117 protein-coding genes, 2 tRNA genes and 3 pseudogenes (1 of these 122 only partly in view) are annotated in these 111,706 nt (G+C 62.8%); 58 read left to right on the forward strand and 64 right to left on the reverse strand.

What is annotated here, in order from left to right:
- A protein-coding gene (locus tag X760_RS44910; protein WP_023717306.1) for an exopolysaccharide transport family protein crosses the window boundary here: on the forward strand, positions 1-119 show its 3' end. It extends 2,137 nt beyond the left edge of the window; only the last 119 of its 2,256 coding nucleotides appear in the window; its start codon lies off the left edge, out of view; it ends in the stop codon at positions 117-119.
- Between the two features lie 21 nt (positions 120-140).
- Here X760_RS44910 and X760_RS44915 read toward each other — a convergent pair whose 3' ends face one another.
- Positions 141-1,370 (reverse strand): GNAT family N-acetyltransferase, encoded by a 1,230-nt coding sequence (locus X760_RS44915; protein ID WP_023717307.1) that lies wholly within the window; start codon positions 1,368-1,370, stop codon positions 141-143.
- Between the two features lie 89 nt (positions 1,371-1,459).
- On the opposite strand from X760_RS44915, the gene X760_RS44920 reads away from it, so the two are divergent.
- Positions 1,460-2,518 (forward strand): polysaccharide deacetylase family protein, encoded by a 1,059-nt coding sequence (locus X760_RS44920; protein ID WP_023717308.1) that lies wholly within the window; start codon positions 1,460-1,462, stop codon positions 2,516-2,518.
- On the opposite strand, the gene X760_RS44925 is transcribed toward X760_RS44920, so the two are convergent.
- A complete protein-coding gene (locus X760_RS44925) occupies positions 2,515-2,742 on the reverse strand; it encodes a DUF2842 domain-containing protein (protein WP_023717309.1) in 228 nt (75 codons plus the stop codon). The two genes, X760_RS44920 and X760_RS44925, sit on opposite strands and share 4 nt — an antisense overlap.
- A 151-nt stretch (positions 2,743-2,893) precedes the next feature.
- Here X760_RS44925 and X760_RS44930 point away from each other — a divergent pair.
- A pseudogene (locus tag X760_RS44930) lies at positions 2,894-4,056 on the forward strand (COX15/CtaA family protein).
- Here X760_RS44930 and X760_RS44935 read toward each other — a convergent pair.
- From X760_RS44935 to speB, 3 genes are read right to left on the reverse strand one after another with little or no spacing between them, the layout of a single operon-like run.
- Positions 4,046-4,885 (reverse strand): aminoglycoside phosphotransferase family protein, encoded by an 840-nt coding sequence (locus X760_RS44935; RefSeq protein ID WP_023717310.1) that lies wholly within the window; start codon positions 4,883-4,885, stop codon positions 4,046-4,048. The pseudogene X760_RS44930 and the gene X760_RS44935 sit on opposite strands and share 11 nt — an antisense overlap.
- Positions 4,886-5,812 carry an N-acetyl-gamma-glutamyl-phosphate reductase gene (argC, locus tag X760_RS44940; RefSeq protein ID WP_023717311.1) on the reverse strand — a complete coding sequence of 309 codons (927 nt, stop codon included), beginning with the start codon at positions 5,810-5,812 and terminating at the stop codon, positions 4,886-4,888.
- Positions 5,813-5,834: 22 nt separating this feature from the next.
- The gene (gene speB / locus X760_RS44945) at positions 5,835-6,842 is read right to left on the reverse strand and encodes an agmatinase (RefSeq protein ID WP_023717312.1); all 1,008 of its coding nucleotides are present in this window, start codon (positions 6,840-6,842) and stop codon (positions 5,835-5,837) included.
- 303 nt (positions 6,843-7,145) lie between these two features.
- On the opposite strand from speB, the gene X760_RS44950 reads away from it, so the two are divergent.
- Positions 7,146-8,195: a glycerophosphodiester phosphodiesterase family protein gene (locus tag X760_RS44950; protein ID WP_023717313.1), complete on the forward strand. Its 1,050-nt coding sequence runs from the start codon at positions 7,146-7,148 to the stop codon at positions 8,193-8,195.
- Between the two features lie 108 nt (positions 8,196-8,303).
- Here the strand turns inward: X760_RS44950 and X760_RS44955 are convergent, their stop codons facing one another.
- Positions 8,304-9,176 carry an aldo/keto reductase family oxidoreductase gene (locus tag X760_RS44955; protein ID WP_023717314.1) on the reverse strand — a complete coding sequence of 291 codons (873 nt, stop codon included), beginning with the start codon at positions 9,174-9,176 and terminating at the stop codon, positions 8,304-8,306.
- A gap of 95 nt (positions 9,177-9,271) precedes the next feature.
- Between X760_RS44955 and X760_RS44960 the strand changes: the two genes are divergently transcribed.
- Positions 9,272-10,228, forward strand: a complete 957-nt coding sequence (locus X760_RS44960) for a LysR family transcriptional regulator (RefSeq protein WP_023717315.1) — start codon at positions 9,272-9,274, stop codon at positions 10,226-10,228.
- Positions 10,229-10,250: 22 nt separating this feature from the next.
- Here the strand turns inward: X760_RS44960 and rpsI are convergent, their stop codons facing one another.
- The 3 genes from rpsI to X760_RS44975 form a co-directional block, all read right to left on the reverse strand.
- Positions 10,251-10,733 carry a 30S ribosomal protein S9 gene (rpsI, locus tag X760_RS44965; protein ID WP_023717316.1) on the reverse strand — a complete coding sequence of 161 codons (483 nt, stop codon included), beginning with the start codon at positions 10,731-10,733 and terminating at the stop codon, positions 10,251-10,253.
- Between the two features lies 1 nt (position 10,734).
- Entirely contained in the window at positions 10,735-11,199 is a 465-nt protein-coding gene (gene rplM, locus X760_RS44970) for a 50S ribosomal protein L13 (RefSeq protein ID WP_023717317.1), read from the reverse strand.
- Positions 11,200-11,413: 214 nt separating this feature from the next.
- On the reverse strand, positions 11,414-11,878 hold the full coding sequence (locus X760_RS44975; protein WP_023717318.1) for a PaaI family thioesterase: 465 nt from the start codon (positions 11,876-11,878) through the stop codon (positions 11,414-11,416).
- Between the two features lie 149 nt (positions 11,879-12,027).
- On the opposite strand from X760_RS44975, the gene X760_RS44980 reads away from it, so the two are divergent.
- Genes X760_RS44980 through X760_RS44995 form a run of 4 tightly spaced genes read left to right on the forward strand, consistent with a single transcriptional unit; the run spans position 12,028 to position 14,588 of the window.
- Positions 12,028-12,849, forward strand: coding sequence for an enoyl-CoA hydratase (locus X760_RS44980; protein WP_023717319.1), 822 nt, complete (start codon positions 12,028-12,030; stop codon positions 12,847-12,849).
- Positions 12,850-12,858: 9 nt separating this feature from the next.
- Entirely contained in the window at positions 12,859-13,281 is a 423-nt protein-coding gene (locus X760_RS44985; protein ID WP_023717320.1) for a VOC family protein, read from the forward strand.
- 12 nt (positions 13,282-13,293) lie between these two features.
- Positions 13,294-14,070 carry an AAA family ATPase gene (locus X760_RS44990; RefSeq protein ID WP_023717321.1) on the forward strand — a complete coding sequence of 259 codons (777 nt, stop codon included), beginning with the start codon at positions 13,294-13,296 and terminating at the stop codon, positions 14,068-14,070.
- Entirely contained in the window at positions 14,067-14,588 is a 522-nt protein-coding gene (locus X760_RS44995) for a CoA-binding protein (protein ID WP_023717322.1), read from the forward strand. The genes X760_RS44990 and X760_RS44995 overlap by 4 nt, the downstream gene beginning before the upstream one ends.
- 55 nt (positions 14,589-14,643) lie before the next feature.
- Here X760_RS44995 and X760_RS77125 read toward each other — a convergent pair whose 3' ends face one another.
- Complete coding sequence (locus X760_RS77125; RefSeq protein WP_023717323.1) at positions 14,644-16,263, reverse strand: hypothetical protein; 1,620 nt, start codon at positions 16,261-16,263, stop codon at positions 14,644-14,646.
- Positions 16,264-16,621: 358 nt separating this feature from the next.
- Here X760_RS77125 and X760_RS45000 point away from each other — a divergent pair, with 358 nt between their 5' ends.
- Complete coding sequence (locus tag X760_RS45000; RefSeq protein ID WP_023717324.1) at positions 16,622-17,905, forward strand: O-acetylhomoserine aminocarboxypropyltransferase; 1,284 nt, start codon at positions 16,622-16,624, stop codon at positions 17,903-17,905.
- 5 nt (positions 17,906-17,910) lie between these two features.
- On the forward strand, positions 17,911-18,261 hold the full coding sequence (locus X760_RS45005; protein WP_023717325.1) for a cupin domain-containing protein: 351 nt from the start codon (positions 17,911-17,913) through the stop codon (positions 18,259-18,261).
- Positions 18,262-18,294: 33 nt separating this feature from the next.
- On the opposite strand, the gene X760_RS45010 is transcribed toward X760_RS45005, so the two are convergent.
- Positions 18,295-19,542 (reverse strand): cytochrome P450, encoded by a 1,248-nt coding sequence (locus X760_RS45010; RefSeq protein ID WP_023717326.1) that lies wholly within the window; start codon positions 19,540-19,542, stop codon positions 18,295-18,297.
- A 195-nt stretch (positions 19,543-19,737) separates the two neighbouring features.
- On the opposite strand from X760_RS45010, the gene X760_RS45015 reads away from it, so the two are divergent.
- Positions 19,738-20,841, forward strand: coding sequence for an FAD-binding oxidoreductase (locus tag X760_RS45015; protein WP_023717327.1), 1,104 nt, complete (start codon positions 19,738-19,740; stop codon positions 20,839-20,841).
- A gap of 4 nt (positions 20,842-20,845) precedes the next feature.
- On the opposite strand, the gene X760_RS45020 is transcribed toward X760_RS45015, so the two are convergent.
- Positions 20,846-21,436, reverse strand: a complete 591-nt coding sequence (locus tag X760_RS45020) for a hypothetical protein (RefSeq protein ID WP_023717328.1) — start codon at positions 21,434-21,436, stop codon at positions 20,846-20,848.
- 348 nt (positions 21,437-21,784) lie between these two features.
- Here X760_RS45020 and X760_RS45025 point away from each other — a divergent pair, with 348 nt between their 5' ends.
- The 4 genes and pseudogenes from X760_RS45025 to X760_RS45040 all read left to right on the forward strand — a co-directional run bounded on the left by X760_RS45025 (position 21,785) and on the right by X760_RS45040 (position 27,135).
- The gene (locus X760_RS45025) at positions 21,785-22,414 is read left to right on the forward strand and encodes an ATP-dependent Clp protease proteolytic subunit (protein WP_023674655.1); all 630 of its coding nucleotides are present in this window, start codon (positions 21,785-21,787) and stop codon (positions 22,412-22,414) included.
- 304 nt (positions 22,415-22,718) lie between these two features.
- A pseudogene (gene clpX / locus X760_RS45030) lies at positions 22,719-23,974 on the forward strand (ATP-dependent Clp protease ATP-binding subunit ClpX).
- A gap of 280 nt (positions 23,975-24,254) precedes the next feature.
- The gene (gene lon / locus X760_RS45035) at positions 24,255-26,666 is read left to right on the forward strand and encodes an endopeptidase La (protein ID WP_023674656.1); all 2,412 of its coding nucleotides are present in this window, start codon (positions 24,255-24,257) and stop codon (positions 26,664-26,666) included.
- A 196-nt stretch (positions 26,667-26,862) separates the two neighbouring features.
- Complete coding sequence (locus X760_RS45040) at positions 26,863-27,135, forward strand: HU family DNA-binding protein (protein WP_006201846.1); 273 nt, start codon at positions 26,863-26,865, stop codon at positions 27,133-27,135.
- A gap of 88 nt (positions 27,136-27,223) precedes the next feature.
- Here X760_RS45040 and X760_RS45045 read toward each other — a convergent pair whose 3' ends face one another.
- On the reverse strand, positions 27,224-28,246 hold the full coding sequence (locus tag X760_RS45045; protein ID WP_023717329.1) for an aldo/keto reductase: 1,023 nt from the start codon (positions 28,244-28,246) through the stop codon (positions 27,224-27,226).
- Positions 28,247-28,430: 184 nt separating this feature from the next.
- Between X760_RS45045 and X760_RS45050 the strand changes: the two genes are divergently transcribed.
- Together X760_RS45050 and X760_RS45055 are read left to right on the forward strand one after the other, a co-directional pair.
- Positions 28,431-28,997, forward strand: coding sequence for an SIS domain-containing protein (locus X760_RS45050; RefSeq protein ID WP_023717330.1), 567 nt, complete (start codon positions 28,431-28,433; stop codon positions 28,995-28,997).
- A gap of 5 nt (positions 28,998-29,002) precedes the next feature.
- A complete protein-coding gene (locus X760_RS45055) occupies positions 29,003-29,746 on the forward strand; it encodes a creatininase family protein (protein ID WP_023717331.1) in 744 nt (247 codons plus the stop codon).
- A gap of 7 nt (positions 29,747-29,753) precedes the next feature.
- Here X760_RS45055 and X760_RS45060 read toward each other — a convergent pair whose 3' ends face one another.
- The 4 genes from X760_RS45060 to X760_RS45075 all read right to left on the reverse strand — a co-directional run bounded on the left by X760_RS45060 (position 29,754) and on the right by X760_RS45075 (position 33,911).
- Positions 29,754-30,062 carry a hypothetical protein gene (locus tag X760_RS45060; RefSeq protein WP_023717332.1) on the reverse strand — a complete coding sequence of 103 codons (309 nt, stop codon included), beginning with the start codon at positions 30,060-30,062 and terminating at the stop codon, positions 29,754-29,756.
- Positions 30,063-30,065: 3 nt separating this feature from the next.
- Positions 30,066-30,983 (reverse strand): carbohydrate ABC transporter permease, encoded by a 918-nt coding sequence (locus X760_RS45065; RefSeq protein ID WP_023717333.1) that lies wholly within the window; start codon positions 30,981-30,983, stop codon positions 30,066-30,068.
- 13 nt (positions 30,984-30,996) lie between these two features.
- Entirely contained in the window at positions 30,997-32,118 is a 1,122-nt protein-coding gene (locus X760_RS45070; RefSeq protein ID WP_031193505.1) for a sugar ABC transporter permease, read from the reverse strand.
- 128 nt (positions 32,119-32,246) lie between these two features.
- Positions 32,247-33,911: a sugar ABC transporter substrate-binding protein gene (locus tag X760_RS45075; RefSeq protein WP_023717335.1), complete on the reverse strand. Its 1,665-nt coding sequence runs from the start codon at positions 33,909-33,911 to the stop codon at positions 32,247-32,249.
- A gap of 293 nt (positions 33,912-34,204) precedes the next feature.
- Here X760_RS45075 and ugpC point away from each other — a divergent pair, with 293 nt between their 5' ends.
- The 3 genes from ugpC to rbsK are packed head-to-tail and all read left to right on the forward strand — an operon-like array spanning position 34,205 to position 36,693.
- Positions 34,205-35,263, forward strand: a complete 1,059-nt coding sequence (gene ugpC / locus X760_RS45080) for a sn-glycerol-3-phosphate ABC transporter ATP-binding protein UgpC (protein ID WP_023717336.1) — start codon at positions 34,205-34,207, stop codon at positions 35,261-35,263.
- Between the two features lie 31 nt (positions 35,264-35,294).
- The gene (locus tag X760_RS45085; protein ID WP_023717337.1) at positions 35,295-35,747 is read left to right on the forward strand and encodes an RbsD/FucU family protein; all 453 of its coding nucleotides are present in this window, start codon (positions 35,295-35,297) and stop codon (positions 35,745-35,747) included.
- A gap of 4 nt (positions 35,748-35,751) precedes the next feature.
- Positions 35,752-36,693: a ribokinase gene (rbsK, locus tag X760_RS45090; RefSeq protein WP_031193506.1), complete on the forward strand. Its 942-nt coding sequence runs from the start codon at positions 35,752-35,754 to the stop codon at positions 36,691-36,693.
- Positions 36,694-36,785: 92 nt separating this feature from the next.
- Here rbsK and X760_RS45095 read toward each other — a convergent pair.
- Positions 36,786-36,862, reverse strand: a tRNA-Asp gene (locus X760_RS45095).
- 217 nt (positions 36,863-37,079) lie between these two features.
- Here X760_RS45095 and X760_RS45100 point away from each other — a divergent pair.
- Positions 37,080-37,155: transfer RNA gene (locus tag X760_RS45100), tRNA-Val, on the forward strand.
- Positions 37,156-37,455: 300 nt separating this feature from the next.
- Positions 37,456-37,782: a hypothetical protein gene (locus tag X760_RS45105; RefSeq protein ID WP_156948016.1), complete on the forward strand. Its 327-nt coding sequence runs from the start codon at positions 37,456-37,458 to the stop codon at positions 37,780-37,782.
- 82 nt (positions 37,783-37,864) lie between these two features.
- Here X760_RS45105 and X760_RS77795 read toward each other — a convergent pair whose 3' ends face one another.
- From X760_RS77795 to X760_RS45175, 16 genes are all read right to left on the reverse strand, one after another.
- Complete coding sequence (locus tag X760_RS77795; protein WP_245278516.1) at positions 37,865-38,215, reverse strand: GNAT family N-acetyltransferase; 351 nt, start codon at positions 38,213-38,215, stop codon at positions 37,865-37,867.
- A complete protein-coding gene (locus X760_RS77800) occupies positions 38,212-38,511 on the reverse strand; it encodes a hypothetical protein (RefSeq protein ID WP_245278517.1) in 300 nt (99 codons plus the stop codon). The genes X760_RS77795 and X760_RS77800 overlap by 4 nt, the downstream gene beginning before the upstream one ends.
- Complete coding sequence (locus X760_RS45115; RefSeq protein WP_023717340.1) at positions 38,508-39,278, reverse strand: SDR family oxidoreductase; 771 nt, start codon at positions 39,276-39,278, stop codon at positions 38,508-38,510. The genes X760_RS77800 and X760_RS45115 overlap by 4 nt, the downstream gene beginning before the upstream one ends.
- Positions 39,275-40,270: an ABC transporter permease gene (locus X760_RS45120; protein ID WP_031193507.1), complete on the reverse strand. Its 996-nt coding sequence runs from the start codon at positions 40,268-40,270 to the stop codon at positions 39,275-39,277. The genes X760_RS45115 and X760_RS45120 overlap by 4 nt, the downstream gene beginning before the upstream one ends.
- Before the next feature lie 162 nt (positions 40,271-40,432).
- Complete coding sequence (locus X760_RS45125) at positions 40,433-41,473, reverse strand: sugar ABC transporter substrate-binding protein (RefSeq protein WP_023717342.1); 1,041 nt, start codon at positions 41,471-41,473, stop codon at positions 40,433-40,435.
- 39 nt (positions 41,474-41,512) lie between these two features.
- Positions 41,513-42,277, reverse strand: coding sequence for an ATP-binding cassette domain-containing protein (locus tag X760_RS45130; RefSeq protein ID WP_023717343.1), 765 nt, complete (start codon positions 42,275-42,277; stop codon positions 41,513-41,515).
- On the reverse strand, positions 42,274-42,603 hold the full coding sequence (locus X760_RS79040; RefSeq protein ID WP_245278532.1) for a hypothetical protein: 330 nt from the start codon (positions 42,601-42,603) through the stop codon (positions 42,274-42,276). The genes X760_RS45130 and X760_RS79040 overlap by 4 nt, the downstream gene beginning before the upstream one ends.
- Positions 42,600-43,439, reverse strand: coding sequence for an ROK family transcriptional regulator (locus tag X760_RS45135; RefSeq protein WP_348633205.1), 840 nt, complete (start codon positions 43,437-43,439; stop codon positions 42,600-42,602). Before X760_RS45135 ends, X760_RS79040 begins: the two co-directional genes overlap by 4 nt.
- Before the next feature lie 111 nt (positions 43,440-43,550).
- On the reverse strand, positions 43,551-44,306 hold the full coding sequence (locus X760_RS45140; protein ID WP_023717344.1) for an ABC transporter permease: 756 nt from the start codon (positions 44,304-44,306) through the stop codon (positions 43,551-43,553).
- Positions 44,303-45,076, reverse strand: coding sequence for an ABC transporter ATP-binding protein (locus X760_RS45145; RefSeq protein ID WP_023717345.1), 774 nt, complete (start codon positions 45,074-45,076; stop codon positions 44,303-44,305). Before X760_RS45145 ends, X760_RS45140 begins: the two co-directional genes overlap by 4 nt.
- Positions 45,076-46,104, reverse strand: a complete 1,029-nt coding sequence (locus X760_RS45150; protein WP_023717346.1) for an ABC transporter substrate-binding protein — start codon at positions 46,102-46,104, stop codon at positions 45,076-45,078. Before X760_RS45150 ends, X760_RS45145 begins: the two co-directional genes overlap by 1 nt.
- A gap of 90 nt (positions 46,105-46,194) precedes the next feature.
- A complete protein-coding gene (locus tag X760_RS45155; protein WP_023717347.1) occupies positions 46,195-46,632 on the reverse strand; it encodes a VOC family protein in 438 nt (145 codons plus the stop codon).
- 2 nt (positions 46,633-46,634) lie between these two features.
- Complete coding sequence (locus X760_RS45160) at positions 46,635-47,375, reverse strand: FadR/GntR family transcriptional regulator (RefSeq protein WP_023717348.1); 741 nt, start codon at positions 47,373-47,375, stop codon at positions 46,635-46,637.
- The gene (locus X760_RS45165) at positions 47,372-48,808 is read right to left on the reverse strand and encodes an FAD-binding oxidoreductase (RefSeq protein WP_023717349.1); all 1,437 of its coding nucleotides are present in this window, start codon (positions 48,806-48,808) and stop codon (positions 47,372-47,374) included. Before X760_RS45165 ends, X760_RS45160 begins: the two co-directional genes overlap by 4 nt.
- A gap of 224 nt (positions 48,809-49,032) precedes the next feature.
- Entirely contained in the window at positions 49,033-50,316 is a 1,284-nt protein-coding gene (locus tag X760_RS45170; RefSeq protein WP_023717350.1) for a M23 family metallopeptidase, read from the reverse strand.
- A gap of 138 nt (positions 50,317-50,454) precedes the next feature.
- Positions 50,455-50,922, reverse strand: coding sequence for a peroxiredoxin (locus tag X760_RS45175; RefSeq protein WP_023717351.1), 468 nt, complete (start codon positions 50,920-50,922; stop codon positions 50,455-50,457).
- 96 nt (positions 50,923-51,018) lie between these two features.
- Between X760_RS45175 and X760_RS45180 the strand changes: the two genes are divergently transcribed.
- On the forward strand, positions 51,019-54,396 hold the full coding sequence (locus X760_RS45180; protein WP_023717352.1) for a DUF3971 domain-containing protein: 3,378 nt from the start codon (positions 51,019-51,021) through the stop codon (positions 54,394-54,396).
- A gap of 385 nt (positions 54,397-54,781) precedes the next feature.
- Here X760_RS45180 and tyrS read toward each other — a convergent pair whose 3' ends face one another.
- Positions 54,782-56,035, reverse strand: coding sequence for a tyrosine--tRNA ligase (gene tyrS / locus X760_RS45185; RefSeq protein WP_023717353.1), 1,254 nt, complete (start codon positions 56,033-56,035; stop codon positions 54,782-54,784).
- Between the two features lie 456 nt (positions 56,036-56,491).
- Between tyrS and X760_RS45190 the strand changes: the two genes are divergently transcribed.
- Both X760_RS45190 and X760_RS45195 read left to right on the forward strand, forming a co-directional pair.
- Positions 56,492-57,220 (forward strand): glycosyltransferase family 2 protein, encoded by a 729-nt coding sequence (locus X760_RS45190; protein ID WP_031193510.1) that lies wholly within the window; start codon positions 56,492-56,494, stop codon positions 57,218-57,220.
- Entirely contained in the window at positions 57,213-57,545 is a 333-nt protein-coding gene (locus X760_RS45195) for a lipid-A-disaccharide synthase N-terminal domain-containing protein (RefSeq protein ID WP_023717355.1), read from the forward strand. The genes X760_RS45190 and X760_RS45195 overlap by 8 nt, the downstream gene beginning before the upstream one ends.
- 41 nt (positions 57,546-57,586) lie before the next feature.
- Here X760_RS45195 and X760_RS45200 read toward each other — a convergent pair.
- Positions 57,587-58,265, reverse strand: a pseudogene (locus X760_RS45200) (FMN-binding negative transcriptional regulator).
- A gap of 12 nt (positions 58,266-58,277) precedes the next feature.
- Positions 58,278-58,952 (reverse strand): alpha/beta hydrolase, encoded by a 675-nt coding sequence (locus tag X760_RS45205; RefSeq protein ID WP_023717356.1) that lies wholly within the window; start codon positions 58,950-58,952, stop codon positions 58,278-58,280.
- Between the two features lie 273 nt (positions 58,953-59,225).
- On the opposite strand from X760_RS45205, the gene X760_RS45210 reads away from it, so the two are divergent.
- From X760_RS45210 to sufA, 7 genes are all read left to right on the forward strand, one after another.
- Positions 59,226-60,389, forward strand: a complete 1,164-nt coding sequence (locus X760_RS45210; RefSeq protein ID WP_023717357.1) for a cysteine desulfurase family protein — start codon at positions 59,226-59,228, stop codon at positions 60,387-60,389.
- 187 nt (positions 60,390-60,576) lie between these two features.
- Positions 60,577-62,094, forward strand: a complete 1,518-nt coding sequence (sufB, locus tag X760_RS45215) for a Fe-S cluster assembly protein SufB (RefSeq protein ID WP_023717358.1) — start codon at positions 60,577-60,579, stop codon at positions 62,092-62,094.
- Positions 62,095-62,124: 30 nt separating this feature from the next.
- Positions 62,125-62,880, forward strand: a complete 756-nt coding sequence (gene sufC / locus X760_RS45220) for a Fe-S cluster assembly ATPase SufC (protein WP_023717359.1) — start codon at positions 62,125-62,127, stop codon at positions 62,878-62,880.
- A gap of 43 nt (positions 62,881-62,923) precedes the next feature.
- Positions 62,924-64,192, forward strand: a complete 1,269-nt coding sequence (gene sufD / locus X760_RS45225) for a Fe-S cluster assembly protein SufD (protein ID WP_023717360.1) — start codon at positions 62,924-62,926, stop codon at positions 64,190-64,192.
- A 102-nt stretch (positions 64,193-64,294) separates the two neighbouring features.
- The gene (locus tag X760_RS45230; RefSeq protein WP_023717361.1) at positions 64,295-65,536 is read left to right on the forward strand and encodes a cysteine desulfurase; all 1,242 of its coding nucleotides are present in this window, start codon (positions 64,295-64,297) and stop codon (positions 65,534-65,536) included.
- Between the two features lie 5 nt (positions 65,537-65,541).
- Positions 65,542-65,934: an SUF system Fe-S cluster assembly protein gene (locus X760_RS45235; RefSeq protein WP_023717362.1), complete on the forward strand. Its 393-nt coding sequence runs from the start codon at positions 65,542-65,544 to the stop codon at positions 65,932-65,934.
- Positions 65,935-66,044: 110 nt separating this feature from the next.
- Positions 66,045-66,425: a Fe-S cluster assembly scaffold SufA gene (gene sufA, locus X760_RS45240; protein ID WP_006206001.1), complete on the forward strand. Its 381-nt coding sequence runs from the start codon at positions 66,045-66,047 to the stop codon at positions 66,423-66,425.
- Between the two features lie 419 nt (positions 66,426-66,844).
- Here sufA and X760_RS45245 read toward each other — a convergent pair whose 3' ends face one another.
- A complete protein-coding gene (locus tag X760_RS45245; RefSeq protein WP_023717363.1) occupies positions 66,845-67,342 on the reverse strand; it encodes a GFA family protein in 498 nt (165 codons plus the stop codon).
- 90 nt (positions 67,343-67,432) lie between these two features.
- Here X760_RS45245 and X760_RS45250 point away from each other — a divergent pair, with 90 nt between their 5' ends.
- Positions 67,433-67,756: a TfoX/Sxy family protein gene (locus X760_RS45250; RefSeq protein WP_023717364.1), complete on the forward strand. Its 324-nt coding sequence runs from the start codon at positions 67,433-67,435 to the stop codon at positions 67,754-67,756.
- 34 nt (positions 67,757-67,790) lie between these two features.
- On the opposite strand, the gene X760_RS45255 is transcribed toward X760_RS45250, so the two are convergent.
- The gene (locus X760_RS45255; RefSeq protein ID WP_023717365.1) at positions 67,791-68,735 is read right to left on the reverse strand and encodes a carbohydrate kinase family protein; all 945 of its coding nucleotides are present in this window, start codon (positions 68,733-68,735) and stop codon (positions 67,791-67,793) included.
- 277 nt (positions 68,736-69,012) lie between these two features.
- On the opposite strand from X760_RS45255, the gene recA reads away from it, so the two are divergent.
- The 3 genes from recA (at position 69,013) to X760_RS45270 (ending at position 73,897) form a co-directional block, all read left to right on the forward strand.
- On the forward strand, positions 69,013-70,110 hold the full coding sequence (recA, locus tag X760_RS45260; RefSeq protein WP_023717366.1) for a recombinase RecA: 1,098 nt from the start codon (positions 69,013-69,015) through the stop codon (positions 70,108-70,110).
- Positions 70,111-70,369: 259 nt separating this feature from the next.
- Positions 70,370-73,036: an alanine--tRNA ligase gene (gene alaS / locus X760_RS45265; protein WP_023717367.1), complete on the forward strand. Its 2,667-nt coding sequence runs from the start codon at positions 70,370-70,372 to the stop codon at positions 73,034-73,036.
- A gap of 66 nt (positions 73,037-73,102) precedes the next feature.
- Positions 73,103-73,897 carry a PhzF family phenazine biosynthesis protein gene (locus tag X760_RS45270; RefSeq protein WP_023717368.1) on the forward strand — a complete coding sequence of 265 codons (795 nt, stop codon included), beginning with the start codon at positions 73,103-73,105 and terminating at the stop codon, positions 73,895-73,897.
- A gap of 273 nt (positions 73,898-74,170) precedes the next feature.
- Here the strand turns inward: X760_RS45270 and X760_RS45275 are convergent, their stop codons facing one another.
- Positions 74,171-74,797: a glutathione S-transferase family protein gene (locus X760_RS45275; RefSeq protein ID WP_023717369.1), complete on the reverse strand. Its 627-nt coding sequence runs from the start codon at positions 74,795-74,797 to the stop codon at positions 74,171-74,173.
- Positions 74,798-74,808: 11 nt separating this feature from the next.
- Complete coding sequence (locus X760_RS45280) at positions 74,809-76,020, reverse strand: NADP-dependent isocitrate dehydrogenase (RefSeq protein WP_023717370.1); 1,212 nt, start codon at positions 76,018-76,020, stop codon at positions 74,809-74,811.
- Positions 76,021-76,226: 206 nt separating this feature from the next.
- Here X760_RS45280 and X760_RS45285 point away from each other — a divergent pair, with 206 nt between their 5' ends.
- The 4 genes from X760_RS45285 to X760_RS45300 all read left to right on the forward strand — a co-directional run bounded on the left by X760_RS45285 (position 76,227) and on the right by X760_RS45300 (position 79,038).
- Positions 76,227-77,093: an RNA methyltransferase gene (locus tag X760_RS45285; RefSeq protein WP_023717371.1), complete on the forward strand. Its 867-nt coding sequence runs from the start codon at positions 76,227-76,229 to the stop codon at positions 77,091-77,093.
- A 67-nt stretch (positions 77,094-77,160) separates the two neighbouring features.
- The gene (locus X760_RS45290; RefSeq protein WP_156948017.1) at positions 77,161-77,817 is read left to right on the forward strand and encodes a hypothetical protein; all 657 of its coding nucleotides are present in this window, start codon (positions 77,161-77,163) and stop codon (positions 77,815-77,817) included.
- Between the two features lie 140 nt (positions 77,818-77,957).
- A complete protein-coding gene (murI, locus tag X760_RS45295; protein WP_023717373.1) occupies positions 77,958-78,770 on the forward strand; it encodes a glutamate racemase in 813 nt (270 codons plus the stop codon).
- 79 nt (positions 78,771-78,849) lie between these two features.
- Positions 78,850-79,038 carry a DUF3008 family protein gene (locus X760_RS45300; RefSeq protein ID WP_023717374.1) on the forward strand — a complete coding sequence of 63 codons (189 nt, stop codon included), beginning with the start codon at positions 78,850-78,852 and terminating at the stop codon, positions 79,036-79,038.
- Between the two features lie 90 nt (positions 79,039-79,128).
- Here the strand turns inward: X760_RS45300 and X760_RS45305 are convergent, their stop codons facing one another.
- Positions 79,129-79,341, reverse strand: a complete 213-nt coding sequence (locus tag X760_RS45305; protein ID WP_023674706.1) for a hypothetical protein — start codon at positions 79,339-79,341, stop codon at positions 79,129-79,131.
- 379 nt (positions 79,342-79,720) lie between these two features.
- On the opposite strand from X760_RS45305, the gene rpsD reads away from it, so the two are divergent.
- The 3 genes from rpsD to X760_RS45320 all read left to right on the forward strand — a co-directional run bounded on the left by rpsD (position 79,721) and on the right by X760_RS45320 (position 82,202).
- Positions 79,721-80,338: a 30S ribosomal protein S4 gene (gene rpsD, locus X760_RS45310; protein WP_023717376.1), complete on the forward strand. Its 618-nt coding sequence runs from the start codon at positions 79,721-79,723 to the stop codon at positions 80,336-80,338.
- A gap of 153 nt (positions 80,339-80,491) precedes the next feature.
- A complete protein-coding gene (gene ttcA, locus X760_RS45315) occupies positions 80,492-81,385 on the forward strand; it encodes a tRNA 2-thiocytidine(32) synthetase TtcA (RefSeq protein ID WP_023717377.1) in 894 nt (297 codons plus the stop codon).
- On the forward strand, positions 81,375-82,202 hold the full coding sequence (locus tag X760_RS45320; RefSeq protein ID WP_023717378.1) for an inositol monophosphatase family protein: 828 nt from the start codon (positions 81,375-81,377) through the stop codon (positions 82,200-82,202). The genes ttcA and X760_RS45320 overlap by 11 nt, the downstream gene beginning before the upstream one ends.
- Positions 82,203-82,224: 22 nt before the next feature.
- Here the strand turns inward: X760_RS45320 and X760_RS45325 are convergent, their stop codons facing one another.
- Entirely contained in the window at positions 82,225-83,469 is a 1,245-nt protein-coding gene (locus X760_RS45325; RefSeq protein ID WP_023717379.1) for a multidrug effflux MFS transporter, read from the reverse strand.
- 161 nt (positions 83,470-83,630) lie between these two features.
- Positions 83,631-83,966: a Grx4 family monothiol glutaredoxin gene (grxD, locus tag X760_RS45330; RefSeq protein ID WP_023674712.1), complete on the reverse strand. Its 336-nt coding sequence runs from the start codon at positions 83,964-83,966 to the stop codon at positions 83,631-83,633.
- Between the two features lie 319 nt (positions 83,967-84,285).
- Between grxD and X760_RS45335 the strand changes: the two genes are divergently transcribed.
- Entirely contained in the window at positions 84,286-84,924 is a 639-nt protein-coding gene (locus X760_RS45335) for a phosphodiester glycosidase family protein (RefSeq protein WP_245278518.1), read from the forward strand.
- A 48-nt stretch (positions 84,925-84,972) separates the two neighbouring features.
- On the opposite strand, the gene X760_RS45340 is transcribed toward X760_RS45335, so the two are convergent.
- The 4 genes from X760_RS45340 to X760_RS45355 form a co-directional block, all read right to left on the reverse strand.
- Positions 84,973-85,665 (reverse strand): class I SAM-dependent methyltransferase, encoded by a 693-nt coding sequence (locus X760_RS45340; RefSeq protein WP_023717380.1) that lies wholly within the window; start codon positions 85,663-85,665, stop codon positions 84,973-84,975.
- A 20-nt stretch (positions 85,666-85,685) separates the two neighbouring features.
- Positions 85,686-85,919 (reverse strand): BolA family transcriptional regulator, encoded by a 234-nt coding sequence (locus X760_RS45345; protein WP_023674714.1) that lies wholly within the window; start codon positions 85,917-85,919, stop codon positions 85,686-85,688.
- An 86-nt stretch (positions 85,920-86,005) separates the two neighbouring features.
- Positions 86,006-88,246 (reverse strand): phosphoribosylformylglycinamidine synthase subunit PurL, encoded by a 2,241-nt coding sequence (gene purL, locus X760_RS45350; protein ID WP_023717381.1) that lies wholly within the window; start codon positions 88,244-88,246, stop codon positions 86,006-86,008.
- Between the two features lie 149 nt (positions 88,247-88,395).
- Entirely contained in the window at positions 88,396-89,808 is a 1,413-nt protein-coding gene (locus X760_RS45355; RefSeq protein ID WP_023717382.1) for a PLP-dependent aminotransferase family protein, read from the reverse strand.
- 93 nt (positions 89,809-89,901) lie between these two features.
- Here X760_RS45355 and X760_RS45360 point away from each other — a divergent pair, with 93 nt between their 5' ends.
- Positions 89,902-90,153, forward strand: a complete 252-nt coding sequence (locus X760_RS45360; protein WP_023717383.1) for a DUF1127 domain-containing protein — start codon at positions 89,902-89,904, stop codon at positions 90,151-90,153.
- An 18-nt stretch (positions 90,154-90,171) separates the two neighbouring features.
- Here the strand turns inward: X760_RS45360 and X760_RS45365 are convergent, their stop codons facing one another.
- From X760_RS45365 to purC, 7 genes are read right to left on the reverse strand one after another with little or no spacing between them, the layout of a single operon-like run.
- Positions 90,172-90,813 carry a Pr6Pr family membrane protein gene (locus tag X760_RS45365; RefSeq protein WP_023717384.1) on the reverse strand — a complete coding sequence of 214 codons (642 nt, stop codon included), beginning with the start codon at positions 90,811-90,813 and terminating at the stop codon, positions 90,172-90,174.
- Between the two features lie 4 nt (positions 90,814-90,817).
- Positions 90,818-91,228: a hypothetical protein gene (locus X760_RS45370; protein ID WP_023717385.1), complete on the reverse strand. Its 411-nt coding sequence runs from the start codon at positions 91,226-91,228 to the stop codon at positions 90,818-90,820.
- Positions 91,229-91,230: 2 nt separating this feature from the next.
- Entirely contained in the window at positions 91,231-91,896 is a 666-nt protein-coding gene (locus tag X760_RS45375) for a glutathione S-transferase family protein (protein WP_023717386.1), read from the reverse strand.
- A 31-nt stretch (positions 91,897-91,927) separates the two neighbouring features.
- A complete protein-coding gene (gene purQ / locus X760_RS45380; RefSeq protein WP_023717387.1) occupies positions 91,928-92,596 on the reverse strand; it encodes a phosphoribosylformylglycinamidine synthase subunit PurQ in 669 nt (222 codons plus the stop codon).
- Positions 92,593-93,150, reverse strand: a complete 558-nt coding sequence (locus X760_RS45385) for an RNA 2'-phosphotransferase (protein WP_023717388.1) — start codon at positions 93,148-93,150, stop codon at positions 92,593-92,595. Before X760_RS45385 ends, purQ begins: the two co-directional genes overlap by 4 nt.
- Positions 93,147-93,389: a phosphoribosylformylglycinamidine synthase subunit PurS gene (gene purS, locus X760_RS45390; protein WP_023717389.1), complete on the reverse strand. Its 243-nt coding sequence runs from the start codon at positions 93,387-93,389 to the stop codon at positions 93,147-93,149. The genes X760_RS45385 and purS overlap by 4 nt, the downstream gene beginning before the upstream one ends.
- A gap of 40 nt (positions 93,390-93,429) precedes the next feature.
- A complete protein-coding gene (purC, locus tag X760_RS45395; protein WP_023674725.1) occupies positions 93,430-94,224 on the reverse strand; it encodes a phosphoribosylaminoimidazolesuccinocarboxamide synthase in 795 nt (264 codons plus the stop codon).
- Between the two features lie 270 nt (positions 94,225-94,494).
- On the opposite strand from purC, the gene X760_RS45400 reads away from it, so the two are divergent.
- Together X760_RS45400 and X760_RS45405 are read left to right on the forward strand one after the other, a co-directional pair.
- Positions 94,495-94,815 carry a DUF1476 domain-containing protein gene (locus X760_RS45400; protein ID WP_023717390.1) on the forward strand — a complete coding sequence of 107 codons (321 nt, stop codon included), beginning with the start codon at positions 94,495-94,497 and terminating at the stop codon, positions 94,813-94,815.
- A 120-nt stretch (positions 94,816-94,935) separates the two neighbouring features.
- Entirely contained in the window at positions 94,936-95,709 is a 774-nt protein-coding gene (locus X760_RS45405; protein WP_023717391.1) for an HpcH/HpaI aldolase/citrate lyase family protein, read from the forward strand.
- On the opposite strand, the gene X760_RS45410 is transcribed toward X760_RS45405, so the two are convergent.
- Positions 95,706-96,254, reverse strand: coding sequence for an alpha/beta hydrolase (locus X760_RS45410; RefSeq protein ID WP_023717392.1), 549 nt, complete (start codon positions 96,252-96,254; stop codon positions 95,706-95,708). The two genes, X760_RS45405 and X760_RS45410, sit on opposite strands and share 4 nt — an antisense overlap.
- 271 nt (positions 96,255-96,525) lie before the next feature.
- Between X760_RS45410 and X760_RS45415 the strand changes: the two genes are divergently transcribed.
- A complete protein-coding gene (locus X760_RS45415) occupies positions 96,526-97,338 on the forward strand; it encodes a VOC family protein (RefSeq protein WP_023717393.1) in 813 nt (270 codons plus the stop codon).
- A gap of 1 nt (position 97,339) precedes the next feature.
- Here X760_RS45415 and X760_RS45420 read toward each other — a convergent pair whose 3' ends face one another.
- Genes X760_RS45420 through X760_RS45435 form a run of 4 tightly spaced genes read right to left on the reverse strand, consistent with a single transcriptional unit; the run spans position 97,340 to position 100,516 of the window.
- Positions 97,340-97,912 (reverse strand): alpha/beta hydrolase, encoded by a 573-nt coding sequence (locus X760_RS45420; protein ID WP_023717394.1) that lies wholly within the window; start codon positions 97,910-97,912, stop codon positions 97,340-97,342.
- Positions 97,912-99,219 carry an adenylosuccinate lyase gene (purB, locus tag X760_RS45425; RefSeq protein ID WP_023717395.1) on the reverse strand — a complete coding sequence of 436 codons (1,308 nt, stop codon included), beginning with the start codon at positions 99,217-99,219 and terminating at the stop codon, positions 97,912-97,914. Before purB ends, X760_RS45420 begins: the two co-directional genes overlap by 1 nt.
- A gap of 59 nt (positions 99,220-99,278) precedes the next feature.
- On the reverse strand, positions 99,279-99,779 hold the full coding sequence (locus tag X760_RS45430; protein WP_031193518.1) for a hypothetical protein: 501 nt from the start codon (positions 99,777-99,779) through the stop codon (positions 99,279-99,281).
- Between the two features lie 11 nt (positions 99,780-99,790).
- Positions 99,791-100,516: a DUF2259 domain-containing protein gene (locus tag X760_RS45435; RefSeq protein ID WP_023717397.1), complete on the reverse strand. Its 726-nt coding sequence runs from the start codon at positions 100,514-100,516 to the stop codon at positions 99,791-99,793.
- A gap of 248 nt (positions 100,517-100,764) precedes the next feature.
- Here X760_RS45435 and X760_RS45440 point away from each other — a divergent pair, with 248 nt between their 5' ends.
- Positions 100,765-101,019 (forward strand): DUF2171 domain-containing protein, encoded by a 255-nt coding sequence (locus X760_RS45440; protein WP_023717399.1) that lies wholly within the window; start codon positions 100,765-100,767, stop codon positions 101,017-101,019.
- Between the two features lie 46 nt (positions 101,020-101,065).
- Here X760_RS45440 and X760_RS45445 read toward each other — a convergent pair whose 3' ends face one another.
- Together X760_RS45445 and X760_RS45450 are read right to left on the reverse strand one after the other, a co-directional pair.
- Positions 101,066-102,085 (reverse strand): P1 family peptidase, encoded by a 1,020-nt coding sequence (locus X760_RS45445; RefSeq protein WP_023717400.1) that lies wholly within the window; start codon positions 102,083-102,085, stop codon positions 101,066-101,068.
- On the reverse strand, positions 102,085-103,158 hold the full coding sequence (locus X760_RS45450; RefSeq protein ID WP_023717401.1) for a branched-chain amino acid ABC transporter substrate-binding protein: 1,074 nt from the start codon (positions 103,156-103,158) through the stop codon (positions 102,085-102,087). Before X760_RS45450 ends, X760_RS45445 begins: the two co-directional genes overlap by 1 nt.
- 180 nt (positions 103,159-103,338) lie before the next feature.
- Here X760_RS45450 and X760_RS45455 point away from each other — a divergent pair, with 180 nt between their 5' ends.
- The 7 genes from X760_RS45455 (at position 103,339) to X760_RS45485 (ending at position 109,675) form a co-directional block, all read left to right on the forward strand.
- The gene (locus X760_RS45455) at positions 103,339-103,833 is read left to right on the forward strand and encodes a flavin reductase (RefSeq protein WP_023717402.1); all 495 of its coding nucleotides are present in this window, start codon (positions 103,339-103,341) and stop codon (positions 103,831-103,833) included.
- Between the two features lie 31 nt (positions 103,834-103,864).
- Complete coding sequence (locus tag X760_RS45460) at positions 103,865-104,794, forward strand: MoxR family ATPase (protein ID WP_023717403.1); 930 nt, start codon at positions 103,865-103,867, stop codon at positions 104,792-104,794.
- Positions 104,795-104,798: 4 nt separating this feature from the next.
- Positions 104,799-106,043 carry a VWA domain-containing protein gene (locus tag X760_RS45465; protein ID WP_023717404.1) on the forward strand — a complete coding sequence of 415 codons (1,245 nt, stop codon included), beginning with the start codon at positions 104,799-104,801 and terminating at the stop codon, positions 106,041-106,043.
- A 25-nt stretch (positions 106,044-106,068) separates the two neighbouring features.
- Entirely contained in the window at positions 106,069-106,407 is a 339-nt protein-coding gene (locus X760_RS45470; protein WP_023717405.1) for an XdhC family protein, read from the forward strand.
- 6 nt (positions 106,408-106,413) lie between these two features.
- Positions 106,414-107,118, forward strand: a complete 705-nt coding sequence (locus tag X760_RS45475; RefSeq protein WP_023717406.1) for an XdhC family protein — start codon at positions 106,414-106,416, stop codon at positions 107,116-107,118.
- Positions 107,115-108,725 carry a molybdopterin-binding/glycosyltransferase family 2 protein gene (locus X760_RS45480; RefSeq protein ID WP_023717407.1) on the forward strand — a complete coding sequence of 537 codons (1,611 nt, stop codon included), beginning with the start codon at positions 107,115-107,117 and terminating at the stop codon, positions 108,723-108,725. Before X760_RS45475 ends, X760_RS45480 begins: the two co-directional genes overlap by 4 nt.
- Positions 108,726-108,829: 104 nt before the next feature.
- Positions 108,830-109,675: an alpha/beta hydrolase gene (locus X760_RS45485; protein WP_348633206.1), complete on the forward strand. Its 846-nt coding sequence runs from the start codon at positions 108,830-108,832 to the stop codon at positions 109,673-109,675.
- Here the strand turns inward: X760_RS45485 and X760_RS45490 are convergent.
- On the reverse strand, positions 109,672-110,703 hold the full coding sequence (locus X760_RS45490; protein ID WP_023717409.1) for a DUF1176 domain-containing protein: 1,032 nt from the start codon (positions 110,701-110,703) through the stop codon (positions 109,672-109,674). The genes X760_RS45485 and X760_RS45490 overlap by 4 nt on opposite strands.
- A gap of 123 nt (positions 110,704-110,826) precedes the next feature.
- Between X760_RS45490 and X760_RS45495 the strand changes: the two genes are divergently transcribed.
- Positions 110,827-111,333, forward strand: coding sequence for a DUF1993 family protein (locus tag X760_RS45495; protein WP_023717410.1), 507 nt, complete (start codon positions 110,827-110,829; stop codon positions 111,331-111,333).
- Positions 111,334-111,385: 52 nt separating this feature from the next.
- Here the strand turns inward: X760_RS45495 and X760_RS74375 are convergent, their stop codons facing one another.
- Positions 111,386-111,550, reverse strand: coding sequence for a hypothetical protein (locus tag X760_RS74375; protein WP_023717411.1), 165 nt, complete (start codon positions 111,548-111,550; stop codon positions 111,386-111,388).
- Between the last annotated feature and the right edge of the window lie 156 nt (positions 111,551-111,706).

Below are 111,706 nucleotides of genomic sequence, written 5' to 3' on the forward strand. Positions count from 1 at the left end.
ACGAGGTGACGCAAGCCGCAGTCGCGCTCATCGAGAGCGGCTATCCCGACCTGACGCTGGTCACGCCAATCGGCCATGTGGCGCCGGGGCCAATGCCGGGGCGGCGCTCGGCCGCCTGAGGCAGTTTTCTCAAATCGAAATCAGCTGTCGTCTTCGCCTGCGGCCGGTGCTGTCTGCCCCACGGCCTTGCGGCGCAGCAGCTTGGTCAGCTTCCAGACCATTGGGCTGTGCTTGATGAATGCTTTCAGGCTTGCGCCGTGCCTGAGCGCAAGCGCCAGCGCGCGGCCCTTCAGCGTCAGCGGAACCAGCACCTCGAAATGCTGCGTTTCGACATCGCACCACAATCGCTTATAGGGTTCGTCGCCGACTGAGAAATCATAGATTTCAAAACCCGTCTCGCAGGCTTCCTGGATGTTCTCGAAGAACAGGAAGTCGCCGGGGCTGGTGTGTGCGAGGTCGTCCTCGGCGATCGCCCCGAATTCGCAGATCAGCCGCTTGCCCGAGCGGCTCGACCCGGTGACCGCACGAAGCTTGCCGGCGACTTCCAGCCCATGCAGCACGAAGCACGGGTTTTCCTCTTGAAGCGCTTCGGCAAACAGCGAGCGGAAAAAAGCGCGCACCTCCGCTTCACCGAAAACATTGACGATGCCCATCTTGCGGAAGCGGAATTCCTTCATCTGGAAAAAGGCGTCGAGCAGCCTGTTCACCTCGTCCGCAGTCCTCGCCTCGATGCGACGATAGCTGCCGACGGCCTCGAACTTGCGCGCCTGCGAGCGATGCTTCTTGCGCCTGCGCTTGCCGCTCACGCGGGTGAGCAGTGCATCAAACCCTCCGACAAGACCGGCGGCCAGCGACAGATTGGGGCTCGAAAAATGCGGCAAGGCGGAGAGCGGGTTGGCAACGCCGTCGAGATCAGGCAGCAGCCGCTCTAGCGCGACAAGATCGATGTCGCGCCGCGCCTTGGCAATCGCGGCCAGCATCGAACGGATCGCCGCGATATCGGCATTCGCCAGCCATTGCAGGTCGGCAGCGGCAAAATTGCCGTTGGCATGGCGCCCGCCCATGAAGCGCGCAACGCGGAATGCTCCGCTGCGGGTGACCTCCAGCGCCAGCGAGAAAACCGGCCTGTCGTCGGCGCGCAGCGTCGCAACGACAACGTCGGCGCCGGTATGTGCGGCCCAGTTCAGGATCCAGCCTGCGCTCTGCGCCGGGGCAAAAAGCGCCGAACGGCAGAATTCGGCGTACGCCGCCAGCGCCGCACTATCGGCAACCGAGGTCGACAGGCCGGCTTTGCCGGCCGGCAAGGCACACGGCGACGCCTCGCTGCTTGCCAGCCGATTGCCGTCAAATGACGCGGTGGCGTCAACCATACCTCAATCCTTAGGGCGTATTCGTCGCGATTGGGGGTCCGCGCAGGCGCATTCCATGCTTGATGAGCTTAGGCGCAAAAGGTGAATGAATGATCGACGGGGGCGAGGCAATCCGCAAACTGGCGCTCAATCTCGCCCGCTATTCCGGTCTTGCGCCGCTGGCCAAGCCGTTCATCGGCGGCCTTGGCGCCATCCTGATGCTGCATCGGGTCACCGCGACGCCGGAAAAGCCGAACGGCGTCAACCGCCACTTGAACATCGCGCCTGGGTTCCTCGACATCGTGATCGCCGACATGAAGGCGAACGGCTACACGTTCGTTACTCTGGACGAGGCAATCGAGCGCATCAAGGCTGGCGACAAGGACGGCCAGTTCGCGACGATCACCGCCGACGACGCCTATCGAGACAACATGACCGAGGCGCTGCCCGTGCTGGAGAAGCACGGCGCGCCGATCACCATCTACGTCGCGCCGGGACTGATTGATGGCGCTGCCGATTTGTGGTGGGACGTGGTCGAGGACATCGTCAATGCGCGCGATCGCCTGACGCTGACGACGCCGGACGGCCCGGTGACGATCGATTGCTCGAACCCAGGAAAAAAGGTCCAGGCCAATGCGCGCCTGCACGCTCATCTGACGCTGAAGGTGCGCGAGCAGGACCAGCGTGCGGTATTGCGCGATCTGGCGCGTTCGAACGGCATCGAGTTGGGCGGTTCGCGCCCGAACACGCTGATGAACTGGGACGAGCTCCGCACCATGGCCGCGCACCCGCTGGTGACGATCGGAGCGCATAGCGTCAATCATTGCAATCTGAAGCGGCTTTCCGAGAGCGACGCGCGGCATGAGATCGGCGACGTCAAGCGCATATTGCAGGCCGAACTCGGCGAGGAGCCGCGCCATTTCGCCTATCCCTACGGTTATGCCAGCGCCGTCGGCCGTCGCGAAGTGGGCCTTGTCCGCGATGCCGGCTATGCCTCGGCCGTGACGACCCGCCACGGCATACTCCGCGCCGAGCATGCCGGGTTCCTGCATGCCCTGCCGCGCATTTCGGTCAATGGCCGCTATCAGAGCGTCGCCCACATCCGAACAATGTTGTCGGGCGTGACGACGCCGCTGGCCAATGCCGGCAAGACGGTGGTGACGATCTAACTGTTGCCTCGGCCCTTCGGCCGCGGCTCCAGGATCAGCCATTTGATGATGCCCATCGCCGGCAGCACCCACAAAAGCCCGCTCAGCAGGAAGAAGATGAAGTGCGCCAGCGGCCCGGACTGTGACAATTGGGCGACTGCCACGATCGAGGCGACCATCGCATAGACGACGACCAGCAGTACCAGCAGGAAGCTTCCGATCAGCTTTTTCAGGCGAATGGGCATAACGCGATCTCGTTGATCGCTATCGCTTAAGCCGAACAGCCAATACGCGCAACCCGCCAGAAACGGCGCGACGGCGTGCCGCGCTGTCCGGTCTTGCAAGCCGGGTTGCGATGGTTCACCAATCCGCGACTTCAACTGCCGGGACAAAGCCATGGCTGCTGCCAATGCTGTGCCTTTCGCAGCCCGCGATAGCGACCTTCGCAACCGCGCGCTGGTACGTGGTTGGCTCTATGTCGTGCTCCTCGTGCTGTTTGCGCTGGTGGTGGTCGGCGGCGCTACGAGGCTCACCGATTCGGGCCTGTCGATCACCGAATGGCAGCCGATTCACGGCGTCATCCCGCCACTCAATGATGCCGAGTGGCAGGAGGAGTTCCTGCGCTACCAGCAGATCCCGCAATATGCCGAACTCAACAAGGGCATGAGCATCGAGGCGTTCAAGTCGATCTTCTGGTGGGAGTGGGTGCACCGCATCCTGGCGCGTAGTGTCGGCGTGGTCTTCGCCCTGCCGTTGCTGTTCTTCTGGGCGACGCGCCGCATCGAGCGCGGCCTCGGCACGAAATTGTCGGGCATCCTCCTTCTCGGCGCCCTGCAGGGCGCGATAGGCTGGTGGATGGTGGCGTCCGGGTTGGCCGACCGGGTTTCGGTCAGCCAATACCGGCTGGCGACGCATCTGACGCTGGCGGCGCTGATCTTCACGGCGACCATGGTGGTCGCGCGCGGACTGGCCCCACACTCCGAACCGGCCGCCGACCGATCGACGCAACGTCTGGCCGGCTTTCTGGTGCTGCTGGCGCTGGTCCAGATCTATCTCGGCGGGCTGGTCGCAGGGCTCGANAACGTCTGGCCGGCTTTCTGGTGCTGCTGGCGCTGGTCCAGATCTATCTCGGCGGGCTGGTCGCAGGGCTCGATGCCGGCTTGAGCTACAACACCTGGCCGCTGATGGACGGCAAACTGGTCCCCGGCGACCTGCTGCTGCTCGAGCCGGCATGGCGCAATTTCTTCGAAAACCCGAAGACGGTGCAGTTCATCCACCGGGTCGGCGCCTACACGATCTTCGCGGTCGCGCTCTGGCACATGATTGCGACACGCCGGCGTCTGCCGGGCACGACGCATGCCCGACGCGCGACGCTGCTGTTCCTGATTGTCGTGGTGCAGGCGTCGATCGGCATCGGCACCCTATTGATGCATGTGCCGCTGCACATGGCCCTGACGCATCAGGCATTCGCGCTGTTCCTGCTGGGTTTTGCCGCCGCGCACTGGCGCGGCACCAAGGGCGCTTATCCGCTGCCCCACGAGATTGCTCTCAGAGGCTGAGCCGCACCGTCCGGATCGCCATGGCGATCGCCAGCTCGCGGTCCTCGTCGACCGCATTGCGATCTTCATGATGCCATGCAGCCGACAGGCAGCCATAGGCGATGGCGTGGTCCAGTATCGCGGGCGGCGACTGGCCGAGCGTTGCGGCAAAGACTTGCGCCATATGGCCGATCCGCCGCGTATCGAGGCAAAGATCGTCTCGGTCGAGTGGGTTGTAGAACATGTTGGCCGCGTCGAAGCCGGGGTCGCCGAGAACGCCCTTCGGGTCGATCGCCAGCCAGCCGCGCGGACCGTGCATGACGTTGTCGTGGTGCAGGTCGCCATGCAGCGGCCGCACGTCATGCGGATTGGACAGCAGCCGTTCCGCGATTTCGGCTGCTTCGACATACAGGCTCTTTTCGCCGGCGGCGCGATCGGCCTTGGCCTTTTTGAACAGGCTGGAGAACCGGGTCCGCAACGGCTGGAGATCCGGCGGGGCAGGGTGCTTCGACGGCGAGACCAGTCTTGCCATTACCTCGGCCGCGATCGCGGTGGCGGCATTGTCGCCTTGTTCGGCAAGATGGTGTGACAGCATCCTGTCGCCGGCGTATTCGAGCAGCATGCGGTGGCCGTCGCGGCCGAGCAGCCGCACCGCGCCTTCGCCGCGTCGCCAGGCGAGGAAATGCTCGCCACGCAACTCGTCCTCGACATCGTCGAAAGGCTTTAGATCCTTGACGATTGCCGGTGAGTCGTCCTCGCGAGCAACCTTCCAGATGCGGCTGCTGAAGGTTTCGGCGATGAGTTCGGGCGCGCCGACCTTCCAGCGCTTCGGAAATGCCGGCGCATCCATTCAGAGGCCGAGCATCAGATCCATGTTCTGCACGGCTGCACCCGAGGCACCCTTGCCGAGATTGTCGTAGACGGCAAGCAGCAGCGCCTGCGCCCTGTCGTCATTGGCAAAGACATAGAGCTTCATCCGGTTGGTGCCGTTGTAGATCTCCGGATCGATGTCAGGCATGCGTTCCTGATGCAGATACGGCGCCACCTCGACCACGCCACGATCAATGGAAGCAAAATGGTCGGCGATCGCCGCGTGAAGCTCAGCGCCGGTCGGTACATGGTCGAGACCGCCGAGTTGCAGCGGCACTACCGTGATCATGCCTTGCGCGAAATTGCCGACTGCCGGCTGCATGATCGGATCCTGCGAAAGCCTGGCATAGGTCCTGAGCTCCGGCACGTGCTTGTGCTGCAGCGTCAGCCCGTAGGGCAGGAATTCCGACGCATCCTCGCCCTTGGCGACATAATCCTCGATCATCGGCCGGCCGCCGCCGGAATAGCCAGAAATGCCGTTGACGGTGACCGGAAAATCGGCTGGCAACAGCCCCGCCGCAACCAGCGGCCGCAGCGTCGCGATCGGTCCTTGCGGCCAGCAGCCCGGATTGGCGACGCGCTTCGCCGAAGCGATCTTCTTCGCCTGGTCCTTGTCCATTTCGGCGAAACCATATTCCCAGCCCTCGGCGACGCGATGTGCCGTCGAGGCGTCGATCACCTTGGTGGTGTCATTGGCGATCAGCGAAACGCTTTCCTTGGCTGCCGCGTCCGGTAGGCAGAGGATCGCGACATCGGCGGCATTGAGGAACTCGGCGCGCGCTGCCGTTTCCTTGCGGCGCTCAGTCGGGATGGAGATGATTTCCAGGTCGCCGCGCTCGGCAAGCAGCGCCCTGATCTGCAGACCGGTGGTGCCGTGCTCGCCGTCGATGAAGATTTTCGGTTTCATTGCCTGCCAAAATTCCTGTTAGCTATATGCCGCTTGCCTGATTCAATCCGGCAACGCTGTGATTGCCCTGGTTCATTTCCTCGAGCCGGGCCTTTCGTTCCGCCAGCAGCCCGAGATAGTGCATGGCCACCATCGAGCCGGCAATTGCCGTTATATCGGCGTGATCATAGGCTGGCGCAACCTCGACGACGTCGGCGCCGACGATATCGACCTGGTTGATCTGGCGCAGCACCGACAGGATCTTTGCCGAAGACGGGCCTCCCGCTACCGGCGTTCCGGTGCCGGGCGCAAAAGCCGGATCCAGGCAATCGATGTCGAAAGTGACGTAGGTCTTCTTGCCGCCCGTACGGTCGACGATGGCATAGGCGATGTCGGACGCCCGCATTTCCTCCACTTCATGGCCATACAGGATCTTGATGCCGAACGTATCGGGCGCGTGGGTGCGGATGCCGATCTGGATCGACCGGTCGGGGTCGATGATGCCCTCCTTGACCGCACGGCCGACGAAGGAGCCGTGATCGATGCGCTTGCCGTCGTCGGGCCAGGTGTCCTGATGAGCGTCGAACTGCACCAGGGCCAGCGGGCCGTAGATGGCGGCATGCGCCTTGAGCAGCGGCCAGGTGACGAAATGGTCACCGCCGAGCGATAGCAGAAAGGCGCCGGATTTCAGGATCCTCGCCGCTTCGCGTTCGATCGTGGCAGGGGTCTTCTGGTGATTGCCGCTGTCGAGCAGGCAATCGCCAAAATCGACCACGGCAAGCTGTTCGAACAGGTCGCGCGAAAACGGATATTGCGGATCGTTGTCGAGGATGGCCGACGCGCGGCGAATCGCCTGCGGTCCGAAACGCGCGCCCGGCCGATTGGTGACCGCCGCGTCGAAGGGAATGCCCCACACCACCGCCTCGGCGCCCTTCACGTCCTTCGAATATTTGCGCCGCATGAACGACAGCGCGCCGGCATAGGTCGGCTCGAACGACGCGCCCGTCCTGGAGCGGGTGGTGAAGGCGTGATCGATGGTCCTTGGCGGCATGAAGCGATCTCCTGTGCGTCGACGCGCAACCTTATTGGCCATAATTCTCAGAATTGCGACCCCTTCGGAAGAACATGGCTATTCGGCCCGGTCACAAATCCTTGCTTGCCAGGAGAGCCCCGCATGGCTGGCCCGGAGATTGCCTAGTTAGCAACCGAAGGTAGCCGCTACGGCCGTTTCGGCCGGCATTAACCTGATTTTCCAGCGTTTGCGAAGCCGGCTTCGTTCACTAGGCTGTCACGAGCGTCGCTTAACCGGGTGTCGATCCGGTACGGAGCGATTCTCATGCGAACGACCTGTCTCATGCGAACGACTTGGCTGAGCCTTCTGCTTTCCGCGGCGCTGGCGGCCTCCCTTGGCCATGCATCGGCAGGCGAAACGCGCGCCAGGCAGATTCTCGACCGGTTCGAGCACGCCAACCAATGGCGCGACCATGTGATGGTGGCCGCGCACCGCGCCGGCGGCATGCAGGCCGGCAAGACGCTCTATCCCGAAAATTCGATCGCCGCCGTCGAGGCGTCGATTGCAATGGGCGCCGAAATCGTCGAGGTCGATATCAGGCGCTCGAAGGACGGACAGTTCGTCGTCATGCATGACAGCTGGCTCGACCGCACCACGAACTGCAAGGGCGAGGTGGTCAAGCGCACGCTGGCCGAACTCAAGACGTGCCGGTTGGTGATCGAAGGCACCGGCGCCTTTACGGGCGAGACAGTCTCGACGTTGCGCGAAATGTTGATGGCGACCAGGGACAGGATCCTCATCAATCTCGACAATAAGCTCGATACCGAAAGCCTCGCCGGCATGGTCGCGGTCGCGCGCGACCTCGGCATGGCCGAACAGGTGATCGTCAAGGAGAACCTGTGGGATGCGGAGAGGATCGCCACGGTTGCGGCCGCCATGGACGCGATCGACGGCGGCTTCCAGTTCATGCCGATCATTGCCGACGATGCGGTTCACGACGCCATGTTTGCCGAAAAAGTCAGCCGGGCGTTCCCGGTGCGGGCGATCGAACTGATCAATTGGCGGGCTGGCGCCGAGACACTGACCGAGACCGGCGGCCCGCTGTTCAGCCCGCGCATGCGCGCGCTGGCGGTGAGGGGTGACTGGCACATCTGGGCCGACACCTATGCCATCGTCAACAAGCCGGGTGGCTTCCTCGCCGGTGGCCGCGGCGACGAGCTGGCGGTCGCGGCCAGCCTGCCGCGCGAGACTTATGGCTTCTGGGTCGAGCGCGGCGCCACCATCATCCAGACCGACGAACCGAAGGCCGCCATCGATTGGCTGGCGGCGAACGGTTTTCGCGTGCCCTATGCCGGCCCGGCCGAGCCGGCGAATACGGCCAGCATTAACTAGGAGCGGCGGTCGCGCTGCCAATCTCCCCCCTTGTGGGGGAGATTGGCTCATCACCGCCTTCGCTAGTCTCCAACACCGGCTGGCGGCACCTCGCGCCTCGTGCGCAGGTCAAGCGGCCATCGCCACGCCCTCTAGCGCCTCGAGCGCATCCTCCGGCAGCGCGAGATCGCCTGCGGCGAGGTTCTCCCTGAGATGCGCAACTGAAGACGTGCCGGGGATCAGAAGAATGTTGGGCGCGCGGCGAAGCAGCCAGGCGAGCGCGACCTGCATGCGCGTGGCGCCGAGGCGTGCGGTGACCTTGGACAAGGTCGACGACTGCAGCGGGTTGAAGCCGCCAAGCGGGAAGAACGGCACATAGGCGATGCCGCCGTGGGCCAGATCGTCGATCAACGCATCGTCGCCCCGATGCGCCAGATTGTACTGGTTCTGCACGCAGACGATCTTGCAAATCCTGCGGCCTTCGGCGATTTGTGCAGCGGTGACGTTGCTCAGCCCGATGTGACGCACAAGGCCCTGTCGCTGAAGCTCGGTAAGCGTTGCAAGCGGGGCCTCGATCGACCCTTCGGCGGGGCCATGCGCGTCGAACATGACTCGAAGGTTGACCACCTCCAGCACGTCGAGCCCGAGATTGCGCAGATTGTCGTGCACCGCCTTGGTCAGCTCGTCGGCCGAGAAGGCCGGCAGCCATGCTCCGTCCCGGCCGCGCCGGGCGCCGATCTTGGTGACGATAACGAGGTCGTCGCGATAGGGTGCGAGCGCTTCGCGGATCAACAAATTGGTGACGTGTGGGCCATAGAAGTCGCTGGTGTCGATGTGATTGACGCCCTGCGCAACGGCTTCGCGCAGCACGGCCAATGCCGCATCGTGGTCCTTTGGTGGGCCGAAGACGCCGGACCCTGCGAGCTGCATGGCGCCGTAGCCGAGCCGTCTGACTTTGCGGTCGCCGAGGATGAATGTGCCGGACTGGTCGACGCTGGACATAGTCTTTCTCCTTCAGGGAATGGTGCACAGATAGACGGTGTCCGATCTCGCGATAATTGGGTACAATTCGCACGGGCTGTGCGGAATGACGAACAATGCAGATTGATCTCGGGGATCTGAACGCCTTCGTGGCCGTAGCGCGCGCCAAAGGTTTTCGGGATGCGGCACGCGCCAGCGGCGGCAGTGCGTCCGGCTTGAGCGAGGCGGTGCGCCGCCTGGAGACGCAGCTCGGTGTCAGGCTGCTCAACCGGACGACGCGCAGCGTCGTCCTGACGGAGGCCGGCCAAGGCTTGCTGGCGCGGCTCGGTCCAGCCTTGACCGAGGTGGAGTCGGCGCTGGACGTGGTGAACGGCTTTCGCGACAGGCCGGCCGGCTCGCTGCGCCTCAATGTGCCGGTCAGCGCGGCGCGACTGGTCCTGCCCAGCATCGTGCCGCGGTTCCTTGCCGCCTATCCCGGTATCCGGCTGGAGGTGATCGCCGAGGAGAGCTTTGTCGACGTGCTGGCGGCCGGCTGCGATGCCGGCATCCGTTACGACGAGCGGCTGGAACAGGACATGATCGCCGTGCCGATCGGGCCGCGCGTGCAGCGCTTCGCCACCGCCGCCAGCCCGGCCTACCTGGATCGTCATGGCCGGCCGCAACACCCGCGCGACCTGCTCGGCCACGCCTGCCTGCGCGGCCGCTTTCCCAGCGGTGCGATAACGCCATGGGAGTTCGAGCGCGACGACGAGGTGGTGCGGGTCGATCCGACGGGGCCACTGATTGTGGGGATCGGCGGAGCAGCCGATTTAGCCGTTGATGCAGCGATCGCCGGCACCGGAATCGTGAAGCTGTTCGAGGACTGGCTTCGCCCGCATTTCGAGAGCGGTGCACTCGAACCCGTCCTCGAACCCTGGTGGCAGAGCTTCTCCGGGCCGTTCCTCTACTATCCCGGCCGGCGCCTCGTACCGGCGCCGCTGCGGGCGTTCGTCGACTTCATCAAGGCATTGCCGATGAACTCTGACATCACGGGCACGGCACAAAGAAAAAGGCCACCCGAAGGCGGCCTTTGAACTCTGTGTAGCTTCGCAGCGCTTAGCGCTTGGAGAACTGGAAGCTCCGGCGGGCCTTCGCCTTGCCGTACTTCTTGCGCTCGACCACGCGGCTGTCACGGGTCAGGAAGCCGCCCTTCTTGAGCACGGCGCGCAGCGCCGGCTCGTAATAGGTCAGCGCCTTGGAGATGCCGTGGCGCACGGCACCGGCCTGGCCGGAGAGGCCGCCGCCGATGACGGTGGCAACGATGTCGTACTGGCCGGCGCGGTTGGCAGCGATGATCGGCTGGTTGAGGATCATCTGCAGAACCGGGCGCGCGAAATATTCGGCGAACACCTTGTCGTTGACGACGATCTTGCCGGAGCCGGGCTTCACCCAGACACGGGCGATGGCGTTCTTGCGCTTGCCGGTGGCATAGGCGCGGCCCGATTTGTCGAGCTTCTGGACATGGACGGGTGCAGCCGGCTGGGTGTTGGTGTTGCCGGTGGCAGTTCCGAGTTCTGCGAGCGAGGAAAGCTCAGCCATCTTACGAAACCTTCTTGTTCTTGGCGTTCAGCTTGGCCACGTCGAGGACGACGGGCTGCTGGGCGACATGCGGATGTTCCGTGCCTGCATAGACGCGGAGATTCTTCATCTGGCGACGGCCGAGCGGGCCGCGCGGGATCATGCGTTCGACGGCCTTCTCAACGACACGCTCGGGAAAGCGGCCCTCGAGCAGCTGCCGCGCGGTGCGTTCCTTGACGCCACCGGGGTGACCGGTGTGCCAGTAATAGACCTTGTCGGTGAACTTCTTGCCGGTGAACACCACCTTGTCGGCATTGATGACGATGACGTTGTCGCCGTCGTCGACATGCGGGGTGAAAGTGGGCTTGTGCTTGCCGCGAAGATGATTGGCGATGACAGTGGCGAGACGGCCGACGACGAGACCCTCGGCGTCGATCAGCACCCACTTCTTCACCACATCCGCAGGCTTCTGCGAAAAGGTTGTCATGGATTGTTGCTTTCGGTTCGGACCTTCAAAAGAAGGCGTTTCTTGTTGCTTGGATTGGCGAAAGGCACTTGCCCGCCGCCAATAACAAAACGGCGGCCTTTGCGGGCCGCTGTTCCGTGAGGGCTTATAGGAGAGAGCGGCGACTACGTCAAGGCGCGTGAAAAGCCATCTCTGGGGTAAAATCAAGCAAAAACAATGATTTGAGCACAAGGTATTATTTTACCACATCTCCAATCCGCTTTGGCGGGATCGAATAGGTGCCCGTTGCGTGCGCTACCGTGTGTCCCTCCGGGCCGGCGACGATGTCGATATCGAACACCATCAGGCTCTTGCCGAGCTTGAGGATGCGGCAATGGCCGTCGATCGGCCCGGCCTCGGCCTTGCGGACAAAATTGATGTTGAGACTGGTGGTGACCGAAAGTGCATCCGGTCCGGCATGCGAGAGCACGCAGACATAACCGCCTATGTCGGCCAGCGTGAACAGCGCCGAACCCGATACGGTGCCGCCGGGACGCAAATGGCGCTCGTCAGCATTGAGCCGCACAACACAGCCGCCTGGAAACACCTCCAACGCCTCGTAGAAGGTGAACTGGTCGTTGAGCTGCGGGAAAACAGTCGCCACAAGCGCGTTGACGTCAGCAGCCGTCAGCACCGGCTTGAGATTGCTTTGAGCAGGCATGGCGGTCTCTCGTTGTGCCTGCCTGTTTGAGCGCAGCGTGCCGTTTCTGGCAACAGCCATTCATTATGGCAGAGGCGGAGTGTTGGACGAAGCGAGACCCGCATACTAGATTAGTCCATCACCGATCCGGAATCGCGGAGGAATGACCCATGGCCGAAATCGTCGCCATCAAGCCTGCCGTTGCTGAAGGGCCGGTCGCCGCCCGGCTGGATAAGGGCGTGTTGCGCCTGACGCTCGCCAATCCGCCGGCCAATGCTCTTTCGCTTTCAGTGATGGCGGCGCTGATGGCGGAACTCGACCGCGCCAAGGCCGACAAGTCCGTCCGCGTCATCGTCCTTGGGGCGGCCGGCAAAGTGTTCTGCGCCGGGCACGACCTCAAGGAGTTAAGCACGCACCGCGCCGATGCCGATCACGGCAGGGCCTTCTTCGAAAAGACGTTTTCCGCCTGCGCTTCACTGATGCAGGCGATCGTTCGCCATCCCAAGCCGGTGATCGCCGAAGTCGACGGCCTGGCGACGGCGGCCGGATTGCAGCTGGTCGCCAGCTGCGATCTCGCCATCGCTTCGCACGAGGCGACCTTCTGCACGCCGGGCGTCAATATTGGACTGTTCTGCTCGACGCCGATGGTGGCGCTGTCGCGCAATGTCTCGCGCAAGCACGCCATGGAGATGCTTTTGACCGGCGAAACGATCGAAGCGGCAACCGCTAAGGAATTCGGCTTGGTCAACCGCGTCGTGCCGCGCGAATATCTGAATCAGATTGTCACCAAATACGCGCAAACCATTGCGTCCAAATCGTCCTTGGTCGTCAAGATCGGCAAGGAAGCCTTTTATGAGCAAGCGGAAATGGGGCTGGCCGAGGCCTATGATTACACCGGGCGCGTCATGGTCGAGAACATGCTGGCGCGCGATGCGGAAGAGGGCATTGGCGCCTTCATTGGCAAACGCAAGCCGGAATGGCCGGAGGAATAGGAGGCGGATATGGAACCGCGCATCTCCATCATCACCATCGCCACCGACGATCTCGACCGCGCCACGCGCTTTTATGAGGCGATGGGCCTGACCCGCCATGCCGGGATCACCGAGGGCGTTGCTTTCTTCCAGATGGGTGGCGCCATCCTTGCCCTGTTTCCGCGCCCAAGCGCCGAGGAGGATTCAGGCGTGACCTTCGGCAACGCGCCGTCGGCCGTCTACCTCGCCTACAACACCCGCTCCGACGCCGAGGTCGATGCAGTGTTGGCGCTGGCCAAGAAGGCCGGCGGCCGTATCGTCAAGCCGGCGCAACGGGCCTTCTGGGGTGGCTGGTACGGCTATTTCGCCGATGCGGACGGGCATGTCTGGGAAGTGGCGCACAATCCGGCTTTTCCGATCGCGGAAGACGGATCGATTTCGCTGCCGGCCTGACGAGGTTCCCCTCTGGCTCATCGCAAGCAACTGACGCGGCTGAAGGCGCCCTATCTGAAACGCATCCTGATCGAGCCCAGCCGGGTCGTCGATTGGGAAAAATATCCCTGGGACCTGCCGATCTTTCACGGCCATGAATTCGAGCTCGAATTCACCACGCCGATCACCATCATCGTCGGCGAGAACGGCACCGGTAAATCGACGCTGCTCGAAGCGATCGGCGCGCTGGCCGGCTACGACGAGGCTGGCGGCGGCAAGGGCTACATGCCGGTCGATCACTCCCGCGCCGTCGACAAGAGCGGCGCAGCGCTGGCGGCGACGTTGCGCGGCCACTGGCTGCCGAAGGTCACCGCCGGCTGGTTCTTTCGCGCCGAATCCTTCTATTCGGTTGCCCGCTATCTAGATCAGGCTGCCATCGACGCCCATGAGGCGCCGCCCGACTTCCTTTCCTGGTCGCATGGCGAGGGTTTCATCAGATTCTTCGAGGAGCGCTGCCGCCGGCAAGGCATTTACATCCTCGACGAGCCCGAAAGCGCCTTGTCGCCGACGCGCCAGATCGAACTTCTCAAGATGCTGCGGCGGATGGACCAGTCCGGCACGGCGCAAGTGATCATGGCGACACATTCGCCGCTGCTGATGGCCTGTCCCGGCGCGCGGCCGTTCCGCATCAGCCGGTCCGGGCTCGACCCGACCGATTTTCACGACACCCATCATTTCCGCGTGATGCGCAATTTTTGCAACGATCCAGATGGTTTTCTCGCCGAAGCGCTGTATGAGGACGAGGCATGAACCACGACGCTTACGACAACGCCTATATCGCCGGCATCCTCAATTCGGTGAAGACCATCGCCATGGTCGGCGCGTCGGCTAATGACGTGCGGCCGAGCTATTTCGTGCTGAAATATCTGCTCGGCAAGGGCTTTTCGGTGTTCCCGATCAATCCCGGCCAGGCCGGCAAGGAGATCCTAGGCCAGATGACCTTTGCCAGGCTCGCCGACGTTCCGGGACCTGTCGACATGGTCGACGTGTTTCGCGCGTCCGCTGCCGTGCCGGGCATTGTCGACGAGGTGCTGCGGCTCGATCCGCTGCCGAAGGTCATCTGGATGCAGCTTGGCATACGCCATGACGAGGCGGCCACACGCGCCGAAGCCGCCGGCATCAAGGTGGTGATGAACCGTTGCCCCAAGATCGAATATGGCAAGCTGTCGGGCGAGATCGGCTGGACCGGCGTCAATTCCGGCGTGCTGTCGTCGAAGAAGCCGCTTATGCGGCCGGGATTCCAGAGTTTCGGCGTTCGCCAGAAGTAGGTTCCCGCATCCCCATCTGGGAGAGCGGGAACCTCATCGTGCCGCCCGCCGATCGCTAGTACCGGGTCCACTGTCCGCCTTCGTACCAGAAGGCGGCCGAGATCCGTCCGCCGCCGTCGACCCACCACAGCTCCATGCTACTCGGGATACGGGAGACCGCGGCAATACCGCCATTGGTCGCGGCGCTGCCGTCCGGCGCGAGCTGATAACGGGTCCACTGTCCGCCCTCGTACCAGAACGCGGCCTCCATCGACCCATTCGGCCCCGTCCACCACACTTCCATACTGCCAGGGATGCGGGAAACTGCGGCAATGCCGCCATTGATCGCGGCGCTGCCGTTCGGCGCGAGCTGATAGCGGGTGGGCTGGCCGCCTTCATACCAGAAGTTGGCTTCGACCGATCCGTGCGGCCCGATCCACCAGAGCTCGAGGCTGTTCGGGATGCGCGACAGCGTGGCGATGGTGCCGCCGACGGCGGCGCTGCCGTCCGGTGAAAGCTGATACCGCGTCCATTGGCCGCCCTCATACCAGAAGGCGACTTCGATCGAGCCGTTGGGCCCGATCCACCAGACCTCCATGCTGTTCGGGATGCGCGAGACGGCTGCGATACTGCCGCCGCGCGCCGCGCTGCCGTCCGGTGCCAGCTGATAACGTGTCCACTGGCCCCCTTCGTACCAGAAGGCCGCCTCGATCGAGCCGTTGGGACCGATCCACCAGACCTCCATGCTGTTCGGGATGCGCGATACCGCTACGATGCCGCCATCGGGAGCGGCGCTGCCGTTCGGCGCCAGCTGATAGCGGGTCGGCTGGCCCCCCTCGTACCAGAAGTTGGCTTCGACCGATCCAGCTGGGCCGATCCACCATTCCTCCATGCTTTGCGGGATACGTGAGACGGCGGCGATGGCGGTGCCAGGCGCGGCACTTCCGTCCGGTGCCAGGCGATAGCGGTTCCAACGGCTACCGTCGTACCAGAAGCCGACCTCGATCGACCCGCTGGGGCTGGCCCACCAGATTTCCATGCTTCCCGGAATGCGGGCCAGCGATGCGATGCCCTTGACGCCGGGCACGTCGCGCAACGTCCCGACGAAGGTGATCCGGAAGATCAGCTCGTAGGTTCCGCCGTCGCCTTCGATGATCATGCGCCGGTCCCTGACGCCGAAATCTATCAGGTCTGCCCCCTCCAGCCTGAGCTCCTGCGTGCCGAGATGGTCGTCGTCGAGCGCGAAGGGGATCGGCAGGTCGATGCCGTTCAACACGCTGCCGATGTCGCTGGTTAGCCGCGCCGCGCGATTGCGCGGGTCGGGGTCACCGAGCGACGCCGTAAGCGAGGCCGCCCCCCTGATGCTCACCAGGTTCCGGTATTGATTTGGCGAGCCGTTGTCCTGCTCCATCAGCGAGACGACAATTGCCACGTCGGCCGGATTCTGGATGGGCTGAGGGGTTCCGTTCGTGCCCCAGAACGGTTGCCCGTTCACGGTGACGGGATGCTCGTCATCGTCGTCCATGTCCTCGAAGATGCCGAAGCTGAAGACCTGGAGGTCCGGCACGGCGGGCAGTCCCGGCGCGGTGGGGCGCATGTTCGCCACGCTCACCAGGACGTAGACTTCGTCGGAAGCCGAAAGCTCGTTGGTCTCGTTGAGGCACTTGATGCTTTGCAGATTGATCAGCAGCGTCATTGAGATACTCCTTGAATAATCGCCTTTGTCCATCAGCGGATGCTTGGGAGTCCCATGGTTGTTGCCATGGTCGGAGGCAGTAAATTGCTGCCGACGCGCAGGCTGACAGAGCCGGACTTACGGATGGCTTATGGAAGAAGGCGGCGGCTTCGCGGGGTGGCGAGCCGGCGAAGCAGGCTTGTGGCGGGGAGCCACGCCGGCCCAATCTTTTGCGAGGCGCAAATCCATTCTCCTCAGCCCGCGATGCCCGCCGGTTGCACCGAAGGAACAAGTCGGCTGGAATTTTTCTCCTTTGCATTCGCGCCAATGATCGGCCAACAATGCCGGCCGTATCAGTGGGCAGGAGAGGAATATCGACATGGTTCAGCGCACGCCCGGGTTCAACACGCTCGCCGTCCATGCCGGCGCCAAGCCGGATCCGGCGACTGGGGCGCGAGCGACGCCGATCTATCAGACGACCTCCTTTGTCTTCGACGATGCCGACCACGCCGCCTCGCTGTTCGGGCTGAAGGCGTTCGGCAACATCTACACCCGCATCATGAACCCGACACAGGCGGTGCTGGAAGAGCGCATCGCGGCACTCGAAGGCGGCACGGCAGGCCTTGCGGTCGCCTCCGGCCATGCCGCGCAGGTGCTGGTCTTCCACAATCTGATGCAGCCCGGCGACAATTTCGTTTCAGCGACAAAGCTTTACGGCGGCTCGATCAACCAGTTCGGCCACGCCTTCAAGAATTTCGGTTGGCAGGTGCGCTGGGCCGACACCAATGACATCTCGACCTTCGAGAGCCAGATCGACGACAGGACCAAGGCGATCTTCATCGAAAGCCTGGCCAATCCGGGCGGCGTCTTCGTCGATATCGAGAAGATCGGCGACATTGCCCGCAAGCACGGCCTGCCGCTGATTGTCGACAACACGCTGGCCTCGCCCTACCTGCTGCGGCCAATCGAGCATGGCGCCGACATCGTCGTGCATTCGCTGACGAAGTTCATCGGCGGCCATGGCAATTCGATCGGCGGCGCCATTGTCGACGGCGGCACGTTCGACTGGTCGAAGTCGGGCAAATATCCGATGCTGTCGGTGCCGCGCCCCGAATATGGCGGCCTCGTCCTGCATGAGACCTTCGGCAATTTCGCCTTCGCCATCGCCGCGCGCGTGCTCGGCCTGCGCGACATCGGCGCGGCGATTTCGCCGTTCAATGCATTCCTTATCCTGACCGGTCTGGAAACCTTGCCGCTCAGGATGCAGCGCCACTGCGACAATGCGGCGGCGGTCGCCGGATGGCTTTCCAACCATCCCAAGGTCGCCTGGGTGTCCTATCCCGGCCTGCCCAGCGACAAGAACAATGCGTTGCAGAAGAAGTACTCGCCGCTGGGCGCCGGCGCGGTGTTCACTTTCGGGCTGAAGGGCGGCTACGCGGCGGGCATCAAGTTCGTCGAGGCGCTCGAGCTGTTCTCGCACCTGGCCAATGTCGGCGACACCAAGTCGCTGGTCATCCACCCGGCATCGACCACGCATCGCCAGCTTTCCGACGAGCAGAAGATCAATGCCGGGGCAGGGCCGGACACGGTCAGGCTTTCGGTCGGCATCGAGGACGTCAACGACATCGTCGCCGATCTGGAACAGGCTCTCGCCAAGGTCTGATCGCCATGACCACGCCGAGATTTCTTTCCGTCGGCGTCGACACCGTCGCACCGGAACTTGGCGCACCCGCGCCGGATCGCCTGATTTCGGGCGATCCGAAATTCCGCACCTGGAATGTCGAGGAACAGGACGGCGGCCTCTATGCCGGCACTTGGGAAGCGACGCCAGGCAAATGGCGCATCGAATATGATGAATGGGAGTTCTGCCACATCCTGTCAGGGGTTTCGGTGATCGCCGAAGACGGCGGCAAGGCGCGCACCGTCAAAGCCGGCGATAGTTTCGTGCTGAGGCCGGGCTTCAAGGGGAGCTGGGAAGTGCTTGAAACGACTCGCAAGGAGTATGTGATCAAGCTTTGATCGCCTGTCGGCTGAGCCTATCGGATCGAATCCTCAAAAGCCCACGGCGAGCGTTTCCAGCCCATGGAAATGATAGCTGTCGCGAAAGCGTGGTTGTTCGGCAAGATGCAGCTGCGGCAGGCGTTCGAACAAGGTTTTCAGCGACACCTGCAATTCGAGCCGGGCGAGCGGCGCGCCGATGCAGAAATGAATGCCGGCGCCGAACGACAGGTTTTTCTGGTCGGCGCGGTCCGGCCTGAAGGCGAGGGGCTCGGTAAAGGCGACGGGATCGCGATTGGCCATGCCGAGCAGCAGACCGATCGTCTCGCCAGGGCCTACGATGATCCCAGGCCCAGCCTCGACCTCCTGATAGGCATAACGCGTGAACATGTGCAGCGGCGCGTCGAAGCGCAGGCACTCTTCGACCGTCGCGGCTGTTGCTTCCGGTGAGGCGAAGAAGCGGCGCGGGTCGCCGCCTTGCGCAAGGATCGAGCGCACCGCATTGCCGGTCTGGTGGACGGTTGCTTCATGGCCGGCATTGAGCAACAGGATCGCCGACGATACCAGCTCGTCCTCCGACAGTTTCTGGCCATCCTCCTGTGCCGCAATCAGCAGCGACAGAAGATCCTCGCCCGGCCTCTTTCGCCGCTCGGCGACGTAGCCGCGCAAAAAATTCGAAAAGTCGCGCGCGGCGCGATTGGCCGTGTCCTCCGTCTCGCGGGTGCGGCCATGCATGTACATGGCGACCATCCGATGCGACCAGTCGAGCAGCTGCGGACCCATGTCGACCCGTACGCCGAGCATCTCGGCAATGATGGTGATCGGCAAGGGAGCTGCGAACGCCGGCAGCAGGTCGACTTCCCCTGGTTCGAAACGGTCGATCAGTTCGTTGGCCAGCGCCTCGACGCGCGGCCTGAGCCGCTCGACCTGGCGCGAGACGAAGGCCCGGTTGACCAGCGTTCTGAGCCGTGTGTGGACGGGCGGTTCCAGCTCCAGCATCGAATTGGCCTCGATGCCGTCGAAGGCGCTGAGATGCGTGCGATCCTGGCCGATGCCCCGGCTGTCCGGAATGCCGGCCGGGTTCTGCCGGCCGAAGCGGCGATCGCGCAGCAGACGGTTGACGTCGTCGAAGCCGCCAAAGCACCAGAAACCAAATTCTTCCCAGAAGATGGCGCTCGATGCACCGTGCAGGTAAGCGTAGGCTTCGTAAGGGTCCTGAAAAAAAGCCGGCTCGTGCGGATCGAGCCGCAGTCGGCGGGTGGCTGGATCAAAGGCAAGGTAGGGCGGCTTCAATTCGGTCATGCCAGACCATTAGCGCATGACCCCGAAAACCGGAATCGGTTTTCGGAAAGGATCATGCGCAGATTCAAAGTGTTGGAGCGTCCTTTGCGCGTCGAAGGACGCGCGGCGCTCCAAGGCTTGCCAGTCTGGTGCCAGACCGTATGTTGGCCCTCCCGTGAGGTGAGCCACCAAAGCGGTTGTGGAAGGACGGTTTTCATGAATGTGATCGTGGTCGGTGCAGGCATTGCCGGGCTTTCCACGGCGTGGTCGCTGGTCAAGGCCGGTCACCTCGTCTCGATCGTCGAGCAGGGACCGATCCCCAATCCGCTCGCCGCCTCCGGCGACCACCATCGCATCATTCGCCGCGCCTATCGGGCCAGGACGGGCTACGGCCGGCTGATCACCAACGCCTATGAAGCCTGGGACGAAATGTGGGCCGATCTCGGCGAAAGCCATCTCGATCCGCGCGGCTTCATCTGTATTTCGCGCGAGCCGGGAGATGAGGCCGAGGAATACCGCGAAGGCATGGAAGCCGGGAACTACCCGTTCGAATTGTTCGAACCGGACGCCGCGGTCGACCGCTGGCCGTTCCTAGAACCCGGTTCATTCCGCTATGCATATTTTTCACCGGACGGTGGCGCCTTGCACTGCCGCAAGATCGCCTCGGGCCTCACCAGATGGCTGCGCGCGAACGGCGCCAATGTCTACGAAAACAGCAAGGTGGTCGAGATCGACGCCGACGCCGGACATGTCGTGCTTGCGAGGGGCGAAACGATGCAGGCCGACCGGATCGTCGTCGCCGCCGGCGCCTGGGTGCTAAAACTGTTCCCGGAGCTGGATGGCGAGCTGAAAACCTGGCGCACCGCGCTCGCCTATGTCGAACCGCCAGTGGACCTGAAGGCAGCCTGGCAGGCAGCACCGGTTGTGCTCGACGTCGGTGGCTCCGTCGACGGCTACGTGATCCCGCCCTCCGGCGGCGCCGGCATGAAGTTCGGCTCAGGCCTGCACCGAGTACCGACCAGCGATGCCGACTGGAACCGTCAACCGGTACCGGGCGAGGGTGAGGCGATCCGCAATCTGTTTTCGCCGCCGATTGCCCGTATCGAGGAGTACAAGGTCACCGAAGTGGTCACCTGCGCCTACACCTTCACCGCCGACGAGAAATTTCTGGCCCACCAGAAAGGCAGATGCCTGGTCGTCTCGGCCTGCTCCGGCCACGGCTACAAGTTCGGCGCGGCAGTTGGCAGAAGGGTTGCGGCCTGCGTCGGCAATGGCGATGTCGACGGCCTGAAGAAATGGCTCAGGGCCGAGGCGGCCTGAGCGCCTAGTATCGGCAATGCCTCGGAATATGCACGCGCCGCCAGCTGGATGAGCCCTCCCTGACCACCACGCGGCGCGCCACGGTCTGATAAGACGCTGGAATGTCGATGATGCGCCGTTGCTCCGGCCGCACCAGCACCTCTTCGGCGACGCTCTCGTATTCGGCGGGGAGGACAACGCGCCGCCGGCGTTCCGGCTCAACCACGACGATCTCGGCCACACGTTCATAGCGCGCCTTGTGCCTGACCTTGCACAGGACCTTGCGGCCATTGATGATGCGCCATTCCCAGGAATAGCCGCCGTCGTCGACCCTCATGGACCGGTAGATGGTGCGGGTGATGGCGGGCACGATCTCGTAGCTGACGCGCGCCGGCGCGATCTGCACCACGCGCTCGCGCGTCCCGTAGATTGGCGCCTCGTATTCCACCTGCTGGCCGGCCGGACTGACGAGCACGTTCTCATAGACCGTGTCGTAGACGGCCGGCCGGTTGACCTTCTCGTGGCATTCAACCGCGCGTCCGCCGGCCGCCGTTTCGGATGCCATGCCGAGTACGGCGATGCCGGTAAGGGCCAAGGAAGCAGTTTTCCTGATCATCGCACTCCCCCTGTTTGAACTGCGTGAAGCGGGTTCAACGTTGGATTGTAGGGCAAGCCGCGGCTGGAAAAAGCGGTTTCACCGCTTTTCGTTAAGCGATGCGGTTAAGAAACTGCTAAACAACGGCCAAGCATGAGCGTCCCTTCCGGCGGCGGGAGAGGGCTGCCGGCACGGGCGACGGGCGAAACTTGGTTTGGAAACCTTGATTCGACTTAACCGGATGGCTAGGAGAGGCGGCCTTGCGCTAGGGTGAGCCGGCATCCTATTTACACAATAACGATCCAGAACCGATTCTGCCCGATTGCAAATCTCCGGCGCCGGAATCCCATCCTCAAAAAGGGATAGTCCATGAAGAACCCCGTCGAAACCTACATGAACCTCGTTCCGATGGTGGTCGAACAGACCAATCGCGGCGAGCGGGCCTATGACATTTTCTCGCGGCTCCTCAAGGAGCGCATCATTTTCATCACCGGCCCGGTCGAGGACGGCATGGCGACGCTGGTCTGCGCGCAGCTGCTGTTCCTCGAGGCGGAGAATCCGAAGAAGGAAATCAACCTTTATATCAACTCGCCCGGCGGCGTCGTCACCTCCGGCATGGCGATCTACGACACCATGCAGTTCATCAAGCCTGCCGTGTCGACCCTGTGCATCGGCCAGGCCGCATCGATGGGATCGCTGCTCTTGACGGCGGGCCACAAGGACATGCGCTTTGCGACGCCGAACGCCCGCATCATGGTCCACCAGCCGTCCGGCGGCTTCCAGGGCCAGGCCTCCGATATCGAGCGCCATGCCCAGGACATCATCAAGCTGAAGCGCCGCCTCAACGAGGTTTACGTCAAGCACACCGGCAAGAGCTACGATGAGATTGAAAAAACGCTCGACCGTGACCATTTCATGACTGCCGACGAGGCCAGGGATTTCGGCCTCATCGACAAGGTCATTTCGTCACGTGAGCCGGTCGAAGGTATTGCCTTATAGGCACGCGGTGGCCCCGCGGTGGCAGTGAGTGGCGGGATCACGCGCTTTTGGCGCAGCTTGCGGCATTTCGGCCACAATTGGCTGTTCCCTCGACGGGTGCAATTGCCTACGTTAAGGCTATGTTGATTTTCGACGGCTTAGCTTTGCGTGGGGTTGTTCGAATCATTGCCCCGTTTTCCGATTTGTGTTTCGTACGGAATGCGTTGCGGGAGCCGGGGCACTGGCGGCGGCGGATTCCCGCGATAGATTGAATATGCGCCCTTTCAACCAGACCATCGGCGGGCGGCCATGAAAGGACATGAAAATGAGCAAGGTCGGCAACAACAGCGGTGATTCCAAGAACACGCTTTATTGCTCGTTTTGCGGCAAAAGCCAGCATGAAGTGCGCAAGCTGATCGCCGGGCCGACGGTGTTCATCTGCGACGAATGCGTCGAACTGTGCATGGACATCATCCGCGAGGAGAACAAGACCTCGATGGTGAAGTCGCGCGAGGGCGTGCCGACCCCGCAGGAAATCCTCAAGGTTCTCGACGACTACGTCATCGGCCAGCCCTACGCCAAGCGTGTGCTATCGGTGGCCGTCCACAACCACTACAAGCGCCTCGCCCATGCCGGCAAGAACAACGACGTCGAGCTGGCGAAGTCGAACATCCTGCTGATCGGCCCTACCGGTTGCGGCAAGACGCTGCTGGCGCAGACGCTGGCCCGCATCATCGACGTTCCCTTCACCATGGCTGACGCGACGACGCTGACCGAGGCCGGCTATGTCGGCGAGGACGTCGAGAACATCATCCTGAAGCTGTTGCAGTCGGCCGACTACAATGTCGAGCGAGCCCAGCGCGGCATTGTCTATATCGACGAGATCGACAAGATCTCGCGCAAGTCGGACAATCCCTCGATCACCCGCGATGTGTCGGGCGAGGGCGTGCAGCAGGCACTGTTGAAGATCATGGAAGGCACTGTCGCCTCCGTGCCGCCGCAGGGCGGCCGGAAGCATCCGCAGCAGGAATTCCTGCAGGTCGACACCGCCAACATCCTGTTCATCTGCGGCGGCGCTTTCGCCGGCCTGGACAAGATCATCTCGGATCGTGGCAGGAAGACCTCGATCGGTTTCGGCGCCATCGTCGCTTCGCCCGAGGATCGCCGCACCGGCGATGTTTTCCGCCTGGTCGAGCCTGAGGATCTCTTGAAGTTCGGCCTCATTCCCGAGTTCGTCGGCCGTCTGCCTGTCCTGGCGACGCTGGAGGACCTCGACGAGCCGGCACTGATCCAGATCCTGACCGAGCCGAAGAACGCGCTGGTCAAGCAGTATCAGCGGCTGTTCGAGATGGAGAATGTTGACCTGACCTTCCACGAGAACGCGCTGTCGGCGATCGCCAAGCGCGCCATCGAGCGCAAGACCGGCGCGCGCGGCCTGCGTTCGATCATGGAAGCGATCCTGCTCGACACCATGTTCGAGCTGCCGGCGCTGGAAGGCGTGCNGAGGTGGTGTCAGGCAACGCCAGGCCGCTCTACATCTATTCCGAGCAGAAGGAAAAGAAGGGCAACGTCAGCGCCTGACGTGAGCCGGCAATGGATTTTTCTGAAACGGCGCCGCGGGGCGCCGTTTTGCTGTCGCACACCGCGTACGGCGCCGCGTAATGGCTGCGGATTGGAGGGACGGACCGTGTTGACCCTTGATCTTTACCCCCTGTGCCTCCAACTAATGGCAGAAGGCCGTGGTGCCGAATTCTGTGCTGTAAAACTCCCGTCACAAACGGTGGTAGGCGGAACGATTCCCGGTCGTTAATATGAGATTCGCGGTTGGCCGATTGGCGGCCGCGACATGAAAGGTTGGACAATGGCCAAATTATCCAAGGCTCCCAGCGACGGCGTCTTCGCAGTCCTCCCACTGCGCGACATCGTGGTGTTCCCGCACATGATCGTTCCGCTCTTCGTCGGGCGTGAAAAGTCGATCAAGGCGCTGGAAGAAGTGATGGGTCAGGAAAAGCAGATCCTGCTTGCGACCCAGATGAATGCCGCCGACGACGATCCGGAGCCCGATGCCATCTTTGACATCGGCACGCTCGCCAATGTGCTGCAATTGCTGAAACTGCCGGACGGCACCGTGAAGGTGCTGGTCGAAGGCGCCTCGCGCGCGAAAATCGTCGCGTTCACCGACCGTCCCGACTTCCATGAGGCCCGTGCTGCGGCGCTGGTCGAACCGGAAGAGGAAGAGGTCGAGGTCGAGGCGCTGGCTCGTTCCGTCGTCACCGACTTCGAGAACTACGTCAAGCTGAACAAGAAGATCTCGCCCGAAGTGGTGGGTGCCGCCAGCCAGATCGACGACTATTCCAAGCTCGCCGACACGGTCGCCTCGCATCTTGCCATTAAGATCCCCGAGAAGCAGGAGATGCTCGCCACGCTTTCCGTCAAGGAACGGCTGGAGAAGGCGATGGGCTTCATGGAAGCCGAAATCTCGGTGCTCCAGGTCGAGAAGCGCATCCGCTCGCGCGTCAAGCGCCAGATGGAGAAGACGCAGCGCGAATACTACCTCAACGAGCAGATGAAGGCGATCCAGAAGGAGCTCGGCGAAGGCGAGGACGGCCGCGACGAGGCCGCCGAGATCGAGGCGCGCATCAAGAAGACCAAGCTCTCCAAGGAGGCCCGCGAAAAGGCGGAAGCCGAACTGAAGAAGCTGCGGACGATGTCGCCGATGTCGGCTGAATCGACCGTCGTGCGCAACTATCTCGACTGGCTGCTGTCGATCCCGTGGGGCAGGAACTCCAAGGTCAAGCAGGATCTGGCCTTTGCCCAGAACGTGCTCGATACGGATCATTTCGGCCTCGACAAGGTCAAGGACCGCATCGTCGAATACCTCGCCGTGCAGAGCCGCCAGAAGAAGCTGAAGGGGCCGATCCTGTGCCTCGTCGGACCTCCCGGCGTCGGCAAGACCTCGCTCGGCAAGTCGATCGCCAAGGCGACCGGTCGTGAGTTCATCCGCATGGCGCTGGGCGGCGTGCGCGACGAGGCCGAGATCCGTGGTCACCGCCGCACCTATATCGGCTCGATGCCCGGCAAGGTCATCCAGTCGATGAAGAAGGCGAAGAAATCCAACCCGCTCTTCCTGCTCGACGAGATCGACAAGATGGGCCAGGATTTCCGCGGCGATCCGTCATCGGCTTTGCTCGAGGTGCTCGATCCCGAGCAGAACTCGACGTTCATGGACCATTACCTCGAGGTCGAATACGACCTGTCGAGCGTGATGTTCGTGACGACGGCGAACACGCTGAACATCCCTGCGCCCTTGATGGACCGCATGGAGATCATCCGTATCGCCGGTTACACCGAGGACGAGAAGATCGAAATCGCCAAGCGTCACCTGATGCCCAAGGTGATCCGCGACCACGCGTTGCAGCCGAAGGAGTTCTCCGTCGGCGAGGACGCGATCCGCGGCATCATCCAGACCTACACCCGTGAAGCGGGCGTCAGGAGCCTGGAGCGCGAGCTGATGAAGCTCGGGCGCAAGGCGGTGACCGAGATCCTGAAGACGAAGAAGAAGACGATCAACATCACGGCGGACAATCTTGCCGATTACCTTGGTGTTCCGCGCTTCCGCTTCGGCCAGGTCGAGAGCGACGATCAGGTCGGCGTGGTCACCGGGCTCGCCTGGACGGAAGTCGGCGGCGAGCTGTTGACGGTGGAAGGCGTCATGATGCCCGGCAAGGGCCGCATGACGGTGACCGGCAATCTGCGCGACGTGATGAAGGAATCGATCTCGGCGGCGGCCTCTTACGTCCGCTCGCGGGCCATCGATTTCGGCGTCGAGCCGCCGCTGTTCGACAAGCGCGATATCCACGTGCACGTGCCAGAAGGCGCAACGCCTAAGGACGGACCGTCGGCTGGCGTGGCGATGGCGACGGCGATCGTCTCGGTGTTGACCGGTATCCCGGTCAAGGCCGATGTGGCGATGACCGGCGAGATCACGCTGCGCGGCAGGGTGCTGCCGATCGGCGGCCTTAAGGAAAAGCTGCTTGCCGCACTGCGCGGCGGCATCAAGAAGGTGCTGATCCCGGAAGAGAACGCCAAGGATCTGGCGGAGATTCCGGAGAACGTGAAGAGCGGCATGGAGATCATTCCGGTCTCACGCGTTGGCGAAGTGTTGCGCCATGCGCTGGTGCGCATGCCGGAACCGATCCAGTGGGTCGAACCCGTCAATGCGCCGGCCGTGGTCGATGTCGGAGACGAGGCTGGTAAATCGCTGGCGCATTAGTTCTTGCTAAAGTTGCAATGCACAAAGAGAGAGCCGGGCCTTGAGCCCGGCTTTTTCATGTGAAGAACCCCGGATTTCCGGGCTTTTTTCGACTTTCTTGGCGCTTTTCGACTTGGTTGGCGGAGCGCTTCTTTCTAAAGTCCGTTTCCTGCCGGATGAGTCGAGTGTTCCGGTTTTCTCATGGAAGGGAATTTTTATGAACAAGAACGAACTGGTGTCCGCTGTCGCCGATGCCGCGAGTATTTCGAAGGGTGACGCGCAGTCGGCGGTTGATGCGGTGTTTTCCGTCATCACCGGCGAACTGAAAAAGGGCGGCGATGTCCGGCTTGTCGGCTTCGGAAATTTCACCGTGTCAAAACGCGCCGCGTCGACCGGCCGCAATCCGCAGACCGGTGCGGAAGTGAAGATCCCGGCGCGCACCGTGCCGAAGTTCTCGGCCGGCAAGGGCCTCAAGGACGCGGTCAACTAAGCGCCTCCTTAAGTCTTTCAGAGAAAAGAAAAGCCGGCATATCCGGTTTTTCTTTTCTGTGCCCGCGGTGTCGTTGGAAAAGGCGGCGCTATGCCGTCGGCGCATCCGTGCGCATCAAGCCTTCTGTCTTGAGATCGGCCCACAGCGCTGATGGCAGCTTCGCGTCGAGCAGCGAGCGATTGCTTTCGACTTCGCCCGGCCGCTGGCCACCCGGGATTACCGACACGACCGAAGGATGCAACAGCGGGAACTGCAGCGCCGCCTCGATCAGGCGCACGCCGTGGCGCTTGCAGACGGCCTCGATGCGGGTGACGCGGTCCATGATATCCTGCGGCGCTTCCGAATAATTGTAGTAGGCGCCGGGCTTCGGCCCGGTTGCCAGAATGCCGGAATTGTACGGCCCGCCGAGAACGATGCCGATGCCGCGTTGCTGGCATAGAGGCAGGAAAGACTGCAGCGCCTCCTGCTCCAGCAGCGTATAGCGCCCGGCAAGCAGAAACAGGTCGAAATCGCCGCGCTCGGCCAGCGTCTGGGCAACCGGCCACTCATTGATGCCGCCGCCGAACGCCTTGATTACGCCCTGGTCGCGCAGTGCCAGCAATCCATAGTAGCCGGAGCTCATGAATTCCTGGATGCGCTGGTCCGAGGCTTCCTTGCTGCCATGAGTGAAGATATCGACATCGTGCACGAAGAGGATGTCTATGCGGTCGACGCCGAGCCGTTCCAGCGAGGCTTCGAACGAGCGCATGATGCCGTCATAGCTGTAGTCGTAGACCTCGCGGCGCGACGGCGTGTCGAAGAACTTGCCGATGCCGGTGCGCTGTTCCGGCGGGCAGGCGCGCATGATGCGCCCGACCTTGCTCGACAGCACGTAGTCGTCGCGCCTCTTCGAACGCAGGAACGGATTAAGCCGCGTTTCTGCGAGGCCGAGCCCATAGAGCGGTGCTGTGTCGTAGTAGCGGCAGCCGACCCGCCATGCCGCCTCCAGCGTGGCATTGGCATCCTCATCGGACACGGCGCGATAGAGATTGCCGAGCGGCGCGGTGCCGAAGCCGAGCTCGGTGAAGTTGATGCCGCCATTGCCGATGCGGTCGAAATGCCGTGTCTTCATATGCTGTCGTTTCCTCATTTACGATTTGCCGTGACACTATCACGGCTGTAGCGCATCAAAAGCACTGCGTGTCGTTGGACACCAATTTTCGCGGTGATAGCATGAATGAAAACAAGCTGTTCGGGGCAAATGTGACTGAGATGTTCATGTGGTTCTCCGGTACCTGCAAGCTGGTGCAAATGTCATGACGGACGACGGCGAAAACCTGTTTGGGATTGCGCTGAGCGAGCTTGGCACCGTGCTGGAGCGTATCAACGAAAGCCGCATTGACGCGGCTTGCGCCATCTTGGCCGGCGCGAAAAAGATCGTCACCTATGGCTGCGGCCGCGAGGCGCTGCAGGTCCAGGGTTTTGCCATGCGGCTCTACCATCTCGGTCTGCCGGTGTCGGTCGTCGGCGACATGACCACGCCGCCGCTGGGCGCGGGCGATGTCTTCCTCGCCAGCTCCGGCCCGGGCGAGACATCGACGGTGCTGACCTTGATGCGGGTCGCGCGCGAGGCCGGTGCCGTCGTCCTGCTGCTCACCGCGCAAGCCGACAGCACTGCCGCGAAGCTGGCCGACTTCACGCTGCTTATCCCGGCTCAGACCATGGCCGACGACCAGGGTCCGGAAAAGACATCCGTCCTGCCGATGGGCTCGGTGTTCGAAGGCGCGCTGTTCGTCCTCTTCGAAGTGATGGTGCTGAAGCTCAGGGATCTGACCGGCGTCTCGCCGGAAGCGATGCGCGCCCGCCACACCAATATGGAGTAGGTGTCATGCGCTACGAACTGATGCTGCCGCACCAGATCCGCAAGGCGATCGCCGAGAACCGGCCGGTCGTGTTGCCGCTCGGTGTGCTCGAATATCACGGCGAGCACATGGCCGTCGGCATGGACACGCTGGCCGTGGTCAAGAGCCTGGAACTGTTCGAAACGGAGGCCGAAATCGTCATTCTGCCGCCCTTCTATTACGGCGCGGCAAGCTATGCCGTTGCGGCGCCGGAAGGCAGCGGCTCGGTGCAGGTCGGCGGCAATGTGCTGGCGCCATTTGCGGAAGAATTGTTCTACAGCTTGCTGCGCATTGGCTTCCGCAACATCCACGCCATCATTCACCACCAAACCGAGAATTTTGCTGCCGGCATGCCAACCGATCTCGCCTTCAAGGCCGCCGGCCGACAAGCGATCTTCCGCTTCCTGGAGAAAGAACGCGGCGAAGGCTGGTGGGGCTCTGCGGCGATGGCTGACTATTATGCCGAGCACGCCGAGGGCAGCAATTTCTTCAACTGGGTACAGGTGCATCCGCTGATGCCGGCTTCAATGCACAGCCAGTACCCGTTCGACCATGCCGGCACCGGCGAGACGTCACTGATGCTGGCGCTGTGCCCGGAAGCGGTGGATGCGGGCCGCTTCGCCGACAACACCGGCTGGTACACGGCAAGTGCGCCCGAAGCCTCGGCGGAACTGGGGCAAAAAGGGGTTGCCATGATCCTCGATCATTTGCGGGCAACACTTTTGGGTTAGGTGCTGTCTAGATCCCGGACGACCGGGCTCTTAGCCTTTCCGCCTGATAGTCGGCCATGGTCTTTTCGGGATCGACCTTGGTCGCCGCAGCCCAGATGAACGTGCCGGCGCCGCAGATAGCCAGCAGGACGTAAATCACGATGCCGAGTGCCATCAGGTTCGCGTAGAGGCCGAGAAGCAGCATGATCAAGCCGCCGGCAATCATCGCCATCACAAAACCGGCGACTACGGCCCGGCCTTCCCAACTGATCGGCATCACGCCTTTGGCGTAGCCGCTGCCGCGCCTGTTGCGTGCGAACCAGTATTTGTTGGCCATCGCCTATTTCACCGCGCCCGCCGTCATGCCCATGATCAGGTAACGCTCGAGCGCAATGCCGATGACGGCGAGCGGTGTGATGGCCGCGGTGGCAAGCGCTGCCATCGACCACCAGTTGATGCCTTGTGAGCCGGTCTGGCTCGCCACCATGACAGGAATGGTCTTGGCATCGGTCGAGGTCAAAAGCGCGGCGAAGAAATACTCGTTCCAGCACAGCACCATCGCCAGGATGAAGGCCGCGACCATGCCCGGCAGCGCGATCGGCATGACGATGCGCAAGAAGGCACCCCAGATCGACAGGCCATCGACGAGTGCTGCCTCCTCCAGCTCGACAGGGATCGAATTGAACTGGTCGCGCATGATCCAGATGACGATCGGCAGTACCATCAGCGTGTAGAGCAGGATCAGCCCGACGCGCGTGTCGAGCAGGCCGACTTCCCGGTAGAGCACGAGGAAGGGCAGGGCCAATACCACCGGCGGCAGGATCAACTGCGACAGGAAGAAGAAGGAAATGTCCTCGTTCCTGAACCAGGCGAACTTGTAACGATAGCGGGTCAGCCCATAGGCGGCGAGGCTGCCGATGACGATGGCGAGGGTCGACGCGCCGACCGAAGTGATGACCGAATTCATGAAGCGCTTGATGAATTCGTCGCGCACCGTCGACGTCCGAAAGATCGAGTCCGGCGACAGGCCAAGCGAACGCCAGCCCTTCCAGTCGGGTTTGAAATCGACGAACGGGATCAGATGGCCCTGGGTGACGTCGACCGCGGTCTTGAACGAGGTGGTTATCGTCCAATAGATTGGAAACAGGCAGATGAAGGCCCAGAAGATGAGGGCACCGTAGATGAAGGCGCGGTTGGCGAAGAACGCCGCCGGCGAGCGGATTTCGGAGGCGGCAAAGTCGGTGGTTTGAACGCTCATCTTGCCGGCCCGATCAGTTGACGTTGCGCACGAAGCGGCTGGCGAATTTCAGTAGCCAGGTCACAAACACGATGATGATGATCAAATAGGCCATCGCCAGCATCGTGCCGTAGCCGACATTCGAACGGTCGCGATATTCGCGGTAGATGAAGCTCGACACCGAATCAGTCGCGCCGCCCGGGCCGCCGGAGGTAACGGTGATGATGATATCGGCGAGCTTCAGCTTGAAGATGATGCGCAGGATGACCGCCGTCACCGAGACCGGCAGCATCAGCGGGAAGGTGACCTGCCAGAAGGTCTGCCAGGCGGTGGCGCCATCGACACGCGCTGCCTCGAGCACCTCGCGCGACATCGCCTGCAGGCCGGCAAGCAGCATGATCATCATGAACGGGATGAACGTCCAGGCATCGAGCACCATGATCGAGATGCGGGCGGTGATCGGATTGGAGAAGAAGGCCGGGTTTTCCCAGCCGAGATGCCGCGCCAGCGTTGCGGCCGGCCCGAAGCGGTATTCCATCAGCGACTTGCCGATCATCCACGACACAGCCACCGGCGACAGCATCAGGGGCATGAGAAAGACGACGCGGAAGAATTTTCGCGCCCGGATCTGCGCGTTGAGCAGCAGCGCCAGGCCAAAGGCGATGACATATTCAACGAACACGGCCAGCACGTAGAGCACCATGTTGAACAGGGCGTTGCGATAATAGGCGTCGTTCAGCATCTGCCAGAAATTGTCGAGCCCGTTGAACTGCCGGCCGCTGAAGGAACTGAGGTTCCAGTCGGTCAGCGCGATGTAGAAGCCGAACAATGTCGGGAAGATCACCATGGCAATGGTGAACAGCAGCGCCGGCAGCAGGAACAACGCGCGCTGGCCATCCTCGCCGCGCGTCAGCACCTGGCCGATGCCGAGCGCGACACCCCACAGCACATAGGCGTAGACCACCGGCCGCCACGTCTCGAAGCCGATAGTGTCGACATCGCTCTTGTAAAGGATTTGCAGCGCAATCACCGCCAGAAGGCCTAGCGTTGCAGCAGCCATCAGCGCCCAGCCAAGCCGTTTGCGGCTCCGCGGTATCAGGTCGGATGGCACGGCGCCTGCCGGCCATTCACTTGTCGACAGAGTCTGGTCAGCCAGGGTCCGGTCAGCCACGCGTCTTGCCCGTTCACAGGAGGCTCGATGACCGGCCGAGCCGGTCGAGGCCAAGTCGGTCAAGGGGAGGTCCGGCGGCTGTACGCCGCCGGACCAAGTTTCACTATCTCAACCTACATGCCGAGTGAGGCCTTGTAGAGCTTGATCTGGTTGTCGCGGCCGATCTGGTCGGTCAGCTTCTCCCAGGCGGCTGCGATGGCGTCGGCGCCTTCCTGCGCCTTCATCTTGCCGGCAAAGGTGTTGGCCAAAATGTCCTCGGCGGCGCTGTAATACTGGAAGATGCCGGGGATACGCGGCTCGATCGCCGCGTTCGGATGGTTGTAGCTGTCGGCTTCCGACTTCAGATACGAGGTGATGAACGCCTCGTCGTAGCCCGCCGCCACCCATTCCGGAATGTTGAAATGCGAGTTGCGATAGGGCTGGAAACCCGACGGATAGGCCGCGCACCAGAGCGACAGGTCCTTGCCGCCGAGATGGGCGGCGGCAGACCAGGCCGCCTTCTTCTTCTTTTCGTCGCCGTCGACGCGGGCCATGACATAGACGCCCCAGCCGAGATAGGCGCAGTTCGGCGCATGGTTCGGCCCGCTGGCGAGCTTGTCCCACTGGCCGGTCTTGGAGTTGTAGACATCGTCCGAGCCCGGCAGGATCGAGAAGCCGGTGATGTCGCCGACGACCGAGGAATCGTTGGTCTTGACGTTCGAACCGACGTCGCCCCACCAGGTGACCATCGAACCGGTGCCTGCCAGGAATTGCTGGAAGGCGGTGGTATTCGGGTCGGCGTTGATCTGGTCGGCAGGTTCGGAGGGCAGGGCATCGATGACGTCCTGGATCGCCCGCACCCATGCCGGATTGTTGACGCGCGGCTTCATCGTGTCGGCATCGAACAGCCATGCCTTGTCATCGGGATGCTTGGCGTAGGCGCTGGCGCGGCTGCCGAGGAAATAGAAGCCGAAACCGCCCCAGGGCTTGGGCGCATCGAGGTAGCCAAAGACATCCTGGCCGTTCACCTGCTTGCCCTTGAGGAATTTCGTCACCGCCTGCACCTGCTGCCAGGTCTTCGGCACGCCCCATTCGCCTTCTCCGCCGCCGTCCTTCCAGGCCTTGGCGAGGTCGGCATCGGCGAACACGTCGGTGCGGTAGTTGAAGTTATGCGCGTCGCCGTCAACGGTGACGCGATATTGCTTGCCGTCCCAGGTGCCGACCGGCGGCTGCAGATAGGCCACGACGTCCTTCATGTCGATCTGGTCCTTGACCCAGTCCGGCATCTCGGAGGTGAGACCCTTGCCGCAGACGTCGCCTTCGAACGGTGCTCCCATTTCGATGATGTCGAAATCGACGGTGCCGGTCGCAATCGACTGCTGCAGGCGGGCGTTGTAGTCAGCCTGCGCCAGGTCGATCCAGTTGATCTTGGCGCCGGTATAGGTCTCCCACGGCTTCAGGAAGCCGCGAAACAGCACATTGTGCAGGTTCTGATTGTTGAGGCCCATGAAGGTGAGTTCGACACCGGCGAATTCGCCTTCCTTGACATTGGCCTTGGTGGCGCCCAGGCAAAGCTCGCCGACCTGCTGGAAATCGGCATCGGTCGGCTGACCCTTGCCGACGCCCGGGATCTGCAGGATCTGCGCGCGCAGGTCATCGGCGGCCGCAGCCGGGCGCGTCAGGGCACCAAGTCCGGCGCTTGAGGCCGCGGCGAGGGCGGCCATGCTGGCCGCTCCCTTCAGCACGTCGCGGCGGGTGGCCCCGGCGCGGACAAGTTGGTTATAAAGGCTGACTTTCATCTCGTTCCTCCCAGAAGATCAATCGTGAATTGGTTCAGATGGTGGAGCGCCGATTATGTTCCCCAACGACAGCGACTCCCGTAAATAGCGGCCCGAATTCTCCCTCCCGCGACGCCTCGCATTGAGTGCCGGACAAGCGTACCGGTGCGCCCGGAACAGGGTCATAAGCCGGGCACTGTCACTATTCGCACAACGAAGTGCGGTGTCAACGTGAATGGGTTTTTTATCTATAAGAGACCGACTTGCCCTCGCCGTTTGCGTTGTTTAGCTTCACGGCAACTGAAGGGGGAATGATGGCTCAAGTCGCGATCCGCAATGTGGCCAAGGCGTTCGGAACCGTCAAGGTTCTGCACGACGTCAGCGTCGACATCGCCGACGGACAGTTCGTGGTGCTGGTCGGGCCTTCCGGCTGCGGCAAGTCCACGCTGCTGAGGATGGTGGCCGGGCTGGAAACGGTTTCCGGCGGCACCATCGCCATCGGCGAGCGCGTCGTCAACCATTTGCCGCCGGCCAAGCGCGACATCGCCATGGTGTTCCAGAACTACGCGCTCTATCCGCACAAGACGGTCGAGCAGAACATGGCCTTTGCTCTCAAGCTGCGCAAAACTGATCCGGCGGTGGTCACTGAGCGGGTCAAGCGCGCCGCCGACATCCTCGACCTCAACCCCTACCTCAAGCGCTATCCGCGCCAGCTCTCGGGCGGCCAGCGCCAGCGCGTCGCCATGGGTCGCGCCATCGTGCGCAACCCGCAGGTGTTCCTGTTCGACGAGCCGCTCTCCAATCTCGATGCCAAGCTGCGTGTCCAGATGCGCACCGAGATCAAGGAACTGCACCAACGACTGAAGACCACCACCATCTACGTCACCCACGACCAGATCGAGGCCATGACCATGGCCGACAAGATCGTGGTGATGCGCGACGGTCGCATCGAACAGGTCGGCGCGCCGCTGGAATTGTTCGACCGGCCGGCCAATCTGTTTGTCGCCGGCTTCATCGGCTCGCCCTCGATGAACCTGCTCAAGGGCGTCGTGCGCAAGGGCGACAAGCCCGTCGTCGAGATCGCCGGGACGCCGTTCCCGATCGCATCGAGCAATACCGTGGAAGATGGCCGCAATGTCGTCTACGGCGCGCGGCCCGAGCATCTCGAAATCCATCCAGATGGTGTCCCAGCGAAGATTTCGGTGGTCGAGCCGACCGGTTCCGAGACTCTCGTGTTCCTGCGCTTCGGCGAGGGCGAGATGGTGGCGCTGTTCCGTGAACGCCACGAGTTCAAGCCGGGCGACACACTGCACCTGAAACCGCGGCTCGACCAGGTGCATCTCTTCGACGCAGAGACCGGCAAGCGGCTCTGATTTCGCCCCAGCAAACCTCGCGAGGAATACCATGCTCAAAGGAATCAATCCGCTGCTCAATGCCGATGTGCTGCAGGCGCTGCGGGCGATGGGTCACGGTGACGATCTGATCATCGCCGACACCAATTTCCCGTCCGATTCGGTGGCGCGGCAGACTGTGCTTGGCAAGCTGCTGCGCATCGACGCATCGGCAGCGGAGGTCGTCAAGGCGGTGCTGTCGCTTTATCCGCTGGACACCTTCGTCGACGATGCCGCCGCGCGCATGGAGATCGTCGGCAAGCCGGACGAGATTCCCGCCGTGCAGCAGGACGTGCAAAAAGAGATCGATGCCGCCGAGGGCAAGGCCTGGCCGATGATCTCGGTCGAGCGCTATGCCTTCTACGAACGCGCCAAGAAGGCCTATTGCGTCATCCAGACCGGCGAGCGCCGCTTCTATGGCTGCTTCGCATTCCGCAAGGGCGTCGTGCCGCCGGATGCGGAGTAGCGACATGCCGGGCAGACCGATCGTTATGAAGCCTGTTGTCATATTGGGCGTCTTCGTCGCCGACACGGCCTACCGCGCCGCCCGCCAGCCGCGCATCGGCGAGACGATCCTGGGCACGTCCTTCACGCTCGGCCCCGGCGGCAAGGGCTCGAACCAGGCGGTGGCGGCCGGCCGGCTCGGCGCCGACGTCACCTTTCTGACCCGCCTCGGCGTCGATCCCTTTGCCGAGATGGCGAGACAGACCTGGAACGCGGCCGGCGTGAAGAGCGCTGTCATCGACACACCGGAAAGCTACACCGGTGCCGCCTATATCTTCATCGAGGAGACGAGCGGCAACAACGCCATTATCGTCAGTCCCGGCGCGGCCATGCTGATTTCGCACGCCGATATCGAGGCAAATGCCGAACTGATCCGCGCGGCCGGGGTCTTCGTCACCCAGCTCGAACAGCCGATCGAGGCGGCGATGCGGGCGCTGGAGATCGCGCGTGGGGCAGGGGTGACCACCATCCTCAACCCGGCGCCGGCGGCAAAGCTTCCAGACCGCATCTATACGCTTTGCGACTATGTCACGCCGAACGAAACCGAGGCCGAGGAACTGACCGGCATCAAGGGGTCCTCGATCGACGATGCCCGCCGTGCCGCCGACAGCCTGCTCGAGAAGGGCGTTGGCACGGTCATCGTGACGCTCGGCGAAAAGGGTGCGCTGCTGCACACGGCCGATCGTTCCGAGCATGTCGCAGCGGTCGCCGCCGGCCCGGTCATCGAGACCACCGGCGCGGGCGACGCCTTCAATGGCGGCCTGGCGGCGGCGCTGTCGAGAGGGATCGAACCCGTGCAGGCGGTGCGCTTCGCCTGCGCCGTCGCCGGCATCTCGGTGACGCGCCCGGGCACCGCGCCGTCCATGCCGACGCTGCAGGAAGTCGAGGCGCTGCTGGCGAGGGGGTGAGACCGTATGGATTACATCATGAACGAAGACGGTTTTTGACAAATCAACGTCGACATTTCTCCGACACCAAGGGCCGTGGCCCGAAGGAGAAATGGCGCGAGTGACGGGGCTCGAACCCGCGACCTCCGGCGTGACAGGCCGGCACTCTAACCAACTGAGCTACACCCGCGCATGGACGAGCACGTGTCAGCCGTGTTCGTCGTTGGGGCGGTGGATAAGGGGTAAGCCACCGGGTGTCAAGCGGACCCGGACAGCATAACAGCAAACAGCAGAAGGTTTTTTGACAAGCGGAACTTTGTCGCCGAAACCGGCTCCCGGCCAAGCCGCTGGCCGCTCATTTGGCCTTGCGAAGCCGGTCCTAACTGCTTAAAGGTCCGGCCCGGAGCGGGCGATTAGCTCAGTTGGTAGAGCGCTTCGTTTACACCGAAGATGTCGGCGGTTCGAGCCCGTCATCGCCCACCATTTTCCTCAATGTGTTCAATCAGGGGCTACACCGCCCAAGCTGACCCGCCCGGCGCAACCTCTGATCGCAACCAACGGCTTCGCTGTTGTGCCGTATGTCCGCCCGCAAATGCTTCGCGGCCCAGGTGAGACACATGTGACCGCCACGCCACTAGGACTTTGGTCTGATCAAAAACGCCTTTCCGTAGGGGCTTAAGTCTGATCTGCTGTTTCGCCATAAGGCAAACGATTGCCGAAAGCTAAAACATGCAGTAACTTAACGGAGCACAAAAGAAAGCTGAATCTTACTTGCACATGGGCATGGGCGGGAGCGAAAATATTCCTGGATGGCTTACGAGTCATCTTCCGGATGATGCCGTGATCGCAGGAGATCTCGCGGATAAGATATCGAAGGAAGCTGAAAAAAACCGGCTTCCAGGCGAATGGGTTGTGAAGACAACGCGTAGCGAAGAAGACATTAAGAAAGAAAAGGTTGAGCCTTATCGCAGCACCACTGTTGCAGGAATTTTCGCCAATGGCTCATTCCTCGCGCTATTGGTATTAGCTATCTATCTGCTTTATGTGTTCTCGATTGTGGCGGGGGAAACGGTTGCGCATGTTCCTCTGCCGCCCACACCGAACCAGTAGGCACTCCGCCAAGACTGGAACTAGCCCGCACTGTGTTGAAACCTCCCGGTTCGATGCAACTTGAGCGATTGCTTGCCGCAGCTCAGCCTGCAATCGCCGGAGCCCGAGCAAGCCGTTTCGCCACATAAACACAACGCTTCGGCACCTGCACCACGTCAAACCCGATCGCCTTGTAGAACCTTAGCGCATCATCATTCTGCGGCATGACCTCGAGGTGAATGCCGGTTGAGCCGCTCGCGGCAAGGAACTGCTCGAGGAAAGCCATGGCGCGCCTGCCGATGCCTCTTCCGCGCGCCTGCGGCAAAAGGTCGATGTGGCCGTGCGACGGATAGGCCGCCAGTGCAGGCGGAACAGCGAAATCGGGGTGGTGGATCCGGTGCCGCGCCCAGTCGCTGCCGCGCCAGCGTGAGCTGTCGGGTTCGGGGTCGGTCACACGCCGCTGAATCTCCGGGTACCATTTTGATGCCAGGCTGGCGTTGAAAGCAACGGTGTCGGCTGCGCCAAGCAGATAGCGGCGGCACCTGAGGGGCCGTCGACTATGAAGGCCAGTTCGGGTTCGAGCACCTGGTAGGGAATGGTGAAGAGCAGGCCGAGCAGGTCCGGGTCGTCCTCGCGGCCGCTGGCGTCCTTGCCGGCGTCGCCGGTCTTGAGACAGATTGCGGCAAGCGCTGCACGATCGGCGGCGGTCGCCCGGCGCAGGAAGAAACCGCCGCCGAAATCGACGATCATGGCGGCAGCAGCCGGAAATCCTTGCCCTCGGGCAAAAGCTGCCCGCCGTCGACGATAATGGTCGTGCCGGTGATGTAGCTGGCGTCGTCGGAGGCCAGGAACAGGAAGGCATTGGCCACGTCGCGCGGGCTGCCGAGGCGGCCGAGCGGGATGGCGTCTTCCATGTTCTTGATGAAGGCCGCACCGCGATGCCGCTCTATGCCTTCGGTGAGGATGTTGCCGGGCTCGACGCCGTTGACGGTGATGCCGTAGCCGGAGAATTCGAGCGCAGCCGAACGGATCAGCCCGTTGATGCCGGCCTTGGTCGCCGAATAATGGCCGTGGCCGGGACTGGTGACATGCGGGCCGGTGATCGAGGAGGTGAACAGCATGCGGCCAAAACGCTGTGCCTTCATCGGCACCAGCGCCGCGCGTGCGGCGACAAAGCTGCCGCGCAAATTCACCGCTATGACCCGGTCCCAATCGTCGGGACTGGTGTTTTCCAGCAATTGCCAGGGATAGATGCCGGCATTCTGGACCATGATGTCGAGCCGGCCGTGATGCGCTAGCGCCAGCGCCACGGCGGCTTGCGCATCGGCCATCTGTGAAATGTCGGTGTGTATGAAGGCGGCGCCGAGCTCGTCCGCAGTCGCTTGCCCGGCCTCAACCTCGGTATCGGCCAGGACAAGCGTCGCGCCCTCTTCGGCAAAGCGTTGTGCGATGCCCTTGCCGATGCCGCGCGCACTTCCGACGATCAGCGCGACCTTACCTTCCAGACGGCCGGTCATGCGAGCCTCTGGCGGATGGTTTGCTTGAAGGCGTCGAGCAGCACGGCGGCGAGGACGAGCAGGCCGTGGATCACCTGGGTGAAGTTGGCCGGCAGGCCCATCAAATTAATCGCCGTATTGATGGCGGAGAGCAGCAGCACGCCGGCATAGACACCGGGCAAGGTGCCGACGCCGCCCTTAAGGCTGACGCCACCGATGACGACCGCGGCGAAGGCGTTGAACAACAGGCCGACGCCCAGATTGGCGGTGGCGCCGGAGGTACGGATTGCCAGCAGCCAGCCGGCAAGGCCGGCGATGGCACCGGCCAGAACAAAGGCTATGACCAGGTTGCGATTGACGCGGATGCCGGCGCGGAACGTCGCCGTCTCGTTGCCGCCGATCATGACCAGGTGCCTGCCAAAGGGCGTCTTGGCCATGATCAGCGAGAACACCACGAAGCACGCAATGGCGATCCAGGCCGTCAACGGCAGGCCGCCCAGGCGCTGGATGCCGAACCAGCGGATTGCCGGCGCAAGGTCTTGTGCCGAGCGGCCACCGGAGATGACCAGCACCAGGCCGCGTACCCAGATGTAGGAGGCCAGCGTGATGATGAAGGCGCTCATCTTCACCCTGACCACCAGATAGCCGTTGAAAGCGCCGATGAGGCCGCCGACGGCAAGCGCGATGAGCAGCGAAACCGGAACCATCAGCCATTGCGGCTGCAACTGGATGCCAAGGCCGATGCCCGACGAGCAGAACAGGATGCCGACCGCCATGGCGCTGAGCGCCGCCACCGATTCGACCGACAGGTCCATATGGCCGGCGATGATGACCAGCGCCAAGCCGATCGACATGACGCCGAGCACGCTCGAGGCCTCGATGATGTTGGCGAAGATGCCGAGCTGAAAATAGTTCGGGATGAGGATGGAAAAGACCACCAGCACGAAGACCAGCATGAACCAGACAAGATTGTCGAGGATGAACTCGAGGGTTTGGCGCGTGCGAGGGTTCATCTGCGGATCCGGTTGGCGCATGACCCGAAGAACCACTCGGTCGTCGGAAAGATCAGGCGCGGTTGAAAATTGCTGCAGCATTCCCGTGCGCGTCCGTTTGAACGCACCGGGCTGCAGGGCTGGGCTCCGGGCCTGCGTGGCCCGGAGCTTCTGGCGAGTTCGCTATTCGACCGGCTTTATGGTTTCGGCCGGCGGCTTCATGTTGCCCCAGAAGGCTGGGTTATCGACATTTTCCTTGGTGATCGCAGCGCCGGGGATCTTGATGTTCGGCCCCCACGCTTCCTTGGTCAGGGTCGATTTCAGGCCAAGCACATCATATTCGCCGGGCTTGATCTCCTGCTTGTTGACCACCTTGTCCATGAACATGGCGACCGCCGCGGCCTGGGCGTAGAGCGGCTGCTCGACTTCGACATTGAGCCAGCCCTTGCGGATCAGGTCGAGGCCGACCGGAGCGCCGTTCGAACTCATCAGCATGAGGTCGCCCGGTTTCTTGCCGGCGGCCTCGAGCGAGGCGACGGCAGCGACCGAAAGATGCGCGGCGTGGCTGAAGATCAGGTCGATGTCGGGGTTGGCGAGCAGCTGGTCGTTGACGATGGTCCCGGCTGCATCCGCCGCCCATTGCATGGCCGGCAGCGAGATGATCTTGACGTCCGGGAACGCCTTCATCTTCTCCTCGAAACCCTTCTGGATATCGAGCGTATAGGGATCGCCCGGATCGCCGAGCACCTGCAGGATCTTGCCTTTCACCGAGCCGTTCTTCGCGGTCAGGAGTTTTTGCGCCTGGTCGGCGGCGACGTAGCCGATCTCGACGGTTCCGGCCACCGAGGTGAAGTCGGACGGCGTCGAGGTGATCTGGCGGTCGAACTCGACGACCGGGATGCCGGCGGCACGGGCGGCCTCGATCGACGGTTTCAGCGCATTGAAATCGACGGCGGCAAGGATGATCGCCGCCGGCTTGAGCGCGATGACGTCGTTCATCTGCGATTGCTGAGCGTCGGTCTTATTGTCGGCGTTCAGCGTCTTCATCTCGTAGCCGACCTGCTTCAGGAACAATTCCAGCGCGCTCACCGAGCCGGTCTGGAACTCATCGAGCAGTGTCGGCACCATGTAGTAGACGGTGCCCTTGGACTGAGCGAATGCCGGCGTGAGCGTGGCAAAGGCCAGTGCCAGGATACCGAAGACGGAAAGAAGTATTTTCTTCATGTCGTTCGCTCCTCTTGCGCCGGACCCCTCATTTGTCCCTCAGCTCGCCGGTCCGGCACCGGCAAGCGTCTCTCCGGTGATCATGTTGATCACCGCGTCGGGACTTGTTTTGTTGCGTGCGACATCGCCAGCCACGACGCCTTGCCGGATCACCACGATCCGGTCGGCGACCTGGAAGGCCTGTTGCATGATATGGGTGATGATGACGACGCCGATACCCTGGCTCGCCACCTGGCGGATCATGTCGAGGCCGCGCCGCGTCTGCTCGACGCCGAGCGCTGCGAACGGCTCGTCGAGAAGCACCAACTTGCCGCCAAAATGCACGAACCGGTTGAGCTCGATGGCCTGCCGCTGACCGCCGGAGAGGTGCTCGACATTGGTGCGAAGCGAGGGAATGCGGGTGCCGGCGCTGGCCAACGCCTTTTGCACCACCTGCTCCATGGCGCGCTCGTCGAGCACCGGAATGCCGAGAACCTTCCTGGTGATCTCGCGGCCCATGAAGAAATTGGCGACCACGTCGACATTGGTGCAAAGCGACAGGTCCTGGTAGACGGTCTCGATCCCCGCGGCCTTGGCCTCGGCGGGGGATTTGGCGAGGAATTCCTTGCCTTCGAACAGCATGCGGCCGGAGGTCGGCTCGAGCCCGCCGGCAATGATCTTGACCAGCGTCGATTTGCCGGCGCCGTTGTCGCCGAGCAGCGCCACCACTTCGCCCTTGCCGATAGAAAAGCTGATGCCTTTCAGTGCTTCGATGGCACCGTAATTCTTGGCAACGTTATCGAGCACCAGCAGCGGTTCGCTCATGCCGCGATCCCCTTGTTATGCAAGAGATCCCGCCCGCGTTCGCGTTCGGCGGTGAAGATCTGGCCGAAGCGTGGCGAAAGCACCCCTGAGACGGCAAGCGCTGCGGCGCCGCGCAACACCGCATGCTGGCCGCCGCGCGCGACGCTGACGCGGGGCGTCGTGCGGTCGCTTCGCGCCGAGACCGAGTTGGGCAGGTGCGCAGCTGCGCCGGCCAGTCTTTCGAGCAGGTCGGTGGACGCCAGCCCGCCAAGGATGATGGTTTCGGGGTCGAACAGGTTTTCGATGATGGTGATGGCGTTGCGGAAGATCGGCGCGATCTCGCTCACCCAGTCGGCGTCGGCGACGTTGCGGCGCCGCAGCGCCTCGAGCGAAAGATACCGTTCGAGGCAGCCGCGATTGCCGCACGGGCAGGGCTCGCCGCCCGGCACCACGGGAATGTGGCCGATTTCGCCGGCATTGCCCAGGCGCCGCGCAATGCGGCTCCGTCATGCACCATGACGCCGCCGAGGCCGACACCGAAATAGAGATAGTAATATTCGGAATAGGCCGTGCCGAGGCCATAGAGGCGCTCGCCGATGGCAGCCGCCGCCATGTCGGTTTCGAAAAAGGCCGGCAGCCCGGTCGAGGCGGCCAGCCGCTCGCGCAGCGCCACATCTTTCCAGCCGGTCATGGTGGTCGGACCGACAAAGCTCATGGACTCCACGCCAAACGGCCCGGGCAACGCCATGCCGATGCCGAGGACGCGGCCACCGGGCCGCAGTGCTGTCAATTCGAGTACCATGGCGCCGATCAGCTCGAAGGCGTGGTCGGGCGTTGCATTTGGGGCCTCGCGGTAGCTGCTCTCGATGACATCGCCGCTGAGGTTGATCAGCGCGGCATTGATGCCCAGCGGGGTGACGTGAATGCCGACGGCATAGCCGCCTTCCGGATTGATCCGCAGCGTTGCCGGGGGCAGGCCGCGCCCCTTGGGCTCTTCGCGCAGCGACAGCACGTAACCGTGCTCTTCCAGCTCGCGAACGATGGTCGACACCGTCTGCACGGTGAGCCCGACCCGCCTGGCAATGTCGCCGCGGGCGATCGGCCCGTGAAGGCGGATGGATTCGAGCACGATGCGCCGATTATACGGCCGCCCGAACTCCTGATTGGTTCCCCGCAGTGCCATGCCTTGCGCCCTCGAGAGAGGCCAGACTGGCACTGAAGATTTATTCAGTCAAATGGAATTCAAAAATAAATTTACAGCCCGCGCCTGGCGGATGGCCGCTCGACGGAATGGTCAATAGCGGATGGCACGGCGCTCCAGCAGAACCACGATTGCGAACATCGCGATCGACAAGGACGACGACAGCACGATTGCCGCATAGAGCCGGTCCGACTGATAGTTAAAGGTCGCCTGGATGATGAGCGCGCCGAGGCCCTTATCCGACCCGATCCACTCGCCGACAATAGCGCCGATCACGGCCGTGGCCGAAGCAATTCTCAGCGAGGAGAACAGCATCGGCAATGCTCTTGGCAGGCGCAGGCTCCAGAAGATCTCCCAGCGCGTAGCCGATAGCACCCGGAACAGTTCGTGCTCGTTGTCGCTGGCCGAGTCCAGCCCGCGAATCATGTTGACCAGCGTCGGGAAGAAGCAGATCACCGCCGCGATCACGATCTTCGGCGTCATGCCGAGCCCGAAGATCAGGATGATGATCGGCGACAGCGCCAGGATGGGAATGGTGTTGAAGAACAGCACGATCGGAAAATAGGCGGCCTGCAGGATGCGGCTGTGCACGAACAGCACCGCCAGCAGCACACCGGCAAAATTGCCGATGACAAATCCCGCCAGCGCCTCGATCAGCGTCGGCCAGAGATTGCTGAGTAGCAAAGCAAGACTCTTCCGGAACACGCCTGATATGGCCGTCGGCGTCGGTACGATATAGGCCGGCACGCCGAGCCATGGCAACAGGAACTGCCAGGCGAGCAGGATCGAGGCCGCGCCAAAAACGGGCAGGGCGACGGCCAGCGCCGATGGCAAGGGCGCCTGCCTCATGAGGCCTGTTCCAGCGCGCCGCGCAGTTCGGCCATCGCGGCAACGATCGCCGGATCCTCGCGCGAACAGCGGTTGCCTGCCTGCTTGAACGGCCGCATGTCGAGGTCTCTGGCCAGGCGGCCCGGATTGGCGGCGAGAACGATGACCCGTTCTCCGAGATAGGCGGCTTCGGCGATCGAATGAGTAACGAAAAGGATGGTCGCGCCGGTGCGCCGCCACAACGACAAAAGCTCGTCGTTGAGGCGGTCGCGGGTGATCTCGTCCAGCGCACCGAAGGGCTCGTCCATCAAAAGCAGCCTGGGTTGCCCGAGCAGTGACCGGGCGATCGCCACGCGCTGGCGCTGGCCGCCGGACAATTGGTGCGGCAGACGCTCACCGAACCCGGCAAGCCCCATCAGATCAAGCAGCTCGTCGGTTCGATCGTCTATTGTCCGGGTAAGCCGGCCTTGTCCGACATCGAGCGGCAGGCGGACGTTGTCGCGCACGGTGCGCCAGGGCAGCAGGGTCGAGTCCTGGAAGACGAAACCGACATCGCGCCGCGAACGGACAGCATGCGGTGTGTCGCCAAGCACGCTGATCGAGCCGCCGAGCGGATCGAGCAAGTCGGCCACCACCCTGAGGAACGTCGACTTGCCGCATCCCGAAGGTCCAAGGATCGACAGGAAGGAGCCGGCCTCGACCGACAGGTCGAGACCGGAGAGCACTTTCACCACCGGCTGCCGGCCGCTATAGCCGACATCCAGCCTGCGGGCCTCGATCGCGTTCGCCATCAAGCCGCGGGCGCGTCGAGCTTGGGTCGGTCGGCGGCCGACAATTCGAGTACCTTGGTGGTGTAGACATCGGCTGCCGCGGGCCGGCCGTTCGGGTATTGGCCGACCTTGTCCAGCAGCGCCAGCTGCTCCTCGATCGATGCGGGATCGAAGGTTCCCCATCCGTCCTTGGCGGTTGCACCGTCAAAGGAGAGTTTCAGCACCAGATTGATCGTCTTCTGCTCCCAGCCAAGGTCCATTTCCGGATAGGCTTCGACCATCTTCTTGACTGCTTCCTGCGGATTGGCGTGCACCCAGCCCCAGCCCTTGGCGACGGCGCCGATGAATTTCGCCAGCATTTCCGCATCCTGTTCGATCGCTGTGTCGGTAGCGAAATAGACGTCGGCATAGGAGTTCAGCCCGAGATCGCGCACCAGAAGATCGATCCGGTCGTCGCCGACGACGCTCAGCGCCTGGGTGTTGGTGATCCATCCGCCAATCGCGTCGACGTCGCCGCGCACCAGCGGCGCCTTGTCGAAGCCGACATTGACGACGGTGACCTCGGACGGATCAATACCGTTCTTGGCCAGGATCTCATCGATGACGAAGCGCGCCGTCGGCTGGATGCCGATCTTCTTTCCCTTGAGATCGGCCACGCCGCGGATCGGCTTGGCAGGCTTCGAAGTGAAGGCATAGGGACCGGTGCGGAAGCCGCAGGCGATGATCTTCACGGGCACGCCGCTGGCACGCGCCGCGTAGAGCTGCGGCGTTTCGGAAAACTGGCCGAGTTGTGCGGCGCCCGAAATCACCGGCGGCACTGTCGCCGCATTGGGACCGCCCGGGCTGAATTCCACCTCGAGGCCCACCTCCTTGAAATAGCCGTTGGCGACGGCTGCGATGTCGCCGATCTGTCCGTTGGACATCAGCCAATCATACTGGATGACGACCTTTCCGGCAGCCTTGGCGCCCGGCGTCAGCACGAGCTGCATTCCGGCCGAAGCTGCCGCGACGGCGGCGAAGCCGGCTTTCACGAAGCTGCGGCGGTTCATGTCGTAGTCTCTGTTCCCACTCATTTTTCGCTCCTGTTGCAAGACGTTCTCGTCTCTTCATTGCGCGCCGTTCCCGTGGCGCGGCGTCGTCTACGGCTGTTCGTCGTGATAGTCGCCGGGGCCGCCGTCGAGCCAGGCGTATAGTTCCCAAAGCGTGTCGTCGGGATCGGTGAAATATGCGCAGCGCGCGTTCCAGACATAATCCTCCGGCGGGCCGTAGAAGGGCACGCCCTTGGCTGCCAGTTCGCCATGGAGCCGGTCGATCTCGCCGGGCGCGTCTAGCCTGACCGCCACGCAGACCTTGTGCGCCTGGCGCGGCGACCTCAACTTCGAGACGCCGGTGTGCCGGTTGATGTGATCGATCTCCCACGCCGCCAGCGTGACGCCCTCGCCATGAAAGTCGGCAAAGCCCTCGGCGCGACGCCGCAGGCGGAAGCCGAGTTTTTCGACATAGAATTCAACCGTCCGCTCGATATTTTCGACGAGCAGGCAGACGTCCGAAATCGCATATGCGCCTCCGACCGGCATGGCTACCTCCCTGTGCTGTGCGCGGCGCGCGATGCTGGCAATTTGACGCCGACGCGGTCGGCGGCGCCGACGATGTGGGCGCGCATCGCCGCCTCGGCGGCCGTGGGATCGCCCGCGACCAGCGCCTCGTAGATGCGCACATGCTCCCCGACATTGACTTCGACCAGGTCGTGCAGCGGATTGGTGAGGCGCGCGTAGTGGATCGAGCGGCGGATCTGCTCGCAAACGAAGGAGATAAAGGTGTGGATGTAATTGTTGCCGGTCGCCCGTGCGATCTCGCGATGGAACAAAAGGTCGGCGTCGATGCTGCCTTCTTCCCAGCGCTCCTCGCCGCTCATCCGGTCTAGCGCCGCCTTGATTGCGTCGAGGTGCTCCTGCCGGCGCCGTTCGGCGGCGAGCGCAGCTGACTCGGCTTCCAGTATGCAACGCAGCTCGAACAGCCGCTCCATATTCCCGGTCGCTTTCAGCGCCTCGCCATCGATCCGGATCGAGGCGCGCTGCTCCGGCGCCAGCACGAAGGCGCCGACGCCTTGCCGGGCTTCGATCATGCCATCAGCCCTGAGTTGAGCGATCGCCTCGCGCACCACATTGCGACTGACGCCGAATTTTTCCGAGAGCTGCTGCTCGGTCGGCAGCCGCGTGCCCGGATTGAGCTCGCCGGATTCGATCTCGCGGCTGAGGAACGCGGCGACGCGATGCGGCAGCGCCTCGACCGTGCCGATAGCGGCCAGTCTTTGCTTCATGGAAAGGTCTCCGTCGATGGCAGAAGGCAGCCGGGATTCATCAATCCCTGAGGGTCGATCGTTGTTTTGAGCGCCGTGACGAGCCGGCGATGGGCAGGCGCCAGGCCGGCCCAGAAAGTGCGATGACGGGTGCGGCCGATGCCGTGCTCGGCGCTGATCGACCCGCCAAGCGCGCCGACGATCTGGTAGAGTCCGGCAGTGATCTCCGCGCCCTGGGCACGAGCTTCCCCCTCGGCGAGCCCAAGCGGTGGCAGGACGTTGAAATGGACGTTGCCGTCGCCGGCATGGCCATAGGCCTGCGGCAGCCAGCCTGGATGTTCCAGCGCCACGAATTGGCGGGCCTGATCGATGAGGGCAGGGATGTCCGATATCCTGACCGCAAGGTCGGTGCGCACATGGTAGCCGCGTCTTGCCTGGCCCTCGACCAGCCCTTCGCGGATCGCCCAGAAGGCCCTGGCCTGTGCGACGCTTTCAGCAAGGACGGCCTCGGCAACCAGACCGCTCTCAATGGCTCCGGCCAGGAAATCGACCAGCATGGAGCGCAGATCGACCGTAGCACTTGCGGAGAGTTCGATCAGCACGTGGACGGGAGCTTCGACCGGCGAAACGATGTCGGCATCGATCAAGCGCGCGAGCGCGATGCACTCCGATCCAATGATCTCGAAGGCCGAAATCAGATCGGATGAGGCCCGGCGAGCCTGCCGGAACAGGGTGATGGCCGCTTCGAACGAAACGAGACCGAGATAAGCGGTCTCGACCCGGGCCGGTTTCGGAAACAGCTTGAGCTCGACGCCGGTGATGATGCCGAGCGTTCCTTCGCTGCCGATGAAGAGCTGCTTCAGGTCGTAGCCTCGATTGTCCTTGCGCAGGCCGGAAAAGCCGCTCCACAACTCGCCGTCGGGCAGGACGACTTCGAGGCCGAGGATGATATCGCGCGCCATGCCATAGCGCAGCACGTTGGTGCCGCCGGCATTGCTGGCCGCATTGCCGCCGATCTGGCAGCTTCCCTGCGCGCCGAGCGCCAGCGGAAACAGGCAATCCTCTGCTTCTGCCGCATCCTTGATGTGCTGCAGGATGCAGCCGGCATCGGCCTGCAGGACGAAATTGTCGGCGTCGACGAGACGGATGCCGTTCAACCGCTCCAGACTGACGACCACCGCGCCACGGGAGTCGATGTCGATTGCACCCGCCACCAGCCCCGTGTTCCCGCCCTGTGGGATGATTCCGAGCCCGAGCGTGCCGCAGAGCCGCGCCACAGCCTGGACTTCGCTGACGGAAGCAGGCTTCAGCACCGCAAGGGCTCCGCCGCGATGATCCCCGGACCAGTCCAAAAGGTATTTCGCCATGCCGGCAGCGTCGGCGGTCACGCCGCTTTGTCCGACAGCGCCCTCCAGAGCATTCAGAATTTCAGGCGGGATACCATGAACGGTCATTACAAGCCTGCTGGACTAAGGCATAGGCTTATACATATCATCCTACAACTGCGTCGGAGTCAACGCTGTGGGGCAGAGGCCCTCAAGGGCTGGAGCCGAATGTTTGCTGGGGAGAATAGAGCGAAGGGCGATCGCCCGAGGATACTTAGGTGAGGCCGCCTTGGCCTGGCTGCGCCGGCCCGATGCCGCTCAATTGCTGGGTCGTCTGAGGAGCAGCCCGGCTCCTAGAGATACCGCTCGACCTTCTTGCCGACGGTCAAAAACCGCAGCGGGTCGATCGCCTCGCCATTGTGGCGAACCTCGTAGTGCAGATGCGGGCCGGTCGAGCGGCCGCTGTTGCCGGTCTTGCCGATGATGTCCCCGGCATCGAGCTTCTGGCCGACGGCGACGTCGATTTTGCTGAGATGTCCGTAACGCGTCACAAAACCGTTGCCGTGGTCGACCTCGACCATGCGGCCGTAGCCGCCGTTCCAGCCGGCCTTGACGACGACGCCGGCTGCCGTGACCTTGGCCGGCATGCCGACCGGCGCCCTGAAATCCATGCCGGAATGCAAGGCGGCCGTGCCGAGGATGGGGTCGGTGCGCACGCCGAACGGGCTGGTGACGCTATGGCCGGGGGCGGGGTTGGCGAGCGGCAGCCGGCGCGCCTCCTTTTTCAGATGATCCAGCGCGTCAAGCGCCTCGTCCAACTCCTTGACCTTGCTGTCAAAGACCAACGAACTGTCGAGCGGTATCAGCGGGCCGCCGACATCGCTCTTTTCGAATTCGCTGTCGACCGGCAGGCCGGCGGCCTCGAGCGCCTGCGAGATCGCGTCGGCGCTCTTGTAGGCATTGTCGGCAAGTGCCGCGATGCGGGTGAGCTGCTGGCTCTCGATGGTCTTCAGCGAGTTGTTGATCGAAACGAAGAGCTTGTCTGCCCGGTCGGCCGCGCTTTCGCTCGGCAGCGGATTGGCGCGGGTCGACCACAGCGAGAACGGCCTGGTGTCGTTGCTGGCAAGGGGGGCAGCAAGGCTGGCGACGGAGTAGGCCATCGGCTGGGCGATGCTGCCGGTCGCGTCGGCGTGTTCGTCCGGCTTTGCCGTCGGCACGGGCGGCGTTGCGACCTCATTTTCGGCTCGTTCGAGGATCGGGCCGAGGCGGCCGTGACGCAGGCTGAGCTGGCTCTGCCGTTCCAGCAACTCGCTGACCTTGGTTTCCATCAGCTGCTGATCGAGAAGCTGGCGGCTGGTGATGCGGTCGACCTGGCCGCGCAATGCCGAGATGCGGTCTTCATAGGCCTGCTGCATGCGCGCCTGCCGCGCCGTCGTGGCGCCGATCAGGTCGTCGCGCAGCACCAGATAAGAGGTCGCCAGCAGGTAGCCAATGACGATCGCCGCCAGCGCCGAGCCGCAAAATGCGGCCAGCCACGGACGTATGGTGAAATGCCTTATCTGGTCGCCCCGGGCGATGATGACGGTGTGGGGCTCTCTGCGTCTGCCGAAGACCGCTGACTGACTGGCTACGTTCACGGGACCAAGCTTTCGTTACGACACCAACGACGAGCCTGATTACACATTATTAGGGTTAACAAAGTTTTGCCGGACCGAACGACGGGCAAAGGTATTCGCGCAAAACGGGCATCGAATTGCAGCGGCGTGCCGCAGCTCTCAAAGGGCGCGAACCGCCTCCAGCACCGCTTCGGCGTGGCCTTTGACGCGGACGTTACGCCAGATCCTGGCGATGCGTCCGTCCCGGCCGACCAGGAACGTCGCCCGCTCGACGCCCATATAAATGCGGCCGTAGAGCTTCTTTTCGACCCACAAATGGTAGGCCTCGATCACCTTGCGCTCTTCGTCGGCGACCAGGTCGATGCTCAGATCGTATTTCGCCTTGAACTTGTCGTGCTTCTTGACGCTGTCCGGCGACAGCCCGATGACGACAGCGCCGGCCTTTTCGAATTCCGGCTTCAACTGCGAAAAGCCGATCGCCTCGCTGGTGCAGCTTGTGGTGTCGTCCTGTGGGTAGAAATAGAGTACGATGGGTTTTCCCAGCAATGCGGCGAGGCTGAGTGAACCGCCGCCGTCGCGCGGAAGATCGAATTGCGGCGCAACATCGCCCACGTCGAGGTCAGCCATACCGATGCCCTTGTTTGAGGTTACGCGCCAGGCTGCATCGATATAATGTCGAGCGGGGATTCGTCCACGATCGAATTCGTTTCAACGGAAGATTGCGTGGATCAGGAGCTACCGCAGCACGAGAAGATCAGGTTCAGGCGTGACGAGATCACCGACCTGGGAACCTTTCCGTCCGCGTGCCGCGTCCCGCCGCTCGGCCAGGCGTCGATCGGTCGCGGCGTTCGTTTGATGGCGCGGCTGTTTGCCGGCCTCGTCGCCCTTGTGCTGCTGGCTGCGGCCGGTGTCTATGCGATCGGCGTGTCCGGTTTCGGCTCGGAGCGGCTTCGCGCGGAAGCCGAGACGGCAATCGAGAAATTGGCCGGCTTCGATGTCGATGTTGCCGTCGGGCCGGCCCGGCTGACGCTTGACGGGTCGAGCTTCATTGCGCTGCAGGTCAGCGACGTCAGCCTCAAGACCGCCGACGGCAAACCGATGGCCGATGCCGGCCGGGTCCGCTTCGGCATCCGGCTCATCCCGCTGCTTTCGGGCGAGGTGCGGCTCACCAGCGCCCGGATTTCCGACGCGCACATCGTCATGGCGGCAATGCCGTCCGGCGGCGACTGGACGGCCGGGCTGCGCAACCAGGACGGTCTCATCGATCCGGAAAAACTTTCCGTCGCCGTCTTCGCCAACGTCAACCGCGCGCTCGATGCGGTGCGCGAGGATTCGGTGCGCCAGATCGATCTGCGCAACGTCGAGCTGGTACTGCCCGAGACCGGATCGGTCAAGTCGGTCACCATCGCCGACGCCTCCGTGTCGCAGTCGGGACCGGGAAGCATGGAGTTTTCATCCGACGCGGATGTCGACGGCAGGGCGCTCACCATCGCCGCTTCCGCCACCCGCGATCCGGCGACGCGACGCATCACCACGCTGGACGCCAGCATCCAGGCGGCCGACGCCGACACTGCGGCTGCAGGTGGCAAATTGGGCGCAATCGCCTTGAAGCTGGCGGGGTCGGAAGCGGCCGGCGACAACGGCTCGCGGCTGACCGCTGCCCTGTCGCTGACCGGATCGGTGCTCGATCTCGGTTCGCGCGGCCTGCTTCCGGCCGACGTCGATCTCGATGCAACGCTCGTCGCCGGTTCGAACAAGATCCAGGTCGACGGATTGCTGGTGAAGACCGGCCGCTCGACCTTCGATTTTGCCGGTTCGATCGGGCCGAAGCCGGCGACCGGCACAGCGGGCGAGGAGCCATCCTATCGCTACGACCTGACCAGCGACGGTTCGACCTTGGCGCCGTCGGATTCGCCGGAACCGGCGCTCAGCTTCATTGCCCGTATTGCCGGCATCTACCAGCCGACGAGCCAAAAGCTGGTCGCCGAGCAGATCGGCGTCCGGTCCGGACCGGGCAGGGAAGTGCTGGGCACGGCTTCGGTTTCATTCGTCGCCAACCAGGCGCCGGGCATTTCGGTGGCGCTCAATGTCCACGACATGCCGGTCTCGCACGTCAAGCAATTATGGCCGTGGTTTTCGGCGCGCAATGCCAGGCTGTGGGTGCTTAAGAACCTGTTCGGCGGCCGCGTCGTCGATGGCAGCCTGCAATTCCAGGTCGTACCCGGACGGCTCGGCAACGGCGTGCCGCTTTCCGCCGATGAAGTCTTCGGCCGATTCCAGGTTGAAGGATCGCGCTTCGACACGGCCGGCCGTATTCCGCCGATCCGCGATGCCGTCGGCGTCGTCGGCTTCCACGGCAACGACGTCGACGTCGCGCTGTCCTCGGGCAGCGTCTATATGCCGAGCGGCCGTACCGTGGCGGCAAGCAACGGCACGCTCACCGTCAAGGCGGCGAACCATCCGCCGGTGATCGGCGCGCTCGACATCGATGTCGCCGGCGAGGCGCCGGCGATCGCCGAACTGGCATCTTATGACCCGATCAACGCCATGCGCCATGTCGGCCTGCTGCCGGACGACCTGTCCGGCACGGTGACCGGCCACGTCAAGGCCGATATTCCGCTGCAGTCCGGCGTCGACTCCTCCAAACTCGATTGGCTGGTGGCGCTCGACTACAAGGACCTGTCGCTGGCCAAGCCGTTCGAGGGCCAGACGGTCAGCCATGCCGACGGCTCGATCACCGTCGCACCCGACCGGGCGGTGATCTCGGCCAAGGCGCTGCTCAACGGCATTCCGGCCGAGCTCGACCTGATCGAGCCGCTCAGGGATGGCGGCCCGCCGCGCAGTCGTAAAGTAGCGCTGGTGCTCGACGACAAGACCCGCGCCACCGCCATGCCTGGCCTGTCGACGCTGCTTTCCGGAACCATCAAGGTGGCGATCGACAAGAGCGGCACCGGCAACCAGAACGTGTCGGCCGACCTGACCAATGCCAGGCTGGACATTCCCTGGGCCGGCTGGAGCAAGGGCCCCGGCATCCCCGCCAAGGTCACCTTCGCCATGGCGAAGACCGGCGACACCACGACGCTGTCCAATTTCGAACTCGACGGCAAGACCTTCTCCATCGACGGCAGCGCGGTGCTGGTCAACGGCGCCTTGTCCTCGGCCCGGTTCAGCAAGGTCACGTTGAACAGGGGCGACGACGTCGCCGTCTCGGTGAAGCGGTCGGGCAAGGCCTATGCGGTCGAGGTTAGCGGCAGCGCGCTGGACGCACGCTCGCTGATCAAGCAATTCACGTCCGACGTCGACACCGCCACCAAGACCACCGGCGTCGATACGATCTCGGTCAGCGCCGACGTCAGTTCCCTGACCGGCTTCCATGACGAGGTGCTATCGAATCTGAAGCTCGACTACAGCGCCGCCGGCTCCAGGGTGAACGGGCTCAAGGTGAGCGCCACGGCAGATTCGGGAGCCGCTATCACCATCAGCAATACGACCGGCGGCGGCCTGCGCGCGCTCAACATGAAGTCGGCCGATGCCGGTGCCATACTGCGCTTCCTCAACATCTACGAGCACATGGAAGGCGGCTCGATCACGCTGGCACTCACCGGGGCCGGCGACGGGCCGATGAAAGGCCAGGTCGACGCCAAGAACTTCTTTATCGTCAACGAGCCGAAGCTCGCCTCGATCGTGTCGACGACGCCGGCTGGCGACAGCCGTAGCCTCAACGAGGCGGTCAAAGGCAATCTCGACACGTCGAGGGTGAAGTTCGAGCGCGGTTTCAGCGAAATCGAGAAGGGCAGCGGCTATCTGAAGCTGCGCAACGGCGTGCTGCGCGGCTCGCGCATCGGCACCACCTTCCAGGGCACGCTCTACGACCAGAACAACAATATGGACATCACCGGCACGTTCATGCCGGCCTACGGCGTAAACCGCATCTTCGGCGAACTGCCGCTGATCGGCGCGCTGCTCGGCAACGGCCGCGACCGCGGCCTGATCGGCGTCACCTACAGGCTCAAGGGCAACGCCAACAAGCCCAACCTGGAGGTAAATCCGCTATCCGTGATCGCGCCCGGGATATTCCGGTCGATCTTCGAGTATCGTTGAGGCGGCCAGGGTAGGCGGGCAGGGTAGGCGGGTGGACACCGACGCTCTGTAGTGATCCTTCGCGCCCCCCTCTGTCCTGCCGGCACCAACGGTTGCGCGTCAAACCGGCCGCACCAGAACGTGCTTCTTCTTGCCGAGCGACAGCTTTGNAGGCGGGCAGGGTAGGCGGGTGGACACCGACGCTCTGTAGTGATCCTTCGCGCCCCCCTCTGTCCTGCCGGACATCTCCCCCACAAGTGGGGAGATTGGCAGCTTCCACGCTGCGCTCTTCCTGCAACGTTGTAGATTGGCGAAAGCCGGCGCGAAAGCCGATCTCCCCCCTTGTGGGGGAGATGTCCGGCAGGACAGAGGGGGGCGCTGTCCCGCCGGCACCAACGGTTGCGCGTCAAACCGGCCGCACCAGAACGTGCTTCTTCTTGCCGAGCGACAGCTTTGCGACATTTTCCAGGCCCATATCCTGCAGCGTCACCATCCTGCGATCGTCGGCAACGAGCTGGTCGTTGAGGCGCACGGCGCCGCCCTGGATATGCCGCCGCGCCTCGCCGTTTGACCCAGCCAGCCCGGCGGTGACGAACAGCGACAATATTCCGACGCCGGCTTCGAGCTCGGCCCTGCCCACCTCGACGGTCGGCAGTGTTTCGGCGAGCGCGCCTTCCTCAAATGTCTTGCGCGCCGTTTCGCTGGCCTCCTCCGCCGCCTCGCGGCCATGCAGCATGGCGGTGATTTCGGTGGCGAGGATCTTCTTGGCCTCGTTGATCTCCGAGCCGCCGAGCCGTTCGAGGCGCGCGACCTCGGCGAGCGGCAAGGTCGTGTAGAGCTTCAGGAAACGGCCGACATCGGCATCCTCGGTATTGCGCCAATATTGCCAGAACTCGTACGGGCTCAACATCTCCGCATCGAGCCAGACCGCGCCCGAGGCCGACTTGCCCATCTTGGCGCCGGACGAAGTGGTGAGCAGCGGCGTCGTCAGCGCATAAAGCTGCGCGCCTTCCATGCGGTGGCCGAGATCGATGCCGTTGACGATGTTACCCCACTGGTCGGAGCCGCCCATCTGCAGCCGGCAGCCGAGGCGCTTGTAGAGCTCCACGAAATCGTAGGCCTGCAAGATCATGTAGTTGAATTCGAGGAACGACAGCGACTGCTCGCGGTCCAGCCGGAGCTTGACCGAATCGAAGGCCAGCATGCGGTTGACCGAAAAATGCCTGCCGACATCGCGCAGGAAATTGACGTAGTTGATATCCATCAGCCAGTCGGCATTGTTGATCATGACGGCGTCGTTGGGGCCGCTGCCGAATTTGAGGTAGGGCATGAAGTTGCGGCGGATGCCGGCCAGATTGTCCTCGATGTCCTGCGGCGTCAAAAGCTTGCGCGCCTCGTCCTTGAACGACGGATCGCCGATCATTGAGGTGCCGCCGCCCATCAAAGCGATCGGCCGGTGGCCGGTCTGCTGCAGCCAGTAAAGCATCATGATCTGGATCAGCGACCCGGCATGCAGGCTCCTGGCGGTCGCGTCGAAGCCGATATAGGCGCTCACCGTTTCCGTGGCGAAAAGCTGGTCGAGGGCGGCATCGTCCGAGGTCTGGTGGATGAAACCGCGCTCGCTCATCGTGCGCAGGAAATCGGATTTGAAGGCGGACATTTTTCTTTCCTGAAAGGCTTCCGGCCGAACGTGGCTCGGCTATGCATGAAGGCGGGCGTTTAGCACTCAAGCGCGATCAGCAAAAGTGGAATCCGGTTATAGCGCGCCCTCTTCCCTTCTCGCCCTGTGGGAGAAGGTGGATTGGCGCGCAGCGCCAAGACGGTTGAGGGGTGCTGGACAGAGCGCGGTGGTGCCAAGCTGGAGCACCCCTCATCCGTCGCCTTCGGCGCACTTTCTCACAAGGGAAGAAGGGAGAGCCGCGCGTCGCGAGACAAGCGGCTCTCCCCGGAACGGGTAACGTGAGAGGCCATCCAAACCTGAAGCGATCATCCTTCACTTCCGGCGCGCCTGCTTGCGTCCTCGTTTCGGCTGGCGTAATGAGGCGCCGCACCAGCGGGCCTCATCCGCTGGACCGCGCGGCATCGATCGAATGCCATATCCTGTGACAGAGTCGAGATGCCGGAGATATCCATCGTCATTCCTTGCCGGAACGAGGCGGCGAACCTGCCGCTTCTGCTCGACGAGATCGGCGCTGCCATGGCTGGGCGCGACTTCGAGGTCATCGTCGTCGACGATGGCTCGACCGACGACACGCCTTCGGTCCTTGCCGCTCAGGCAGCGCTTCGCGCGTTTCCGCTGCGCCACCTCAGGCATGCGAAATCCGCCGGCCAGTCGCTCTCGGTACGCTCGGGCGCCTGGGCAGCGCGCGGCGATATCGTCGCCACCATCGACGGCGACGGCCAGAACGACCCCGGCTATATCCCAGTGTTGATCGACGCGCTCCGGCAGGCTGGTCCCGACGTCGGAGCTGCGCAGGGACAGCGTCTGAAGCGCCGCGACAGCAAGATCAAGCAGCTGGCGTCGCGTTTCGCCAACGGGCTGAGAAAGGCCATCCTGCACGATGAGACGCGGGATACCGGCTGCGGCCTCAAGGCGATCCACACCGACATTTTGAGGAAATTGCCGTTCTTCGACGGCACCCACCGCTTTGTTCCGGCGCTGGTCATCCAGGAGGGCTACCGCGTCGTTCATTGCGACGTCGTCGACCGCTCCCGCCGTCACGGCAAATCGAACTACGGCATCTTCGATCGCGGCCTGCAGGGCGTGCTCGATCTTGCCGGTGTCTGGTGGCTGCGCCGCAGGCGCCGCAGAATGCCCAAAGTAGAGGAAATCACGCATGGGTAACGTGCTTCAGGAATTGGCGACCTGGCTTCACGATGTTTTCGTCAAGCAATTCGATGCCTGGGTACTGCTCGGCTTCGTCGCCCAGTTCTTCTTCACCATGCGGTTTCTGGTGCAGTGGGTGGCGTCGGAAAAGGCGAAGCGCAGTGTCGTGCCGATCGCCTTCTGGTTCTTTTCGCTGTTCGGCGGCGGCCTGCTGCTGGTCTATGCCATCCAGCGTCAGGATCCGGTGTTCATCGCCGGCCAGGCCATGGGCCTGTTGATCTATATCCGCAATCTCTGGCTGATCGCCAACGAGCGCAAGGCGGCGATGACGAAGGTCGATTGAGCCCGCTTCCGGCCCTAAACCGGTCGAGCAAGCAATCCAGATTACTTGCTGTCCAGCCCGCCGTAGGATCTTACCAGCCGGACCATGTCGGCCGAACTGGCAGCTTCGCTCTCGAGCCCCTCGGCGACACCGATGCGGTCGGCGGCCGGCCGGTTCTGGCTGACTTTCCATTTGCCGTTGATTTCGGTGATCGCGATTTCCAGGCCGACAATGCCCTTGATCTGCGACTGGATGAAGGGTGGTGGCGCGTCGGTCACCGCCCACGGCGTCGCGCGATTGCCCTCCTGCGACATTGTCAGATCGGAAATCTGCTCAGCCAGCCAATCCTGGTCCTCGACCACCGTAACGATGCCGCGCACCTGGACGATGGCGTAGTTCCAGGTCGGTACCACCTTGCCGGTTTCGCGCTTGGTCTCGTACCAGGACGGCGTCACATAGGCGTCCGCGCCCTGGAAGACGACCAGCACGGGCGACAGGGGATTGTCGGCCAAAAGCCGCCATTGCGGATTGGCCCTGGCTAGATGGGCGCGTAGCCTGCCGTTCGGCGGCACTTCCTCGTTGAGCAGGGAGGGGGCGTCGAGCAGGANCGAGCAGGAAGGGAATCGCGTTGGCGACCGGCCCCTCGGCGCCATTCGAGACCAGCAGGCCAAGCGGATGCGCCCGGATTAGCCCGTGCAGGACATCCTGCCGGGTTTCCTGGAAATGAGGCGGCTGGTACATCGTCGTTCCCGATTATCTCAGCCGCTTCGGCCGTGGGTCGGACAGTTCCCCGGCCAGCCGGCGATCGAGATAGTCCGCGCATTCCTCGATCAGAAGCTCGGCATGGTTGGCAAAGAAATGGTTGGCGCCGGGCAAGGTCTTCTGGGTGATGGTGATGCCCTTTTGCGTGTGCAGTTTGTCGACCAGGCCCTGTACGTCCTTGGGCGGCGCGACCTTGTCGGCGTCGCCATGGATGATCAGGCCGGACGACGGGCATGGCGCCAGGAACGAGAAATCATAGGTATTGGGCTGCGGCGCGATCGAGATGAAGCCTTCGATCTCGGGCCGGCGCATCAAGAGCTGCATGCCGATCCACGAGCCGAACGAATAGCCGGCGACCCAGCAGCTCTTGGAATCTGGATGCAGCGACTGCACCCAGTCGAGCGCCGCGGCGGCGTCAGACAACTCGCCGGTGCCGTGGTCGAATTCGCCCTGACTGCGGCCGATACCGCGAAAATTGAAGCGCAGCGTGGTGAAATTGCGCTTCTGGAACATGTAGAAGAGGTCGTAGACGATCTTGTTGTTCATCGTGCCGCCGAACTGGGGGTGCGGGTGCAGGACGATGGCAATCGGCGCGCTCTTTTCCTTCGAGGGCTGATAGCGACCCTCCAGGCGGCCGGCCGGACCGGTGAAAATGACCTCAGGCATGAAATACTCCACTTGGCATAAACTGCGCGGCGCCCGGAACAACTCTTCCTCTGGCCCCAGTCTTCCATAGGCCCCAGTCTTCCCTAGGCCTTGACGCAGGGCGAGCGTCTTTCTAGAAGCTAGTTTAGAATTGTTCAAAACTGGGCGGCCAAAAAATTGTGGCTCGGCCACCCGCGCCGCAAGCCGCGTAAATAGGACGTCTTGCCTTGCAATTTCAAGGAAATAACGCGCTATCTTCGCGAAACGGCTTTTGAAGGGACCAGTTGGACGGAAATGGCCGGAGCACGCGCCTATCTCGACTACAACGCCAGCGCGCCGCTGCTTGCCTCGGCGCGCGCGGCCGTGGTCGCTGCGCTCGACGTCGCCGCCAACCCGTCCTCGGTCCATGCCGAGGGCCGCGCTGCACGGCGGCTGATCGAGGATGCTAGGCGCGACCTGGCACGACTGGTCAGCGCCAAAGCAGAGCATGTCGTGTTCACCTCCGGCGCTACGGAAGCGGCCTCGACGCTGCTGACGCCGGACTGGCATATGGGGCGCGGCGCCATCCGCATGAGCCGGCTTTACGTGTCCGAGGCCGATCATCCTTGCCTGCTGAATGGCGGGCGCTTCCCGGCCGCGCAGCTGACGCGGATCGGCGTCGACGCCGATGGCATCGTCAGGTTCGACGCCTTGGCGGCAGCGCTCGGTGCGCATGACAAGGCCGACGGCTTGCCGCTGGTAGCCATCCACGCCGCCAACAACGAGACCGGCGTGATCCAGCCAGTTGGCCGCATTGCTGAAATCGTCAAGGCGGCGGGTGGCATCCTGGTGGTCGATGCCGTGCAGGCGGCCGGCCGCATTCCGCTCGATATGTCAACGGGTTACGCCGATTATCTGATTCTCTCCTCGCACAAGATCGGCGGCCCCAAGGGCGTCGGCGCCATTGTCGCGGCGTCGGACTTGATGATGCCGAAGCCGCTGGTCAGCGGCGGCGGCCAGGAAAAGGGCCATCGCGGCGGCACCGAAAACCTGGCGGCGATTGCCGGGTTTGGCGCGGCGGCGCGTGAGGCGCTTGCCGGCTTGCAAACGATCGATGCGGTGCGGCAACGTCGCGACGAAATCGAGGCGATCGTGAAAACGCTGGTTCCGGATGCCGAATTCTTCGGGACCGGCGCGCCAAGGCTTGCCAACACCACATTCTTCGCTATTGCCGGCATCAAGGCCGAGACGGCGCAGATCGCCTTCGACTTGGCCGGTGTGGCGCTGTCGGCCGGATCGGCCTGTTCATCGGGCAAGGTCGGGCCTAGTCACGTGCTGAAGGCCATGGGTTATGGCGACAGCCTTGGCGCGTTGCGCGTGTCGATCGGTCACGCGACCGGCGCTGAAGACATCGAGCTGTTCCGTTCGGCGCTGGCGACGATCGTCGCGCGGCGGGCAAACAGGGAAAAGGCCGCCTGAGCGCGGCAACGTGACATTTGGGCCTTACGGCCTGGTAGAGCCGTGCGTTCGCATTTGGCCGGGTGAATTTCCGGCATGAACGCACTATATGAAACTTACGCCACTTCGGGTGCCCAGGGGTGCTCGCTTGCGGTGCCATAGTTTGAAAACTGCCGGGCCTTGACCCCGGCGTGGATGGAGAACGCTGATGCCTGCTGTGCAGGAGACGATCGATCGAGTTCGAAAGATCGATGTCGACCAGTATAAATACGGATTCCAGACCGAAATCGCGATGGACAAGGCCCCCAAGGGCCTGAGCGAAGACATTATCCGCTTCATTTCGGCGAAGAAGGACGAGCCGTCCTGGATGCTGGAATGGCGCCTGGAAGCCTATCGCCGCTGGCTGACGCTGGACGAGCCGAAATGGGCGCGCGTCCACTATCCCAAGATCGATTTTCAGGACCTCTACTATTACGCGGCGCCCAAGAGCACGCCCGGACCGACCTCGCTCAGCGACGTCGATCCCGAACTGCTGAAGGTCTACGAGAAGCTCGGCATTCCGCTCAGGGAACAGGAGATCCTCGCCGGCGTGCAGAAGACCGATGCCTCGGAGCTCGAAGAAGCCAGCGACAATGTCTACAAGTCGGGCCGTGTCGCTGTCGACGCGGTGTTCGATTCGGTCTCCGTCGTCACCACCTTCAAGAAGGAGCTGGCGCAGGCCGGCGTCATCTTCTGCTCGATCTCGGAAGCGATCCGCGAGCATCCGGAACTGGTCAAGAAATATCTCGGCTCGGTCGTGCCGACCTCCGACAATTTCTACGCGACGCTGAATTCGGCCGTGTTCACCGACGGCTCCTTCGTCTTCGTGCCCAAGGGCGTGCGCTGCCCGATGGAATTGTCGACCTATTTCCGCATGAACGAGAAGAACACCGGCCAGTTCGAGCGCACGCTGATCATCGCCGAGGAGGGGGCTTACGTCTCCTATCTCGAAGGCTGCACGGCGCCGCAGCGCGACGAGAACCAGCTTCATGCGGCGGTGGTCGAACTGATCGCGCTCGACGATGCCGAGATCAAATATTCGACGGTGCAGAACTGGTATCCCGGCGACGCCGAGGGCAAGGGCGGCATCTATAATTTCGTCACCAAGCGCGGCGACTGCCGCGGCCATCGCTCGAAGATTTCGTGGACGCAAGTCGAGACCGGCTCGGCCATCACCTGGAAATATCCGAGCTGCATCCTGCGCGGCGACGATTCCAGCGGCGAGTTCTATTCGATCGCGGTCTCCAACGGCTATCAGCAGGTCGACAGCGGCACCAAGATGATCCATCTCGGCAAGAACACGTCCAGCCGCATCATCTCCAAGGGCATTGCCGCCGGCTTTTCGCAGAACACCTATCGCGGCCAGGTCTCGGCCCACCGCAAGGCGACCAACGCCCGCAACTTCACCAACTGCGATTCACTGCTGATCGGCGACCAGTGCGGCGCGCACACCGTGCCCTACATGGAAGCCAAGAATTCGACGGCGCAGTTCGAGCATGAGGCGACCACCTCGAAGATTTCCGACGACCAGAAGTTCTACGTCATGCAGCGCGGCATCCCGGAAGAAGAGGCGATCGCGCTGATCGTCAACGGCTTCGTCAAGGACGTCATCCAGCAGCTGCCGATGGAATTCGCGGTCGAGGCGCAGAAGCTGATCGGCATCAGCCTCGAGGGCTCGGTCGGCTGACCGGATAAGAATTTTCAGGAAAAAGAAAAAATGCTTGAGATAAAAAACCTGCACGCCCGCATCGTCGATGACGGCACCGAGATCATCCGCGGCCTGAACCTGACGGTCAGGGCCGGCGAGGTTGCTGCTATCATGGGTCCCAACGGCTCGGGAAAGTCAACGCTGTCCTATATCCTCGCCGGCCGCGAGGACTATGAGGTCACCGAGGGCGATATCCTCTATGACGGCCAGTCGATCCTCGAAATGGATCCGGCCGAGCGCGCAACCGCCGGCATCTTCCTCGCCTTCCAGTATCCGATGGAGATACCGGGCGTGGCGACGATGGAATTTTTGAAAGTGGCGATGAACGAGCAGCGCAAGGCGCGCGGCGAGGAACCGCTGAAGATCCCGGAATTCCTCAAGCGCGTGAAGGAAGCGGCCGCCTCGCTCAACATGGATATGGCGATGCTGAAGCGGCCGCTCAATGTCGGTTTTTCCGGCGGCGAGAAGAAGCGCGCCGAGATCCTGCAGATGAAGCTGCTCGAGCCGAAACTGTGCGTCCTCGACGAGACCGATTCCGGCCTCGACATCGATGCGCTGAAGATCGTCGCGGACGGCGTCAACACGCTGCGCTCGCCGGACCGGGCCATCGTTGTCATCACCCACTACCAGCGCCTGCTCCAATACATCGTGCCGGATACGGTGCACGTGCTCTACAGAGGCCAGGTGATCAAGTCGGGCGACAAGTCGCTGGCGCTCGACCTCGAGGCCAATGGCTATGCCGGCGTGATCGGGCAAGCCGCGTGAGATGCCAGCAGGCCCGGAAGGCAAGCCAAACAAGGCGATACTGATGAACATGCACACGACACCCCAGCGAACATTGGCCGAAACGGCGCTGATCGACGCCTTTGGCGAGCGGCTGTCGCTGCTGCCCGGCGACGGCGCGGTGATGCTGAAGCGCGACGACGCCATCGAGGCGATCAAGGGCGGCCTGCCGACGCGGCGCATCGAATCCTGGCATTATACGGACCTGCGCCGGCTGCTGACCTCGGTGCCGGACTTCGATCCGGCAGCGGTCGCGAAAGCCATTGCGCCGATCGTCGAAGACTCCTCGGTTTTGCCGGTCCTGAACGGGGTTTCGAGCGCGAAACTGCCCGATATCGAAGGCGTCGCCGTACAGCGCCTGTCGGAGAAGCTGACCGACGGCAGCATCGCGCCGGGGTTGGATCCCTATGGCACCGATGACGCGATCGGCGCGCTGAACACCGCCTTTGTCGCCGACGGCTATTTCGTCGACATCGCCGACGGTGCCGAACTGGAAAAGCCGCTTGAGCTGCAGAATTTGCAGGCCGGTGGACAGACGCATGTACGCCTGGCCGTCCGCGTCGGTGCCGGCGCCAAGGCTGTCATCGTCGAGCGCCAGGCGGGCGAGGGGGCGGCGCTGGTCAGCTCGGTCAGCCAGCTTGTGCTTGGCGAGGGCGCCGAAGTGACATGGCTCATCGTGCAGGAGCAGCCGGATACGGCAACACATCTCGCCCAGTTCAAGGCGCATCTCGGCAAGAATTCGAAACTGACGCTGTTCGTCATGAATGCCGGCGGCAAGCTGGTGCGCCAGGAGGTCGTCGTGAGGACGACCGGCGAGGGCGCCGACTTCACACTGCGCGGCATCAATCTTTTGGCCGGCGACACCCATACCGACGTCACCATGGTGCTCGACCATGGCGTGCCGCACACCGCCTCGACCGAAGTCATCCGCAACGTGGTGACCGGCAAGGCGCGCGGCGTCTTCCAGGGTCGCATCAACGTCCACCAATATGCGCAGAAGACCAACGCCAAGATGGCCTGCAACACGCTGCTGTTGTCGGACGACGGTGAGTTTTCGACCAAGCCGGAGCTTGAAATCTTCGCCGACGACGTCGTTTGCGGCCATGGCGCGACCGTCACCGAGATCGACCACAGCCATCTGTTCTACCTGATGGCGCGCGGCATCGACGAGAAGACCGCGCGCGGCCTGCTGGTCAAGGCCTTCGTCGCCGAAGTGATCGAGGAACTGGACGACGAGGCCATCGTCGAGGCGCTGGAACGACGGCTCGACGATTGGTTTTTGACGCACGGGTAGAGCGCTTCTTCCTTCTCCCCTTGTGGGAGAAGGTGGCCGAGCGAAGCTCGGTCGGATGAGGGGTGCTGGACGGAATGAGGCGATGCCTCAAGAGAGCTTGTGATGGACCAGAAAGTCGAAAACATTCCCTACGACGTCGAGGCGATCCGCCGCGACTTCCCGATCCTGTCGCGGCAAGTCTACGGCAAACCGCTGGTCTATCTCGACAATGGCGCCTCGGCGCAGAAGCCGCAGGCTGTGCTCGACGCCATCCAGCACGCCTATTCCCAGGAATACGCCAACGTCCATCGCGGCCTGCATTTCCTGTCGAACGCCGCGACCGACGCCTATGAGAACGCGCGCAAGATAGTACAGAGATTTCTCAACGCGCCGAGCACCGACAACATCGTCTTCACCTCGAACACCACGGCGGCGATCAACACCGTCGCCTATGGCTTCGGCATGCCCAATATCGGCGAAGGCGACGAGATCGTGCTGTCGATCATGGAGCACCACTCCAACATCGTGCCGTGGCATTTCATCCGCGAGCGGCAGGGCGCAAAACTGGTTTGGGTGCCGGTCGACGATCTCGGCGTCTTCCACATCGAGGAATTCGAAAAACGGCTGACCGACCGCACCAAGCTGGTTGCCATTACCCATATGTCAAATGCGCTGGGCACGGTCACGCCGATCAAGGAGATCGTGCGCATTGCGCACGCCCGCGGCATTCCGGTGCTGGTCGACGGCAGCCAGAGCGCCGTGCATATGCCGATCGACGTGCAGGATCTCGACTGCGATTTCTTCGTCTTCACCGGCCACAAGGTCTATGGCCCGTCGGGCATCGGCGTGCTCTACGGCAAGAAGGATATTCTGGAGCGGATGCGCCCGTTCATGGGCGGCGGCGAAATGATCGAGGAGGTGACGCAAGACATCGTCACCTACAACGACCCGCCGCACCGTTTCGAGGCCGGCACGCCGCCGATCGTCCAGGCGATCGGGCTGGGTGCGGCGCTGGAATACATGGAAAAGATCGGACGCGAGCGCATCGCCGCCTATGAGGCCGATCTGAAGGACTATGCGCATGAAAAACTGCGCGCCATCAACTCGCTGCGCATCTTCGGCGATGCGCCTGGCAAGGGCGCCATCATCTCGTTCGAGCTGCAGGGCATCCACGCGCATGATGTGTCGATGGTCATCGACCGGCAAGGCGTGGCCGTCCGCGCCGGCACGCATTGCGCCCAGCCGCTGTTGAAACGCTTCGGCGTAACATCCACATGCAGGGCATCGATCGGCATGTACAATACCAGGGCCGAAGTCGATGCTTTGGCCGATGCGCTGGAAAAGGCGCGAAAGTTCTTCGGGTGACGACCATGGATGATGCCAGCCACACCGCCGAGACCAATTCGGAAACGACGACCAATGCGGCGGTTTCCGGATCGACAATCCCCGCCGACGAATTGGCGCGGCTGACAGACGACATCGTCTCGGCGCTGAAGACGGTCTATGACCCCGAAATCCCGGCCGACATCTACGAGCTCGGCCTCGTCTACAAGATCGACATCGAGGACGACCGCTCGGTCAAGATCGACATGACGCTGACCGCGCCGGGCTGCCCGGTGGCCGGTGAAATGCCGGGCTGGGTCGAAAACGCCGTCGGCGCCGTCGAAGGCGTTTCCGGCGTCGAGGTCAACATGACCTTCGACCCGCCTTGGTCGCCCGACCGCATGTCGGAAGAGGCACAGGTAGCGGTGGGGTGGTACTAGCATCCGACCAGCCAAAGGCTGGCGCACTTGCGCCGGGTACAAAACTTCACCATTTTAGGTGAGGAATCATTCGGCAGACCTTGAACCTGCGCGCAATGGAGAAGGAAAGAATGGGACGCTTTGCCGTCATCACGATGACCGAAAAGGCTGCCGACCGGGTGCGCGAGATCGTCGCGACCCGTGAGAATGCGCATGGCATTCGCCTCGGCATCAAGAAGGGCGGCTGCGCCGGCATGGAATATACGGTCGACCTGGTGACCGAGCCCAACACTAAGGACGATCATATCGAGCGCGACGGCGCCCACGTCTATGTCGCGCCTGAGGCAGCGCTTTTCCTGTTCGGCACCGAGATGGATTTCGAGCAGACGACGCTGCGCACCGGCTTCACCTTCCGCAACCCGAACCAGAGCTCGGCCTGCGGCTGCGGCGAATCGGTCGAATTGAAGCCTGCCGATCTGAAGGCACTGGCCGAGGCGCGCGCTTCGGCCTAAGGCTTTTCCTTCGCCGTTCCCGGCGGCAATCGCATACGGGGAGGCCCCCTCATCCGGCCCTTCGGGCCACCTTCTCCCCGATGGGAGAAGAGGCTGGCGCCAGCGCTGGCGACTTCCTCTCCCCTCGGGGAGAGGTCGGATTGCCCCGAATTGCCCTTCGCAATTCGGTTGGCAATCCGGGTGAGGGGGCACTTGCCCATATGCGCCCTGCCTCCATTGGGCGAGGAACCAGGTTCTGCAATGTCTGGCCCGCTACGCGCTTGTATNCCCGAGGGGAGAAGAGATCGCCAACGCTGGTGCCCGCCTCCTCTCCCCTCGGGGAGAGGTCGGATTGCCCCGAATTGCCCTTCGCAATTCGGTTGGCAATCCGGGTGAGGGGGCGCTTGCCCATACGCGATAGCGAACGGGGAGAAGAAACGCTAATCCACCCACATCCCGGTTCGTTTGTGCCAGTCGGCGATCGACTCTTCCGGGTAGACATCGAAGACCTTGTCGCCCTTGCCGATATCGGGCTCGACCCAGTTCGCCTTGTATTTCAGCATCAGATGCACCTTCTCCGGCGGCTTCGGCAGGTTTGTGTCGATTGCCGAGGCAAACGGATGCACCAGCTCCGGCCAGGTTGGATCGTAGAGCCAGAGTGCCGTCCCGCATTTCGTGCAGAAGTTCCGTTCGCCCGTCGAGATCTCGCGTTGCGGGTGCTCGTCGTCCTCGATCTCGGCCCGGTAGACGCCGAGGTGGCGCTTGCCCTCGATTTTCAGCGTCTCGTAATCGGCGCCGAGATTGATGGCGAAACCGCCGCCGCCCTGCTGCTTGCGGCAGATCGAGCAGTAGCACAGCATGAACGGCACCGGCGTGTGGCTTTCCACCTCGAAACGCACGGCATTGCACCGGCAGGACCCTTTGAGCAGAAGCGGCATGAAAAACTCCGATGAAACTGATTCTGAACTTGTCAGGATGGTGCCGGTAGCGGCGATGACAAGGGGAAATCCCGGTGACATGATCGCGCCATGGACAACGAGCGCATAGAAGAGCTTTTCGAAGGCCTCGGCCCGGTCAGCATCCGCAAGCTGTTCGGCGGCAAGGGCATCTATTTCGATGGCGTCATCGTCGCCATTGTCATCCGTGGCGAATTGATGCTGAAGGCCGACGCCGAAAGCGCCCCGGATTTCGAAGCGGCCGGCTGCCGGCAATGGACCTATACCGGCTCGCGCCACGGAAAGCTGGTGTCGATGCCCTATTGGAGCGTTCCCGACAGCGCTTTCGACGACCCCGACGAGATGGCGATCTGGGCGCGCCGCGCCTACGAGGCAGGACGGCGCGCCGGCAAATAGGCTGCGTCATGCTTCGGCAATTCTGGGCCGCATTTCACGCCAGGTCCCGCGCCTCGGGCACGAGCGCCAGCGCCTCGGCAAAGCCGGCACCGCTGAAGGCCGCAACAGTATCGGCGCTCTCGACGGCGAGCATAGATACGGCAACGCCTTCGCGCAGTGCCGCGCGCAGCGTCAGGCCGCGCAGCCGGGCGGCGATCGTGGCACCTGCCAGCGCGTCGCCGGCGCCGCTCATATCCGCCCGCTTGTGTATCGGCGGTGGCAGGATCGAAAATGCGCCGGTTTCGTCGAAACCGAGCACTGGATCATCGCCGGCGGTCACCACGCCGCTTTTCAGACCGGCGCGTCTCAGGCCGTCGACGATGCCTTGATCATCAGCATCGATGTCGACGCCGGCGAGCACGCCGGCCTCGTGCCGGTTCATGAAGGCGAGTGCCAGAAGGTTAAGCACCGGCGTCAGCCGCGCCGCTTTGCTGGGCGAGACGGCAAGCGCAAACACCGGCTTGCCGGCGGCGAGAGCAGCCAGCCGCTCCACCGCGGAAGACGGCAGGTTGGCGTCGCACAACACCGCGTCGGCTGAATCGATCGCTTCGCGCACCTTGGCGCGGCGGATCTGCTTGGGAAGCGCCAGCTCGTAGAGCACCATGTCGGCAAGGCCGGCGATCAGCCTGCCGTCGCTATCGACCAGCATCGTATGGCTTGGCGTCGCGCGGTCGAGGAACACCGCCGACAAATCGGCAATGCCGGCCTCGGTGACGGCGCGTAAAACCGTGTCGCCCGGGGCATCGCCGCCGCGCACCGAAAGCAGCGAGGCCGAGACGCCGCGCCGCACCGCACAGCGCAAGGCGTTGAAGGCGGCGCCGCCGACATGCTCGCGCATCGTGCCGGGGTTGGAAGCGGCCGGCACGAAGGCGCCGGCAACCCGGCCGCGCCGCTCGATATAGGCGCCACCCACGGCCAGGATCGTCGGGGATTTCATCATGCCGGCAAAATGCCCTTTGCTGTTGCCCGGGAGGAGACTAGGTCGCCGGGCGGAACCCTGCAATCGCGGGAGCGATTCGGATGGTGACGGCAACGGCGCCGCATGCGAGGCGGGATACGTCCGGAAGCAAAATTGCGAAACAAAAATAGAACAAATATGGATATCAGTTATTTTTCAAACCCTTGGGGCTCATTGACAAATGAGAACAAACGAGGTACATTCTTTTAAGGATTGCGGGATTGTCCGGCCTCCATTGACGACCACGGGGTGATGTATCATGGCTCAGAATTCTTTGCGGCTTGTAGAGGACAAAGCGGTGGACAAATCAAAGGCTCTGGATGCGGCGCTGTCGCAAATCGAGCGTGCCTTCGGCAAGGGTTCGATCATGCGGCTCGGCGCGAACGAGCAGGTCGTCGAGATCGAAACGGTGCCGACCGGCTCGCTTGGGTTGGACATCGCGCTTGGCGTCGGCGGCCTGCCGCGCGGCCGCATCGTCGAGATCTACGGACCGGAAAGCTCGGGCAAGACGACGCTGGCGCTGCACACGGTGGCCGAAGCCCAGAAGAAGGGCGGCATCTGCGCCTTTGTCGATGCCGAGCATGCGCTCGATCCGGTCTATGCCCGCAAGCTCGGCGTCGATCTCGAAAACCTGCTGATCTCGCAGCCCGATACCGGCGAACAGGCGCTGGAGATCTGCGACACGCTGGTGCGCTCCGGCGCCATCGACGTGCTGGTGGTCGATTCGGTGGCGGCGCTGACGCCGCGGGCCGAAATCGAAGGCGAGATGGGCGATTCGCTGCCCGGCCTGCAGGCCCGCCTGATGAGCCAGGCACTGCGCAAGCTCACCGCCTCGATCTCGCGCTCCAACACCATGGTCATCTTCATCAACCAGATCCGCATGAAGATCGGCGTCATGTTTGGTTCGCCCGAGACGACGACCGGCGGCAACGCGCTGAAATTCTATGCCTCGGTCCGCCTCGACATCCGCCGCATCGGCTCGGTCAAGGATCGCGACGAGGTCGTCGGCAACCAGACCCGCGTCAAGGTCGTCAAGAACAAGCTGGCGCCGCCCTTCAAGGTGGTCGAGTTCGACATCATGTATGGCGAGGGCGTCTCCAAGACCGGCGAGCTGGTCGATCTCGGCGTCAAGGCTGGCGTGGTCGAAAAGTCGGGCGCCTGGTTCTCCTATAATTCGCAGCGTCTCGGCCAGGGCCGCGAAAACGCAAAACTGTTCCTGCGCGACAATCCCGACACGGCGCGCGAGATCGAATTGGCGCTGAGGCAGAATGCCGGATTGATCGCCGAGAAATTCCTTGAGAACGGCGGCTCCGAAAGCAGCGACGACGGTTTCGAGGACGACGCCGGGGCGATGTAGGAAAAGCGACGCCTCCCGGAGCGTCAGCCAGGTTTGGATTTGATGTTTTGATTTTGAGTTTGCGTAATCGGTACATTTTGAACCGCCGGCCCCGTGCCGGCGGTTGGCGTTTGACGGCGAGTCAGACGCATTTCAAAGCGCCGGTGAAAGCCGGGATTTGAGCCCATTTGGTGTTTCTGGACAGGCTGCGGTGCGACCGCTAAAAGGCCATGTCTATTTTCCGCCGGCAGCCGGCGGTTCTCTCGAAAAGGCAGTATACATGAGTGGCGTCAACGAGATCCGGTCGGCATTTCTCGACTATTTTCGCAAGGAAGGTCACGAGGTCGTCGCGTCGAGCCCGCTGGTGCCGCGCAACGACCCGACGCTGATGTTCACCAATGCCGGCATGGTGCAGTTCAAGAACGTTTTCACCGGTCTGGAGAAGCGGCCCTATTCGCGTGCGACGACTGCCCAGAAGAGTGTTCGTGCCGGCGGCAAGCACAACGACCTCGACAATGTCGGCTACACCGCGCGACACCTGACCTTCTTCGAGATGCTCGGCAATTTCTCCTTCGGCGATTATTTCAAGGAGCGCGCCATAGAGCTTGCCTGGAACCTGATCACCAGGGAGTTCGGGCTGAAGAAGGACAAGCTGCTGGTCACCGTCTATCACAACGACGACGAGGCCGCCTCCTACTGGAAGAAGATCGCCGGTCTTTCCGACGATCGCATCATCCGCATCGCGACCTCGGACAATTTCTGGGCAATGGGCGACACCGGACCGTGCGGGCCGTGTTCGGAGATATTCATCGACCGTGGCGAGCACATCTGGGGTGGCCCTCCCGGCAGTCCCGAGGAGGATGGCGACCGTTTCCTCGAATTCTGGAACCTGGTGTTCATGCAGTATGAACAGGTGACGAAGGACGAGCGCGTCGACCTGCCGCGTCCGTCGATCGACACGGGCATGGGCCTCGAGCGCATGGCCTCCATCCTGCAAGGGGTTGAAAGCGTCTTCGAGACCGACCTGTTCCGCCACCTGATCGACGCTGCGTCGTCGGCGCTTGGCCGCGGTCCGGATGCGGACACCGTCGCATCGTTCCGCGTCATCGCCGACCACTTGCGTTCGTCCTGCTTCCTGGTCGCCGACGGTGTGCTGCCGTCCAACGAAGGGCGGGGCTACGTGCTTCGTCGCATCATGCGCCGCGCCATGCGCCACGCGCAGTTGCTCGGCTCGAATGAGCCGCTGATGTGGAAGCTGGTGCCGGCGCTGGTCCGCGAGATGAGCCAAGCCTACCCGGAACTGGTGCGCGGCGAGCAGATGATCACCGAGACGCTGAAGCTTGAGGAAACTCGTTTCCGCAAGACGCTGGTGCGAGGCTTGGGCTTGCTTTCGGAGGCGACGGAAAAGTTGGTCTCCGGCGACATGCTGGATGGCGAGACAGCGTTCAAGCTCTACGACACCTATGGCTTTCCGCTCGATCTGACGCAGGACGCGCTGCGCCAGCGCAACATCTCGGTCAACCTTGCCGGCTTCACCGAGGCGATGGAGCGGCAGAAGACGGAGGCGCGCAAAAGCTGGGCTGGTTCCGGTGAGGCCGCAACCGAAACGGTATGGTTCGCGGTGCGTGAGGAGAACGGCGCCACCGAATTCCTGGGCTATGAGACCGAGCAGGCGGAAGGCCTCGTCCAGGCGCTGGTCAGGGACGGCAAGACCGTCGACAGTGCCGGCAAAGGCGACGCCGTTGCCGTGGTTGTCAACCAGACGCCGTTCTATGGCGAGTCCGGTGGCCAGATGGGCGATACCGGCGTCATTTCAGGCGACGGGTTCTCGATCGAGATATCCGATACGCAGAAGAAGGCCGATGGGCTTTTCGTCCATGTCGGCAAGGTGGCCAACGGTACGGTCAAGACGGGCGCGACCGTCGAGCTGAGGGTGGACCACGCGCGCCGCTCCAGGCTGCGCGCGAACCATTCCGCCACGCATCTGATCCATGAGGCGCTGCGCGAGGTGCTGGGTACCCATGTGGCGCAGAAGGGCTCACTGGTCGCGCCCGAGCGTCTGCGCTTCGACATCTCCCACAACAAGCCGATCTCGCCGGACGAGCTCGAAGAGGTCGAGCGCATGGCAAACGAAATCGTCGTTCAGAATAGCCCTGTAACCACGCGCCTGATGTCGGTCGACGACGCCATTGCCGAAGGCGCCATGGCGCTGTTTGGCGAGAAATATGGCGATGAAGTGCGCGTCGTTTCGATGGGCACGGGCCTGCATGGCGCCAAGGCCAACCGGCCCTATTCGGTCGAGCTATGCGGCGGCACCCATGTCAGGGCGACCGGCGATATCGGCCTGGTGCGCATCGTGTCCGACAGCGCGGTCGCTGCCGGCGTGCGCCGCATCGAGGCGTTGACCGGCGAGGCGGCCAGAAAGCATCTCGACGAGCAGGACAAGCGGCTGAAGGCGGCCGCCGCCGCGCTGAAGATTTCGCCGGCCGATGTGCCGGCCCGCGTCGAGGCACTGCTCGACGAGCGCAAGAAGCTCGAAAAGGAGCTGACCGAGGCGCGCAAGAAACTGGCGCTCGGCGATCGCTCGCCAGCCGGTGTGCCTGCGGAAAACGAAACGATTGCCGGTGTCGGTTTTCTCGGCAAGGCGGTATCGGGCGTCTCGCCAAAGGATTTGAAGCCGCTGGCCGATGCCGGCAAGAAGTCGCTCGGCTCCGGCGTCGTCGTCTTTGTCGGCGCCGGCGAGGACAACAAGGCGAGCGTCGTCGTCGCGGTCACCGATGATCTGACCGGCCGCTTCAGCGCAATCGATCTGGTGCGCGTCGCGTCCGCGGCATTGGGCGGGCAGGGCGGCGGCGGTCGACCCGATATGGCCCAGGCCGGCGGCCCGGACGGCTCGAAGGCCGAAGACGCGATCGCTGCGGTGAAAGCGGCTCTCGAGACGGCGTGAACCTGCACCGGGGGCGGGCACGGCCGAAATGGCGCGCCGCCCAGCGGACATCCTTGAGGGCCTGATATGCCGACGCTGACGATGTATCAGGTCGACGCCTTTGCCGAACAGGCCTTCCAGGGCAACCCTGCCGCCGTTCTCCTTTTGGAGGAGTGGCTGCCGGAGCAGGTAATGCAGGCCATCGCCAACGAAAACAATCTTGCCGAAACGGCGTTTGTGCGGGCGAATGGCAAAGGTTGGGATTTGCGCTGGTTCACGCCGGTCCATGAAGTCGACTTCTGCGGCCATGCCACTCTTGCGGCCGCCCATGTGCTGACCACGGAATACAGTGGTCAGGGCGAAATGGCCTTCGCCACCCGGGTGGGCGAGTTGCGGGTTTCCCAGCGGGAAGGGGCCTATCAGCTCGATCTGCCGTGTTTTCCGCCGCAGCCCGTCGAGGAAGAGCTGAAGTCGGCGCTGCAAGCGATATTGTCTCAGCGGACGGTTGCGGGCTTCCGCAATTTCGAGAACCTGTTTGTCGAGCTTGCCGACGAGACAAGCGTGCGATCTTTCGTTCCCGATCTGCTCAGGATCGGACGTTTTCATCCTCTCGGCTTGGTCATTACCGCGCCTGGGCAGGCCCATGATTTCGTCTCGCGTTATTTCGTGCCCGGAGCAGGCATTCCCGAGGATCCGGTAACCGGCTCCATTCATGCGACGCTGGTGCCTTACTGGGCTGAAAAACTCGGCAAGACGCATCTGTCGGCATTCCAATACTCGCAACGCGGCGGGCACTTGCTATGCGAGCTGGCCGGAGATCGCGTGCTGATCACAGGCCGTGCGAAGACCTTTATGAAGGCGGAGATCTACCTTCCCGATTGAGCGGTATTTCGCAGTGGGTCGCCTTCGGCGAAGCTGCCGATCTCCCCCTTTGCGGGGGAGATGGCAGGGCAGAGGGGGGTGCTGTCCCTCCGACTGTCAGCCCAATCGGAGCCACGTTCTCAGGCCGTTCCCAATTGGAAAGGATCAGTCGAAGGTTAGCGATCCTTCACACCCCCCTCTGTCCTGCCGGACATCTCCCCCGCAAGGGGGAGATTGGATGTCACTTCGGCTTTCGCTAATCACCAGAAGGCCTATTGCCGAATGCTTGTCTCCTCACTCTGCCTTTTCGGTCTTCGCAAAACCCGCACGCGCCGCGATGCGCACATACCAATCCTGGATATCGGCAAACTCCGCCAGCAGTTTTCGCCCCTCGGCGACCTTGACGAAATAGCCGATGATCGGTGCGGCGTGCAGGTCGGCCAGCGTCAGTTCCGTCCCCAACAGCCAAGGCCCTTCGGCTTTCAGCGAAGACAGCGCCTGCAATGCCGTTCTCGCCTGCCTCAACCCGTTGGCGATCACGGCTTCGTCGGGCGGCGTTTTTTCCAGCCGCTCGACGGCGACATCCCAGACCATGGCCCTGTAGGCGTAGGCGTCGAGCAGGCCGGTGATCTGGTTCATGCGTGATCGAGGCCGGGCTTCGACCGGTTGCAGCGCCGGGCCGTCAAAGGCTTCGTCGACATAACGGGCAATCGCGCCGGTCTCGTAAAGGCGAAAGCCGTCATGCTCGAAGGCTGGGATGCGGCCGAACGGCTGGTGCTCGAAGTACCAGCCGGGAATGCCGTCCGCCGCAAAGATGTCGACGGGCACCAGCTCGTAGCCGACGCCCTTTTCCTCGAGCACCAGCCGCACGATGCGCACATAGACGCTGTAGTCCGCGCCGTAGACGACGGGCTTGTCCATGTCGGAGGAGCTCAGGCCATCGCCTTCTGCAAATTCTCGTCGATCTTGTCGAGGAAGCCGGTGGTCGAAAGCCATGGCTGGTCGGGACCGATCAGCAGCGACAGGTCCTTGGTCATGAAGCCGGACTCGACCGTCTGGATGCAGACCCGTTCCAGCGTCTCGGCAAAACGCTTCAGTTCGGCATTGTCGTCGAGCTTGGCGCGGTGGGCGAGGCCGCGCGTCCAGGCAAAGATCGAGGCGATCGAATTGGTCGAGGTCTCCTCGCCCTTCTGGTGCTGGCGATAGTGGCGGGTGACGGTGCCGTGCGCGGCCTCCGCCTCGACGGTCTTGCCGTCCGGCGTCATCAGCACCGAGGTCATCAGGCCGAGCGAGCCGAAGCCTTGCGCCACCGTGTCCGACTGCACGTCGCCATCATAATTCTTGCAAGCCCAGACATAGCCGCCCGACCATTTCAGGCTGGAGGCCACCATGTCGTCGATCAGCCGGTGCTCGTACCAGAGTTTCTTGGCCTTGAACTCGGCTTCGAACTCCGCCTCGTAGACCTCCTGGAAGATATCCTTGAAGCGGCCGTCATAGGCCTTGAGGATGGTGTTCTTGGTCGACAGGTAGACGGGGTAATTGCGCAGCAGGCCGTAATTCAGCGAGGCGCGGGCGAATTCGCGGATCGACTCGTCGAGATTGTACATGGCCATGGCGACACCGGCGCCGGGTGCGTCGAAGACGTCGTGCTCGATCACCTGGCCGTCCTCGCCGACGAACTTGATCGTCAGCTTGCCCTTACCGGGAAAGCGGAAGTCGGTGGCGCGGTACTGGTCGCCGAAGGCGTGGCGGCCGACGATGATCGGCTTGGTCCAGCCGGGCACCAGCCGCGGCACGTTCTTCATAATGATCGGCTCGCGAAAGATGGTGCCGCCGAGGATGTTGCGGATGGTGCCGTTCGGCGACTTCCACATCTTCTTCAGCTTGAATTCCTCGACGCGCTGCTCGTCGGGCGTGATCGTCGCGCATTTCACGCCGACGCCGTATTTCTTGATGGCATTGGCCGAATCGATGGTCACCTGGTCGTTGGTGGCGTCGCGGTGCTCGATACCGAGATCGTAATATTCGAGCTTGAGGTCGAGATAAGGGTGGATCAGCTTGTCCTTGATGAACTGCCAGATGATGCGGGTCATCTCGTCGCCGTCGAGTTCGACGACCGGGTTCGCCACCTTGATCTTCGCCATGGAAAGAATGCCTCGCTTTTGGGGAACGGAACGGCCTTGCCCGCACGGCTGCCGGCCCTGGGATGCGGCCCGTATATCAAAGGCTTTTTGGCCGCGCAAACGGCGAACCGCGCCGTAGTGCCGGCATTCTTTGCGAAAGCTTCATTTTCGCCGCCAAATGTGGCAGGGGACTGCGAAATGCCGCAAACAGCAGTTCATTGACAACCATGACCGCCACCCAGGATCCCGACAACCCTCTTGCCTCCGGAACGCCTGCGTCCGGACCGGCGATCATCCTGGTCGAGCCACAGCTCGGCGAGAACATCGGCATGGTTGCACGCGCCATGGCCAATTTCGGCCTTGCCGAACTGCGCCTCGTCAATCCGCGTGACGGCTGGCCGAGCGAGAAGGCGCGTGCCGCGGCAAGCCGCGCCGACCATGTCATCGATGCCGTCGAGGTGTTCGACGACCTGGCCTCGGCAGTCGCCGACTTGAACTTCGTCTTCGCCACCACGGCGCGCGCGCGCGACAATTTCAAACCGGTGCGCGGCCCGGTCGAGGCGGGCAGGGCGCTGCGCGCGCGGCAGCGGGCCGGCCAGCGCACCGGCATCCTGTTCGGCCGCGAGCGCTTCGGCCTCTATAATGACGAGGTCGGCCTTGCCGACGAGATCATCACCTTCCCCGTCGATCCAGCCTTCTCCTCGCTCAACATCGCCCAGGCGGCCCTGCTGATGTCCTATGAATGGATGAAGTCCGGCCTGGAAGACGAGACCAGGACCAACTTCTCCGGTCCCGAAATGCCGCCAGCTGCCAAGGAAGAATTGCACGCCCTGTTTGCGTATCTGGAAGGTGCACTGGAGGCGCGCGGCTATTTCCGCCCGGCACCGAAGAAGCCGAAGATGGTCGACAATTTGCGCGCAGTGCTGACCCGCCCCGGTTTTGCCGAGCCGGAGCTCAAGGTGCTACGCGGTATTATATCATCGCTGGACAGGTTCTCGCCGGCCATGCCACGCGGCGATGGATCGCCCGGCGACGATCCAAGGCGGCTCCCGGCGGCCGCGGCACGCGCCGGAAAGGCGAAGGACAAAGACTAGCCTTCGAGTTACCCATATCTCACCAGTAACCGAATGTTATTTGATGTGATCCATTGTCTGGAAAACGATGGATCCTCGGATGTTTAGCTCGGATATCGGTCGTCCTCGCTTTTTCTTCTATTCGGCGGCCTTGCTGGTTGCGGAAATCGTGACCTTTGTGCTGTGCGTCGTGCTGACCATCGGCATCGAGGGTTTGGCCAATTCGAAGCCCGGACCTTCCAGGGAAGGGCTGGCCGCGGCCGTTCTCGTCGCCTCGCTGGTGATTGTTCTGTTCCGCGCGAATTTCGCCTGGCGTCGAAGCCGCGATGCGCAAGGGTCCGGTTGGATCCTTTGGTCGTATATCGTGTTCTCGACCCTGTTTGCGATTCTGCAGGCCGGCACTGTTCTTGTCGTAAAGTTCGACGGCGACGAGTCGCATTCCGGCCTTAACCTGCTGGGATTAGCTCTCGTCGGGCTGTGGGCGGTCATCTTGGCGGCCAAGCCGGCGGGCGGTAGCTCTTCGGATATGGCGTCATCCCTGAGTTTCGACGATTTCGACCCGCCCGGGCCGCTGCGCGGCGCCGCGGCGCCCCATTCAGAGTCGGCCGCCGGCGTGGCGGCCCTGGCTCCGGCCTATGCCATGCGGGCCGCACCGGTGCCGTCGAACCACCCTGCATCTCACCCTGCATCTCCGGCGAACGGCCGGCCGCGGGCCGGCGGCTTCGGCAAGCGGGGCCTTGTGTGACCGTCTCGCCGCATCAAGGCCATGATGGTTCCAGATAGAAGCGGCCGGGATAAAGCATCATTGGCCGAAGCAAAAAGCATGGGCCGAACCTTCTCTCGTGATCTCGTTTGTGATTCCCAGGCCTTAGTGACTCAATGATAATGACCAGTCCATCGAGCGCCCGTCCGATCCTGATGTTCGATTCCGGCATTGGCGGCCTCACTGTGCTGCGTGAGGCGCGCGTCCTGATGCCTGACCGCCGCTTCATCTATGTCGCCGACGACGCGGCGTTCCCCTTCGGCGCCTGGGAGGAGCCGGCGCTGAGAACACACATCCTAGAGTTGTTCGCCAGGCTGCTCGAACGGTTTTCGCCGGCTATTTCGGTCATCGCCTGCAACACCGCCTCGACGCTGGTCATCGATGCGTTGCGCGAGAGGTTTCCCGGCCACCCTTTCGTCGGCACCGTGCCGGCCATCAAGCCAGCGGCGGAACGCACGCGCTCAGGCCTAGTTTCGGTGCTGGCTACGCCCGGCACCGTCAAGCGCCAGTACACGCGCGACCTGATCAGCAAATGGGCGCAGAAATGCCATGTCCGCCTGGTCGGCAGCGACAAGCTGGCGGGATTGGCCGAAGCCTATATGCGCGATGGTTTTGTCGACGAGGACGCCGTGCGCGCCGAGATCGCGCCGTGCTTCGTCGAGCATGACGGGTTACGCACCGACATCGTCGTGCTTGCCTGCACCCATTATCCGTTTTTGGCCAACCGCATGCGCAAGACAGCACCTTGGCCGGTCGACTGGCTCGACCCGGCCGAGGCGATCGCACGCCGCGCGCTGTCGCTGCTCGCCGATACCGAGGCCCGTTATCGCAGAGAGGTACTGCCGGAAGGCGCCGATTTTGCCGTCTTCACCTCGAACGAGGCCGATTTTCCGACGCGCCGGCTGATGCAGGGATTTGGCCTGGCGGTATCCTGACCCCAGGCACTTTGGTGCTCCGGGAACATCAGCCCAGGGCGATGCGTTCTTTTCTCATTGAGGAACAGGAGAAACGATCATGCCAGCCACCTCGAAAGCCCAGCAGAAAGCCGCCGGTGCTGCACTGTCCGCCAAGCGTGGCGAGACCAAGAAGAGCGAGCTCAAAGGCGCGTCGAAGGGAATGTATAAATCCATGAGCGAAAAACAGCTCGAGGAATTCGCCGAGACCAAGCGCAAGGGCCTGCCGGAAAAGAAATCGAAACACTGATCGACTGACCATTCTGGCGGCGGATGCCGGTCGATAAAAAGCCCGCGGCTGAGCCGCGGGCCCTGAAGTCTCAACCGGCGAGGGCGAAAATTACCAGTTCCATCCCCAACCGCAGCGCCGCACTTTGTAGCGGATGACCTTGCGATGACCGTGCCGCCACACCACCTTCTTCTTGACCACGATGCGGCAGACCTGGTGATGCCTGTGGCCGTGCCAATGCCGGGCCTGCGCCGGCTCGGGCGCGACCGCCATCGTGCCGGCCATCACCGCGGCTCCTACCAACGTAAGGAAGAACTTCTTCATGCGAATTCCAGCTCCTCTGACTTCAGTCCCTTCCTGATGCCGCTGGCGCAACCTCCCGCCACATCCGGCACGTTCTACAACCGCAACACTATCCGGTTCGGCGATTCGCGCCAGCCGGAAGCTTGACAGCGGTTAAATCTCCGTTTAACCAGCCCACCAACACCGGGCCGCAATGCCCGGTGGTTTTCTTTATGTGTGCAAGACGTTTGGAAGCCGGTTTTAATTTCCTGATGTCCTGTTTGAAATGACGTGTCCCGTGGGTTTTCCGTCGCGTTGCGTGGAAAACCCTGTCAGGTCTCGAAAACGGGGGCCAGAGGAGGGCGCGTTTCCTTCACCCGGACCATGAGGTTCCGGGTGTGTTGTTTTGAAAGGGAATGCGATGAGCAAGCGCGAATCCGCGAAGTACAAGATCGACCGCCGTCTTGGCGAAAACATCTGGGGCCGCCCGAAGTCCCCGGTCAACAAGCGTGAATACGGCCCCGGCCAGCATGGCCAGCGCCGCAAGGGCAAGCTTTCCGATTTCGGCCTGCAGCTGCGCGCCAAGCAGAAGCTGAAGGGCCACTATGGCGACGTTTCGGAAAAGCAGTTCCGCAAGGTCTATGAAGAGGCGGACCGCCGCAAGGGCGACACCTCGGAGAACCTGATCGGCCTGCTCGAATCGCGCCTCGACGCAGTCGTCTACCGCGCCAAGTTCGTACCGACCATCTTTGCGGCGCGCCAGTTCGTCAATCACGGCCACGTCAACGTCAACGGCAAGCGCGTCAACATCGGCTCGTACCGCTGCAAGCCGGGCGACGTCATCGAAGTGCGCGAGAAGTCGAAGCAGCTGGTCATCGTGCTGGAATCGGTGGGCCTGGCCGAGCGCGACGTGCCCGATTACATCGAGGCCGACCACAACAAGATGACCGCCGCCTTCACGCGCATCCCCGGCCTGGCCGACGTTCCGTTTGCCGTGCAGATGGAACCGAATCTGGTCGTCGAATTCTATTCGCGCTGATCGGCGCGTTCGTACGCGATACAAGCGAAGGCCGCCCTATCGGGGCGGCCTTACTTTTTCGTTCCTTTTTCGCGGCGTGATTCCGAAATCGATTTCGATTTTCGGTTCGATGCGCTACTGCGGGCGGCAACAGGACTTTAGGGCCGACGCGCCGTGAACATGCAGCCAGACGCCGAAACGCTCGAACCGGTCGCCGACGCCGAAGGCGGCTTTCATCCGCTGTTTGCCGATGTGCCGTCCTCCGTCGAGTTCAACAAGCTGCGCAAGCGGCTGCTGCGGCTTGCCCGCCAGGCGATCGACGATTTCTCAATGGTGAGGCCCGGCGACCGCTGGCTGGTCGCTCTGTCGGGCGGCAAGGATTCCTACGGCCTGCTTGCCGTGCTGCTCGATCTCAAATGGCGCGGGCTGCTGCCGATCGAGCTGTTGGCCTGCAATCTCGACCAGGGCCAGCCGAACTTTCCCAAGCACATATTGCCCGACTATCTCGACAGCCATGCCATTCCGCATCGCATCGAATATCAGGACACCTATTCTGTGGTCATCGACAAGCTGGCCGAGGGCAGCACCTATTGCTCGCTGTGTTCGCGGCTGCGGCGCGGCCATCTCTATCGCATTGCCCGCGAGGAGGGCTGCTCGGCGCTGGTGCTCGGCCATCACCGCGAAGACATTCTGGAAACCTTCTTCATGAACCTGTTCCATGGCGGACGCCTCGCCGCCATGCCGCCGAAGCTGCTCAACGACGAAGGCGACGTCATGGTGCTGCGGCCGCTCGCCTATTGTGCGGAAGCCGATCTCGAGAAATTCGCCGGCGCCATGAAATTCCCGATAGTTCCGTGCGATCTGTGCGGTAGCCAGGAAGGCCTGCAGCGCAACGCCATGAAAGCGATGCTCGACGACATCGAGAAGCGCATGCCCGGCCGCAAGGACACCATGATCCGTGCCATGGCCAATGTGCGGCGCTCGCATCTGCTCGACAGGACGCTGTTCGATTTCGCCGCCCTCAACGATGCTCTTAACGCAAAGCAAGACGGTCCCCATGACATTTGACGACAGCGCGATCGACTGGCTTGCCGACCTTCTGTCGGACGCTGCCGTCGCCGAGATCATGCCGCGCTTTCGCCGGTTGAGTGAGGGCGACGTGCGTCGCAAGACCTCGGCCGCCGATCTTGTGACCGAGGCCGACGTGAATGCCGAGCGGCTCATCACCGCCAGGCTGCTTCAGCGTTATCCCAAGGCGATGATCGTCGGCGAGGAGGCCTGCTCCGACGACCCGACGCTGCTCGACGGTCTCGGCGATGCCGAACTCGCCTTCGTCGTCGACCCGGTCGACGGCACCTTCAACTTCGCCTCCGGCGTGCCGCTGTTCGGCGTCATGCTTGGCGTCGTGGTCAAGGGCGAGACGGTCGCCGGCATCATCCACGATCCCGTCGGCAAGGACTGGCTGGTCGGCGTCAGCGGCGCCGGCAGTCATATTCGGCACGCGCATGGCAATTTCGAAAAAGTCCATGTCGCCAAACCGGCGCCGATATCGGAAATGACTGGAGCGGTCTCGTGGCACTATCTACCCGAGCCGGACCGCTCACGCCTGGCGCGCAATCAGACCAAGTCGCTGTCGCAGTTCAACTATCGCTGCGCAGCCCACGAATACCGCCTGCTGGCCAGCGGCCACGGCCATTTCGTCGTCTATAACAAGCTGATGCCGTGGGACCATCTGGCCGGCGTACTGATCCATGCCGAGGCCGGCGGTTATGCCGCGCGCTTCGACGGCAGCGCCTATCTGCCGTCACATGTCGGAGGTGGCCTGCTGGTCGCGCCGGACAGGGAAAGCTGGCGGGAGCTGCGCCGCGAGCTTTGGGCGGAATAGTTTTATCCGCCAGCGCGTAAAACTAGACCGGCGGGTTTTGCGGCTGGAACAGCCTGCCGCGCTCGGCGATGAGAATCATCAGCAGCGCCGCCACCGACACGCTGCAGAACCCGGCGGCCAGCGGCGTTACCGTACCGTTGAAGGCCTGGCCGATCAGCGTGCCGAGGATGCCGCCAAGAAATGTCTGCATGAACCCGAGAATCGACGAGGCGGTGCCGGCCAGGTGACCGAGCGGCTCCATGGCGAGCGCGTTGAAGTTCGCGCCGAGCGCGCCGAACGGTACCATGGCGCAGGCAAAGAAAGTAATGAAGAGCCAGAGCGGCATCTTCATTTCGATGGAAACGACCAGCCAGGCAAGGCTGATGGCCAGAAACAGCAGCAGCGCGCTTTGCGACAGACGGCGCATGCCGATGCGGCCGACGAGGCGCGAGTTGAGGTAGTTGGAAAAAGCAAGCACGCCGGCAACCCCCGCGAAGATGACCGGGAACATCTCGCCGACATCGAACACGCTGACATAGATCTGCTGGGCCGAGGCGATGAAGCCGAACATGGCGCCGAAGATGAAGGTGCTGGCGAAGGCGTAGCAGAGCGCGATGCGGTTGGTGAGAACGATGCGGAAGCCGCCGATGATGGAGGACAGCGTCAGCGGCCGGCGATATTCTGGATGTAGTGTCTCGGGCAGGCGCAACAGCGACCAGGCGGACACGATCAGCGCGCCGGCCGCCATGGTGACGAAGATCACGTGCCAGGTCGCAAACAGCATGATGAATTGGCCGATACCGGGTGCCACCACCGGAATTGCCATGAACACCATGAAGATCAAGGACATGACTTCGGCCATGCGCCTTCCGTCGAACGTATCGCGCACGATCGAGACGGCAATGACGCGCGTCGCCGCCGCGCCGATGCCTTGCACGGCCCGGCATAGCAGAAGCGTGGCGAATGACGGGGCGACTGCAGCAGCGCCCGCCGCCGCAACATAGATCACCAGCCCGGCAACCAGCGGAGCGCGGCGCCCGAAGCGGTCCGAGACGGGCCCGAAGAACAATTGCCCACCGCCGAAGCCCAGTATGTAGGCGGTGATCACATATTGCCGGTGGTTTTCATTTTCGACGCCGAGCGAGGCGCCGATCTGCTGCAGCGCCGGCAACATGATGTCGATGGCCAGCGAATTGAGCGCCATCAGCGCCGCGCATAGCGCGATGAATTCCCAGCGCGGAATAGGCAAGGTGCTTGCCTTTTGCTGCGCTTGTGCTTGCTGATCCACGGCCAGTCCGATCTTCAAACGAAAATGCGCCGGCGTGCCGACGCATCCATTCGTTCATTGCCCCGATAGCGGGCACAACTTTTTGCCAAGGTGCCCCGGCGCTAAGCGCATGACCCCGACAATCGCAGTCGATCTTCGGAGAGCCATACGCAAAACAGAAGTCAGGCGGCGCCTTTGACGCTGACGCCCTTTTCGACGAGGAAGGTCTGCAATTCGCCCGCCTGGAACATCTCGCGGATGATGTCGCAGCCGCCGACGAATTCGCCCTTGACGTAGAGCTGCGGGATGGTCGGCCAGTTGGAATAGTCCTTGATGCCTTGCCGTAGCTCGGCCGACGTCAGCACGTCGACACCCTTATAGTCGGCGCCGATATAGTCGAGGATCTGCACGACCTGGCCGGAAAATCCGCATTGCGGGAAGCCGGGCGTGCCTTTCATGAAGAGAACAACGTCGTTGCCCTTCACTTCATTGTCGATGTAGTCGTTGATGCCGCTCATGGAATACCCTTTCATGCCTGTGGGAGTCAGGCTCGAACATTACCCTTCAAATAAACCCATGGGTTGCGCGAAACAAGATGTTTGCCGCCTTGCCATGCAAATGGCGCAAAGGAACGTCTGATCTTGTGCCAAGCCGTTGGCCACCATCTTTCCCGAGGCGCGATGAAAAGACGATATCTCGCCGGGTTCCTCCTCGCCGTTCTGCTCGCCGCACTGGCCTTGATTTGGTGGGCCAGGTCGCCGAGACAGCCACCCCTCGTCGTCGGCGGTGAATTGCCGGCGCCGTGCCGCGACGCGAGCTTCGAGGCGGCCGGCCTACGTGGTCTGCGAAATCGATCTGCGCCGCTATGACATCGGTGTGTTCCACGTAGGCCTCGACGGCAAGGCCTTCGGTTCCCTGGACAAATTCGACAAGGCGATGGCGGATCAGGGCCGGCCGGTGCTGCTCGCCATGAACGCCGGCATGTATCACCAAGATCTGACCCCAGTCGGCCTTCTCGTCGAAGACGGCCGGGAGAAGGCGCCGCTCAACGTCGCCGACAGCGAAGGCAATTTCTTCCTGAAACCGAATGGCGTATTCGTGGTCCGCAAGGACGGCAAGGCGGCGGTCATGGAGACAAGTGCCTATGCCGCGGCCAGGCCGGACGTGATGGTCGCAACGCAATCCGGCCCGATGCTGGTGATCGACGGACGGCTTCATCCTCGATTCGAGCAGAACGGCACATCGCGCTATATCCGCAACGGCGTCGGCGTGCGTGACGAAAACACCGTCGTGCTGGCGATCTCGCGCTCTGAAGTCAGCCTCGGCAGCTTCGCACGGCTGTTTCGAGATGCGCTCAATTGCCCCAATGCGCTTTTCTTCGACGGGGTCGTTTCGGCGCTGTCGAATGGCGAGCGGATGATTGTTGGTGGAAACTATCCGGCCGGGCCGATCATTGCCGTTTCGGCGAAAAGGTGAGGGAAATTTATTCGTGCGCACGCACGCCTATGAATGCAGGCGCCAAACTCAGTTCGGCAAAATGCCTGGGGTCGACCATTTCCATCTCAGGCGCGGGAAGCGGCTCGACGAAGCGGTCGGCGTCCAGCCCGTATCGGCAAGGCCGTTGAGGATATCGCCGAGCGGTCTGCGATAGGATTCAACATAGGGATTGGGCTCGCCAAAACCTCCCCAATGCATGCCCCAGCGATTCGTTTCAAAATAGGTTTTCGTCCCGCGCGTGCGCGTGTCCTGCCAGTCGCGCATTGGATGGCCCATAGAGAACACCAGCCAGCCGCCCGGGCAGGAGACGCGATGAAACTCAGCGAATACCGGCTCCAGTTTTTCGACATAGTCGAGCGCCAGCGAGCAAAGTATGCGGTCGAAACTGCCATCCGCGAGCCAGTCGAGGGCCCTTTCGACATTGCCAAGCCGGATATCGACATCGAGCCCAGCGCAGCGCTGACGTGCCAAAGCCAGCATTTCCGGCGTAATGTCGAAGGCACTTACCCGCGCACCTGAGCGAGCCAGCTTTTCCGAGCAGATACCGGAGCCGCAGCCGGCGTCCAGTATGTTCAGACCCGTCACGTCGCCCAGCAACTCCAGCGAGGCCGGCCGTTCGTAGAGGGCATTGTGCGGCTTGATCGGCGCCAGCGCATCATAGCGCTCGGCAAAGGAAGCATAGGCACTGACTGCAACCGGATCGCTGTCGCCTTTGGCCATGACTTCCCGCTTGCGTAGAATTAGTCCGGCACGCTGGTCTGCAGGGCAAGCGCGTGCAGCACGCCGCCCATGTTGCCCTTCAGCGCGTCATAGACCATCTGGTGCTGCTGGACGCGGCTTTTGCCGCGAAAGCTTTCGGCCACCACCTCCGCCGCATAATGGTCGCCATCGCCGGCCAGGTCGCGAATCGTCACCTTGGCGTCCGGAATGCCTTCCTTGATCAGCCGTTCGATGTCGTGGGCGTCCATTGCCATGCGAGGATTCCTTGTTCAGGTCGTGAACTCATAGATATGGTCGAAACGGCGGATGAACCACAGTGAAACGGCTCCACTCGATCACATCACGGGTCCACGACCTCATTTGCCATGAAGCGAGGGAACCAGGATTCGTGGGCAGCGGTCAATTCACTGACCGGTATCGCACGTGCCTCGCCCAGCTTCAGTTCGCTGCCGCCGGTCGAGCCGATCCACGGTGCAAAAATGCCGAGCTTGCTTTGCTGTTCGCGAATGGCATCCCACGCCTCGCTCTGCGGGTCGATCGACAGCGTCAGCAGATAGCGGCCCTGATCCTCGCCGAACCAGACCGGGATCGGATCGGTGCCGATCAGGCCGGGGATGGTCGCGCCGATGCCGGAGGCCATCGCCATCTCGGCCAACGCCACCGCGATGCCGCCATCGGAAACGTCATGCGCCGCGGTAACGACGCCCGACGCAATCAGCGCCCGCACATGGTCACCGACGCGCTTTTCGTGATCGAGATCGACGGGCGGCGGCGGGCCGTCGGCACGGCCATGGATGTCGCGCATATAGACCGATTGGCCAAGATGCGTGCCCCACATGGTCGGTGCGCCGACCAGCACGATCATCTGGCCTTCGGCGGCAAAGCCGATCCGCACCATTTTCGACCAATCGGCAATCAGCCCGACGCCGCCGATGGTTGGTGTCGGCAGTATGCCTTGGCCGTTGGTCTCATTGTAGAGCGAGACGTTGCCGGAGACGATCGGGAAGCCCAGCGCCCTGCAGGCATCGCCAATACCTTTCACCGCGCCGACCAACTGACCCATGATCTCCGGCCGTTCCGGATTGCCGAAATTAAGGTTGTCGGTGGCCGCGAGCGGCAAGGCACCGGTGGCGGTAAGATTGCGCCAGCATTCGGCCACCGCCTGCTTGCCTCCCTCGTAGGGGTCGGCCTCGCAATAGCGCGGCGTCACGTCGGAGGAGAAGGCGAGCGCCTTGGTCGGATGACCGTCGATCCGCACGACGCCGGCATCGCCGCCGGGAAGCTGCAACGAATTGCCTTGGATCAGCGTGTCGTACTGCTCCCACACCCAGCGGCGCGAGGACAGGTCCGGCCCGCCAAGCAGCTTCAGCAAAGCCTCGGCCACATCGGTTTGCGGTGCATCGCCGGCGCCCAATGGCGCCGGCTTCTTCGGCTCGACCCAGGGACGGTCATATTCCGGCGCCTGGTCGCCGAGATCCTTGATCGGCAGGTTGGCGACCTCGTCGCCCTGGTGCAGCACGCGGAAGCGCAGATCGTCGGTGGTCTTGCCGACGATGGCAAAGTCGAGGCCCCATTTGTGGAAGATCGCCTCGGCCTGTTTTTCCTTTTCGGGGCGCAGCACCATCAGCATGCGCTCCTGGCTCTCCGAAAGCATCATCTCATAAGCGCTCATGCGCTCTTCACGCACCGGCACCTTGTCGAGATCGAGCTCAATGCCGAGGTCGCCCTTGGCGCCCATTTCGACCGCCGAGCAGGTGAGACCAGCGGCACCCATGTCCTGGATGGCAATAACGGCGCCGGACGCCATCAGTTCGAGGCAGGCTTCGAGCAGGCATTTTTCGGTGAAGGGATCGCCAACCTGGACCGTGGGCCGCTTCTCGTCGATCTTGTCGTCGAATTCGGCCGAGGCCATGGTGGCGCCGCCGACGCCGTCGCGACCGGTCTTGGCGCCGAGATAGACGACCGGCAGGCCGACGCCCTTGGCCTCGGACAAAAAGATTGCGTCCGTCTTCGCGAGGCCCGCGGCAAACGCATTGACCAGGATATTGCCATTGTAGCGGGCGTCGAAATTGACCTCCCCGCCGACCGTCGGCACGCCGAAGGAATTGCCATAGCCACCGACGCCGGAAACGACGCCGGCAACGAGGTGCCTGGTTTTGGGATGATCCGGCGCACCGAAGCGCAGCGCGTTCATCGCCGCGATCGGCCGCGCGCCCATGGTGAAGACATCGCGCAGGATGCCGCCGACGCCGGTCGCCGCTCCCTGATAAGGCTCGATATATGAGGGATGGTTATGGCTCTCCATCTTGAAGACGACGCAGTCGCCGTCGCCGATGTCGACCACGCCGGCATTCTCGCCCGGGCCCTGGATGACTTGCGGCCCGGTGGTCGGCAGCGTACGCAGCCATTTTTTCGAGGATTTGTAGGAACAATGCTCGTTCCACATCGCGGAAAAAATACCGAGTTCGGTAAAGCTCGGCTCGCGCCCGACCAGGTCGAGGATGCGTTGGTACTCGTCGGGCTTCAGCCCGTGCGCGGCAATGAGTTCCGGAGTGATCGGCACGGAATTGGAAATGGTCATGATCGGCAATTTGTGTCCTTGGGATCGAGTCCCGTCTTATCGCAAGCTTTGCAGCCGATACACCCCGTCGGATGACTAAAACGACGGAAAGCAACAGCTTGCCGCAAGTAGCGGAAGATCGCCACTCGACCCGCCGGTTTCAAGCCGGTTCAGGAAAAGCTGTCGTAGCCGGCGCGGCCTTCGTCCAGAAGCCGCCGGATCACAGCGACGCCGTGCGCAATATCGTCCCGCTGTCGCGGCTGCGAGATGCCAAACCGCACGCCGTGAAAGGCCTGTTCGGAACGCCCCGCCTTGAACTCGTCCTCGTCGTCGATGAGCACGCCATGTTCGAGGCAAGCCTGTTTGAAAGTGCCGGAAAGCCATGGGTCCGGCAAAGTGAGCCAGACGAACGGCACATTATCCAGCGCCTTGAAGTCGAAGCCGTCGAGTGTCTCGCGCACGATCGCGATGCGCGCACCGATCTCGGCAATGCTGCGCTTGCGCATCTCGGCGGCCTGACCGGACAACACCAGCCGGCTGCCCACCTCCGCCAGCAGAAAGGGCAGGCCGCCCGTCATCATCTTATGGGCAACCCGGATGCGGTGACGATAGGCCGGCGGGCAAGCGAGCCAACCGCCGCGAACACCCGCCGCGACCGATTTCGACAGGCCGCCGGCAACGATGGTCCGTTCGGGAGCATATTCGGCCAGTAAAGGCGTCGGGTCGTCGGTCAGTCCGCCATAGAGATCGTCCTCGATCAAGACGACGTTATATTGACGGGCGACATGCGCGATTGCCTCGCGGCGCGATGCCGACAGCGTTGTCAGCGTCGGGTTCTTGGCCGTCGGCATCAAAAACATCATCTTCGGGTGCTTTTGTGCGCAGACGCGCTCGAAATCCTGGGGATCGATGCCCTCGTCGTCAGCCGCCACCAGTGCGGTCCGGCGACCGATCAGGCCGGCGCTGCGGGAGATCTGCGAATAGGTGAGGTGCTCGAAGACGACATAGTCGCCGGGGGCGGTGAGCCCCGCAATTGTTGCCATCACCGCGGCGTGGGTGCCGAGCGTGGGGACAATGGCATCCGCCGCCGGGCGATAGGAATTGCGCGACAGCCAGCGCCTGCCGGCCTCGAACCAGCGGTCCGGGAAATCACGCGTGTAGCTTGAAATCTCATGCGGATGGTCTTGCGCCGTGCGTGTCAACACATCGGCGACGATGGCACCCTGGCCGACATCCGGTGCGGCGGTGCTATCGAAGCGCATCTTGTCGCCGGGCGCATCCATATAGCGCGTGCCTTGTTCGACCGGCTCCAGGAAATCCGGCTTTGCGCTTTCCGACTGCTGAGCGAGAACATAGGTTCCGCGGCCCACCTCGCCGCTGACCAATCCCCGCTCGCGCAGCAATTGATAGGCCCTGCCGACGGTGCCGACGGTCGTGCCGATGTCGTATGCCAGATCGCGCTGCGGCGGCAGCTTTGCCCCTGCACCGATCAGGCCGCGGTCGATGTCCGTCTCGATGGAATCGGCAAGCCGCTGATAGAGCGGGCCGGTACCCGCGGTAAGATCTGGAAGCCAAGTTGTCATGGTGACAATTTTTTACATTGCACCAGGATGTGAGTCAATACATATCAGATCGGCGGCGAGAAGGGTACAATCCGAAGTTTTGGCAGAAAGAAAATGGCTACAATAGAGACAATCCGCCCCGTTAGGGCTGAATTGCAGATGCAGGTGGCGCCTCCGTTAGGCCGGCCAACCTATGTTAGTCGGCTGGTGCGTACGCTCGGATCCTTCGCGAGATGGATTGGCAGGCTAATGGATCGTCGGCGCAGCCGGCTGGTCCTGCTCGAGATGACCGACGACCAGCTCAAGGACATAGGCATTACGCGTTGTGATGCCCATCGTGAGGGCCTCAGGCCGTTCTGGGACTGAGGGTTGAGGCACCGCACTTTAGCGGACGCCCGCCGCCCTGAGCCTCGATACGCCGTGGTCCACAAGCACGGCCACGATACACAGAACCAGAAAAAGCCCGGTGATGGCCAGAGCCGAGACGGCGACGCTGGCCGCCCCGTGTTTGGAGACGTCGAGGAATGGATAGGGTACTTCGCCGACGATCGGCGCCCGCAGCAGCGCGTAGGCCAGATAGGCGATCGGATAGATCATCCACCACGAGATGTCACGCCATCGCGTCGAGCCGTCGGCGCCCGCCACAAGCCACCACAGCACGAACACCACCGGCGTCACATAGTGCAGGAGCACGTCGCAGAGCAGGAACAGCCCTTGCGGCTGCCAAAGCTGCGCCAGGACCGTGGCGTAGATAATGAGGACCAGGCTTATGGCGACGGCTACGCCCGCCCCTATCCGTGGCCCGGCAAAGGCCGGAAACCAGGCATAACCCGTCGACGACAGCAACGAGGCATGGACGAGCACCGCGCCGATGTTGGTCAGGATGGTGAAGAAGCTGAAATAGAAGACCAGCGAGCCGACAAAGCCGCGGCCGGCTTCCATTGATGCCGGGACGGTGATGCAGAGCTGCAGGACGAGCCCGGCCAGGCCGACGACCAGACCGGTGATCTGCAGCAAGCGACCCATTGGGCTAGGCAGCAGCGCCACAGGCCGGATTGCCGGCCTGCCAGCGGGCAATGTCCGAGCCGATGCGGCCGCCGAGCGGTTCCGCCATCAATGGGCCGAACACGTCGACGCGGCTCGAATTGCCTTGCGCCTGCACGACCAGCAACGGCTTTCCGCCATAATGTTTGGCCGGCACCAGCAGGAAGCGCGGCGTGCCGCTGAACGAATTCAGCTCGTTGGCCATCTGATAGGATTTGAAGGCAGGGTCCTTGCTGGCGATCCAGCATTTGTGGGCAGCTATTGCCACCTGCTCCATGGCAAGCAGTGACGCGCTCTTGCCCGCCGGCGCCGGCGTGCTCTTCGGGCTTGACTGGCATGAGGCGAGTACAAGCCCGGCGGCAGTAGCGACGGCGAGGCGGGCGAGTGTCAATCGCATGGTCAAGCGGCGCCCATCTCGAGTTCGGACAGAAAGATCTTCAGACCGTCTGTCATCTCACCCCAGACGCGCGACAGCGCCGGATGCTGCAAGGCGATTTGCTCATAGGCATCGAATTTCGGATAGGCGTCAAGCAGGTCGGGGCGGCCGATCGTCGCCCTGAAATTGTTGAAGACGAAGCGGGTCGGCGTCAGCCACGCATCGGCGAAGGAGATGTCGTCGCCGAGCGCGAACGGGCCATGCGCCATGCGGGCCTCGATTGCCGCAAGCCCGTGATGCAATCGGGCGAACTGTGCCTTGATGTCCGCCTCGTTGCGCTGCGGCACGAAATAGAGCTCGAACAGCTTCATCGTTGGGGCGAGCACGTCAAGGTCGGTGATGCGGGCGAACATGCGCACCAACGCCCGGTCTTTCGAATCCTTGGGCAGCAGCGCTGGCTCGGGAAAGCGCTCCTCCAGATATTCGGCAATGACCACGGATTCGACGATCGTTTCGCCCGAGCCGGTGATCAGCACTGGAATCCGGTTGAGCGGGGAGATGGCACGGAATGCCTCGGGAATGGGAAACCCAGGCGGCGGTGCAATGACCTTGAGCGGCACGTTCTTGATGTAGGCCAGCGCCCGCACGATCGACGAATAGGGCGACAGCGGTCGCGAATAGAGTTTCATGACCGTCGCTCCAGGAGGAAGATTGAATGCATCAAGCGGCGATGCCCAGCGCGCTTTCGAACAGCGCCCGGCCGTCGCTGCCGCCATGCGCCGCTTCAATCAGGTTCTCGGGATGCGGCATCAGGCCGAGCACATTGCCACGGCCGTTGACAATGCCGGCAATGCCGTTGATCGAGCCGTTGGGATTGGTGCCTTCGGCATATCGGAACACCACCTGGCCTTCGCCTTCGAGGCGGGCCAGCGTTTCGGCATCAGCAAAATAATTGCCGTCATGATGCGCCACCGGCGCGCGGATGACCTGGCCCGGCTGATAGCGGCGGGTGAACATCGTGTTGGCATTGGCGATCTGCAGCTTGACTTGCCGGCAGACGAATTTCAGCGAGGTGTTGCGCATCAATGCACCCGGCAACAGGCCGGCCTCGACCAGGATCTGGAAGCCGTTGCAGACGCCGATGACCGTGACGCCCTTGGCCGCCTTTTCGGCCACAGCCCGCATCACCGGCATGCGCGCGGCAATAGCGCCGCAGCGCAGATAATCGCCAAAGGAAAAGCCGCCGGGAATGGCGATCAGGTCGACATCGGGAATTTCAGTGTCGGTCTGCCAGACGGTGACCGGCGGCGTGCCGGAAATCTTGGTCAGCGCCGCGATCATGTCACGGTCGCGATTAAGGCCGGGGAGCAGGACGACGGCTGATTTCATGAGAATTCATGCTCGTTGAGTTGGAACAGATATCGCGGCAAAACATGGCTGGTCAGCCAGACGCCATTTTCGGAAAGAAAAAATAAGGCGCCGTTTTTGGCCATGTTTTCCGAGTCGATCCGCAGGATAACACTTCTCCCCTTGCGGCGCTGTGCGACGATCACAGCTGTTTCAATGTCTTTTGACAAATGAACGTGCTGCCGAGACTGGCTGATCAAGCCTTCTCGTAAGATGCTGGGGAGAAACTCTTCCTTGGTGCCGTGATATAAGACTGTTGGAGGAATTGATGGCGACAGGCCGAGATCAATCTCGACACTGTGGCCTTGAACCGCACGGACACGATCACCGTCGATTGCAAAGCGCTTTTTCGGGTTCTCGTCGATGATCCGAACAACCTCGGCGGCGGATGTGCCGAACTTCGCCTGAATCGCCGCGCAAAGTTTGTTGAGATCAGTCCAACCGTTCTCATCCAAAGTCAGCCCCGCTTCATGGGGAGCATGGCGTAAAACAAGACTCATGAACTTCGATATCTGGATGTCTTTCGACAAGCTCAGCCGATCTCCACCGCGTAATTCTCAATCACCGTATTCGCCAGAAGCTTGTCGCACATAGCTTTCAGATCGGCCTCGGCCTTGGCCTTGTCGCCCTCGGCAAGCTCGATATCGAAAACCTTGCCTTGCCGCACCTGGCCGACGCCGCCGAAACCCATTCCGGAAAGCGCATGCTCGATTGCCTTGCCTTGTGGGTCGAGCACGCCGTTCTTGAGGGTTACGGTAATGCGGGCCTTGATCACGCTGGACATGCTCCTGTTCACCTGTTGAGCGGGCAAGCCGTCAGTGCGGCTTGCCTTTGACACCGTCGGTCGATGCGACGAGCACCGGTCCGGCAGGGCGCGGCGGTTCGTTCTCGTTCATGATGCCGAGGCGGCGGGCAACTTCCTGATAGGCTTCGACGAGCCCGCCCATGTCGCGGCGGAAGCGGTCCTTGTCGAGCTTGTCCTGGGTCGCCACGTCCCACAGCCGGCAGGAATCCGGCGAGATCTCGTCGGCGACGACGATGCGCATCATATCGCCTTCGAACAGGCGGCCGCATTCGATTTTGAAATCGACGAGCTGGATCCCGACGCCCATGAACAGGCCGGAAAGGAAGTCGTTGACGCGAATGGCCAGCGCCATGACGTCGTCGATCTCCTGCGGGCTCGCCCAGCCGAAGGCGGTGATGTGCTCTTCCGATACCATCGGATCGTCGAGCGCATCGGCCTTGTAATAGAATTCGATGATCGAGCGCGGCAGCACGGTGCCTTCCTCGATGCCCAAGCGCTTGGCCAGCGAGCCGGCGGCGACGTTGCGCACCACCACTTCGAGCGGGATGATCTCGACTTCCTTGATCAGCTGCTCGCGCATGTTGAGCCGGCGGATGAAGTGGGTCGGAATGCCCATCCGGTTGAGATGATTGAAGATGTGCTCGGAAATGCGGTTGTTGAGCACGCCTTTGCCATCGACGATTTCATGCTTCTTCTTGTTGAAAGCGGTGGCGTCGTCCTTGAAGAACTGGATCAGCGTGCCAGGCTCCGGTCCCTCATAAAGGATCTTGGCCTTGCCTTCATAAATGCGGCGGCGATTTTTCATCTGATTTTTCTCTGGATTTGCGGGCAGGCGGCAAGCGACCAGTTCCTGTCCGTCTGCCTAAAATAAGATGGCGACGGTGGGGTTCAATGCCGGTGTCTATCCCAATCGCACTGTTTGCTCAATCGGCAAATCCTTTCAATCAACCGCTTTCGGGGACCGAAATGCCGCAGCGCAGCAGGCAATGTAGCATATTGACCGGCCGGCGCCCTTTTGGTTTGTGCTCCGGCAACACATATTGGCACAACGAATCGGATTTCACGGAGGGATGCCATGAGCAGCATGAAAGACCGCGAAGAGGGCTTTGAGCGCAAATTCGCATTCGACGAGGAACTTCGATTCAAGGCTGCGGCACGCCGCAACAGAGCGCTCGGCCTGTGGGCTGCCGAAAAGCTCGGCAAGTCAGGCGCCGAGGCCGACGCCTATGCCAGGGAAGTGGTCGTCAGCGACATCGAGGAAGCCGGCGATCACGACGTTTTCCGCAAGATACGCAAGGATTTCGATGCAGCCGGCATCGACCAGTCGGACCATCAGATCCGCCGCACCATGGATGAATTGATGGCGCAGGCGATTGAGCAGATCAAGAACACCTGATCCTTCCACCGACATCGATCGAATGCTGGACCAATCGACCGCCCGGCCTAACCGGGCGGTTTTTCTTTGCCTTTGCGGTCATTTCCGGCTGAATTGCTGCAAGCAAAGAGGAAATCACCAATGTCCCTGAAGTCACGCCTGGCGGCCGACGAGACGCTGTTCACCGCATGGTCCGGCGTGCCGGATGCCCTGACTGTCGAGATATTGGCCAGACAAGGGTTCGACGCGGTTACGCTCGACATGCAGCATGGTGGCCATCACGAGGACAGCGTGCTGCGCGGGCTTGTGCCGGTGCTGGCGGCCAACAAGCCGGCGCTGGTGCGCATCCCGGTCGGCCGCTTCGACATGGCCAGCCGCGCGCTCGACTTCGGCGCCGAGGCTGTGATCGCCCCGATGGTGAATTCGGTGGCGGACGCAAAGCTGTTTGCCGCCGCCATGAAATACCCGCCACTCGGCGAGCGCTCCTGGGGGCCGACCTATGCCTTTCCGCGCCATGGCAAGGGCGATTATGCCGACTGGCTGCGCGACAGTAACCAGCGCACCATGGCGTTCGCCATGGTCGAAACGCGCGCCGCGCTTGATGCACTCGACGGCATTCTCGACACGCCGGGTATCGACGGGATCTTCCTCGGCCCGTCGGATTTCTCGATCGCCTGGTCGAAGGGAACCACCGTCAGTTCGACGCTGGAGAGCATGATGGAGACCGTCGCCTCGATCGCCGAGCGCACCCGCAAAGCCGGCAAGCATGCGGCGATCTATGTGATGGAACCGGCCATCGCCGGTCGCGTGGTGTCGATGGGTTACCGGCTGCTGGCGATGGGTTCCGAGCATTCGCTGATTTCGCTTGGGGCAAAGACCCTGCTGAGCAGCGTCAGGGGTTCAATCGCTTCCTAGAGATCCGTCAGGAATTTCGCGAACGTCATCGACCCTTCGGGCCAGGGGCCAAAGCCGGAATCCGCGTTGAGATGGCCGGCATCGCCGGCGTCGATGAACAGCGAGCCCCAAGCCGCGGCAATGTCCTCGGCGACGCCGAAGGCGCAGAACGGGTCGTTGCGGCTGGCGATCACCACCGACGGAAACGGCAGCGGGTCACGCGGATAGGGACCGAAGGTCATCAGGTGCCTCGGCTTTATCTTTGGATTGGCGACATCGGGCGGCGCCACGAAAAAAGCGCCGGCGACCGGCCGCTCGAACCGAGACAAGGCCTGGATGACCGCGGCGACGCCAAGCGAATGGGCGACGATGACGACCGGCCGCTCGGCCTCGTTAACCGCCTTGGCGACACCGGCCGTCCAATCCTCGCGCACCGGCTTCGACCATTCCGCCTGTTCGACGCGGCGCGCTGTCGATAGTTTCGACTGCCAGCGGCTCTGCCAATGATCGGGGCCGGAATTGGTGTAGCCCGGCACGATGAGAATATCTGCTTCCCTGACTTTCATGGCGCGCATGTAGCGAGAGGCGCTGTCGGGTGCAACCGGGTATAAACTCAACAGCGACACGCAAACGGCCTCTCACGAGCCCGGTTCTGCTCGCTATTGTGAACACCATGTTCGCTTCTTGCGCTCTTGTGTGAACGATCGCGATCGACGATCTGTCGCCAGGAAAGAATGGCTGTTCCGAGATTTTGGCACGGACACGGCGTAGAATGATTGATGGCGCCGGGTTCCTCTGTTGGAAGCTTGTCGAGCGCCGCCTGAACGGAGCACTTTGATGAGCGAACTGCCTTTTGCCGCGACGACCCCGGTCAGCGTTGCCCGCGTCGGCTTGCGGGCGCGCCATGCAGAAAATCTCGCTGCCTACTATCGCAAAGTCGTCGGTTTGCAGGAACTGAGCCGCTCCGGCGGCACGATCACGCTCGGCGCAGTCAATCGTCCTTTGCTCGACATCGAAGCGGATCCGGCTGCGAAACCGGATGACCCGCGCAGCGCCGGTCTTTTCCACACCGCCTTCCTACTACCCAGTCGGGCCGATCTCGGCCGCTGGATCAATCACGCCATCGCCGGCAAGATTGGCATCGAGGGCGCGTCCGATCATCTGGTCAGCGAGGCGCTTTATCTGACCGACCCGGAAGGCAACGGCATCGAGATCTATGCCGACCGCCGTCCGCAGGACTGGAAATGGAACGGCGACAAGATCGCGATGGCGACGGAGCGGCTGAACATCCCTTCGGTGGTTGCCGAAGTGCCGGCCGGCGACACCGGCTGGCAGGGCGCGCCGGAAAACAGCATTATCGGCCACGTCCATTTGCGGGTCGGCAGGCCGGAAGAAGCCGAAGCATGGTGGCACCAGGAGTTCGGTTTCGACACGGTGGCAAAATATGGTGGCGCGGCGGTGTTCCTGTCGTCCGGCGGCTATCATCACCACATTGGCGCAAATGCGTGGCAGAGCCCGGGTGCCGGTCGCCGAGATCCCTCCCGCTCCGGCCTGGCCTGGGTCGAGATGCGTTCGGACAATGCCGCGAGCGACACTACCCGCGAGGATCCGTGGGGCACAGTGATAAGGACGGTTCCCGGTAAGGCGTAGGCTAGAGGTTAGCCTTCTCGAGTAAGCGTCCTAGCATCAGCAGGCCCGCTGGCCATACGCCCAGGCGGGCCTCGTTTCCCATATGGCCGAGATCGCCGGCATCGGCGATATCCGCGCCCCAGGCTGCGGCAAAAGCGGTCGCCTTGTCGAAGGTGACGCGCGGGTCGCTGCGGCTCGCCACCACCAATGCCGGGAAGGGCAGGCGCTTCAGCGGCATCGGCGCGAACGGGCGCACCGCGTCGAATGAGGGATCGGTATCCTCGACATTGGTCGCGGCGACCAGGAACGCCGCCGCGACCTTGTCGAGCTGGCTTTGACTGGCCCCGGAAGCCCACTTCACCGCCGTCGCCACTGCCAGCGAATGTGCAAGCAGCACGATGCGGCGCGGTGCGGCGGCCACCGCAGCATCCACCTGGCCGATCCAGTCTTCAGGCTTCGGCCGGTCCCACTCTGCCTGCAGCACGCGGCTCGAATTGGGGAGCACCCTGCACCAATGCGACATCCAATGATCCGGTCCGGAATTGCCGCGGCCGGGCAGGGCAAGAAAATCGAAATCTCCGGCCGCCGAAATCATCAGGCTTCTCCGAACACTCGGCTGAAGATCGTGTCGACATGCTTGGTATGATAGCCCAAGTCGAATTTCTCGCGGATCTCGGCCTCAGGCAGGGCTGCAACAACGTCCTTGTCGGCCAAAAGTTCCTCAAGGAAATCAGCGCCTTGCTCCCACACCTTCATGGCATTGCGCTGCACCAGCCGGTAGGCTTCCTCACGCGAAATGCCGGCTTGCGTCAGCGCCAGCAGCACGCGCTGCGAATGCACGAGGCCGCGGAACTTGTTCATGTTCTTCAGCATGTTGTCGGGGTAGACCAGCAGTTTGTCGATGACGCTGGTCAGCCGTGACAGCGCGAAATCGAGCGTCACCGTCGCGTCGGGCCCGATCATGCGCTCGACCGACGAGTGCGAGATGTCGCGCTCGTGCCACAGCGCCACATTCTCCATTGCCGGCAGCGCGAAGGAGCGCACCATGCGAGCAAGGCCGGTGAGGTTCTCGGTCAGCACCGGGTTGCGCTTGTGCGGCATCGCCGACGAGCCCTTTTGTCCGGGCGAAAAATACTCCTCCGCCTCCAGTACCTCGGTGCGCTGCAGATGGCGCATCTCGATCGCCAGCCGCTCGATCGACGAGGCGATGACGCCGAGCGTGGCGAAGAACATCGCATGGCGGTCGCGCGGGATCACCTGCGTCGACACCGGCTCGGGCTTCAGCCCAAGTTTCTTGGCCACGTACTCTTCGACATAGGGGTCGATATTGGCGAAGGTGCCGACCGCACCCGAGATGGCGCAGGTGGCGATGTCCTCGCGTGCGTGCACCAGCCTCTCGCGGCAGCGCGAGAATTCGGCATAGGCCTGCGCCAGCTTGACGCCGAAAGTGGTCGGCTCGGCATGGATGCCGTGGCTGCGGCCGATGGTAATCGTATCCTTGTGCTCGAAGGCGCGGCGCTTGAGCGCCGCAAGCAGCCCGTCAATGTCGGCCAGGAGGATGTCGCTGGCCCGGGTGAGCTGCACGGCAAAACAGGTGTCGAGAACGTCGGAGGATGTCATGCCCTGATGGATGAAGCGGGCATCCGGCCCGACGAATTCGGCAAGATGGGTGAGAAAGGCGATGACGTCGTGCTTGGTGACGCGTTCGATCTCGTCGATGGCTTCGACATCGAATTTCGCCGCCCCGCCTTTCTCCCAAATGGTCTTGGCGGCCTCCTTCGGGATGACGCCGAGCTCGGCCAATGCGTCGCAGGCGTAGGCCTCGATCTCGAACCAGATGCGGAACCGGGTTTCGGGCGACCAGATGGCCACCATTTCCGGCCGGGAGTAGCGAGGGATCATCAGTCGGTCCTGACTTGCAAGAGCATTTGCCCGCGTCCTAACAGAGGCAAGCAAAATGCTCAACGTTGCTGGCGCGCAAACCAGACACTGGCGACAGCCAGCGCAATGAAACCGAGCGGAAAATACAGCCGGATGCCGAGGACGACGAACTGGTAGAGCGCCGTCAACATCGTGAACACGAACTGGAAAACCCAGGTGATGGTGAGCGCGGGCGCATGCCATTGGACATAGTAGGAGCGGTATTGCAGCCCAAAGAGGCCGCCGGTGAAGGCGATAGTCACGGTGAGAAGGCAGACGAAGGCGGCAGCGAGGGCGATCTCCCAGTTGCGTCCGAGGGAGACGAGTCGCGCCAGAAACAGCCCAACCGGGAAGGCCAGCGCGCCGCCGGCAGCATAAAGCAGCGAGACGAAGCGGACCTTCGCCGGGGTCTCCCAATCGTACAGCTGCAGATTGAGCAGCGCGCTGGCGCCCATCGCCATGGCCCACAACAAGGCACCGACAAAAGCGGTGCGCAGCGGCGGCAAGGAGCGGCGGAGACGGCGCAGAGCGCGATAGCGCATGGCGGGGAACGTCACAGGCGACCGGTTACCGCGATCCAGCGATAGTCCGGCCCTTCGAAGCCGTATTGGCGCACCGCGATCAGCACGGCATAGGCGCCGAGGCTATCCAGTGAAAATGTCTGGACCGCGCCGATCTGGTGCCCATTCGGACAGCCGCGGCTTTGCGGGATTGATTTGTCCTCGTGAATAATCCTCGTCTGGCCGCCGTCCTTCGCCTCGATGCGCAGCAGGCGAAAGCCGTTGATCTCGCCCTGGCTCTGGCAGCGTTCGGTGTCATTCATGCCGATCTGGTCGAGCCGGAACTCGAGCGGATCGTCGACCGGCGAAAAGATCGGGCGCGGATTGACCACCATGCGGAAGGGATCGGCAGAAAGCTCGGTCACCGGGTTGAAGCCGGCGGTGATGCCGCGATTTGCCGTGAGTTCCGCCTGACTGACGATCGCTTCGCCCTTTTGCCGAGCCTGCAGCCGCGCTGCGTCCACCATGGCATTCTCGTCTTCGAGCCGGACTCGGATCGGCGATCCCTTGAGAAAACTGTCGTCGGCCGTGTCGATGTAATAGCGGTTGGCATACGGGAATCCCGATCCGTCCTGGACGCCATATTCTTCGAAGGCGAAGATGCCGCGGTCACGGCTGAAGCCGAGGATCTCAAGCTCGGCGACATCGCCTGCGTAGGCAGCGACCGAAGTTGCAAGCTGGGCGAACAGGCAGACGGCAAACAGGGCAAGATTTCGCATGGGGCTTTCCGTTCAGGCAGTCGACGTCGTTAAATTCCCTATCACGATGCTGTCAAAAGATCGTGCTAACTGAAACACGAAGTCGATGCATCCAATCCGGCTGTCGTTTGTTATTGTCGGCAGCTTCACCGCATCGTGCCTTCCGAAAATCAGAATCGATTTTCGGAAGGGCACGATGCATTGATTCAAAATGTTTAGAGCATCCTTTGCGCGTCCAAAGGACGCGCGGCGCCCTAAGGGAGACCCCCATGACCGATGCAGCCAAGATCCGCGAACGTATGGAAGTGATCGGCGCCGACGGCGTCCATGTCGGCACCGTCGACAAGATCGACGGGGATCGCATCAAGCTGACCAAGCGCGACAGCGGCGAGGGCGCTCACAGGGGCCATCACCACTTCATTCCTCTCAGCCTCGTCGCCGAGGTCGAGGGCCAGAAGGTGCGCCTGTCGGCAAACTCGGATGTTGCGGTCACGTTCGAGGAAGAAAAATCCGACCCCACCTGATCATAGTCCAGTCTGACTACTGCTCACCGAATGAGCGTCGGCGCGTTCAGCGCGACGACCAGACCGGGAAGAGATCGCCCTCGGCCGGCGTCGCGGCAAAGACGCCGCGGCTGATGGCGCGCGCCATCGTCGCGCCGGCAGCTGCGTAGAGATCGATTGCATCGTTGGGCCCGAGCTCGATGCCGCTCTTGCCCGTTGCCAGCGCGAAGACCAGATCGCCGTCGGCGGGCGTGTGCGTCGGCCAAATGGCACGGACAAAGCCGTCATGCGCTGATATCGCCAGGCGTTTGGCGGCGGCCTTGGTGAGGACCGCATCAGTGGCGATCACGGCGATGGTCGTGTTGGCGCCGGTTTCCGCCTGCTCTGCGGCATGCTTGTCACGGAACTTCAGCAGGATCTTTCTGGCACCGTCAGGCATCGGGTGGGGATAGCCTAAGCCGCCGAACTCGTCGCCGATCTCGAACGGTGCCGCCCAGAAATGGCGGCTCCCGGCGACCGTCACCGAGCCGGTCGGGTTGACGGCGGCGAGCGCGCCGATGGTGACGCCGCTGTCCAGCATTGTCGAGGCCGAGCCGAGCCCGCCCTTCAGACCGGAGCTCAGCGCGCCGGCACCCGCGCCGGCGGTGCCGAGCGCAAAGTCTATCGCGGCGGCTTGCGCGGCTTCGTAGCCGAGGTCGCGGTAAGGCGGATACCGGCCCCAATCCTTGTCGCCGCCATTGCGCAGGTCGAACAGGATCGCCGCCGGCACGATCGGCACGCGAAAGCCGCCGACCTCGACGCCCATGCCTCTTTCGCGCAATGCCGCCTGTACCCCCGACGCGGCGTCGAGGCCAAAGGCCGAACCGCCCGAAAGCACCACGGCGTGGATGGCATGGATTGAATTGTGCGGCTCGAGCAGGTCGGTTTCGCGGGTGCCCGGCGCACCGCCCAGGATTTGCACGCCGGCCACGGCCGGTTCGTCGCAGATGACGGTGGTCACACCGGATTTCAGCTTGGCATTCGCCGCATTGCCAACCCGCAAGCCGGCAACGTCGGTGATGAGATTGCGCGGACCGGTATGGAACATTATTGGCTCTCCGCCCGCACGAAACGGCCGCCGTCGAAACGGTAGGCACGATAAGGATTTTGCGTCAGGTCGCCTTTCTCGTCAAAGCGGATCGGCCCGATCGCCGTAGTGAAGTCATGTCCAGTAAGCAGGTCAGCCAGGCTTTTGCCGGAGGTTTCGGAAGCCGCAAAGGCCTCGCGGGCGATCTCGACCGCGGCATAGGCGGGAAGCGTATAACCATCCGGCACGATGTTTTGTGCGACAAAGCTTTGCAGCACCTTGGGGTCGGCGACGTCAACCCATTCGGGCGGCGCGATCATTAGCGTGCCGACGGCGTAAGGCACGTCGCCGAGCGGCGCGCGCAGCGCTTCACCGCCGGCAAACACCATGCCGGTATCGAGCTGGCCGGCGTCGCGGCCCATAATGGCGACATCATCGCCGTCACCACCGGCAAAGACATGCGTTGCGCCGGCTTTCTTCAGTCGGCCGATCAGGCCGATCTGGTTGTCGAGCTGCGGCCGGAACGTGTCGACGAACACTGGCTTCAATGCCGCCTGCTCGGCGGCAGACCGAAACGTCTCGGCCATTTCGCGGCCATAGATCGTGCCATCGTCGACGATAGCGAACAGCTCGTTCTGCCATAGGCGGGTGAGGGTGGCGGCGACGGCATTGCGCTCGTCGTCGCCGCGCGGCCCGAGACGATAGATCGGCCATCCCGTCTTGGCGCGCCGGTCGGTCAGGCTTTCCGTGCGCACGCCGACGGTGATCACCGGGATGTCGGCATCCTTGAGGATCGGCAGAGCCGCCTCGATTGCGTCGGTGCACAGAAAACCGATGACGACCTTGACCTTGGCCGCGGCGAATTCCCGCGCGGCGGCAACGCCGCCAGCGGCCGTGCAGGCGTCATCGATCGTCCTGATCTCGGTATCACTCGCTTCAGCCGCCATTGTCGCGCCTGCCTCGATCTGCTTGCCGAGGATCGCCGACGGCCCCGACAAAGGCGCCGCGACACCGATCAGCAGCGTCTCGGCACTCGCACTACCGGCGAGCGAGAGCCAGGCCAGCACCGCTATCGTGGTTGTCCAAGGTCGCATGCGAGCGAAGAATTCCTCCGCGCCGGTCGCGTGTTTTGCCGGCGCCAATGCCGTCAAGACCTAAAGGCTGGCCAGCTTTGGCGCAACACGCGAATTCGGGATATAGCTCAAGCACTTCGCTTGTGGCATGCAATATGCGGTCATATATAACGGCTGGTTCTGACTAACGGAAAATCATCGGTGCTGAAGAAGAATGAAATCGGGCCGCAGGCCTACCGCGACGCTATGGCCCATTTTGCCGGCCATGTGCATGTGGTCACCACTGATGGCCCGGCGGGCAAGCGTGGCGCGACGGTGATCGCGGCCTGCTCGGTGTCGGACACGCCGCCGACCATCCTGGTCTGCCTCAATCGTGAAAATCCCAAGAACGAGCCGTTTGTGAAAAACGGCAAATTTGCCCTGAACACGCTGGCTTCGGATCAGGAGCCGCTATCGATCGGCTTTTCCGGCATCACCGGCCTGCCGGTCGAGGAGCGTTTCGCATTGGCCGAATGGGACGTCATCTCGACCGGTGCGCCGACGTTGAAGGGCGCGCTTGCCGTCTTCGACTGCGAGCTGATCGACACCAAGGATTTGGCCACTCATCGTGTGCTTTTTGGCAAGGTGACAGGCCTGCGCACCGGCGATAATTTGCGGCCGCTGATCTATCACGACCGCAGCTACCACGCTCTGTAGAGGCTTTGATGGCCGCGTCCATGGAGATCAAATGACCGAGCTGAAATCGCGCCCCGTGCCGCGGACCATCGACGAGACGCTCGATCTGTTGACCAGTGCGGATTATGTGGCGGACCGGTCGCTGGCGACTGTGCTGTTTTTGTCGCTGCGCATGAAGCGTCCGCTGTTCCTTGAGGGTGAGGCGGGCGTCGGCAAGACCGAGATCGCCAAGGTGCTGGCCGAGGCCCTTGGCCGTAGGCTGATCCGCCTGCAATGCTATGAAGGGCTCGATGTCTCGTCTGCCGTCTACGAGTGGAACTACGCCGCGCAGATGATCGAAATCCGCATGGAGGAGGCGGCCGGCAAGGTTGACCGCTCCGACATGGAACGCAACGTCTTTTCCGAAAAGTATCTGATCCGCCGCCCGGTGCTCGATGCGCTGACTGGCAAGGCGGGCGCCGCACCGGTGTTCCTGATCGACGAACTCGACCGCACCGACGAGGCCTTCGAGGCATTCCTGCTCGAAATCCTTTCCGATTTCCAGGTGACGGTGCCCGAACTCGGCACCATCAAGGCGGAGGAGCCGCCGATCGTCATCATCACCACCAACCGCACGCGCGAAATCCACGACGCGCTGAAGCGGCGCTGCCTTTATCACTGGGTCGATTATCCCAATGCCGAGCGCGAGCTTGAGATCGTCCGCCGAAAGGTGCCGCAGGCCAACAGCCGGCTTTCGGCCGAGGTCGTTTCATTCATCCAGAAGCTGCGTCAGATCGAGCTGTTCAAGGTGCCCGGCGTCGCCGAGACCATTGACTGGGCCGGCGCGCTGACCGAACTCGACAAGGTGGCGTTGGACCCTGAGACGGTTTCCGACACGATTGGCGTGCTGCTGAAATACCAGGACGATATTGCCCGCATCGGTGAGGGCGAAGGCCGGCGCATCCTCAACGAGGTCAAGGCCGAGCTGTCGGCGGCGGAGTAGGGCGATGCCGCGTGCGGAACCCAAAGAGGCAACGGCGGACGGGCGGATCGCCGACAACGTCGTCTATTTCTCCCGCACCTTGCGCAAGGCCGGTATGCGTGTCGGACCGGCCTCGGTCAAAGACGCCATCGAGGCAGTGCTCGCTGCCGGCATCGGCTCGCGTGACGATTTCTACTGGACGCTGCACGCCGTGCTGGTCTCGAGGCACGAAGATCACGCCACCTTCGACGAGACCTTCCGGCTGTTCTGGAAGTCGCACGAGCTGATCGAAAAGATGCTGGCGATCTTTTCGCCGATCGCTCCCGACAACAAAGGGAAGCAAAAACCCCGCGCGGCCGAGAACCGCGTCAGCCAGGCGATGTTCGAGGGTCACCAGAAGAACCAGCCGGCGCAGGAAGTTCCCGAGATCGAGGTCGACGCGCGCTTCACCTTCTCCGGCAACGAGGTGCTGAGAGGCAAGGATTTTGCCCAGATGAACGCCGCCGAGATGGCCGACGCCAAGATAGCGATCGCCCAGTTGCGGCTGCCCGTCGACATGGTTCGGACGCGGCGTTTCAAAGCCGATGCGCATGGCCGCCGTATCGATCCGCGCGCCATGATGCGCTCGGCTGCGCGCACCGGCGGCGAGTTGATCCTGCCTAAATTCCGCTCGCCCCGCGAAGTCCATCCGCCGCTGGTGGTGCTTGCCGACATTTCCGGTTCTATGAGCCAGTACACGCGGATCTTCCTGCATTTCCTGCATGCGCTGACGGAAAAGCGCCGGCGCGTGCACGCCTTCGTCTTCGGCACCAGGCTTACCAATCTGACCCGTCAGATGCGGCATCGCGATCCCGATGCCGCACTCGCCGACTGTTCTGCCGCGGTAAAGGACTGGTCGGGCGGCACGCGCATCGGCGATACGCTGGCAGAATTCAACCGTTTTTGGTCGCGCCGCGTGCTGGGGCAAGGCGCGGTGGTACTGCTGATCACCGATGGGCTGGAGCGCGACGAGGTCGCCGGCCTGTCGGAGGAAATGGAACGGCTGCATAAATCCTGCCGGCGGCTGATCTGGCTGAACCCGCTGCTGCGCTTCGACGGCTTCGAGGCGCGCGCCCGCGGCGTCAGGGCGATGCTGCCGCATGTCGACGAATTCCGTTCGGTGCACAATCTCGACGCGCTCGCCGATCTCTGTGCGTCGCTGGACAAGAATTCGGTGCGTTCGGTCGACCCGCGCCGGTGGATCCAGGCTGGCGCGAAGCGCGTCGCATAACCACATGTCTCCCAGGGAGAAAATCATGGAACACAGTGTCTATCTCGATGAAGCCCGCGACCCGCTGATCATCGCGGAGGGCTGGATGAAGGACGGCAAGGACGTCGCCATTGCCACCGTGGTCGAAACCTGGGGTTCGGCACCGCGGCCGGTCGGTAGCCATCTGGTCATCGACACCGAAGGCAATTTCCATGGCTCCGTTTCGGGCGGCTGCGTCGAAGGCGCAGTGGTGACCGAAGCAATCGACGTCATCGATAGCGGCAAGGCGAAGATGCTGGAGTTCGGGGTCGCCGATGAGACTGCGTGGCAGGTCGGCCTGTCCTGTGGCGGCCGCATCAAGGTCTATGTCGAAAGATTGGGCTGATTGTCGATGGATCCTTACGCGCTGAAGACACTCAACGCCGAACGTCGTGCCCGCCGCGCGGCGATTTTGGTAACCGATCTTGGTGACGGCCGGGACCGTATCGTGCGCGAGGGCGACCAGGTTGCCGGCGAACTCGGGGCAGCCATCGCCAAGGCATTCCGCACCGGCAATTCCGGGTCGGTCGAAGCTGGGGGACGGGCCTTCTTCCTCAACGCACATCTGCCGCAGCCACGCCTGGTGGTGATCGGCGCCGTCCACATCAGCCAGGCGCTTGCACCGATGGCCAGGATCGCCGGCTATCCCGTCGAGATCATCGATCCGCGCACGGCGTTTGCCACGTCCGACCGCTTTCCCGACATCGCGCTGCATGCCGAATGGCCGGAGGATGTCCTGAAGCGTCAGCCGCTCGACGGCTATACCGCGCTGGCTGCCCTCACTCATGATCCGAAGATCGACGATTTCGCGCTGAAGGCGGCGCTCGACGCCAACTGCTTCTATGTCGGGGCGCTTGGCAGTCGCAAGACCCATGCGAAACGCGTCGAACGCTTGCTGGCCTTGGGCGCGACCGCCGACCAGATCGCCCGCATTCATGCACCGATCGGCCTCGACATTGGGGCTGCCAGCCCGGCCGAGATCGCCGTCGCGGTGTTGGCGCAAGCGATCCACGCCTTTCGCTCTCGCGGCCTCGAATCCAAAGGCGCGGTCGCGTGAAATTTGGTCCCGTTCCGATCGATGCGGCCGAAGGGGCAGTGCTGGCGCACGCCACCACAGCCGGAGAGCGCCGCTTCCGCAAGGCGCACAGGCTAAGCGCCGAGGATGTGTCCCTGTTGAAGGCCTCCGGGATTTCCGAGGTCGTCGCGGCGGTGTTGGCGCCCGATGATCTCAGCGAGGATGCCGCGGCCGAAAAGCTCGCCGCATATATGATCCATCGCAACATCGAGGCGAAGCGCGCTGCGACCGGCAGGGTCAACCTCCACGCGCAGGCTGCCGGCATATTCACCGTCGACGCGGCGATGATCGACGCCATCAATGCCGTCGATCCGACGATTACCATCGCCACGCTGGCGCAGCATGCGCCGGTCGAAAAAGGTCAGATGGTTGCGACGGTGAAAATCATTCCGTTTGCGGTCGCCTTCGCTTTGGTCGATGCGGTGGCAAGGATCTGCGCCGAGGGCGAGATTTTTGCGGTCAACGCCTATCAGCCGGTGCGCGTCGGCGTCATCCAGACGGTGCTGCCCGGCATCAAGCCGAGCGTGCTCGACAAGACGCTGCGCGTCACCGAAGCGCGCCTGGCGCGTTCGGGCAGCCGGCTGACGACGGAGCGTCGAACCCCGCATGAGGTCAGCCCCGTCGCCGAGGCTGCCGCCTCGCTGATCCGCGACAACGATATGGTGGTGATCTTCGGCGCCTCGGCGATGGCCGATTTCGGCGACGTCGTGCCCGCCGCCATCGAAAGGGCAAGCGGCACCGTCATTCGCGCCGGCATGCCGGTCGATCCTGGCAATCTGCTGGTGCTCGGCAATCTAGGCGGCAAGCGCATCATCGGTGCGCCCGGTTGCGCCCGTAGCCCCAAGGAGAACGGCTTCGACTGGGTGCTCGACCGGCTGATTGCTGGTCTCGACGTGACCGCCAGGGATATTGCCGGCATGGGCGTTGGCGGGCTGCTGATGGAAATTCCGACGCGGCCGCAGCCGCGCGAGCCGCTGCCGGCCAAAGCAGAACCAAGGGTCGAGACGGTGCTTCTGGCGGCCGGCCGCTCCAGCCGCATGAGCGGGCCGAACAAGCTTTTGGCGCTGTTCGACGGCAAGCCCCTGGTCCGCCGCACCGCCGAACGCGCGGTCGGTTCGAAAGCCGCGGCCACCATCGTCGTCACCGGCCACGAGCGCGAGCGCGTGCGCAGCGCACTGTCGGGCATGGATGTGACCTTCGCCGACAATCCGGATTTCGCCGAGGGTCTGTCTTCGTCGCTGAAGGCAGGCATCGCCAAGGTTTCTGGCGACGCCGCCGGCGCCCTGATCGTCCTCGGCGATATGCCGGGCGTCGCCTCGGCCGACCTCGACAGGCTGATCGAGGCGTTCCGCAAGTCCGAAGGGCGATCGGTGGTGCGCGCCTCTCATAATGGCCGGCGCGGCAACCCGGTGCTGCTGCCGCGCTCGCTGTTCGCCGCCATCGCTCACCTCGAAGGCGATACCGGTGCCCGTCATCTGGTCGAGGCCGAAGGGCTCGACGTCATCGATGTCGAGATCGGCGAAGGGGCGGCCGTCGATGTCGACACGCGCGAGGCGCTGGAAAGCGCCGGCGGCGTGCTGCAGGATTGACAAACCGAAGCCGAAAAACGCATGGCTGCGGGATGGCCTTTCGTTCTTGCTTCCGGTTCCGCTTGCCCCCCTCTGGCCTCCCGGCCCTGCTGATCGCGATTTTTTTGTCGCTCTCTTGTGCCGCCTACGCCAACGCTCTCGAACTCAAACCCTTCAAGGATGATCTGTTCGCCTATCCGGCGACGCTCTCATCCGAAAACAACGGCGCCTATACGGTCATCGACTATCGTGAGTTGCGCGACATCAACGCCCGTGACGAAGTGCCTGAGCGTCGTGTGCACGCGCAATACACCGATACCGGCGTGCGCAAGGTGCAGCAGGATCTGTTGCTGAAGACCGACGCTGGAGATGTCCGCCACATTGCCGTCGGCAAAGTCGGGGGCGCCAGCATCATCGTGCTTTACCTGCACGGGCAGGGCGGCAGCCGTAAGCAGGGCACCGACGACATCACCTTTGGCGGCAATTTCAACCGCATCAAGAACCTGATGGCCGGCAATGGCGGCCTCTATCTGTCGCCGGATTTTTCCGACTTCGGCGACACCGGTGCCGCCCAGATCGCTGCGTTGATCGGCCACTATGCCGAGCAGTCGCCGGGCGCAAAAATCTTCGTCGCCTGTGGCTCGATGGGCGGTTCGTTATGCTGGAAGCTGGCCGATCGCAAGGACACCGGCGGGCGCATCGACGGGCTGCTGCTGCTCGGCTCGCTGTGGGATGAGAGTTTCTTCTCAAGCCCCGCATTCAAGCGTCGTGTGCCGGTCTTCTTCGGCCAGGGTAGCAAGGACCCGGTGTTTCCAATCGAGAAACAGGAAGGCTTCTTCCGATCGATCCTAGCCAAATCGAGAACCTATCCGACCCGCTTCGTCCGTTTTGAAACTGGCACGCATGGCACGCCAATCCGCATGACCGACTGGCGGGGTACACTCAACTGGATGTTATCGAAGGCCCCCTAGGGCGCGGTGTTGTAGTCGACGACCGTCTGCGGATTTTCCTCGCCGTCGTAAGACGCGTCGACGTCGTACTGGACCAGGGAAAAATCGCCGTTGCGAAACAGATATGTCCCCGATGAAGAGGCATCGCCGATGCCACGCCATTTGTTGAACGTAGCGATCGTCTTGGTCTCTTCGTCGTAATCGGAATTGGTTGCCCAGCCGGAGGTCTGGAAGCCAACTATGGTCATGCCCAGCAATTTGCCTTCGCTGTCGTTGTTTTCGTAGCGAATGTCCATTTCGGGTTCGGCGAACTGCAATTGCCTGACGCCGAGCACGTCGTCGCTCATGTAATAAATAGAGCTTTCGTTATAGGCCGCGGCCGAGCAGGAGAAGTGGAAAAGCCGCGTTTCCCTTTCGGGATCACTGGCAGCCGCATCCTTGTCCTTATAGTGGATCGAGAAAATGTCCGGCTCCTGCGCCAAAAGATCCTTGTCGCACTGGTCGCCATAAGTCGTGGCAAACGCTCTGTTGGCCTGCTCAAGCGCTGCGTCCTTCTTCGGCGGCGGCGGTCCTTCGCCGCAGCTTGCCGGCACGGCATCCTCGAAATCGGCCTTTGACGGTTTCAGCGCACCCTTGTCGATGAAGATCGAGCGAAATGGCGGTTCCTGGATCGAGGCGTTGATCTGGCGCAGCGTATAGCAGCCGGCAAAGACATTTTCGCTGCCGTCCTTGGCTGTCGCCCGGATGGCGACCGGAACGCTGTAGTAGATACTGCCGGCAGCACCGTCTTCGGACACACCACCGGTTTTTACGTCGACCGTGTCGGTGCCGTCATAGCCTTTGACGAAGGAGTTGAAATCCTTGGCCGGCTTGGTGTCGCCGAAATAGTCCCAGGCGCGCGCGAATTCGTGCCGGCTGATGGCACTATAAAGCGACCGGATGACCGCTTCGGCATTCGACCTGTCGTCGATATAAGGCGCGTCTGCGGCGAGCGCCGATTGGCCGGCAAGAGAGATAAAAGCGGCCGTTGCGAAAAGGGCGCGTCTCATCGGGAACCTCCACTCGATGAAAAATCCTATCATATCGATTGCGGCGACGTGGTGACGCTTGAACAATCGCGTGCGAAAGCGCTACCTCTCGCCGTCGGCAGTCGGGCCGCGTGGAGATTTCTTGTGACCATATCAATGTATGAAGCATCCGTGCCGGTATTTTCGGCGAGGCTGAAGGCACTGGCCAACGTCCTGAGCATTGCCGAGCAAAATGCGGCTGACCGGAAGATCGATCCGCAGGTGTATCTCACGGCGAGGCTGGCGCCGGACATGTTCGCCCTGACCAGGCAGGTACAGATTGCCACCGATCACGCCAAGGGCGCGCCGTCGCGGCTGGCCGGGCGTGAGGTGCCAAAATACGAGGACAATGAGGCGAGCTTCGCCGATCTGCAGGCCCGCCTTAGCAAGACATTGGCTCATCTCGCGACATTTTCGGCGGCCGAATTCGATGGTTCAGATGACAGGATGGTCGAACTGAGGCTTGCGGGACGCGAGGTTTCGATGCCAGGAATGCAGTATCTGTTGCATGCCGCCATGCCCAATTTCTATTTCCACCTGACCACTGCCTATGACATCCTGCGCCACAACGGCGTGCCATTGGGCAAGTCGATCTTCCTCGGATTGCGTTGAGATTCGCTCAGGAGATATCCCGGCCGCGCCGGGATATCTCGCGGTGCACTGTTTAGCGCAAGGACATTTCCCGGGCGATGCGTGGGAAATCGGCCGGCTTGACCTCGATATCGGCGCGATCGGCATTGCTCATCGAATGGAGTAGCGCCAGTGCCGCGCGATAGCGCAGCTGTTCCCGCGGACGCGGACGGGCGAACATTTCAGTGAAGAATCCCATGATTCAAGCCCCTCTATTGAAACCTCCGCGGCCTTCAATATAGGCGGATCATGACGATTGTGCAGTGCAGCATTCGCATGGCAGCCATGCTGCCCCGATCTTTTTTGACATAATTCGGCTGGTCCGGCGAAACTTCTGCGGCACTTCGACCGTATG

This window comes from Mesorhizobium sp. LSHC420B00, assembly GCF_000503055.1.
Taxonomy (GTDB): Bacteria; Pseudomonadota; Alphaproteobacteria; order Rhizobiales; family Rhizobiaceae; genus Mesorhizobium.

Coding starts and splice junctions, on each gene's coding strand:
- X760_RS44915 (WP_023717307.1), bottom strand. CDS start 1,370: ATGGTTGACGCCACCGCGTCATTTGACGGCAATCGGCTGGCAAGCAGC.
- X760_RS44920 (WP_023717308.1), top strand. CDS start 1,460: ATGATCGACGGGGGCGAGGCAATCCGCAAACTGGCGCTCAATCTCGCC.
- X760_RS44925 (WP_023717309.1), bottom strand. CDS start 2,742: ATGCCCATTCGCCTGAAAAAGCTGATCGGAAGCTTCCTGCTGGTACTG.
- X760_RS44935 (WP_023717310.1), bottom strand. CDS start 4,885: ATGGATGCGCCGGCATTTCCGAAGCGCTGGAAGGTCGGCGCGCCCGAA.
- argC (WP_023717311.1), bottom strand. CDS start 5,812: ATGAAACCGAAAATCTTCATCGACGGCGAGCACGGCACCACCGGTCTG.
- speB (WP_023717312.1), bottom strand. CDS start 6,842: ATGCCGCCAAGGACCATCGATCACGCCTTCACCACCCGCTCCAGGACG.
- X760_RS44950 (WP_023717313.1), top strand. CDS start 7,146: ATGCGAACGACTTGGCTGAGCCTTCTGCTTTCCGCGGCGCTGGCGGCC.
- X760_RS44955 (WP_023717314.1), bottom strand. CDS start 9,176: ATGTCCAGCGTCGACCAGTCCGGCACATTCATCCTCGGCGACCGCAAA.
- X760_RS44960 (WP_023717315.1), top strand. CDS start 9,272: ATGCAGATTGATCTCGGGGATCTGAACGCCTTCGTGGCCGTAGCGCGC.
- rpsI (WP_023717316.1), bottom strand. CDS start 10,733: ATGGCTGAGCTTTCCTCGCTCGCAGAACTCGGAACTGCCACCGGCAAC.
- rplM (WP_023717317.1), bottom strand. CDS start 11,199: ATGACAACCTTTTCGCAGAAGCCTGCGGATGTGGTGAAGAAGTGGGTG.
- X760_RS44975 (WP_023717318.1), bottom strand. CDS start 11,878: ATGCCTGCTCAAAGCAATCTCAAGCCGGTGCTGACGGCTGCTGACGTC.
- X760_RS44980 (WP_023717319.1), top strand. CDS start 12,028: ATGGCCGAAATCGTCGCCATCAAGCCTGCCGTTGCTGAAGGGCCGGTC.
- X760_RS44985 (WP_023717320.1), top strand. CDS start 12,859: ATGGAACCGCGCATCTCCATCATCACCATCGCCACCGACGATCTCGAC.
- X760_RS44995 (WP_023717322.1), top strand. CDS start 14,067: ATGAACCACGACGCTTACGACAACGCCTATATCGCCGGCATCCTCAAT.
- X760_RS77125 (WP_023717323.1), bottom strand. CDS start 16,263: ATGACGCTGCTGATCAATCTGCAAAGCATCAAGTGCCTCAACGAGACC.
- X760_RS45000 (WP_023717324.1), top strand. CDS start 16,622: ATGGTTCAGCGCACGCCCGGGTTCAACACGCTCGCCGTCCATGCCGGC.
- X760_RS45005 (WP_023717325.1), top strand. CDS start 17,911: ATGACCACGCCGAGATTTCTTTCCGTCGGCGTCGACACCGTCGCACCG.
- X760_RS45010 (WP_023717326.1), bottom strand. CDS start 19,542: ATGACCGAATTGAAGCCGCCCTACCTTGCCTTTGATCCAGCCACCCGC.
- X760_RS45015 (WP_023717327.1), top strand. CDS start 19,738: ATGAATGTGATCGTGGTCGGTGCAGGCATTGCCGGGCTTTCCACGGCG.
- X760_RS45020 (WP_023717328.1), bottom strand. CDS start 21,436: ATGATCAGGAAAACTGCTTCCTTGGCCCTTACCGGCATCGCCGTACTC.
- X760_RS45025 (WP_023674655.1), top strand. CDS start 21,785: ATGAAGAACCCCGTCGAAACCTACATGAACCTCGTTCCGATGGTGGTC.
- lon (WP_023674656.1), top strand. CDS start 24,255: ATGGCCAAATTATCCAAGGCTCCCAGCGACGGCGTCTTCGCAGTCCTC.
- X760_RS45040 (WP_006201846.1), top strand. CDS start 26,863: ATGAACAAGAACGAACTGGTGTCCGCTGTCGCCGATGCCGCGAGTATT.
- X760_RS45045 (WP_023717329.1), bottom strand. CDS start 28,246: ATGAAGACACGGCATTTCGACCGCATCGGCAATGGCGGCATCAACTTC.
- X760_RS45050 (WP_023717330.1), top strand. CDS start 28,431: ATGACGGACGACGGCGAAAACCTGTTTGGGATTGCGCTGAGCGAGCTT.
- X760_RS45055 (WP_023717331.1), top strand. CDS start 29,003: ATGCGCTACGAACTGATGCTGCCGCACCAGATCCGCAAGGCGATCGCC.
- X760_RS45060 (WP_023717332.1), bottom strand. CDS start 30,062: ATGGCCAACAAATACTGGTTCGCACGCAACAGGCGCGGCAGCGGCTAC.
- X760_RS45065 (WP_023717333.1), bottom strand. CDS start 30,983: ATGAGCGTTCAAACCACCGACTTTGCCGCCTCCGAAATCCGCTCGCCG.
- X760_RS45075 (WP_023717335.1), bottom strand. CDS start 33,911: ATGAAAGTCAGCCTTTATAACCAACTTGTCCGCGCCGGGGCCACCCGC.
- ugpC (WP_023717336.1), top strand. CDS start 34,205: ATGGCTCAAGTCGCGATCCGCAATGTGGCCAAGGCGTTCGGAACCGTC.
- X760_RS45085 (WP_023717337.1), top strand. CDS start 35,295: ATGCTCAAAGGAATCAATCCGCTGCTCAATGCCGATGTGCTGCAGGCG.
- rbsK (WP_031193506.1), top strand. CDS start 35,752: ATGCCGGGCAGACCGATCGTTATGAAGCCTGTTGTCATATTGGGCGTC.
- X760_RS45105 (WP_156948016.1), top strand. CDS start 37,456: ATGGGCGGGAGCGAAAATATTCCTGGATGGCTTACGAGTCATCTTCCG.
- X760_RS77800 (WP_245278517.1), bottom strand. CDS start 38,511: ATGATCGTCGATTTCGGCGGCGGTTTCTTCCTGCGCCGGGCGACCGCC.
- X760_RS45115 (WP_023717340.1), bottom strand. CDS start 39,278: ATGACCGGCCGTCTGGAAGGTAAGGTCGCGCTGATCGTCGGAAGTGCG.
- X760_RS45120 (WP_031193507.1), bottom strand. CDS start 40,270: ATGAACCCTCGCACGCGCCAAACCCTCGAGTTCATCCTCGACAATCTT.
- X760_RS45125 (WP_023717342.1), bottom strand. CDS start 41,473: ATGAAGAAAATACTTCTTTCCGTCTTCGGTATCCTGGCACTGGCCTTT.
- X760_RS45130 (WP_023717343.1), bottom strand. CDS start 42,277: ATGAGCGAACCGCTGCTGGTGCTCGATAACGTTGCCAAGAATTACGGT.
- X760_RS45135 (WP_348633205.1), bottom strand. CDS start 43,439: ATGGCACTGCGGGGAACCAATCAGGAGTTCGGGCGGCCGTATAATCGG.
- X760_RS45140 (WP_023717344.1), bottom strand. CDS start 44,306: ATGAGGCAGGCGCCCTTGCCATCGGCGCTGGCCGTCGCCCTGCCCGTT.
- X760_RS45145 (WP_023717345.1), bottom strand. CDS start 45,076: ATGGCGAACGCGATCGAGGCCCGCAGGCTGGATGTCGGCTATAGCGGC.
- X760_RS45150 (WP_023717346.1), bottom strand. CDS start 46,104: ATGAACCGCCGCAGCTTCGTGAAAGCCGGCTTCGCCGCCGTCGCGGCA.
- X760_RS45155 (WP_023717347.1), bottom strand. CDS start 46,632: ATGCCGGTCGGAGGCGCATATGCGATTTCGGACGTCTGCCTGCTCGTC.
- X760_RS45160 (WP_023717348.1), bottom strand. CDS start 47,375: ATGAAGCAAAGACTGGCCGCTATCGGCACGGTCGAGGCGCTGCCGCAT.
- X760_RS45165 (WP_023717349.1), bottom strand. CDS start 48,808: ATGACCGTTCATGGTATCCCGCCTGAAATTCTGAATGCTCTGGAGGGC.
- X760_RS45175 (WP_023717351.1), bottom strand. CDS start 50,922: ATGGCTGACCTCGACGTGGGCGATGTTGCGCCGCAATTCGATCTTCCG.
- tyrS (WP_023717353.1), bottom strand. CDS start 56,035: ATGTCCGCCTTCAAATCCGATTTCCTGCGCACGATGAGCGAGCGCGGT.
- X760_RS45190 (WP_031193510.1), top strand. CDS start 56,492: ATGCCGGAGATATCCATCGTCATTCCTTGCCGGAACGAGGCGGCGAAC.
- X760_RS45195 (WP_023717355.1), top strand. CDS start 57,213: ATGGGTAACGTGCTTCAGGAATTGGCGACCTGGCTTCACGATGTTTTC.
- X760_RS45205 (WP_023717356.1), bottom strand. CDS start 58,952: ATGCCTGAGGTCATTTTCACCGGTCCGGCCGGCCGCCTGGAGGGTCGC.
- X760_RS45210 (WP_023717357.1), top strand. CDS start 59,226: ATGGCCGGAGCACGCGCCTATCTCGACTACAACGCCAGCGCGCCGCTG.
- sufB (WP_023717358.1), top strand. CDS start 60,577: ATGCCTGCTGTGCAGGAGACGATCGATCGAGTTCGAAAGATCGATGTC.
- sufC (WP_023717359.1), top strand. CDS start 62,125: ATGCTTGAGATAAAAAACCTGCACGCCCGCATCGTCGATGACGGCACC.
- sufD (WP_023717360.1), top strand. CDS start 62,924: ATGAACATGCACACGACACCCCAGCGAACATTGGCCGAAACGGCGCTG.
- X760_RS45230 (WP_023717361.1), top strand. CDS start 64,295: ATGGACCAGAAAGTCGAAAACATTCCCTACGACGTCGAGGCGATCCGC.
- X760_RS45235 (WP_023717362.1), top strand. CDS start 65,542: ATGGATGATGCCAGCCACACCGCCGAGACCAATTCGGAAACGACGACC.
- sufA (WP_006206001.1), top strand. CDS start 66,045: ATGGGACGCTTTGCCGTCATCACGATGACCGAAAAGGCTGCCGACCGG.
- X760_RS45245 (WP_023717363.1), bottom strand. CDS start 67,342: ATGCCGCTTCTGCTCAAAGGGTCCTGCCGGTGCAATGCCGTGCGTTTC.
- X760_RS45250 (WP_023717364.1), top strand. CDS start 67,433: ATGGACAACGAGCGCATAGAAGAGCTTTTCGAAGGCCTCGGCCCGGTC.
- X760_RS45255 (WP_023717365.1), bottom strand. CDS start 68,735: ATGATGAAATCCCCGACGATCCTGGCCGTGGGTGGCGCCTATATCGAG.
- recA (WP_023717366.1), top strand. CDS start 69,013: ATGGCTCAGAATTCTTTGCGGCTTGTAGAGGACAAAGCGGTGGACAAA.
- alaS (WP_023717367.1), top strand. CDS start 70,370: ATGAGTGGCGTCAACGAGATCCGGTCGGCATTTCTCGACTATTTTCGC.
- X760_RS45270 (WP_023717368.1), top strand. CDS start 73,103: ATGCCGACGCTGACGATGTATCAGGTCGACGCCTTTGCCGAACAGGCC.
- X760_RS45275 (WP_023717369.1), bottom strand. CDS start 74,797: ATGGACAAGCCCGTCGTCTACGGCGCGGACTACAGCGTCTATGTGCGC.
- X760_RS45280 (WP_023717370.1), bottom strand. CDS start 76,020: ATGGCGAAGATCAAGGTGGCGAACCCGGTCGTCGAACTCGACGGCGAC.
- X760_RS45285 (WP_023717371.1), top strand. CDS start 76,227: ATGACCGCCACCCAGGATCCCGACAACCCTCTTGCCTCCGGAACGCCT.
- X760_RS45290 (WP_156948017.1), top strand. CDS start 77,161: ATGGATCCTCGGATGTTTAGCTCGGATATCGGTCGTCCTCGCTTTTTC.
- murI (WP_023717373.1), top strand. CDS start 77,958: ATGACCAGTCCATCGAGCGCCCGTCCGATCCTGATGTTCGATTCCGGC.
- X760_RS45300 (WP_023717374.1), top strand. CDS start 78,850: ATGCCAGCCACCTCGAAAGCCCAGCAGAAAGCCGCCGGTGCTGCACTG.
- X760_RS45305 (WP_023674706.1), bottom strand. CDS start 79,341: ATGAAGAAGTTCTTCCTTACGTTGGTAGGAGCCGCGGTGATGGCCGGC.
- rpsD (WP_023717376.1), top strand. CDS start 79,721: ATGAGCAAGCGCGAATCCGCGAAGTACAAGATCGACCGCCGTCTTGGC.
- X760_RS45320 (WP_023717378.1), top strand. CDS start 81,375: ATGACATTTGACGACAGCGCGATCGACTGGCTTGCCGACCTTCTGTCG.
- grxD (WP_023674712.1), bottom strand. CDS start 83,966: ATGAGCGGCATCAACGACTACATCGACAATGAAGTGAAGGGCAACGAC.
- X760_RS45340 (WP_023717380.1), bottom strand. CDS start 85,665: ATGGCCAAAGGCGACAGCGATCCGGTTGCAGTCAGTGCCTATGCTTCC.
- X760_RS45345 (WP_023674714.1), bottom strand. CDS start 85,919: ATGGCAATGGACGCCCACGACATCGAACGGCTGATCAAGGAAGGCATT.
- purL (WP_023717381.1), bottom strand. CDS start 88,246: ATGACCATTTCCAATTCCGTGCCGATCACTCCGGAACTCATTGCCGCG.
- X760_RS45355 (WP_023717382.1), bottom strand. CDS start 89,808: ATGACAACTTGGCTTCCAGATCTTACCGCGGGTACCGGCCCGCTCTAT.
- X760_RS45360 (WP_023717383.1), top strand. CDS start 89,902: ATGGCTACAATAGAGACAATCCGCCCCGTTAGGGCTGAATTGCAGATG.
- X760_RS45365 (WP_023717384.1), bottom strand. CDS start 90,813: ATGGGTCGCTTGCTGCAGATCACCGGTCTGGTCGTCGGCCTGGCCGGG.
- X760_RS45370 (WP_023717385.1), bottom strand. CDS start 91,228: ATGCGATTGACACTCGCCCGCCTCGCCGTCGCTACTGCCGCCGGGCTT.
- X760_RS45375 (WP_023717386.1), bottom strand. CDS start 91,896: ATGAAACTCTATTCGCGACCGCTGTCGCCCTATTCGTCGATCGTGCGG.
- purQ (WP_023717387.1), bottom strand. CDS start 92,596: ATGAAATCAGCCGTCGTCCTGCTCCCCGGCCTTAATCGCGACCGTGAC.
- purC (WP_023674725.1), bottom strand. CDS start 94,224: ATGAAAAATCGCCGCCGCATTTATGAAGGCAAGGCCAAGATCCTTTAT.
- X760_RS45400 (WP_023717390.1), top strand. CDS start 94,495: ATGAGCAGCATGAAAGACCGCGAAGAGGGCTTTGAGCGCAAATTCGCA.
- X760_RS45405 (WP_023717391.1), top strand. CDS start 94,936: ATGTCCCTGAAGTCACGCCTGGCGGCCGACGAGACGCTGTTCACCGCA.
- X760_RS45410 (WP_023717392.1), bottom strand. CDS start 96,254: ATGAAAGTCAGGGAAGCAGATATTCTCATCGTGCCGGGCTACACCAAT.
- X760_RS45415 (WP_023717393.1), top strand. CDS start 96,526: ATGAGCGAACTGCCTTTTGCCGCGACGACCCCGGTCAGCGTTGCCCGC.
- X760_RS45420 (WP_023717394.1), bottom strand. CDS start 97,912: ATGATTTCGGCGGCCGGAGATTTCGATTTTCTTGCCCTGCCCGGCCGC.
- purB (WP_023717395.1), bottom strand. CDS start 99,219: ATGATCCCTCGCTACTCCCGGCCGGAAATGGTGGCCATCTGGTCGCCC.
- X760_RS45430 (WP_031193518.1), bottom strand. CDS start 99,779: ATGCGCTATCGCGCTCTGCGCCGTCTCCGCCGCTCCTTGCCGCCGCTG.
- X760_RS45435 (WP_023717397.1), bottom strand. CDS start 100,516: ATGCGAAATCTTGCCCTGTTTGCCGTCTGCCTGTTCGCCCAGCTTGCA.
- X760_RS45440 (WP_023717399.1), top strand. CDS start 100,765: ATGACCGATGCAGCCAAGATCCGCGAACGTATGGAAGTGATCGGCGCC.
- X760_RS45445 (WP_023717400.1), bottom strand. CDS start 102,085: ATGTTCCATACCGGTCCGCGCAATCTCATCACCGACGTTGCCGGCTTG.
- X760_RS45450 (WP_023717401.1), bottom strand. CDS start 103,158: ATGCGACCTTGGACAACCACGATAGCGGTGCTGGCCTGGCTCTCGCTC.
- X760_RS45460 (WP_023717403.1), top strand. CDS start 103,865: ATGACCGAGCTGAAATCGCGCCCCGTGCCGCGGACCATCGACGAGACG.
- X760_RS45465 (WP_023717404.1), top strand. CDS start 104,799: ATGCCGCGTGCGGAACCCAAAGAGGCAACGGCGGACGGGCGGATCGCC.
- X760_RS45470 (WP_023717405.1), top strand. CDS start 106,069: ATGGAACACAGTGTCTATCTCGATGAAGCCCGCGACCCGCTGATCATC.
- X760_RS45475 (WP_023717406.1), top strand. CDS start 106,414: ATGGATCCTTACGCGCTGAAGACACTCAACGCCGAACGTCGTGCCCGC.
- X760_RS45490 (WP_023717409.1), bottom strand. CDS start 110,703: ATGAGACGCGCCCTTTTCGCAACGGCCGCTTTTATCTCTCTTGCCGGC.
- X760_RS74375 (WP_023717411.1), bottom strand. CDS start 111,550: ATGGGATTCTTCACTGAAATGTTCGCCCGTCCGCGTCCGCGGGAACAG.